Genomic DNA, 109,756 nt, shown 5'->3' with positions numbered 1-109,756 from the left:
CGTCTTCGGTAACCTTCTCGGCCTCGACGCCCAGGTGCTCGACGACGATCTTCTTAACCCGATCGGCGGTATCGCTCATTTGTATAGACCCCTTCGAAAATAGGCGGGTTTGAATTTCGATAGTCGCCCTAAAGACTGGTACGCGCGCTGGCAAGGGGCTTGGCGCGGAGCCTGACGTGCAGCCGCACCGCGTTATCCACGGTTGGCTGGCGTTTCAGCCTCCGCCCGATGCGAAAGCATCCCTCTCGCCAGATGGGCAGACAGCATCGCGGCGCCTCGATCCCGGCGGAACGAGCCAGCCGCGCCCCCTGCCCCAGCCATCGCCTAGCCGGCGGCGTCGGGTGCCACCACCGCACCTTGCGCCGGAGCGTTCGGCTTCACCGGCTCCACCACGCGCATGTGCAGTTCGCGAAGCTGCTTGTGCTCGGCAGGGCTCGGCGCACCCATGAGCAGGTCCTCGGCGCGCTGGTTCATTGGGAACAGCGAGATCTCGCGCAGGTTTTGCGCCCCGCAGAGCAGCATGACGATGCGATCGACGCCGGCGGCCATGCCGCCGTGCGGCGGGGCACCGTACTGGAAGGCGCGGTAGAGACCGCCGAAGCGCTCCTCCACGTCCGCCTTGGACAGGCCGACCATCTCGAACGCCTTGACCATCAGTTCCGGCGACTGGTTACGGATCGAGCCCGAAGCGATCTCGAAGCCGTTGCACACGAGGTCGTACTGGAACGCCTTGATGGTGAGCGGATCCTGGCCCTCCAGCGCTTCCATCCCGCCCTGAGGCATCGAGAAGGGGTTATGCGCGAAGTCGACCTTCTTGTTATCCTCGTCCCATTCGAAGAACGGGAAGTCGACGATCCAGCACAGCTCGAAGCGGTTCTTGTCGATCACGTCGAGCTGCTCGGCGACGCGGGTGCGCGCAAGTCCGGCGAGCTTGGCGGCCTGCTCTTCCTTGCCCGCAGCGAAGAACACCCCGTCGTTGGGACCAAGGCCCAAAGCTTCGATGAGTGCGGCGGTCTTTTCCTCGCCGTGGTTCTTGGCGATCGGGCCGCCGGGAACACCGTCCTTGATGTTGATGTAGCCAAGGCCCGAGTAGCCCTCGCCCCGTGCCCAGTTGTTCATCTCATCGAAGAACTTGCGGCTGCCCGCGCCAGCGCCTGGAGCCGGGATCGCGCGGATGACGCCGCCGTTCCCGACGATGCCGGCGAAGATGCCGAAGCCCGATTCGACGAAATGGTCGCCCACGTCCTTGATGATGAGCGGGTTGCGCAGGTCCGGCTTGTCCGAGCCATAGTCCAGCATCGCCTGCGCGTGCGGGATGCGGCGGAACTCACCGGCAGGGGTTACCGGCTTGCCATCGGCGAAATCGGCGAACACGCTCTGGAGCACGGGCTCCATGGTCTCCCAGACCTCTTCCTGCGTGACGAAGCTCATCTCGAGGTCAAGCTGGTAGAACTCGCCCGGCAGGCGATCCGCACGCGGGTCCTCGTCGCGGAAGCACGGCGCGATCTGGAAGTAGCGGTCGAACCCGGCCACCATCAGCAGCTGCTTGTACTGCTGCGGCGCCTGCGGCAGCGCGTAGAACTTGCCCGGATGAATGCGGCTCGGCACCAGGAAGTCGCGCGCGCCTTCGGGGCTGGAGGCGGTGAGGATCGGCGTCGAGTACTCGGTGAAGCCGATCCCTTCCATCTTGCGACGCATGTCCGAGATGATCTTCGTGCGCTTGACGATGTTCGCGTGCAGCGTCTCGCGGCGCAGGTCGAGGAAGCGGTACTTGAGGCGGATGTCCTCAGGATACTCCTGCTCGCCGGCCACCGGCATCGGCAGTTCCTCGGCCTTCGAGATGATCGTCGCCGAGCGCGCGTAGACTTCGATCGCGCCGGTGGCGAGATTGGCGTTCACGGTCGCCTCGCTGCGCGCCTTCACGGTGCCCTCGATGGTCACGACCGATTCCAGCCGCAGCGAATCGAGGAGCGCCAGCGCCGGGCTGTCGCTGTCGGTCACCACTTGGGTGATGCCATAATGGTCTCGCAGATCGACGAAGAGAACGCCGCCGTGGTCGCGCTTGCGATGGACCCAGCCCGAAAGCCGGACGGCCTGGCCGACCTCGGCCGCACCAAGGGCGCCGCAGGTGTGAGAGCGATAGGGATGGGTCATGACGGGTTCGTGCTCTTCGATCAGATGAATGCGGAATGCCCCGCGCCCTAGTCGACTGGCCCTGCAATTTCCAGACGTGCTTTGACGGTTTCGGCTCGAACTTCTTTTCGGCAACGCCGACTAGCGCCCACCTGACACGCCGGTTTCCTGATAACCTCGCGTAAACCATTGCTGCGTAATTTCGGCCAAAAGAGGTCGTCGTGAAGTTCATGCAGGAAACATCGATGCTGGAACATGATAGCGCGGTCGAAATTATGGGCCAGCCCAGCCATCGACGTGCCGCTGCGGTGACAGCTTTTGCCCAGTGGGCCGACGCACCCGTGGCCGCACCCACCGAGCCCGTCTCACCTCTTGAAGATCGGCAGTTCGGCGCGATGGCGGATCTTCTGCAGCTTTCCAAGCCGGAGGCGGACCCGGTCGACGAGCCGAAGGCGTGGCCTCTTCCGCCACCAAGTGGCCATATCACCGGCTCCGAGCTGCGCCGTCGCCTCATCACTCCGGAAAGCATCGCAGAACTGGCTTCGCAGCAGAAGCCGTCGTTGTTGCAGCGACTGATGCGCTGGAAACATTGATACGAGAAACCGCAACACGGGGCGTTGATCCTCCGCCACGTTAGGCGTAACGCCTCGGCTCAATGAAAATTCATCCGCTGATAACAAAGACCGAAGATCTCGCCGATCTGTGCGCGCGTCTGGCAAAGTCCGATTTCGTGGCCGTGGACACTGAGTTCATGCGCGAGAACACCTACTGGCCAGAGCTATGCCTGGTGCAGATCGCCAACACCGAAGAAGCGGCTGCGATCGACCCGCTCGCTCCGGGGCTGGACCTTGCGCCGCTCTGGAACCTGCTGACCGACAATGAAGACGTCCTCAAGGTCTTCCACGCCGGTGGGCAGGATGTGGAGATCGTCTTCAACTTCACCGGCCGAACACCGCATCCCATCTTCGACACCCAGATCGCCATGATGGCAATCAGCCAGTCCGAGCAGATCGGGTACTCCAACCTCGTCGAATCGTGGCAGGGCCTGACCATCGACAAGGGCGCGCGCTTCACGGACTGGTCCCGCCGTCCGCTCACCGACCGCCAGATCGAATATGCCATCGGCGACGTCACGCACCTCTCCAAGATCTTCCCCAAGATGCTGAAGCGCCTGATCAAGACCGGCCGCGGCGAATGGCTGGATCAGGAGATGGAAAAGCTGGCCGATCCCGAGAACTACCGCAACGATCCCGCGCAGGCATGGAAGCGAATCAAGGCGCCTGGCCGCAACCCGCAGGTCCTCGGCCGTCTGAAAGCGATCTCCGAATGGCGCGAAGCGGAAGCCCAGGGCAAGAACATCCCGCGCGGCCGCATTGCCCGGGACGAGACGCTGGCAGATATCGCCAGCCACCCGCCCAAGCAGCAGGCCGACCTCGCCAAGGTGCGCGGCCTCTCGCAAGGCTGGAAGGACAACGATATCGGCCGTCGCCTCATGGCCGTGCTCGCCAAGGCGGAGCCTCTGCCCGACGAGGAGATGCCGCCGCGCGCTCCGCGCGGTGCTCCGCTCGGCAAGGAAGGTGCGCTCGTTGCCGACCTGCTCAAGCTGCTGCTGAAGATCCGTGCCCGCGAGATAGACGCCGCCGCCCGCCTGCTGGCCCGCAGCGAGGAACTTGAACTTCTGGCCGCAGGCGTTCGAAAGAATCTGACCCTACTGCAAGGCTGGCGGTTCGATGTCTTCGGCCGTGATGCCCTTGATCTCGTGGAGGGCAAGCTGGCCTTCGCAGTGGAGAACGGCAAGCTCAAGATGACGCGGGTGGACGAAACCAGCGACGCCGAAACTATCGCCGTCCAAGCGACTCCGGAGGGCTGATCCAGTGCCGGCCGAGCTGAGGCTTGGCTTGTGCGTGGAAGTCGTGCGATAGGCCGGGCGTGACCGTTTATCAGCCCACGCTCAAGCAGCTTCAGTATCTCGTTGCCCTTCACGAGCATGGCCACTTCGGCCGGGCGGCGGATGCGTGCTTCGTCTCGCAGTCTACCCTTTCGGCGGGGCTGCGCGACCTCGAGACCTTGCTGGGCGTCACGCTGGTCGAGCGGACGAAGCGGGCCGTGCGTTTCACTCCTCTCGGCAATGCGGTGGTCGCCAAGGCGCACCGCATCCTGCGCGAAACCGAGGAACTTTCCGACCTGATCCAGTCGAGTGGGAAGCCACTCTCGGGCGAGCTGCGGATGAGCGTGATCCCCACGATCGCACCGTTCCTGCTTCCCCGGATGTTGCCGCGGCTACGTCGCGAGCGGCCGAACCTGCGGCTTTTCCTGCGCGAAGAGCCGAGCCAGGCTGCTATCGAATCGCTGCACCACGGGCGTGCGGACTGCGTTCTTCTCGCGCTCCCCTATGCCACCGGCGAAGTGGAGAAGGAGACGATCGAACTCGACGCCTTCTTCGTCGCCTTCCCCAGCGATTATCCGCACAGTCCTCCTGCCGAGGTCGGTCCGGACCTGATAGACCAGAACCGCCTGCTCCTGCTGGAAGACGGGCACTGCCTCAAGGATCACGCGCTCGCCGCGTGCAACCGTCCCGAACTGCGCGCCAGCGCGACGATGATCGGCACATCGCTCCACACGCTGGTGCAGATGGTGGACAATGGCCTTGGCTTGACGATGCTGCCCGAAATGGCGCTGGATGCAGGGATTCTCAACGGCACCAACGTGGTGGCGCGGCCTCTGCTGTCTCCGAACGCGAACCGGGAGATCGCCCTCGTGTGGCGACGTAATTCTCCTCGCGCGGATGAGTTCCGGATGCTGGCTGAAGAACTGCGGGCAGGCTGATTCGCCGCACGGCGCACCGCCCTTCTGCCGGGCCGCTCAGCGGAGGCGGAGCGCCTGCAGTGCAACGCCCAGCGCCGAAACGCCGATTCCCAGCAGGGAGACTCCGCTCCAGCCCCAGGCGTGCCATATCGCCGTGGCGGCGCCGGAGCAGGCTCCGCCTGCAAGAAACATCATGCCCATGTAGACGGTGTTGATTCGCGATCGCGCCTCCGGCCGCAGGGCATAGATGATGCTCTGGTTCGAGATCTGGCTGAGCTGGACGGCGACGTCCAACGCCAGCACGCCCACGACGAGCCCCGCGATCGATTGCCAGAAACCGAAGACCAGCCATGACGCCAGCGTGAGCACGCTGGCAAAGACGACTACCTTGCCCGGACCGCCACGGTCCGACAGCCTGCCCGCGATCGGCGCGGCCAGAACGCCCACGGCGCCAAGGACACCGAAAAGGCCTGCCGCCTCTGGTCCCAGCCCGAACCGGGGTTCCTGCAGGCGCAAGGCAAGGATGGTCCAGAACACGCTGAAGACGCCGAATTGGCAGCACTGGGTGTAGGCCGCGAGGCGCAAGGCCGGAAACTCGCGCCACAGCTCCCAGAGGGAGGCGAGCAATCCGCCATATCGCAAGCCTGTACGTTCGGGCCGGCTGCGCGGCAGCTTTGCCGCCATGAGCGCAGCGGTGAGAAGCGCCATGGGTACGGCCAGCCAGAACATCGCGCGCCATCCGAAGGCTCCGCCCACGAAACCGGCCACCGTCCGGCTGAGGAGGATGCCGCAAAGCAGCCCCGCCATCACTGTGCCCACAACCGATCCACGCCGGTCCTCTGGCGCAAGGGTGGCTGCAAGAGGCACGATCTGCTGCACCACGCTTGCCATGACCCCGACCAGAAGCGAAGCAGCCAGGATCGCCGGGCCGGTCGGCGCCAGCGCCACGAGCGCCAGGGCGACCGGCAAGGCGAGGCATTGCACCACGATGAGACGTTTGCGCTCGAGAAGGTCGCCCAGTGGCACGAGCAGGACGAGACCTGCTGCGTAGCCAAGCTGCGTGGCTGTCGGCACGAAGGTCACAGCCGCGCCGGCTACCTCGCGCTCCATGAGGCCGAGCATCGGCTGGCTGTAGTAGATGTTCGCGATCGTCAGGCCCACCGCGGTCGCCATGGCGAAGAACACGGAGCTGCCGATCGTTGCGGCTGAGTTTCTGGAGGTCATATCGGGTACAGTAACGACGAGCGTGCCGCCATCAGTCCATATGCTTGAGGCCGACGCGCAGGTAGTCCCACCCCGTCACCACGGTCAGGGCGGCGGCAGCCCAGAGCGTCGTCAGGCCCACGGTATGAGGAAGGTTTATCTCCAGGCTGCCCACCCAGATATTCCACCAGGGCATTGCCTTGCCCAGGATCAGCGCACCCAGTGAAACCATCTGGAACGTGGTCTTCCACTTGGCAAGCTTGCTGACCGGAACGGAAACCTGCAGCGGCCCCAGGAACTCTCGCAGCCCCGATACCGCAATCTCGCGGATCAGGATCACGAGGCCGGCGATCACATGGGCATCGCCCACGAATGGTCCGCGCAGGATACCCTGCGCCGTCAAAACGAGGATCACCGCCGCGACCATGATCTTGTCGGCGATCGGGTCGAGGAAGACGCCCAGCTTCGAGACAGTCCCGCTGGATCGCGCGAGATAGCCGTCGAAATAATCGGTGATGCCCATCAGGCAGTAGAGGGTGAATGCAAGACCGTAGCCGAACTCCCACGTCGGCCACCATAGGAGGAAGGCCAGCAGGGGCACCGTGAAGATGCGCGAGAGGGTGAGGACGTTCGGCAAGGTCAGCATGATGAGATCGCCATAGCGCGCATTGATGAAAGGAATAAAGTGCTCAACGGGGGTTGTGCCTCCGGCACGTGCCTTTAAGTGTCCCCGCGACCAGAGAGCGAGGCCGACGGCACCTTACCGATCATGACCACGACGACCAAACTCATCCGGGCGCGGCGGTTCCTGCCGCTGTTCATCACCCAGCTTCTCGGCGCGTTCAACGACAACCTGTTCAAGAATGCCATGATCCTCTTCGTGGTCTACGAGGTTTACAACTCGGAGGCGCAGGAGGCGCGGTTCAGCGCGCTGGCCTCGGCAATCTTCATCATTCCCTTTTTCGTGCTCTCCGCACTCGCCGGGCAGCTGGCCGACATGCGGGACAAGGCAAAGCTGATCCGCATCATCAAGGCATGCGAGATAGCCATCATGCTGGTTGGCGGGGCAGGCCTTGCCCTCGCGTGGAAAGGCATCGAGCTGGAAGGGATGGCGATCCCCCTCATGCTCGCCGCGCTGTTTGCGATGGGCGTGCACTCCACCTTCTTTGGCCCCATCAAGTACGCGATCCTGCCCCAGCATCTGCGCGAGGGCGAAGTTCTCTCCGGCACCGGACTTGTGGAGGCCGGCACCTACATCGCGGTGCTTGCAGGCACTATCGTGGCCGGCTGGATCGAGGTGGAGCACGCCGCCATCGCGGTGATCGCCGTCGCCTGCATTGGGTTCATCGCTGGCCGGGAAGTCCCGCCTGCGCCCCCGCTTTGCGAACCTGAACCGCTGGACTACCACTTCATTCGCGCCTCGGTGAACCTGGTTCGCACAACGATGAGGGATAGGCGAGTCTTCCTCGCCATCTGCGCGATCAGCTTCTTCTGGGCTATCGGGACGGTCCTTTTCATCCAGTTCCCGCCGCTTGCGAAGAACATGCTGCGTGCCAGCAAGGAAGTGGCCAGCCTGTTCCTCGTCATCTTCTCGGTAGGGGTAGCGATCGGATCCGTTGCGATCAACGCGCTGCTCAAGGGCACCGTCTCGGCGCGCTGGTCCCCGATCTCCGTCATCGGGATGGGCGCGTTTCTGGTGGCATTCCAACAGGTGTGCCGCGTCTGGCCGCCGCACCAGGGCCCTGACGAGATGATGGACGTTGCCACGTTCGTCGTCCAGCCGCTTGCCGTGCCTCTCATGGCGACGCTGCTGGGGATTGCCGTGTGCGGAGGCATGTTCGTGGTTCCGCTTTATGCGTTTCTCACCACGTTCGTGGAAAAGTCTCAGACCGCTCGAACGATCGCCGCCAACAATATCGTGAACTCGGGCGCGATGGTGGCCGGCTCGCTCGCCACCGGGGGCATGACTTTCCTAGGCATCGCCGTGGCGCAGCAACTGCTGGTAGTCTCGCTCAGCTGCCTTGCATCGGCTTGGCTGGGCCACCTCCTGTTTCGGGCGGAAAAGGCGGCCGCGTGACCGTCAGGCGATGAACGTCACGATCGCCAGGAAGCTCGTGCAGTAAGCGGACAGGAAGCCCTGCCAGTCCCCGCCATTCAGATGCCAGCGTCGCCGCGCTTCGCGATCCTCGGCTTCGTCTGACAAAGGCGTGGTGAACACGTGCGGCGGCAGCGAGCGCCGGAACCAGTGCCCGGCGGATTCGTGTGTCAGGACAAGCGCGCGACGTGTCATGCTTCGCATAGACCCGTCTTAAGGATTTATTTACCCTACCGTAAAGCGAGCTCTTCGGTTTTTCCCGAAACGAGACGACCTGCCGAAAGTCGCGGACGCAAAGAAAAAGGGCTGCCCCAGGGCAGCCCTTTTCCATGTTCGCGGAACGCGAGAGTGATCAGATGCGGTCGCCGAGAGCGCCCTTCACCTTGCCGGCTGCCTGCTGCAGCTCACCCTTGCGCTCCTGCGCGGCGCCTTCGGCCTTCTGAGCCGGATCGTTGCGCGCATCGCCCGCGGCCTGCTTGGCGTTGCCGGCGATTTCGTTGCCGAGGCCCTTTGCGGTATCGGTCAGCTTACCCATGGCGAAATCTCCTGTATTTACGGGTGGGATGTTCCACCGCTTACAGGACATTAAACGTCCACTCCGGTCCAAGGTTGCGGATGCGCCCTGTTTTGGCCGCCCGTGAAGAGCGTCGCGGCGAAAAGGTCAGCCTTCCGCAAGGGAGAGGATATAGTCCCACTCCTCGGGCGTCACCGAAGCGACGGACAGCCGGGACAGCCTGACCAGTTCCATCTCCGCAAGCTCGGGGTCGGCCTTGATCTCCTTGAGAGTGACCGGCCGGACCAGCTTGCGGACGGGCTTCACCTTCACCGCTGCCCACTTCGCTTCGGGGTCGGTAGGATCCGTGATCCCGGACTTGCTGATCGTCACTATACCGACGATCTCCTTGCCGATGTTGGAGTGATAAAAGAACGCCTGGTCGCCGATCTGCATCGCCCGCAGGTTGTTGGCCGCGCGATGATTGCGCACGCCGTCCCAGGTCCCTTCGCCTTCGGCTACGAGATCATCCCAGCTGTACGCGTCCGGTTCAGACTTCATCAGCCAGTAAGTCTTGCCCATCGATTGCCTTTCCAGTTCGCCAGCGGCCCGGCATGCCTTGAGTGTGGCCTGCAAGGCAGTAAATGGGCGGCATACCGAGTCATCACGGATTGCACTACCATGGACCTTGCCGAAATCCCCGTCCTCAGCCTCGACGCAGACAAAGCGGACCTGCCCGCCCGCATCGGCGAGAGCTTCCGCAGCTTTGGTTTCGCGCTGATCCGCGACCACGGCATCGATCAGACGCTGATCGACCGTGCGTGGGAACTGACCGAAGCCTTCTTCGCCCTTCCGGTGGAGGTGAAGCGCAAGTACTTCATTGCCGGACAGGGCGGCGCGCGCGGCTACACCCCGTTCCGCACCGAAGTCGCCAAGGGTGCCAGCGAAAAGGACCTGAAGGAGTTCTGGCACGTGGGCCGCGATGTGCCCGCCTCCTCCCCCCTCGCCGCGTCCATGCCGCCGAACATCTGGCCCGAGGAGATCGCCGGTTTTCGCGAGACGTTCACCGAACTCTTCGCCCAGTTCGACGAGGCAGGAGCAAAGGTGCTTTCGGCTATCGCAACGGACCTCGGCCTCGATGCCCGCTGGTTCGACCCTGCCATAGAAGACGGTAACTCGGTGCTCCGCCTGCTGCACTACCCGCCTGTGAGCGACGCGGCGGGCGGCGCCATCCGCGCCGGCGCGCACGAGGACATCAACCTCATCACCCTGTTGCTTGGCGCACAGGAGGCGGGCCTCGAGCTGCTCGGCAAGGATGGCCGCTGGCTTTCCGTCGCACCGCCAGAAGGTGCGCTGGTGGTCAACATCGGCGACATGCTGCAGCGCCTCACCAACCACGTCCTGCCCTCGACCACGCACCGCGTGCGCAATCCCTCGGGCGATCGCGCGAGCCACAGCCGCTACTCGATGCCCTTCTTCCTGCACCTGCGCAGCGATTTCCGTTTCAAGACTCTGCGCCAGTGCATCACCGACACGCGCCCCGATCGCTATCCCGAGACAATCACTGCCGACGATTACCTGCAGGAGCGCCTGCGCGAGATCGGCCTCAAGCGCTAAGCGGCCGTGAGCCGTCCCGAACCCGGTTCGGGACGGCAATTGGCGCACCGCAACATTAACTAATAATTGAGACGGTATACTTATCGCCTGCAGCCAGGGTGAGAACCCTTGTGGGGGACATGGCTGTGCAGGCAGCGAATATTGAAAGTAACGGCAACTGGGACGAACCGGACTCTGTCCGTGAGTTCGATATCGTCGCACTGGGCATCGTCACCGCCGCGATTATCCTCTTCGTCGCGACCGGCAGCGAGATCGGGCCAAGCGTGGTGCGCTCGCTGGTTGGCTACGGACCCGGACCCGATCCGTTTGCTCTCAACGCGTTCCTGCTTAACATCGCCATCATCATCTTCGGCTGGAGCCGGTATCGCGAGCTCTGCGAGGAGATCGTGCAGCGCAAGGCGGCAGAACGCACCGCGCGCCGGCTTGCCGAAACCGATCCGCTGACAGGCTTCCTGAATCGGCGCAGCTTCAACGAGGGCGTCGATGCTCTCCTCTCGCAGATTCCCGCCTGCAGGGATGACCAGGGTGTTCCGGCAAGGCCCGGCCTGATCGCCCTGCTGATGATCGACCTCGACAACTTCAAGAAGGTCAATGACCAGAACGGCCACTCCGCCGGGGACATGCTCCTTTGCGAATGTGCGCGCCGCATCGCCGGTTCCGTGCCCCCAGGCACGTTCATCGGGCGGATCGGCGGGGACGAGTTCGCGCTTGCCCTTCCCTTCGATCGCTCTCGAGTGGATCTGGTCGACGCCATCGCGGCGGACCTCGTTCACGCCATCGGTGAAAGCGCCAGGGCTCAGGCACTCAGCGTGGATGTGACCGCCTCGATCGGTCTGGCCCGCTCGGATCGGCTCTCCGCCGATTCGCTCCTCTCGGGTGCGCAGGCCCTGCTGGAGATGGCGGATATCGCCATGTATCATTCGAAGCGGCAGGGCCGGAATGCCTATTCCTGGTTCGAGCCGCGAATGGCGGATGAAAAGCGCTTTCGCTCGCAACTGGAGGTGGGCATCCGGGAGGGCATCCCACGCGGCGAGTTCGTACCCTTCTACGAGCAACAGATCGACCTCCAGACAGGCGAGCTGACCGGATTCGAGATGCTGGCCCGCTGGGACTCTCCGGAATTCGGCATCGTCGCGCCCGACATCTTCATCCCCGTCGCTGAGGATATCGGGGTGATCGCGGAACTTTCGCAAAGCGTAATCGCGCAGGCGCTGGAAGACGCTCGCTCGTGGGATCCCTGTTTGACCCTGGCGGTAAACATCTCCCCTATTCAACTGCGCGACCCGTGGTTCGCGCAGAAGCTGCTGCGCATGTTGGTGGAAGCCAATTTCCCGCCCCAGCGGCTCGAGATCGAGATTACCGAAAGCTGCCTGCACAACAATCTCACGCAAGTGCGATCGCTGATAACCAGCCTGAAGAACCAGGGCATTCGTGTCAGCCTCGACGATTTCGGAACCGGCTACAGCTCCATCGCACAGTTGAGGCAGCTGCCGTTTGACCGCATCAAGATCGATCGAAGCTTCGTCTCGAGCCTGATCGACAACAAGGACAGTGCCGCGATCGTCCGCGCTGTCGCGATGCTTGGCGAAGGTCTTGCCCTGCCGGTCACTGCCGAGGGGATCGAAACGCAGGACGTGCTCGATCACCTGCGTCAGTATGGCGGGATCACGGGACAGGGTTACCTCTATGGGCGCCCTCGTCCCGCGCAGGAACTGGCGGAATGGCTCGACGACGTCCAGCTACGCAGGAGCGAGCCCGCCGGCCGAACGCCGAGGGACGAGCCTCTTCCACGGCGCGCTTGAATCCAGGTCCCTTTCCCCGGCACTGGACCTGAAGCCCGTCAACTCCTAGATCGCTGACCATGCGGATCGATTTCACCAAGATGCATGGGCTGGGCAACGACTTCGTCGTGCTGGACGGGCGCGAGCGCCTTCTTCCGCCGCTGGATTCCGGCGCTGCCGCTGCCCTGGCGAATCGGCACACGGGCATCGGGTGCGACCAGCTTGTCGTGCTGGAGCCCTCCCAGATCGCGGACATGCGAATGCGCATCTTCAACGCCGATGGCAGCGAGGTCGAGGCCTGCGGAAACGCCACGCGGGCGGTGGGGTTGCTGCACGGCCGTTCCGCCCGCATCGAGACATTGGCCGGCGTAGTCTCGGCATGTCCGGTAGAGGCAGGGATCAGCGTCGAGATGGGTACCCCGCGATTCGACTGGGACGCTATTCCCCTGTCCTACCCGATGGACACCCATGCGATGCCCGTCGCCTGGGAGGAACTGACCAATCCCGTCGCCGTGAACGTCGGCAATCCGCACGTCATCTTCTTCGTCGCCGATCCCCACGCGATCGACATGTCGCGCCTGGGACCGATGATCGAGACCGATCCGCTTTTTCCCGAGCGCATCAACGTCAACGTCGCAGCCATCGTCGCCCGCGACGCGATCGTGCTTCGGGTTTGGGAGCGCGGCGCGGGGCTCACCCGCGCCTGCGGCACCGGCGCGTGCGCCACTGCGATCGGCGCAATGAAGCGCGGCCTTGTCGACCGGCGCGTCACTGTCGCTCTGCCCGGCGGCGCTCTCGTCATCGAGTGGCGGGAAGATGGCGGGATCGTCATGACCGGCCCTGCAACAGAGGCGTTCCGCGGGAGCTTTGACCCTGCCGATTTCGGGATCGTCGTTTGACGGTAGAGGTCCATTCGCTCGGCTGCCGACTCAACCTGGCGGAAAGTGAAACATTGCGGGGGCTACTGGCGGATGAGCCCGAGCTCGTCGTCATCAACTCCTGCGCCGTCACGGCCGAAGCCGTGCGACAGACCCGCCAGGCCATTCGCCGGGCACGTCGCGCCCGCCCCGATGCACGGCTTCTGGTGACGGGCTGCGCCGCCGAGATCGAACGGGACGCGCTCGCCGCAATGCCGGAAGTCGATGGCTTGGTGCCCAACGTCGCCAAGCTCGACCCGCGGGCTTGGAATGTCGCTGCCATCACACCCGCGCCGCAGCGCCGTCACACACGCGCTTTCATCCAGGTGCAGAATGGCTGCGATCATGCCTGCACCTTCTGCGTCATCCCTCAGGGGCGCGGGACCAGCCGCTCCCGCTCGGTGGATGAGGTGCTCGAAGACGTTGCCCTGCATCTCGACACCGGTGCAGTCGAAGTCGTGCTCACAGGAGTGGACCTTACGTCATGGGGGAACGATCTGCCGGGTGCGCCGCGTCTTGGCACGCTGTGCGAGGCCATTCTCACCCGTTTCGGTGATCTCGCACGCCTGCGCCTTTCCTCGATCGACGGTGCGGAGGTGGATGAACGCCTGTTCGAGCTCCTGGCCGGTGAGGCGCGCATCATGCCGCATGTCCACCTCTCCCTGCAGCACGGGCACGATCTCATCCTCAAGCGCATGAAGCGTCGCCACAGCCGCGCCGACGCGATAGCGCTCGTCAGGCGTCTTCGCGCACGGCGCGACGATCTCGCCGTCGGAGCGGACCTCATCGCCGGTTTCCCGACGGAAGACGATGCCGCTCACGCGGCCAATCTTTCCATCATCGGCGAGCTTGGCATCGTACATGGCCATGTCTTCCCCTATTCGCAGCGGCGGGGCACCCCCGCTGCAAGGATGCCGCAGGTGGATCGAAGCCTGACCCGGCTACGCGCGGCGGAACTGCGCGAGAAGGTGGCGCAGGTCCGGGGATCCTGGCTTGCCGCTCATCTGGGCAAGCCGCTATGGGTGCTCGCCGAGAAAGGCGGGACCGGACACGCGGCCGATTTCGCCCCCGTCCGCGTGCCTGCCTCCGCGCAGCCTGGCACGCTGGTCAGCGTTGTGCCCTCAAGGGTAGTCGAAGGAATACTGGAAGCATGAGTAGCGACGGCCCCCAAGGCGCGATGAGGACTTCCGAACAGGCGGGAAGTGACTGGTCCGATCGCCTTTTCGGAGGCTTTCGCAAGACCTCCGAGCGACTGGCCGGCAACCTGTCCGGCATCGTCGGCTCGTCTCGTCTGACCGACGCGCAGCTGGACGATCTCGAGGACGCGCTGATCATGTCGGACCTTGGTCCTCGCGCGGCCGCCCGCATCCGCAACCGTCTTGCAAATGAACGCTTCGAGCGCGACGCGAGCGAACGCGCGATCATGGAAGTCGTGGCGCGGGAGATTGCGGAAATCCTGCGGCCCGTGGCAAAGCCGCTCGACGTGGTGGCATTTCCCCGCCCGCAGGTAATTCTCGTGATCGGCGTGAACGGTTCGGGCAAGACGACCACCATCGCCAAGCTCGCGCACCTGTTTCAGGAGCAGGACTATTCAGTTATGCTGGCCGCGGGCGACACTTTCCGCGCCGCCGCCATCGGCCAGCTCGGCGTCTGGGCGGATCGCCTCTCGATCCCCATCGTCAAGGGCCCGGAAGGCGGTGATCCTGCTTCGGTGGTATTCGACGCAGTGAAGGCAGCGACCGAAAGCGGGATCGACGCTCTCATCGTCGACACTGCAGGCCGCCTGCAGAACAAGCGCGAACTGATGGACGAGCTGGCCAAGATTCGTCGTGTCCTCGGCCGCCTGAACCCCGAGGCGCCACACGACGTCGTTCTGGTGCTCGATGCCACCAATGGGCAGAACGCGCTGTCGCAGATCGAGATCTTCAAGGAAGTTGCCGGTGTTTCGGGCCTGATCATGACCAAGCTCGATGGCACCGCACGGGGCGGCGTACTCGTCGCCGCAGCGGAACAGTACGGCCTTCCCATCCACGCCATCGGTGTCGGCGAGAAGATCGACGACCTGCGCCCCTTCAATCCGGACCTGCTTGCGCGGGTGATCGCAGGAATCGCGTGATGAACCCTCAGACCAAACCCGCACCCAAGAGTTCGTGGGTCAACCTCCTGGTGGACTTCGGGCCTCTGCTGGTCTTCTTCCTTGCCTACCGCCACTTCGCTCCTGCCAACGAAACCGATATGGTCGGCACTGTCGCTGCGGTAATCAAGGGAACCGTCGCCTTCATGGTGGCGACGGTGATCGCGCTCGCCGTCTCGAAATGGCGGCTTGGTCATGTCTCGCCGATGCTGTGGCTGACCACGATCCTGATCCTCGGCTTCGGTTCCGTCACGGTGATCCTGCGGGATCCCTTCTACGTGCAGATCAAGCCCACTGCTGTCTACCTTCTGTTCTCCGCAGTGCTGTTCGTCGGGTTGCTGCGCGGCAAGCCCATGCTGAAGTACCTTCTCCAGTCCGCGTTCGAGGGACTGAACGAGACGGGATGGCTGAAGCTCTCGCGCAACTGGGCGTGGTTCTTCCTCGTGCTTGCCGTGCTGAACACGACCCTGGTCTACACCGTGAGCTTCGACATCTGGATGCAGGCGAAGCTATGGGGCTTCACCGTGATCTCCTTCCTCTTCACCTTTTCACAACTGCCGATGGTCTTGCGGCACGGGATGGGCGAAGCGGGCAAGGAAGAGCTGATCGAAAACCCGCCGCACGACTGAGGCGCGGCGGGCGCGGCCGCCCTCAGGTTGGCCAAGCGTCAGCGTCGCGGCGTTGCGCCCCTCATCAGAACAACGCGGGCGTCGGGACTGTCTTGCCCGGCCGGACACGAGCCGCTCCTGCAGCGCACCTCTTGGCGCAGCCACGGATCGCCATTTTTCTCCCGCAGGACGGGAGAAGCCCGGCATCAGATTTCCAGCTGGCTGCCCAGTTCGACCACGCGGTTGGTCGGCAGGCGGAAGAACTCCATCGCGCTGGCGGCATTGCGCATCATCCAGGCAAACAGCTTTTCGCGCCAGATCATCATGCCCGGCTTTTCGGACGGCACCAGCGTCTGGCGCGAGAGGAAGAAGCTGGTCTTCATCATCTCGAACGGCCCGCCGCACATGGGCGCATGGGCAAGCGCGGCCGGAATGTCGGTCTCCTCCATGAAGCCGTATCGCAGCGTCATGCGGTAGAAGCCCTGCCCCAGCTCATGAACGGTGAAGCGCTCCGCCGGCTCGACATAGGGCGAATCCTGCACCTCTACCGTGAGGACGACCACACGCTCATGAAGCACCTTGTTGTGCTTGATGTTGTGCAGCAGCGCGGACGGCACGCCGATGTTGGTAGACGCCATGAAGATCGCGGTGCCCGGCACCCTTGCGGCGCTTCCGTGCGCGCTCTTGGCGAAGACGTTCAGCGGGAGGGCAGCCTCGGTCATGCGATCCCGCATGAGGCGGCGGCCCTTGTTCCATGTCGTCAGAAGAGTGAAGGCGATGCCGCCGATCAGCAGCGGAAACCAGCCGCCATCCGGCACCTTGGTGGCGTTTGCCGCGAAGTAGGCCCCGTCGACGACGAAGAACACCACCATCACCGGCACGGCCAGCCACAGCTTCCACTTCCACAGCACGATCAGCAGCACGCCCATCAGGCAGGTGTCGATCAGCATTGCCCCGGTCACCGCAATTCCATAGGCGGACGCAAGGTTTGACGAGTTCTGGAACACCAGCACCAGCACGATCACGCCGGCCATGAGGGCCCAGTTCACGAAGGGGATATAGATCTGTCCCACCTCGTGCTCGCTGGTGTGGCGGGTGGAAAGGCGGGGAATGAACCCCAACTGCATTGCCTGATGCGTGATCGAGAACGCGCCGGATATGACCGCCTGGCTGGCGATGAATGCGGCGGCGCTCGCCAGGATCACGAGCGGCAGGCGCAGCGTCTCGGGAGCGAGATTGAAGAACGGGTTTTCCATCGCCACCGCTGCCTGGGCATCGTCGAGGCTCAGGATCATGGCTGCCTGGCCGAAGTAGTTGATGAGCAGGCAGGGCATCACGAAGCCAAACCACGACAGGCGCATAGGCCCACGGCCGAAGTGTCCCATATCGGAATAGAGCGCCTCGGCCCCCGTTACCGCCAGCACGACCGAGCCCAGCGCAAGGAAGCCGAGCATCTTGTCGGTCAGGAAGAACTGGATTGCGAACCAGGGGTTCAGCGCCTTCAGAACTTCCGGCATCTGGACGAGGTGATAAGTGCCAAGCACCGCGAGGACGAGGAAGTACGTGACCATGACGGGGGCGAACAAGGCGCCGACCTTTGCGGTGCCGCTCTTCTGGATCACGAAGAGTCCGGTGAGAAGAACCATCGCAATGGGGAGGACGAACGGCGCGAGATCTGTTCGTACCACGGTGAGCCCCTCTACGGCCGATAGCACCGACACAGCCGGGGTGATCATCGAATCGCCGTAGAACAGCGAGGTCGCGAACACTCCCAGAAGAACGACGAGGTAGCTGTGACGGGACTTGCGAAGCGCGCCCGAGATGAGCGCAACCAGGGCAAGGCTTCCGCCCTGCCCCTTGTTGTCGGCCCGCATCAGAACGCCGACGTACTGCACCGAGACGACCAGGGTCATCGACCAGAAGATCAGGCTGACCACGCCCAGGATGTGCAGTTCGTCGATCGCAAGCGGATGCGGACCCACGAAAGTTTCGCGAAAGGCGTAGAGTGGGCTGGTTCCGATATCGCCGAAAACCACGCCTACGGCGCCGAGCGCCAGCTTGGTGATGTTTCCCGATCCGCCGCCGTGGCTTGATGCCGGAGACGCAGACGCCGCCGGGTTCATGACCGCCGGCACGTCAGGCGTATCCGCAGTTCCATCACTCATTCCAGCGTCCCGTAGTGGACTCGCAGAAGCGCATTCGCCTCTGCGGCAAGGCTTGCGCCGTTAGCAGCATGGATGAGGGCAGGCAACGATGCTTGCGATGCGTTCTCCGCAGGGCAATGTGTCGTTCAGGGAACCACCGCAGGCCGAACGGGCGCTTTTCCCTGCAAGGCTTGACGCTTCTGCGTAGCGATGACGGCATCGAGCCGCTGGAGCTGCTCGAACAGGGGGCCGCGCCACTGAGCACTGTCGGGCGCATTCAGAAGCAGGTCGGCCCACAGCTTGCGGGCTTCGACAAAGCGGCCTTCCTGCGCATAAGCAAGACCCAGGAAGAACGGCGGGCCGGGTGCATCCGGGTCGGTTTCGATCGCCCGGCGATAGGCATAGAGCGCGCCCGGCGTCAGCAAACCGTCTGCATGGCCAACCAGCGCATTGGCCATTGCAAGCCACGCTTCGGAACTCGCAGGGTCCTCGTTTACCGCTATGCGCAGGACTTCGGCCGCATCTGCATAGTTGCCGTTGCGTGCGAAGGCATCGGACGTGACCACCCAGCGATTGAGCGTTGGGATCCCGCTGTTCGTCACTTTTCCGCGTGCTTCCACCATGGCTGCGGCATCGGCGGGGGCCTGCTCGCGCCCTTGCGTGGGTGCTCCTGCAAGGCTGGGCGAGCCTTGAGTCACGTATCCCGCGATACCCAGCAGCAACGCCGAGGCAACAGCCTCGCGGGCACCGCGGGGGATCTTCAGAACGAACAGCAGCATCGCCATCACGAACAGCGCGAGGCCGACGACAAGGAGCCAGGTCATCGAGCTTCCCCCGAGCCGCTCCCGAAGCGGCGACGCAGCAACAGGAAGGCGATGAGGAGCAGAACCGCCGGAGCTGCAAAAAGCGGCCAGGTGAGCGCCGTCAGCTGGGGGGCGTAGCTGACGTAGTCACCGTAACGCTCGATCAGCCAGGCCCGGATCGCCTCCGGCTCCTCTCCCGCAGCGATGCGCTCGCGCACCAGGCTGCGCATGGATCCGGCAATCGGAGCGTCCGAGTCGGCGATCGACTGCCCCTGGCACTGCAGGCAGCGCAGCGATTCCATCAGGCTCTGCGCCTCAGCTTCCTTGGCCGGGTCGTCGATCTGCCGATAGGCATAGGGCGCACTCGACTGCTCTTCCTGCGCCAGGATAGGCCCGGCGAACAGCAAGCCCGCGAGGATTGCGATGCGCTTCACTGTTCGGCGTCCTTAAGCTTCTCAAGCAGGAAGCCGACATGTTCGGGCCGGATTTCGCCGATGTGCTGGTAGACGATCGTGCCCTTTCCATCGACGACGTAGGTTTCTGGCACGCCGGACGAACCCAGGGCAAGCTGCACCTTGCCATCATCATCCGCCCCGATCCGCTGGAACGGGTCCCCGTGCTCCGCAAGGAAGGCCTGCAGGTTCTCGGTGGTGTCCCGTACCGAAATGCCTTGGATCGGAACACCTGCCCTTGCGAGCTCCCCCAACTGCGGTGCCTCCACCCGGCAGGGTACGCACCAGCTGGCGAAGATGTTGACGAGATGGGGCTTGCCGGTGGCGAGGGCCCTGCTGTCGAGCCCAGGCCGGCCAGGCAAAGCCGCGGGAAGATCGAACCTGGGCATAGCCTTGCCTACGAGTGCGCTTGAAACGTTGCGGTCCGCCGGTCGGAACAGGCCCGCCATGACGAGCGCCAGAAACCCGGCGAACAGTGCCAGCGGGAGCCAGATGGCCCAGCGCGGAGCCTTGCCGCGATCCTCGCTCATCGGCCCTGCCTTTCACGACGGTAGGCGATCTTCCCGCGCGCGACGATCCTGCGCAGGTCCGACGCGACATGCCCCACCAGAGCGAGCAGGCCTCCCAGCGCCACGAGAAGTCCGCCCAGCCAGATCAGGGGTGCGAAGGGCTTCCACCAAAGTCGCAGCTGCCAGCGGCCATCCGCATCCGTGCCGTTTGCGCGGGGTGCCTCACCACCTAGCACGGCATAGAGCTGGCCATTCCACCGGGTCAGCAGCGCCGATTCGCTTGTCTGTTGCGGAGGCGCCCAGAAGCTTCGGGACTGCGGCAGCATGCGCGTCACCTTGCCGTTCGTTCCATAACGAACCAGCAACCGCGCCTCCAGTGCCGTCCAGTTCGGACCGGCGACCGGCTCCACCGTATCGAGCTTCACGCCCCAGGGGCCGACCTCGACGATGTCACCGATGCGAACGGCGACAAGCTTCTCGACCGAGAACGCGCTTTCGCTGCTCATTCCGAACAACGATACGGCAATGCCGAAATGCGCGACCACCATGCCCCAGATCGGCAGCGGGGTACGGCGCAGGTTCCGGCCCTTCAAAGGCAGCACGCTTGCCCAGGCAAGACCCAGCGCAAGAGCGAGGCCGAGGAATGGCAGCAGCGAAACGCCGCCTATCACTACGAGCGCAATCGCTCCTGTGACGACCAGCATGGCCGGGATCACCAGCCCCTTGCCCACCCGCGCGAAGGTATCGCGTCGCCAGCGCAGCAAGGGTCCGACTGCAAGCACCACCAGCATGGGTACGGCGAAGATCGCGCTCATCGGGTTAAAATACGGCGGTCCGACCGAGACCTTCGCACCCATCGATTCGGCCACGAGCGGGTACAGCGTACCGAACAGCACGATCCCCAAAATCGCGGAGAGCATGACGTTGTTGAACACCAGAGCACTCTCGCGGCTGATCGGGGCGAAGCGCTCCCCCTCGCTCACGGTGGAGGCGCGCAGGCCGAAAAGCGTCAAGGCGCCGCCAATGTAGATGGCCAGCAGCGCGAGGATGAACGTGCCGCGCTCCGGATCGACTGCGAAGGCATGGACGCTTGTCAGGATACCCGAGCGGACGAGGAAAGTGCCGATCATCGACATCGAAAAGGCGACCACACCCAGCATCACCGTCCAGGCACGAAGGGCATTGCGCGCGGCAAGGACACTGCACGAATGCAGCAACGCGGTTGCCGCCAGCCAGGGCATGAGGGAGGCGTTCTCGACCGGATCCCAGAACCACCAGCCGCCCCAGCCAAGCTCGTAGTAGGCCCAGTACGACCCGGCAGCGATCCCTACCGTCAGGAATATCCAGGCTGCCAGCACCCACGGGCGCATGGCACGTGCGAAGGGCGGGCCCACCTCGCGTGTGACGAGAGCGCCTATCGCGAAGCTGAAGGCGATCGATAGCCCGACGTAGCCGAGGTAGAGCGTAGGCGGATGGAAGGCGAGGCCAAGGTCCTGCAGGAGCGGGTTCAAGCCGTTGCCCTCCACCGGAGCGGGAGACAGGCGCTCGAACGGGTTGGAGGCAAGCAGCAGGAACGCGTAGAAGCCGAGGCTGACGAACGCCTGCCCCGCCAGTGTGGCCAGCATCGTGCGTTCAGGCAGGCGCCTTTCGACAAGCGCCACGAAGCCCCCTGCCATCCCCATCACCGTCACCCACAAAAGCATCGAGCCCTCATGATTGCCCCATGACCCGGCAATCTTGAAGACCAGCGGCTTCATCGAATGCGAGTTCAGCGCCACAAGCCTGACCGACAGATCGGTTACTGCGAAGACGTAGACCAGGCACAGGAAGGCAAGGAGCGCCAGAAGCCCCTGCACGATCGCGACGGGGCGCACAGCCTGACCAAGCACCTGTCCGCGCGCGGTCAAGCCGAGGCTTCCGAAAAGGAGTTGCAGGGCCGCAAGGGCCGCTGCCATCCAGAGCGCCGCCAGTCCCAGTTCAGCGATCATCGAGGTAGGCCATCATTTCGTCTCGCGCATGACCTTTTCGGCCTGTTCCCTGGTCATGTCCTGCATCTCGCGCGGCACGTAGTTCTCGTCGTGCTTGGCAAGCAGATTATCCGCCACGAACATGCCGCCTGCTTGCATGCTTCCCTCGGCAACGACGCCCGAGCCTTCCACGAAGAGCGAGGGCACGATGCCGCGGAAAGTCACCGGCACTCGCGCCTGGCCGTCCTGTACGACGAAGTGGATCGTCACGCCGTCGGCTGCGGTCTTCAGCGAGCCCTGCTCGACCATGCCGCCCAGCCGCACGGCACGGCCTGCTTCCGGCGGATGCGCGACAATCTCGCTCGGTACGTAGAAGTAGCTCGCCTGATTGCGCAGCGCCCATGCCGCGAGAAGCGCGGCTGCGACCAGTACGACCAGCGCGCTCACCAGCAGCACCAGCCGCTGGTGCTTCGCTTTCATCAATGTCATGGCTTCCTCGCCCGGTCGCGGCGACTTTCCGCCCGGCGCATCGAGATGAGCGACCACACCACCATGCCAAGGGTCGCGCCCACTCCGATAGCGTAGGATGCGACGACGAAGGTCCAGGGGTCCATTGCCTCGCGCATCAGAATTCCACCTGGCTGAAAGCCTTGCGACGCAGCCTTGCCTCGGCCTGCTGATCCGCGAGGATAGCTCTCATCCTCGCCAGCACGACACCTGCGAAAATCAGGGTGAACCCCAACATCGCAGCGAGCAGGGGCACGAGGAAATCGCCGGACATCGCAGACTTGCCCAAAGTGATGCTTGGCGGCTGATGCTGGCTGTTCCACCAGATCACGGAATAATGGATGATTGGAACGTTCACCGCGCCCACCAGGCCGAAGATCGCAGGGGCGCGGTTCTCGCCTGCGCCGGCAGAGGAATCGCTCGCCTGCGAAAGCGCGATCCAGCCGAAGTAGAGGAACAGCAGTACCAGCATGCTGGTCAGCCGACCGTCCCAGACCCACCACGTTCCCCAGGCCGGACGCCCCCAAAGGGAACCGGTAAGAAGGCAAACTGCCGTGAACACGGTTCCCGGCAGTGCACAAGCCCTTGCGGCGATCGCAGCCAGGGGATGGCGCCAGACCAGTTCAGCCAGGCTCGCGCCTGCAATGCCCATCCACCCTGCCATGCCCAGCCATGCAGCGGGAACATGGAGGTACATGATGCGCACGGTCTCGCCCTGCAACCGCTCGGCCGGCGCCAGCATGACGCCCCAGATCAGCGCCAGTCCGGCCACTCCAAGGCCGACGCCCAGACACAAAGGCATGAGCCAGCGCGCATTACGCAGAAAACGGGCAGGATTTGCGAAGCCGTGCATGACAGTCGCGCTTCTATCGAGAGTGGTGCGAGGAACAAGTGACTCAAATCAATTGAGCTACGCTTTTCGCCTGAAACGGGCATTTGCCCCGCCCGCGACGGACCGATCCCTGGCCCTGAATACCGTGGTGATGAAATGGGGCGATCGATGGGGTTCGAACCCACGACCTCCGGTACCACAAACCGGCGCTCTAACCAACTGAGCTACGATCGCCACACGAGCCATCCGAACCAAGGCCGAATGCCGCATCCACAGTCGGGTCAGCTTGGCTGGAACCGCTGCGGGAGCGCGCCTTTTGCACACCCTCGAGATTCTTGCAAAACAAAAATTGGTACTCGATCAAAATTCATCCGCTGACCTTCGCCCCCGATTTTCCTCCTGCCGGACCGCCGCTAGGGTCTGGGCCATGAACGGACTCGGCGAATCATCGGCTGAACAGATGCTGTCCCATGCGAACGTGCAGCGTTTTCCCTCATCCCGGCTCGACCTGTTCATCCGGCGCGACTTTCTCGATGTGCGACAGTGCGCCCAACTCATCGAGCTGATCGAGAGCAATCATCGCCCATCCACCATCGCGGACTACAACGGCGACGATGCGTTCCGCACCAGTTCCACCTGCGACCTGTCGACCGACCAGCCTGTGGTCGCGGAACTTGCCGGGGCACTTTCACGGCTCTCCGGGATCGATCCTGTCTATGCAGAGCCGCTGCAGGGCCAGCGCTATGAAGTGGGGCAGGAGTTCAAGGCGCACACCGACTACTTCGAGCCGGGCAGCACGGATTTCGACAAGTATTGCTCGGTTGCCGGCCAGCGGACCTGGACCTTCATGATCTATCTCAACGCGGTGGAAGCAGGCGGCGCGACCCGCTTTCGCGTCATCGACAAGGTCATCCAGCCTGAGACGGGGAAGCTGATCGCCTGGAACAATCGGCGGCCCGATGGAACTCCAAACGCCGCCACGCTCCATCACGCCATGAAGGTTCGCAAGGGGTTCAAGTACGTCATCACTCAGTGGTACCGGGAAAGGCCATGGGCCTGACGCCCTGCCCCGCCATATGATGACGGGGCCGGCGTGCGACGGGCGGCTCGTTACTTCGGCTTGCTGATCACGGCGCAGGCCAGGCGACCGCCAGCATTCCCGGAAGGCTGGCTGCTGTAATCGTCCGCGTTGGCATGGATGACAAGCGCAGTGCCGTCAGCGTCGAACAGCGACTTGCTTCCCGCTCCAAGCGTTACTCCGGTGTTGAGGACTTGCGTCTTGAGGACACCGTCGGCACCGACGTGCTGGTTCGGCATGTCGCCACCGTGCGGCCCCTTGGCCACGAGATAACCGTGCTGATGGTCCCCGCCCGCGAAATGGCCGCCTGCCGTCTCGAACTTTGCGGCAGGATCGCAGATGCCCTTCTGGTGGAAGTGGAAGCCATGATCACCCGCAGGAATGCCTTTCACATCGGCACTCACGAGAACGCCGGCGGGCGTTTCCTGCAGCATCACCATGCCAAGTTTCTTGCCGTCTGCACCGATTACGTCGGCGTGAACCATCGACGAGGAAGCGGTGCCGGTGGCTGCGGGAGCATGCCCATGGGCGTGCTCGGCCTGGGCATGGACGCAGGCCGATGTCGCCACGAAGGCAAGAGCGGCAATGGGCGCGGCGAGAAGACGAGGGGTGCGGCTGATCATCGGAAGCTCTCCGGGTTCCGGGCCTCAAGCAGCCCGCTGCAAATTGACGGTGCCAGCCTAAGGCGCTGGACGCGAAAGGCAATCGCCGCAGGCCACGGAAAGTTCCTCTATGGTGGTTCGACAATGAAAAAGGCGGCCCCGATGGGACCGCCTCGTTCGTTCTGGTGCAATCCGGTTCGGCCGATTGGGCCGACCCGCTCACTTCTTGGTGAGCGAAAGACCGCCAAAGCGCTTGTTGAACTGAGCCACGCGGCCGCCATCCTGAAGCTGGGCCTTGCCGCCGGTCCAGGCCGGGTGCGAGGTCGGGTCGATGTCGAGCACCAGCGTGTCACCTTCCGAGCCCCAGGTCGAGCGGGTCTGGAAAGTGGTGCCATCGGTCATCTGAACCGTGATCATGTGGTAGTCGGGATGGGTATCGGCCTTCATGGGTCTATCTCTTTCGCATGTGGCCGGTTCCGACCGGCCTGGCTTGGAAAGCGGCGCCCTTACAGGCAAGGGTGCCGAAATGCAAGAGCTCAGCTGTCCGCGATCATCGCGGTGAAGTTGACTTCGCAGGTTACCTTGTCATCGATCGAGGCCTTGCCCCAGAACTTGCAGACGCGCGAACGCTTTTGCACGAAACCGGCCCGCAAGGTTAGCAGATGGCCGGGTGTCACAGGATTGCGGAACTTCGCATCCTCGATCGCCATGAAGTAGACCAGCTTGCCCGCCAGCCCCAGGCTTTCGATGGCAAGGATGCCGGCGGCCTGCGCAAGCGCTTCGATCTGCAGGACCCCGGGCATGATCGGACGCCCCGGGAAGTGCCCCTGAAAGAAATCCTCATTGAAGCTCACGGCCTTGACCGCGTGGATCCCCTCCTCTTCCGAGATGGAGACCACGCGATCGACAAGCAGCATCGGGTAGCGGTGCGGAAGCGCCTCGAGGATCTTTGCGGTGTCGTAGACCGTTACCGTCTCTTCGCTCATGCCCTGTCCGCTCCCTGGATCAGCGACCGGCCGGGGCAGTTGCTGCAGGCGCCGGCTGCTGCGCGCCCTGAGCGGCACGCTGCTCGCGGATCTGGCGCGGCTCCCATCCGGCAGGCGGAACCAGCTGCGCGGAAGGAAGCGCAGTGTTGAGCTCGTTCAGGATGTCCTGGTTGAGGTTGTAGGCACCGCCGTTGACGGCCAGGATCGCATCGGGCGAGATCAGGATCGAGACGTTCTTCTTGGTCATCGCCGCCTTCACCGCGTCGTTGAGCTTTTCCTCGATCTGCTCGTTCACGTAGGCCTGCGAGAGGCCGACCGGCTGCAGGATGCGCTGGAGTTCGGCCTTGCCGTTCTCCTGGATCTGCTGGATCGACGCGGCCTGCTGCTGGAGAGCGGCCTCGCCTACCTTGCCGCCCTGACGGTCAGCGTTGAACTTGTCGACCAATGGCTTGATCTGTGCGTTGAGCGCCGTGTTGCGCGCCTGCGCCTGATCGTACTGCGCCTTGTAGGTGGTCTGGCGCTGGGTCTCGGCGGCCTTGTAGGCGTTCGAGTTGGCGATCACCGCGTCGAAGCTGGCGATGCCCAGGCCCTGGACGATGGTACCCGAAGCAGCCGAGGCAGTTGCGCCCTTCTTCTGCGCGAAGGCGGGCTGCGCGGCAACGGTGGCGAGCGCGAGGCCAGCGGCCAGCGCAACGGTCTTGGTCATGGTGCTCATCAGAATTGTGTTCCCACGTTGAAAGTGAATGCCTTGGGATCGTCGCCATCCTGCTTCAGCAGGACACGCGAGAAATCGATGCGGAACGGGCCGAAAGGCGAGTTCCAGTTAACGCCGATGCCGACGGCCACGCGCGGCTTCCAGCTGTCTCCGGCGAATTCCTCGACGAAGGAGAACTGATAAGTCGGATTGCCGCTGGAATCGAGCGTCGGAGTGTTCGCCGCGCCCGTCGTCGGATCGGTCGCGCTTGTGGTCGAATTGCCGTTCGCGTCGGTATAGATCTGGTTGCAGCCCGGGTTGCATTGCGTGAGTTCGGGCTGCTTGACGCTCCACACCGCACCAACGTCAGCAAAGATCGACGGTCGCAGACCCATTTCGCGCGCGCCGGAGCCCAGAGGAATCTCCATCTCCGCACGGCCCATGTAGTAGTAGTTGCCGCCAAGGGCGTCGTCGGTCCACTGGCTACGCTTCGTCGTGGGGTTGCCGTCCGCATCCAGCTGCTTGCGCAGCACGCGAGGACCGACACCACGAATGGCGAAGCCGCGGATCTGCGGCTCGCCAAGATAGAATCGGTCGGTCAGGCGCACATCGTCGCCTCCCAGACCCTTGATAGCGCCACCCTCCGCCGACAGCGAGAAGATGAAGCCCTTGCCCAGCGGGAAGTACTTAGCCGCGTTGGCCCGGATGCGGGCATATTTCACGTCGCCGCCAAGCCCGGCAAAGTCGAAGTTCAGCGAAGCGGTGTTGCCGCGCGAAGGACGCACCCGGTTGTCCAGCGTGTCGTAGATCAGCGACAGACCCAGGATCGAGCTCAGCCGCTTGCCGATCGCGTCGCAAAGGTAACGCCCGGCATAGAGCGGGTCGCACTGGTAGACATCGGGGTTGACGCGATTGGTGTAGTACGTCCCCTCGTCCAGACCGACATCGTCGTAGTTGAGGGTATACCGGCCCACAGCCGTGAAATACTCCGTCAGCGGCACGCCCGCGCGGACCTGGAAACCTGTCGTCGACTGCTCGTAAGTCGTGTTCCGGTTCGAGTTTGCGTAGTTGAAGCTGTTGAAATCGCGGCGATAGACATCGACGCCCATCGAAATGTTCTTGTCGAACAGATACGGCTCGACAAAACTCGCCTCGACGCTCTTCGAGTAACGCGAGATGCTGCCGGAAAGGCCAACCGTCTGCCCGCGACCGCGGAAGTTGCGCTGCCGGATCGAGGCCTGGAAGATAAAGCTTTCAAGGCTCGAGAAACCTGCCGAGAGCTGCAGTTCGCCCGTGGGCTTTTCTTCCACGTTGGCTTCAAGCAGGATGCGGTCGTCCGCGCTGCCCGGCTTCTGCTCGACCTCGAACTTCTCCTGGAAGTAACCAAGCGACTTGATGCGGTTGGTCGAACGCTTGACCTGAAGCGAGTTAAAAGCGTCACCTTCTGCGATACGGAACTCGCGGCGAATGACCTTGTCCTGCGTCAGCGTGTTGCCGTTGATGTCGATCCGCTCGACATAGACGCGCGGCGCCTCCTGAATAACGAAGGTCAACCCCATGGTGAGGTTTTCCTTGTCACGGTCGTACTGCGGCCGCACGTCGGCGAAGGCGTAGCCGAATGCGCCTGCCGTGTCGTTCAGGCCATCGATCGTGTCCTCGACCTGCTTGGCGTTGTACCAGTCGCCCTTCTTCATGGCGAGGTTGCTGGCCATCTTCTCGCCGTCGAAGTCACGCAGCTGGCTCTCGACCTTGACGTCGCCGAACTTGTAGCGCTGGCCTTCTTCCACCACGTAGGTGATGATGAAGTCCTTCTTGTCCGGCGTCAGCTCTGCAACCGCCGAAACCACACGGAAATCCGCATAGCCTTGCGTCAGGTAGAACTGGCGCAGCTTTTGCTGGTCGAAGGCCATGCGGTCCGGGTCGTAGCTGGTGCCCGAGCTGAACAGGCGCGTGAACCGCGCCTGCTTGGTCACCATTTCACCGCGCAGTTCACCGTCGGAGAACTTCTCGTTCCCGATGATGTTGATCTGCCGCACCTTGGACTTGTCGCCCTCGGTGATCTCGAAGACGATATCCACGCGGTTCTGGTCAAGCGCCACCATCTTCGGCTCGACCGTGGCCGCGTACCGGCCCTGACGCTTGTACAGCTCGATGATGCGCGCCACGTCCGCACGGATCTTGGAGCGCGTGAATATCTGGCGCGGGGCGACCTTGATCTCGGGAAGGATCTTGTCGTCCTTGATGCGCTTGTTGCCTTCAAGGATGATGCGATTGACGACGGGGTTCTCCTGAACCGTGATCGTCACCACACCGCCGTCGTTGCCGACCTGCACATCCTTGAACAGCTCGGTTGCGTATAGGTCCTTCAGCGCCGCGTCCGCCGCAGCCTTGGTGTAGGTCTGGCCCACGCGCAGCTTGATGTAGGACAGCACCGTCTGAGCCTCGAGGCGCTCGGAACCCTTGACCTGGATCGTCTGGATCGTCGGCCCTGCTTCGGCATCGGTGGCCGGAGCCGCTGCTGCCGTCGCCGCCGGGGGGGCCGGGGTACGCGGCGCGGCCTGGGCAAATGCGCTGACTGGAACACCCGCGAGGATCGTGCTTCCCAGCAACACGGCCGCAAGTTGCACAACGCGGCGTTCGTCAGTGCAGCGAACCATTTCCCATCCGATCATTTTACGCAAATTCCCGTATTCGCTTTCGCGACAAAAACAGATCACCTCAGCCTGGCCGAGCAGCAGACGGATCGGCAGACCAAACTGCAAGGCGCGCACCGAACCTCACAGGCAACCGCAGCCGTCTGCCCGATGGAGCGTATCGGATCAAGCAGACAAAACCGGGCAACATTATGATCGCTGGATAAAACCTCCCGGCTATCCCCCGAAAATCGGAAGCTGGGCCAGATCGTTGACAGTGACGAAAACCATAAGCGCAAGAACCAGGGCCACGCCGGTACGGATGGCCCATTCCTGACTGCGTACTCCCAGCGGCCGCCGGCGGACCATTTCGGCTGCATAAAAGGCCAGGTGGCCGCCGTCGAGGCCAGGAATTGGCAGGAGGTTGATGAATGCCAAGTTAATCGAGATAAGGGCCGCGAAGGATACGAAAGCCTCCCATCCAAGGCTGAACTGCTGGCCCGAATACTGGGCGATCTTCACCGGCCCGCCAAGCTCCCGGACCGAGCGATCGCCTGTGAATATCTGGGCGATGCCGGTGACCATCGTACCCATTACGTGGAAGCTCTGCTCGAAGCCCAGCCCAACTGCGCGCAAAGGCCCGACGCGTTCCAGGCGCCCTGCTCCGACGCCGATCTGGCCGACGGTCCTCACCGCGCGGTCGTCAGTGACAGTGCCTGTGCCGATCACCACCGGGATGGCAAGGCTCCTTCCATCCCGGCGCACGGTAACCTCGATGCTCCGTCCCGGATGTGGCTGCACAAGCCGAGGTATGTCGGTGAAGCTGGCGACAGGCGTGCCGTCCACGGCGATAATCCGGTCGCCAAGCATCACGCCCGCCTTCTCGGCCGGCGAATCGCCATGGAAGCGGCCAACCAGCGGCGGCACCATCTCGACGCCGAGTTCACCGACCTTTGCCTTGTTGCCGAACTTGTCGCTGAGTTCGCGTGCCGCCAGGGTGACAGGCACCACTGTCGTGCTTCCCTCACGCGCCACAGCTACCGAAAGCGTCTTGCCCGGGAAGTAGACGGTATGATCCGCCACATCCTCGATGCCGCCGACGGGATCGCCATCGATGGCGACAATGCGGTCACCGATCCGCAGGCCTGCTGCACGTGCCGGCGAGTTCGCGGAGAAACCGCTGATCTCCGGATCAGCCACTACTCGGCCGTAAGTCCCGTAGAACGCGGCGAAGATGGCGACGCACAGGAGCAGATTTGTCATCGGCCCGGCAAGAACGATCAGGGCGCGCTGCCACACGGGTTTGACATGGAACGTCTGCGCCCGCTCCTCGGCCGAAAGACGATCATCCAGAGGACCCGGGGCGCTGGAGGGGTTCATGTCCCCCGCGAACTGGACATATCCGCCGAGTGGAAGCGCAGAGAGCTTCCAGCGCGTCCCGCGGCGGTCCGTCCAGCCTGCAATTTCCTTGCCGAAGCCGATCGAGAACGCGTCGGCCTTCACGCCGAACATCCGGCCGACGAGATAGTGTCCCAGTTCGTGGATCAGGACCAGCGGTCCCAAAACCAGGAGGAAGGCGAAGATCGTCGTCAGAAGGCCTGGTGATCCGGTCAAGCGAGCAATCTCCGTCAGGTACTGGTCACGAGCAGACGCGCCCGTGCCCTCGCCTCGCCATCGACCTCGAGAACGTCGGAAAGGCAATCGGGCGGGGGCGGTGCGTAGGAACTCAGTACGTCTTCCACTTGTGCGGCAATGCGGGTGAACCCAATCTGACCGCCAAGGAAGGCTGCCACGGCAATTTCGTTGGCCGCATTGAGCACCGCGGGAACAGCTCCGCCAGACTGCGCGGCCTCGCGGGCCAGACGCGTGGCGGGGAAACGCACCTCGTCGGGACTGCGGAACGTCAGTTCACCGATCGCGGCGAGGTCGAGCGGAGCGCATGGAGTGTCCATTCGACCCGGCCACGCCAGCGCAGAGGCGATGGGCACCCGCATGTCGGAAGGGCCAAGCTGCGCCAAGGTCGAGCCGTCCCGGTACTCAACCATGGAATGAACCACCGACTGCGGATGGACGATGATGCGCAGATGGTCCAGTCCGACCGGAAAGAGATGATAGGCCTCGATCAGTTCGAGGCCCTTGTTGAACATCGTCGCCGAATCGACGCTGATCTTGGCACCCATGTCCCAGTTGGGATGGCGAACCGCTTCCGCCGGAGTGGCGGCCACCAGGCGCTCCCACGACCAGTCACGGAACGGCCCGCCGCTTGCCGTCAGCGTGATCCAGCGGACGTGCTCCGGGTCGTTGCCGCACAGGCACTGGAAGATCGCGTTGTGCTCGGAATCGACGGGAAGCAAGGTCGCGCCGTGCCGCTCGACTGCAGCCATCATGACGTCGCCGGCGGATACGAGCGCTTCCTTGTTGGCCAGTGCGATCACACCGCCCTGCTCGATCGCCGCCATGGTCGGCGCCAGTCCGGCGCAACCGACAATCGCCGCGACGGTCACCTGTGCGCCTCTTGCAGCGGCCTCGACCAAAGCCGCGGGCCCACCCGCAGCTTCAATGCCCGAGCCGGCAAGCGCGTCACGAAGCGCCGGGAGACAAGCCTCGTCCGCGACAACGGCGATCTCCGCCCCGAATTCGCGCGCCAACCGGGCAAGTTCGATCGCGCTCGAATGGGCTGTAAGCGCAACGACACGCCAGCCTTCCGGGTTGCGACGAACGAGGTCGAGGGTCGAGGTGCCGATCGAGCCGGTGGCGCCAAGGACGGTCAAGGTACGCATCGAACTCATCGCGGCTGGAGGAGGATCATAAGGCCTAGCACGAACAGCACCGCCAGCAAGCCGTCGACGCGGTCGAAGAAGCCGCCATGCCCGGGTATGATGTTGCCCGAATCCTTGAGGCCCGCGCGCCGTTTCATCCAGCTCTCGAAGAAATCGCCGGCCTGTGCGCAAACCGCCGTCACTATTCCTGACATCAGACAGGCGCCGAACAGCGGAACCGCCGCCGCGCCTGCATACCAGCATGGCTGTGACCCGAAGCACGAGACCGCGTCGGCCGCGGCGCCCTGCGGCGTCAGCCAGATCAGCCCCTCCTGCCACAGACGCGCCGCAGTGAAGAGCGCCAGCGTGGCTCCTAGAATACCTCCTGCCAGCCCGGACCAGGTCTTCGACGGGCTGATCGATGGCGCGATCTTTGGTCCTCGCAGCGTCCGCCCGGTGAAATAGGCGCCGACGTCCACAGCGATAACGGTCGCCAGCAGAGTCAGGACAGGTGCGAGAGTGAACGCGTCGTTATGCAGGAACAGCAGCATCGCCGCGCCCACGCCGACGTAAAGCATTCCTGCGAAGTTCCAGGCGGCCCGCCCTGCGGGTCCCGGCGTCGCACGGCGGGCAAGGCGGATCCACTCGTAGAGGACCCCCACGGAGATCGCACAAACGAAAGCGATCCACACCGCGCCGCCGAGCCACAACGCAGCGCCCGAGACGGCGACCATGACCACGCCGGATGCAGCCCTGACGCCCAGATCGGACAACCCGCGCCTGGGTCTCTTAGCGTCCGCCATAACGCCTCTCCCGAGTGGTGAAGGTTTCCAGCGCATCGCGCAGATGGTCGGCCGTGAAATCGGGCCAGAGCACATCGGTGAACAGCATCTCGGCGTATGCGGCCTGCCAGAGTAGGAAGTTCGACAGCCGCACTTCACCCGAGGTCCGGATCAGCAGGTCGAGCGGGGGCAGGTCGGCGGTATCGAGTTCGGCCGAAAGTGTCTCGGGCGTGATCGCCCCCTTGGCCGCAGCCTTGGTCGCAGCCCGGGCGATCTCATCCTGCGAGCCGTAGTTCAGGGCGACCGCAAGCGTCGTTCCCGTGTTCCCCGCCGTACGCGACATCGCGCCTTCGACAAGCTCGACCACGTCAGGCTTGAAGGCCTTGTAGTCACCGATGATCTTGAGCCTGACACCGGCTTCTGCAAACTCGTCCAGGTCCGAGAGGATGAAGCGTTTCATGAGGCTCATCAGGTCGGAGACTTCCTCCTCGGGCCTGCGCCAGTTCTCGGTCGAGAAGGCGTAGAGCGTAAGCGCCTCCAGCTCCATCTCACGCGCGCCGCGCACGACGCGGCGCACCGCCTCGACCCCGCGTTGGTGGCCGATCGCGCGCGGCAGATGGCGCTTCTTCGCCCAGCGCCCGTTGCCATCCATGATGATGGCGACATGACGCGCGCGCGTGGATACATCCTTTCCCATCAGCCATCCCTCGAGGAAGGGGCGACGCCCCTCACTTGCCGAGGATTTCCTTTTCCTTGCGGCCGAATTCCTCATCCAGCTGCTTGATGATGTCGTCGGTCAGCTTCTGAACGTCGGTTTCGGCGCGCTTCTTCTCGTCTTCCGAGATCTCGCCCTTCTTCTCATCCGTTTTCAGGTCGTCCATGCCGTCGCGGCGCACGTTGCGCACGGCGACACGAGCCTTTTCGGCATAGGAGCTGGCGAGCTTGGCGAGTTCCTTGCGCCGCTCCTCCGTCAGATCGGGGATCGGGAGGCGCAAGGTGTTGCCATCGTTAATCGGGTTGAGTCCGAGGCCCGCGGAGCGAATCGCCTTCTCGACGGGACCGATGTTGGACTTGTCCCACACCTGCACCGACAGCATCCGCGGCTCGGGGGCCGAGATCGTCGCCACGGAAGTGATCGGCATGTTGCTGCCGTAGACCGTCACCGTGATCGGCTCGAGCAGTGCCGTGTTCGCGCGTCCGGTGCGCAGACCGGAAAGGTCGTGCTTAAGCGCATCGATCGCGCCCTTCATGCGGCGCTCGAGATCCGCCTTGTCGTACTTGGCCATGTATCAGGCTCCCTTCTGGACGACCGTCTTGGTACCGCCTCCTGCGAGGACGGCGGCAAGGTTGCCCTTCTCGCGGATCGAGAACACGACGATCGGAATTGCATTGTCGCGGCACAGTGCCACGGCGGAAGCGTCCATCACCTTCAGGTTGTCGGCAAGGACGGTATCATAATCGACGCTGCTGTAACGCATGGCATCGGGATTGGTCTTGGGATCACTGTCGTAGACGCCATCCACGCTCGTGCCCTTGAGCAACGCGTCGCACCGCATTTCGGCCGCACGCAGCGCAGCGCCGGAATCGGTGGTGAAATAGGGTGCGCCCACGCCCGCGGCGAAGATGACCACGCGGCCTTTTTCAAGGTGGCGCTCCGCCCGGCGCCGGATCACAGGCTCGCACACCTGGTCCATCTGGACTGCCGACTGCACACGGGTCTCCACGCCGAGCTGCTCCAGCGCGTTCTGCATCGCAAGCGCGTTCATCACGGTGGCCAGCATGCCCATGTAGTCTGCCTGCGCACGATCCATGCCGCGCGCGGCGCCTGCCATGCCGCGGAAGATATTCCCGCCGCCGATCACCAGGCAAATCTGGAGCCCCGTCTCCTTCGCGGCCTTAACTTCCTTCGCAAGCTCCGCAACGAACTCAGGATCGATACCGAACTGCTGGCTCCCCATCAGCACCTCGCCCGAAAGTTTGAGCAGGACGCGATTGTAGGGGAAGGCTGACATGCCGCTGGATCTCCGGGGACTGGGGTGGCCCGGCTTTAGGAGGGAGCGGCGCGGTTGCCAAGGGGCTTAGGATCGGGATCGCACCCAAGCATGTTGCCGTTCGGCAGATCAATCGCGATCCGCCGTGGGCGCCACTTCATCCCTGCAAGCCCTGCTGTCGATAAGGCTGCGAGACACGCTGCTGCCTCTGGAGAGGCCGTCGAGCCGAAAGCCTCAGCGCTCCACCAGCGCGCTTACCCGGCGCCTGAACGACATGCCCGGCGTATTGCCACGCACGACATCATGAAACACACCCCCTGCAATGGAGGGCAGGACGGCCTCTACCTGACTGGCCTCTTCGAAGGTGTGGACATCAACGGCAATCCGCAGCCTTCCGTCGAAGGTGAAGCTCACGGTGGCCGAGGGCGGACAGGCGTCTTCCACGGCCTTACGCAAGTAAGCCAGTTCGTCGGAGATCGGATTTTCCGCCAATCCATGCCTGAACTCGGCAACGGTGGTGATCGCGTTCATCGTGCGCCTCCCTGAACAATGCTACACCACTTCAACGCTGAAAATGCACCTTCGATCCCTGCGGGGCAGCCGACCGCAAAAGAAAGCGGGCCGGAAGCAATGCTTCCAGCCCGCATGTTCCATTCCGAAGAATGACGCTAAGATCAGCCCGCTACAGCGGCGGCCACCTCGGCGGCGAAGTCGGAAACTTCCTTTTCGATGCCTTCGCCCAGCTGGAAGCGCACATAGTCCTTGAGGACGATCTTGGCGCCCGCTTCCTTGCCGGCCTGATCGACGACCTGCTGAATCGGCGTCTTGTTGTCGAGAACGAAGACCTGCGAGAGCAGCGCGTTTTCCTTGGCGTACTTGGCGATAGCGCCTTCGACCATCTTGGCCTGCACGGCCTCGGGCTTGCCCGATTCGGCGGCCTTCTCCTGCGCGATCTTACGCTCACGCTCGATCAACTCCGCGTCGAGGTCTTCGGCGTTGAGCGCGAGCGGGAAAGCTGCAGCGATGTGCATAGCGATCTGCTTGCCCAGGCCTTCCAGAACGTCGGCCGAAGCCTCCGATTCGAGCGCGACAAGCACGCCGATCTTGCCGAGGTTCGGCGCAGCGGCATTGTGCATGTAAGGGATGACGAGGCCCTGAGCCACTTCAACGGTCTTCAGGCGGCGAACCTGCTGGTTCTCGCCAATGGTCGCAACGTTGTTGGTCAGCGCGTCGGCAACGGTGCCGCCGCCGGGGTACGCTGCAGCCTTGAGCGCTTCCACGTCGTCAGCGCCGAGGCCGAGAGCGACTTCGGTGGTCTTGCGCACGAAGTCTTGGAACTGGTCGTTCTTGGCGACGAAGTCCGTCTCAGAGTTGACCTCGACCGCGACGCCCTTTGTGCCGGTGACGGCAACGCCGACCAGACCTTCAGCTGCAGTGCGGCTCGACTTCTTGGCAGCAGCGGCAAGACCGCGGGCGCGCAGCGCATCGACGGCGGCTTCGAGGTCGCCGTTCGTCTCGTCGAGAGCCTTCTTGCAGTCCATCATGCCGGCGCCGGTGCGCTCGCGCAGGTTCTTCACGTCAGCGGCGGTGTAAGCCATCGCTCAAATCCTTTTGTTGCTAAGAGGCGTCAGCCCCTGAAATGGATGCGCGCCAGGCCCATGGGACCCGGCGCGCGACAATTCCATGACGAAAGTGTCGTTGGCCGGGGCCTATCAGGCCTCGACGGTCTCTTCGACGGGAGCGTCCATCGCACCGATGTCGATGCCGCTGTCGATCACGCCTTCACGATGACCCTTGGTCGCAGCCTGAGCGATCGCATCGCAGTACAGGCGAACCGCGCGGCTGGCGTCGTCGTTGCCCGGGATCGGGAAGGCGATGCCCTGCGGGTTCACGTTGGTGTCGAGAACGGCGACGACCGGGATGCCAAGAACGTTGGCTTCCTTGATCGCCAGCTCTTCCTTGTTGGCGTCGATCACGAACATCACGTCCGGAATGCCGCCCATGTCGCGGATACCGCCGAGCGAGAGCTCGAGCTTGTCACGCTCGCGGGTAAGCTGGAGAACTTCCTTCTTGGTCAGACCGGTGGTGTCGCCGGCGAGCTGCTCTTCGAGCGCCTTGAAGCGCTTGATCGAGCCCGAGATGGTCTTCCAGTTGGTGAGCATGCCGCCCAGCCAGCGGTGGTTGACGAAGTGCTGGCCGCAAGCGCGGGCTGCCTGCGCGATCGGCTCCTGAGCCTGACGCTTGGTGCCGACGAAGAGCACCTTGCCGCCCGCCTGGACGGTCGACTGCACGAAGTCGAGCGCGCGCGCGAAGAGCGGCACGGTCTGCGACAGGTCGATGATGTGGATGCCGTTGCGCGCACCGAAGATGTACGGCTTCATGCGCGGATTCCAGCGGTGAGTCTGATGGCCGAAGTGAGCGCCGGCTTCGATGAGCTGCTGCATGGTGACGACAGGTGCCGCCATAATTCAATTCCTTTCCGGTTGAACCTCTGGAAGGCTGGAACCGTGCGACGGCACCCTTTCGGGAGCCTTGTCCGCGGCGGCACCGGTATGTGCGCCTTCCATGTGGATTGCCTGCAAGCCGAACCGGACAACCCGGTATCGAATCCCACAGGTGAAGCGCCCTTACTCGCGTTCGGATCTTAAATCCAGCCCTCTCGAGGGCACTCCGGCAGCGCCGCTCGCCGCAAGCCGCTGTCGCTTCAGCGTCAAAAAAGCTCAATCCCAACGTATTCAGGCACTTGGCAGAGGAACCGGATCCTCAAAAATGTCTTAACGTGGCATACTGGTGAAGATGATAGCGCTGCACAAGGGGGCAAGTCGACCGGATCCACAGGACCGGAACGATGCAGAAGCAGCGGCTGAAACAAAGGCAAACGGCCATGAATATTGTTGCCCTTCTGCTGTTCACAATCGCTGGCGCCGCAGCATCTTTCACGCTCTGGGAGAGCATGCGGACTGCCTTATCAAGATTGAAGGTTCTTCACCGGCAGCTTGCCGCGACACCACGTGAGCTTCCGATCCACGTCGCAACATTGAACGATCGCGACACTGACGATGTCGGCGAACTCGCGCGCTCTCGACTTGCACACCGCTACCTTCGGGCGCGGCTTGGTTCGCAGCCGGTACGATTGCCCTCGAGCTCGTCCCAGGCCGCCTGAAGGCTGCGCGCGCGGCAAGGAGACGGCTGCGGCGTGCCTTTTGCTTATGTCCTTGGAACCGGGGCGATTAGCCCCGCTCGCTGCCGCCGAAAGCGTACGGCCAAATTTCCCCTTGACTCGATTAGAACAAAGAGGGAACTAACCACCTGCGGAACATTGGTAGAACGGCAACACCTTTTCCACAAGCTGTCCACAGCCTGCTCCGTAGATGATAGTTTGAAAGGAATGGCTATGACCGCATTTGCCGCCTGCCTCTTCGCTTTCGCAGCAGTCGCCGCGACGTGGACGGTTATTTCCACGCTCGCTCGGTTTGGTCCGACCGTTCGTCAGCTCCGAGATGAGCTTGCGGCATGCCCCAGTACACTGGCTGTAGAGTGGAAGACCGCTCAGCGCATGAATCTCGTCGCGGTGCCTGGACTTGGAACTCATCGGGAGCGCCGCGTGGCGCCTTCAGGTTCCGAGTGGCTTCACATCAGTGCTGCACTGGACCTTGCCGCCTGACCCGCGCGTAGACAGCCAGCCCGATCGGGATCAGCGCAAGATAGATGAGTGTGATCGCCACCAGAGTGTACCAGGTCTCCGTCAGGAGAGCTGCCACAGTCAGACCCACGACCGCGATAACGCCAAGGCGCAGCGAATTTGGTGGACGCAGGCGAGACCACCCAAGCGTCGGGATCGACGATATCATCAGGAAGGCGATCAGAACCATCCAGATGCTTACCAGAACGGGATTTGCAAACTCGGGCCGGGTCGTCGCGATCCACAGGTACATCGGCAGAAAGGCCATGCCCGCTCCAAGCGGTGCGGGAACTCCGGTCAGGAAACCCGCTGACTTGTGCGGCTGGTCCAGCATGTCGAGCCGCGCGTTGAACCGCGCGAGGCGCAGGACGCAGCAGATCGCAAAAGCAAGGGCGGCTATCCACCCCAGACTGGGCAGTTGGTGCAACGTCCAGAGATAAACAATCAGGGCCGGCGCGACGCCGAAGGAAATCGAATCAGCCAGGCTGTCCAGTTCGGCCCCAAAGCGCGTCTGTGCCTTGAGCAGGCGGGCAGCACGACCATCGATCCCATCGAGCATACCTGCCAGGATGATGGCAAGAACGGATTTCTCGAAATCGCCTGCGATCGCGAATCGTATTCCGGTCAAGCCGGAGCATAGCGCTGCCGCTGTGATCGCGTTTGGAACAACCGCCCGCATTGACAGGCCCGCCGCCAATCCGCGCCGGGGACCGCTTGCCGGGTCAGCGTGATCTTCCACGTCGACCCCCGGACCATCCATCACTGCGCCACGCCTTCGATTACCGACGCTGCACCAAGTTCCGCCAGCACGGTCTCACCCGCTATGGTCTTCTGGCCCATCAGCACCTTGGGCTCCGTGCCTGCAGGTAGGTAAACGTCGACGCGGCTCCCAAACCGGATAAGTCCGATACGTTGCCCGCTGGCGATGATGTCGCCGGGCTTTACGAAAGGAACAATCCGGCGAGCGACCAGACCGGCAATCTGCGTGAAGCACACCCGCAGGCCATCTCCGCGCTCGATAAGAACATGCTGCCGCTCATTCTCTTCGCTCGCCTTGTCGAGATCCGCGTTCACGAACTTGCCGGGGATGTAGATCACCCGCTTCACCGTGCCGGCGATCGGAGTGCGATTGATGTGCACGTCGAAGACCGACATGAAGATGGAAATGCGCGTGACCGGTTCCGACGACATCGGCACCAATCCGGTGCCGTCGTCCATGGTGAGTTCGCGAGGCGGAGGAACCTTGCCAATCAGGGTGATCAGGCCGTCGGCAGGCGCGACGATCGCACGATCATTCTGCGGGGTGACCCGCAGCGGATCACGGAAGAACGCAAGCACGCACAGCGTCAGGACCGCCAGCGGCCACCCGACCCATGGGCCGAAGATGATCCAGCCGATGAGCGCCACGACGCCGGCGATGGCGCCGAACTTGCGGCCCTCGGGGTGAATGGAGGGCCACTGCCACGACGCTTCGCCGCGACCCTGATTATCGAGAATGTCTCCGGGCATCGCTCTCATCTAGACAGTGCGCACTGGTATCGCAATGCCGCTGGCGGTCACGTGTTCCCGCAAGAGCCGGCCGGCAGCAAATTGTAGCCAGGTGCGAATTTTCGGGATGCTACCTTACGCGGGAGCTGCGGATGGCGCTTGATGCGAAAACTGGTGGTGGACAGGGCTGGATTCGAACCAGCGTACGCTTGCACGGGCAGATTTACAGTCTGCTGCCTTTAACCACTCGGCCACCTGTCCACACCAGTTGCTGGCGCTAAAAATCCCCACAAAAATGAGGAAATCCAGAGTTGGTCGGGGCCCCGAAAGGCGCCCCGTCGCCGAGGAGCCGCGCCTTTGCCGAAGCGAGCCTTGCCTGTCAATGGGCTCCCTGCCAGAGGGGGCAAGAATTTTGCAATATTTCGATTTCGAAAGGACGATCGATGAACAAGCGTACCGGCGCCGATGGTGGCGAGGAGCGCGGCGGCCGCCCGGCGAAGCCCATGCGCGGGCGTGCCGGCCGGATGAAGAACGGACGCGGAAGCGGTCGCGCCGGCTCCGGCGCAGTCCGCCTCTGGGGCAGACATGCCGTCGAAGCGGCGCTGAAGAACCCGGATCGCAGCCATCGCAAGCTCTGGGCGACGCGAGAGGGCGTCGAATCGCTCGACGGCGAACTCCCTGCCGACTTCCCGGTCGAATGGGCCCAACCTGCAGACCTCGCGCGTCTGGTCGCACGGGATGCCCCCCACCAGGGCCTGGTGCTCGAGTGCGAGCCGCTCGACGACATGTTCCTGGCCGACGTTCTGGACAACGATCCGCTGCGTCCCGTGATCGTTCTCGACCAGGTGACCGATCCCCATAATGTGGGGGCCATCATGCGCTCGGCAGCCGCCTTCGATGCATGCGCCATCGTTACGCAGGACCGGCACGCGCCACCGGAATCGGGCACTCTGGCCAAATCGGCTTCCGGTGCGCTGGAGATCCTGCCCTGGGTGCGCGTCGTAAACCTTGCCCGGGCGCTCGAGGAGATAGCCGAGGCTGGCTACTGGCGCATTGGCCTTGATGGCGAGGCGGATGCGACGCTCGGCGAATCCCTTCCCACCGGACCCGTTGCGCTCGTTCTTGGCGCCGAGGGTGATGGCATGCGCCACAACATTACGCAGCACTGCGATGCCATAGCGAAGCTGCCGATCAGCCATGCGATGGAGAGCCTCAACGTCAGCAACGCGGCTGCCATCGCGCTCTATGCTGCAGCCACACGCGCAACGGACTGATATAAGATTGAGGGCGGCGCTTCTACCAGGCAGTTACCCCCTCGGGGGAAACCGCAAGCGCCGCACCTGTCCCGCCGAGGCTAGTGAGCGAGAAGCGCAGATCGCGAGACCGGGGAAATGAACCCTCGTGTTCGGGCCCATGGGTGCGGGAGCAACCGGAACAACTGCTTGCAGGGTATGCATGCTCCCCGCCTGACACAGAAACGCCGCGCCTGCTCCTTGGCTGGCGCGGCGCGACATGATCAGGGCCTGCAGTGCTGCAGGCCGATAGTATTAGTTGACCGCGTCCTTCAGGCCCTTGCCGGCCTTGAACTTCGGCTGCGCCGAAGCCTTGATCTCCATCGGCTCGCCGGTGCGCGGATTGCGGCCTGTCGAAGCCTTGCGCTTTGCGACGGAGAAAGTGCCGAATCCGACCAGGCGAACTTCATCGCCCTTCTTCAGCGAGCCGGAAATGGCCTCGAAAACACCTTCGACAGCTTTTGTGGCGTCGTTGCGCGTGAGGCCGCTCGACTCGGCTACAGCGCTGATGAGATCGTTCTTGTTCATTATGGGAGCCCCCTTACCTTTCAGTGGTGCGGATGGAGATGGAAATTTTCAGATTCGCCACGCAACGGTGACGGAATTGAGCGGGTTTTGAACTTGCTGACAAGGGTGAAACCCGCCTGAAACCTATGGTTAAGCGCGTTTTTCCGCGCCAACGGGGTTGATCATTCGGTCGGCTGGAACGGCGGAAGGGTGATCGGTTCTCAGCCGGAACAATGCCTGACAATCCAGCGGCCGCCCCGGCCATGCAGACCTCAAGGCTTCATCCCCCAGGCGCTGCGAAACAGGATCGACAATGCACAAAAAAGGCGGCCCATAGCGAGCCGCCTCTTCGTGCGGATCGGCCTTGCAGCCGAACCGCGTTACCCGATCAAGCCGAAGCTTATGCCTGGGCGTCGTTGACGCGACGCTCGGCGATGCGGGCGCGCTTGCCGGTACGACCACGCAGGTAGTACAGCTTCGCACGGCGCACGACGCCGCGGCGGACCACGGTGATCGAATCGATGTTGGGCGAGTAGAGCGGGAACACGCGCTCCACGCCTTCGCCGAAGCTCATCTTGCGAACGGTGAAGTTCGAGCCCATGCCACGGTTCGAACGCGCGATGCACACGCCTTCGTAGTTCTGGACACGGGTGCGGGTGCCTTCGACAACCTTCACGCCGACGCGGACGGTGTCGCCCGGACGGAATTCAGGGATATCCTTGCCGGCCTTGGCAATTTCCTCGGCCTCGATCTGCTGAATCAGGTTCATGAACCCAAGTCCTCTTTTCATGCCGCGCGCCAGAGGCAGACTAGACCCGAGCGTCCCTGTGACGCTCCCATAGGTCCGGCCTGCGTAACCGTGTATCTTCCTCCGCCTGACGTTTCCGCCAGGCGGCAATCTTCGCATGATCCCCCGATCGCAGCACTTCAGGGATCGTGCGTCCTTCCCACTCGGTGGGTCGGGTATAGTGCGGATACTCGAGAAGACCGTCCTCGAACGATTCCTCGGTCCCGCTGGAAGGCGCGCCCATTACTCCGGGAAGAAGGCGAATGCAAGCATCCAGAACCATCAGTGCGGCGCATTCGCCGCCCGAGAGGACGACATCTCCCACCGCGACTTCCTCGACGTTCCGACCGGCGAAGATACGCTCGTCGAACCCTTCGAAACGACCACACAGAATAGTGACGCCCGGCCCCGCGGCAAGCTCGCGAATGCGAGGCTGCGTGATCGGCTTGCCGCGCGGTGTCATCGCCAGCACCGGAGCCTCGGGAGAAAGCGTGCGGGCATGATCGATTGCTGCGGCCAGAACATCCGGCTTGAGCACCATCCCAGCGCCTCCGCCAGCTGGCGTGTCGTCGACCGTACGGTGCTTGTCTGCCGCGAAGTCGCGGATCTGGACGGGAGCCAGGCTCCACTTGCCCTCAGCCATGGCCCTTCCCGCGAGACTGACGCCTAGCGGCCCGGGAAACATGTCCGGGTAAAGCGTGAGGACGGTTGCCGCGAAAGTCATTGCTCTGCGAACGCGGCGTTGACGACGATGCACGCCTCGTTCCACTCGGGTACGGCAACAGGCGTCATCGGAACCATGAAGCGGCGACGCTTGCCGTCCTCGCTCGCAGGGCATTCGATCTCCAGCACGTCACCTGCTCCGAAGTTCTCCACCGCCACGCACGTCCCAAGAGGCTCGCCCTCCTCCGAGATGGCCGGGAGACCAAGGAGGTCGGCATGGTAGTACTCGCCGTCCTGCAGCGCGGGCATCGCCGAACGCGGAACGGTGAGCGCCGTACCGCGCAGCTTTTCGGCTGCGTTGCGATCGGTAACCTCGGCAAAGCGGGCGATCGCGCCGCCCTTGCCGTCGTCCCGAAGCTTGGACACCGTCAGAGTCGAATCGTTGAAGGCGCGGTAGCGCTTGAGCGCCGCCACGCCTTCCCCGAACAGCTTGAGGCGGACCTCGCCCGTCACGCCGTGCGCGCCGGTTACGGCAGCGAGCGTGACAGCGCGATCCTTCTGGCCGTCGACCAAGGCTTAGGCCTCGGTCGTTTCCTCGGCAGCAGCTTCCTCGGCGGGAGCGGCTGCTGCAGCTGCTGCGGCTTCTTCAGCCTCGCGCAGCTTCTCGGCCTTCTCCTCGGCGCGCTCCTTGGCCTTCTTGCCGGGCTCTGCCTTGTTGGGGTTGTTGGTTGCGGCGCGTTCCTTGATGCCGGCCTTGTCGAGCATGCGGGCGACGCGATCGGTCGGCTGCGCGCCGACGCCCAGCCAGTAACGCACGCGGTCTTCGACCAGACGCACGCGGTTCTCGTCGTCCTTGGCGAGGACCGGGTTGTAGGTCCCGACCTGCTCGAGATAGGCGCCGTCACGCGGAGCGCGCGAGTTGGCGACGACGATCTTGTAGTACGGACGCTTCTTCGCACCACCGCGCGAGAGACGAATGGAAACTGCCATGTGACTTACCTTTCTGTGATCTTTGAAATACTTGAAATTATCGCTTCAGAAACTTGCTAAGGTCCGGCCCGCCGGGACCGCCGAGACCGGGCATGCCGCCCGAACCGCCGCCAAGCCCACCTTTGCCGCCAAGAGCACCGCCGAGGCCCGGCATGGCGGCATCAAGGCCGCCCTTGCCGAACATCGAGGCGAGCCCCTTGAGGCCGCCCATCTTCTTGATCTGCTTCATCGCCTTGGACATCTCGAGGTGCATCTTGAGCAGCTTGTTGACGTCCTGGACCTGCGTTCCGGAGCCGTTCGCAACGCGGATCTTGCGCTTCGCATTGAGGAGCGCGGGGTTCGCCCGCTCCTTCGCGGTCATCGAGCCGATGATCGCCTCCATGCGCAGCAGCACACGGTCATCCATGCCGGACGCCTGCATCGCTGCCTTGGCCTTCTTCATGCCAGGCATCATTCCCGCAAGCATGCCAAGGCCGCCCATGTTCTGCATCTGACGCAGCTGCATGCGCAGGTCGTTCATGTCGAACTTTCCCTGCTCCATGCGCTTGGCAAGCGCCTCGGCGTCCTCGACCTTGACTGCCTCGGCGGCCTTTTCGACCATCGAGACGATGTCGCCCATGCCCAGGATGCGGTTCGCGACGCGGCTGGGGTGGAAGACCTCAAGAGCCTCCATCTTTTCGCCGGTACCCGCAAACTTGATTGGCTTGCCCGTGACCGCGCGCATCGACAGCGCCGCACCGCCGCGCGCATCGCCGTCCATACGGGTGAGCACGACGCCGGTCAGATCGACCTGCCCGGCAAAGGACTGCGCGACGTTAACCGCGTCCTGGCCTGTCAGCGAATCGACGACAAGCAGCGTCTCGCGAGGGGTCGAGATGGCCGCAACGGCCTTCATCTCGTCCATGAGCTGCTGGTCGACGTGGAGACGACCCGCAGTGTCCAGCATCAGCACGTCGACCGCCTGGAGGCGCGCTGCCTGCATGGCGCGCGTGGCGATTTCAGTGGGCTGCTGGCCGGCAATGATCGGCAGCGTGGCAACCGAGACCTGCTCGCCCAGGACGCGAAGCTGCTCCTGGGCGGCCGGACGGTTGACGTCCAGCGAGGCCATCATGACCTTCTTGCCCTGCTTCTCCTTGAGAAGCTTGGCGATCTTGGCAGTGCTGGTGGTCTTGCCCGAACCCTGCAGGCCGACCATCATGATGACGATCGGCGGCGCCGCATTAAGGTCGAGACCAGGCGTATCCTCACCGCCCAGTGTCTCGATCAGCGCATCGTTGACGATCTTGACGACCTGCTGGCCCGGCGTGACCGACCGCAGCACCGTCTCGCCGACGGCGCGCTCGGTAACCTGATCGATGAAGCGGCGCACCACGGGCAGCGCGACGTCCGCCTCGAGCAGGGCAATGCGCACCTCGCGCATCGCATCGAGGACGTCCTGCTCCTTTAGCGCGCCGCGACCGCGCAGCTTGTCGAACACACCACCGAGACGATCGGACAGGCTGTCGAACATCGCCAAACTCCCTTTCGACGGCAATCCGCCGGAACGCCAAAAACGCCGGCGGGCGAAACCTCGCTGACCGACGTGAGCATGACCATATAGCGAAAAACGCCGGTGGACGAAACCTCGTCAACCAGCGTGTCGCAATCATGCGAAACTGCAATGTTCTGAAATGGTGGAGCCGAGGGGGATCGAACCCCTGACCTCTACAATGCCATTGTAGCGCTCTCCCAGCTGAGCTACGGCCCCAGTCATTTCAGCAGGCTGGCTCTGGGAGAACCAACCGTTTCCCTTGCTTTCCGGCGTTTCGCAGAAGCGCCTCCGCTTGGGAGGCCGCCCTCTAGTCGGGCCGGAAAATGTTGGCAAGAGGAAAATTAAAGGCGCCCGATTTTTCCCGGGCGCCCCTGAAACGATCAGTTGTCGTGATCGTCGTCGTCGTCGCCTGCGCCGATGCCGAGATCGTCGTCACCGCCCAGGTCCACATCGTTGTCCGGCGAATCGCCATCCTCGTCGATGTCCAGATCCTCTTCGGCAAGGTCGGTGTCTTCGCGCTCGACGACTTCCTTCTTCTGGATTTCCTCATAGGGAATCGGCTGCTTGGACTTGAGCACCGGCTCCGGCGTCCACTCGTTGCCGCATTCGATGCAGGTAACCGGGTCGTCCTTGCCCAGGTCGTAGAAGCGGGTGCCGCATTTCGGGCAGCCGTGCTTGGCGCCCCATTCAGGCTTGGCCATGGAAAGTCCTCGTCTTGCCCGTCCCTCGTGGCGCGGGCGTAAATTTCCGTGTCTTGATGGTAGGGCAGGCGCGCAAAATCAAGCGTTGCCGCCCATCAGGGCGCGCGCCTTGCCATAGGCGGCCGGCGCTGTCAAAAGCCGGGCCGATTTTCAGCCACTGCCGTCTCGGAAAGACCTGTCTCGTGAGCCATGCCGATCCCGCCCAGATGCGTCCCCGCCGTTTTCTCCCGGGGGGACCTTTGAAGGGGCGCATCCGGGTGCCCGGCGACAAGTCGATCAGCCACCGCTCGATCATGCTGGGCGCACTTGCCGTCGGGGAGACGCGGGTGACGGGCCTGCTCGAAGGCGAGGACGTGCTCGCCACGGCGGCTGCCATGCGGGCCATGGGTGCCAGCGTGGAGCGAATGGACAGCGGCGAGTGGATCGTCAACGGCGTGGGCGTGGGCGCCCTGCTTCAGCCGGAAGGAGCGCTCGACATGGGCAATTCCGGCACCTCCACACGCCTTCTCATGGGGCTTGTCTCCAGCCACCCCATCAACGCGACCTTCGTTGGCGACGCCTCGCTCTCGAAGCGGCCGATGGGCCGCGTGATCGACCCACTCTCCAGCATGGGCGCGTCGTTCGACGTCAGCGACGGTGGGCGCCTGCCGCTGATCGTCCGGGGCGCGAGCCCGGCTGTGCCTATCGCTTATCGTCTTCCCGTAGCCTCGGCCCAGGTGAAGAGTGCCATCCTTCTGGCCGGCCTCAACACCCCTGGGATCACCCGCGTGATCGAGCCGGTGCCGACGCGCGATCACTCCGAACGCATGCTGCGTGGATTCGGTGCAGAGCTGACTGTCGAGACGGACGAAGATGGTGCCCGTGTCATTTCGATCCGAGGCGAGGCGGAATTGCGCCCCCAGACCATCGAGGTTCCGGGTGACCCCTCCTCTGCCGCTTTCTTCATCGTCGCGGCGCTGCTGGTGCCCGGCAGCGAGGTCCTCATCGAGAATGTCGGCCTCAACCCCACCCGCGCGGGCATCGTTCAGGTGCTGCGCCAGATGGGCGGCTCGATCGAGGAGATTTCCCCGCGCGAAGTCGGCGGCGAACCGGTGGCGGATCTTCTCGTGCGCCATTCCATGCTCCAGGCAATCGATATCGACCCCGCGGTCGTTCCCAGCATGGTCGACGAGTTCCCCGCACTCTTCGTCGCCGCCGCTCTGGCAGAGGGCGTCACCACCACGACCGGCCTCGAGGAGCTGCGCGTAAAGGAATCGGACCGCATCTCCGTCATGGCCACCGCCCTTTCCGCTGCCGGAGCCAAAGTGCGCGAAACCGAGGACGGCCTTGTGGTCACGGGAACCGGCGGCGAACCGCTGCCGGGCACGAGTGGCCCGGTCGCCACCCATCTCGACCACCGTATCGCCATGTCGATGGCGATTGCGGGTCTTGCAAGTCGCTCGGGCGTGGAGGTCGACGACACGCGTCCCATCGCGACCAGCTTTCCTCCATTCGAGGCGATGCTCGAAGGTCTCTCCGCATGATCGTCGCCGTCGATGGCCCCACCGCCTCGGGGAAAGGCACCATCGCGCGAGCCCTTTCGGCGCATTTCGGCCTTCCGCATCTCGACACCGGCCTTCTCTACCGCGCAGTCGGACGCCAATGCCTGCTCGACGGTGGCGATCCGGACGATCCGGTCGCCGCGCTCGCGGCATGTGCCTTTTCTGAGGGCCTTCTGCTCGATCCCGAACTTCGCTCCGAAGCAACCGGCGGACTTGCAAGCCGCGTCTCGGTCCACCCTGCAGTCCGGCAGGCTCTTTTCGAACGTCAGCGCAGCTTCGCGACGCAGCAGCGCGGTGCCGTCCTCGACGGGCGGGACATCGGCACGATCATCGCGCCCGATGCAGACGTGAAGCTCTTCGTCACAGCCTCGGTCGAAGCGCGCGCGCAGCGTCGCTTCGACGAGATGCGCGCACAGGGCCGCCCTGTCCTTCTGGAGGCCATCGCCGCCGACCTTGCTGCGCGAGACGAGCGCGATGCCACGCGCCGCGACGCGCCGCTGGCAGTGGCGGACGGCGCGGTGGTGCTCGACACGTCGCAACTCGGCCGGGACGAAGCGGTGGCCGAAGCAATCCGCATCGTCGAGGCCGCACGCCATACGGCGGACTGACCCGCGCACGCGGACGGGTGAGGCGCGCCTCGCCCCCATTTTCCTTGCATTTCGTGCCTCATGCGCCTAAGCGGCGCCGGCTCGGGAGGTGCGTCAGCGCTGCTCGGGCGCCGCGACCGGCATCCGGCCGCCGCGGCAGTTCGGCCCCTTTTGGCCCGCGCGACGCATGGTGCATCGCGAGGAGAAAAGACCGGCGGATTCAACCGCCAGGCCGGAAAATCGAACGAAGGAAATGTCTTAATGGCATCTACTGCCAATCCGACTCGCGACGATTTCGCGAAAATGCTCGACGACCAGCTCGGCGGCGTCGCCGACGACGGCTTTGAAGGCCGCGTGGTCAAGGGCACCGTCACCGCCATCGAGAACGACAAGGCCGTCATCGACGTAGGCCTCAAGAGCGAAGGCCGCGTGCCGCTGCGCGAGTTTGCGCGCGGTGAGGACGACCACGGCATCAAGGTCGGCGACGAAGTCGAGGTCTACGTGGACCGCGTCGAGAACGCTGACGGCGAAGCGATGCTGTCGCGCGACCGCGCCCGCCGCGAAGCCGCGTGGGACAAGCTCGAGAACGAGTTCGGCGAAGGCAAGCGTGTTGAGGGCGTGATCTTCGGCCGCGTCAAGGGTGGCTTCACCGTCGACCTCGACGGCGCCGTCGCGTTCCTCCCCGGCTCGCAGGTCGACATTCGTCCCGTGCGCGACGTCACCCCGCTCATGGACGTGCCGCAGCCCTTCCAGATCCTCAAGATGGACCGTCGCCGCGGCAACATCGTCGTGTCGCGCCGCGCCGTCCTCGAAGAGACCCGCGCCGAGCAGCGCAGCGAGCTCATCGACAAGCTGAGCGAAGGTCAGGTCATCGACGGCGTGGTCAAGAACATCACCGACTACGGTGCGTTCGTTGACCTCGGCGGCATCGACGGCCTGCTCCATGTCACCGACATGAGCTACAAGCGCGTCAACCACCCGAGCGAAGTGATCGCCATCGGCGACACCGTGAAGGTCCAGATCATTCGCATCAACAGCGAAACCCAGCGCATCTCGCTGGGCATGAAGCAGCTCGAGAGCGATCCGTGGGAAGGCGCCGCGGTCAAGTATCCGGTCGGCGCGAAGCTGTCGGGCACTGTCACCAACATCACCGAATACGGCGCCTTCGTGGAGCTGGAAGCCGGGATCGAGGGCCTCGTCCACGTTTCGGAAATGTCCTGGACCAAGAAGAACGTCCACCCGGGCAAGATCGTCTCGACCTCGCAGGAAGTCGAAGTGGTCGTTCTCGAGGTCGATTCGGACAAGCGCCGCATCAGCCTTGGCCTCAAGCAGGCTCAGCAGAACCCGTGGGAAGCCTTCGCCGAGAAGCACCCGGTCGGCTCGACCGTGGAAGGCGAAGTCAAGAACGCGACCGAGTTCGGTCTGTTCATCGGCCTCGACGGCGACGTCGACGGCATGGTCCACATGTCGGACATCGCCTGGGGCATCTCGGGGGAGGACGCGCTGGCTCTTCACCGCAAGGGCGAGGAAGTCCAGGCCGTGGTTCTCGACGTCGACGTCGAGAAGGAGCGCATCAGCCTCGGCATGAAGCAGCTCGAGCGTGGCGCTCCGGCGGCTGGCGGCGTTGCCGCAGCCGGCGATTCGCTGCGTCGTGGCCAGACTGTCACCGTCACTATTCTTGAAGTGCGTGACGGCGGCCTCGAGGTTCAGGCTGGCGACGATGGCGCCACCGGCTTCATCAAGCGTTCGGACCTGGGTCGCGATCGTGACGAGCAGCGCCCCGACCGCTTCCAGGTCGGCCAGAAGCTCGACGCCATGGTCACCGGCTTCGATCGTTCGAAGAAGCCGAACTTCTCGGTCAAGGCCCGTCAGCTGGCTGAAGAGAAGGAAGCAGTGGAGCAGTACGGCTCGTCCGACTCGGGCGCGTCGCTCGGCGACATCCTCGGCGAAGCGCTGAAGAACCGCTGATTGGCTCGACCTTCGGCCACCGCCGCAGGTTGAAACTCAAGCAAGGGCCCGTCCGGAGCGATCCGGGCGGGCTTTTGCTTTGCCCCTCCCTGCCCATAGAGCCTCAGGGAACATCCCGTTTCGCCCCGCTTTGTCATGCCAAGACCGGTAAGGATCCGCCATGCATGCGACGCCATTCCTGATGTTCCAGGGCGATGCGCAGGACGCTCTTCTGCTGTGGAAGCACGCCTTTCCGGAGCACCTCACGGTTACCGAACTTGACCATCATGGCGCCGGCGAGTTCGAGGGTAGGGTGGCCCGCGCCCACTTCATGCTGGGCAGCACGCAGTGGCACGTATTGGACAGCGATATCCCGCACAGCTTTACCTTCACGCCGTCCATCTCGATCTTCGTCGATTGCGACGATGAGGCGCAGCTGCGCCACGCAGCGAAGGTGCTGGGCGATGGGGGCAAGGTAATGATGCCGCTCGATGCATACGACTTCAGCGCGCTCTTCACGTGGTTGAACGATGCCCACGGCGTCAGCTGGCAGCTGAACCTGCCCTTCCCCGACGATCCCTGAACACCTACATTACTCTCCGCAAGGAGAGGTCGCATGCTCGAAGTTCACCAGTTTCCGTGTCTGTACGATAACTACGGCTATCTTCTTCACGATACGGAGAGCGGCGAGACAGTCTGCATCGACACTCCAGACGCCGACGAATACCTGCGTCAGGCCGCGCGCAAGGGCTGGCAGATCACGCAGATCTGGAACACCCACTGGCACCCGGACCATGCTGGAGGAAATTCCGCCATCAAAGCCTCGACAGGCTGCCGGATCACAGCTCCCGCCGATGACGCGGCAAAGATCGAGGGGAGCGACCGGGTTGTCCGCCACGGCGACATCGCCACCATCGGCGAACGGGAGGCATTCGTGATCGATGTGGGCGGGCATACGAATGGCCATGTCGCCTATCACTTGCCCGGGGCTTCCATTGCCTTCGTAGGCGATTCGCTTTTCGCGCTCGGCTGCGGCCGGATGTTTGAAGGAACACCGGCTCAGTTCTGGACCTCTCTTACCCGCTTGAAGGCACTCCCTTCGGATACGATGATCTACTGCGCGCACGAGTACACGGCATCGAACGCGCGCTTCGCGCTCTATGCCGATCCTGACAATGCCGAGCTCCAGGCTTACGCCGAGGATATCGCCAGGCTGCGCGAACGGGGCCTGCCGACGGTGCCGACCAAACTGGAGCGGGAGTTGGCGACAAATCCCTTCCTACGCGCGGATGATCCGGCGATGCAGTCGCGTTGGGCACCCGCAAACACCCCCGGTGACACGGTCGCGACCTTTGCCGCGCTCCGAGCTGCAAAGGACAGCTTCTAGGGCGCCGCGTTGCACCTCGCCGTTTCCCCTTCCGGAAGCAGGGACATGGCTTGGCCCTGCCCTCCTGCCCCCGAGGCGGCATCGCAGCCCGGCGTCACAGCATCAGCTGTCGGCGAAGCGGCAGTCCGGAAGCGTAACGGCCGACAACGCCGTCCTTCAGATATCGGGGAACGATCCCGTCCTGTTGAGCCGTTCGATGACTTCCTCGAGCGGCTCGACCACAGTTACAGCGCGCCCTTCGCCGAAGCGGATCCGGGTACCTTCGCTGACCAGCGACACGAAAGTGACCTGCGCTGCGTTGACCGCGGTGGCCGTGCGATCTGCACCGGTGAACTTGACGAACATGAATCACCTCTCCGTTTTACTCGAAGAGCGAGCCTACGCCCTGTACTCCTCCCAAGGAAGTAGCCGCCCTGAATGCACGAAAGCCCCCGTCGCGAAACGGAGGCTTTCGGTTTACAGCGACACGGCTGCTACGCGGATCAGATGCCGGCGATGGCCCGATCGACAAGCACCCTGTCGGCATCAGCCGAGTGGTTGGCAGCGATCAGTGTCCTGGCAGCCGCAGCGGCCGCGGCAGCGGCCTGGTTCCGAAGGTCGGTGACGGCGGCAAGCTCGGCAGCGCCGATCTTGTCCTTCGCCATCTTTTCACGGCGAGCGACGCTTTCCGCCGCATCTGCCTCAGCCTTGGCGACGATCGCGCCGGCTTCATGGCGTGCATGCTCGAGCATGGCCACCGCGTCCTTCTCGGCACCGGCAATCTTGTCGGCGTATTCCTTGCGCAGGGCTTCCGCCTCGGCGCGCAGGGTCTTCGCCTCTGCAAGCTGCGCCTTGATCTCGGCGATCCGGGCGTCGAGACCGCCGGCCAGAAGCCGGGGTACGCCCTTCCATACGAGGATGGCGATGAGCACGAGCATCGAGGCGCTGACGATCGCGACCGGGGGCGCGAAGCCGAGCAGCATCGGCTCGGCGTGATGCTCGACCGTCGCGTGCGTGGCGGCGCCGGTCACTTCCGCGCCCTCATGGGCGAGGCCTTGTTCTATGGCGGCGTTGGATTCAGCCATGGACCAGGTTCTCCTTCACCGCACCGCGCACGGCCGTATCGTCAAGCGAGAGGCCGGCGATGCGGCTCACGATTTCGCGGGTCGCGTCGGCGGCAACGGTTTCGATCTCGGCGGCGGCCGAACGGCGCGCATCGGCGATGCGGGCTTCCGCAGCGGCGATCTCCGCATCGATGCGAGCCTGGGCTGCGGCAAGACGCTCGGTCGTCGCGGCAGCGCCCTGGGCGCGTGCGTCGGCGATGAGGCCCTGCGCCTGTGCCCGGTTGGCGTTCTCGCGGGTCCGCCATGCGGCTTCCTCGGAGTCAGCCTGGGCGCGAGCCGCTTCGGCAGCCTTGAGGTCGTCGGCGATCTGCTTGTCGCGGCTCGCGACGGTGTCCATCACCTTGGGCACCATCCCGCGTCCGACGACGAAGAAGGTGATGCCGAAGAAGATCAGCAGCCAGAAAATCTGGCTGGAGTAGAACTCGCCTAGCTGTGCGATCTGAGGCATGGGTCAGCCCTGTCTCGAGGTTGCCGTGAAAAAATCTTGGGCCGGAAGGTCCGGCCGTCCCACCAAAGCATTTGGCCAAAGGGTCAGGACGGCCGGAACGATCCGGTCAGGCGCTTGCGATCAGGCGAAGATCAGCAGCGCGGCAATGACGAACGACAGCAGGCCCAGAAGCTCGGCACCGGCGAAGCCGATGAACAGGCGGCCCTGCTGGGCGTCAGCGGCGCCGGGGTTGCGCAGCGCACCTTCGAGGAACTTGGCGAAAACGTTGCCCACGCCGATCGAGGCAAGGCCAGCGCCGATCGCGGCGAAACCAGCACCGAGCAGCTTTGCAGCTTCTGCGTCCATTTCAAAAACTCCCTTTGGTAAACCCGTGTTGACGGAAAAAGATCAGTGAAGGTTCTCGGCGTCGTTCAGATAGACGCAGGTGAGAAGTGCGAAGACATAGGCCTGGATGCCGGCCACCAGCAGTTCGAGCGCACAGATGCCGACCATCAGGACGAAGCTGGGCAGGCCTGCGATCACGAACAGTGCCGGGCCGGCGTTGCCGCCGCTGATGACGAAGCTGGAGAGCACTTCGAGCAGAACGTGGCCCGCCATCATCGCAACGAAGAGTCGCAGGCCGAGGCTGAATGGGCGCACGAGGAAGGAGATCAGCTCGACCACGAAAATTATCGGGATCATCGCAACCGGCGTACCGTGCGGCACGAACAGCGAGAAGAAGTGCAGGCCGTGCTTGGCGAAGCCGACGATCAGGACGATCGAGAACGACAGGACCGCGAGAACACCGGTGGCCGAGAAGTGGCTGGTGAAAGTGAACGGGTGAACGCCCAGGACGCCGAGCGGCATCAGGCCAAGGAAGTTCGCGAAGAGGATGAACATGAACAGCGAGAAGATGTACGGGACGTACTTCTTGCCGGCCTTGCCTACGTTCGCCGCGAGCATGCCATCGATGAAGCCGGTGAAGGTTTCCACCGCCATCTGCCAGCGGCCGGGAACGACCGCCCGCTTCATGCCACCGGCGACGAAGACGATCAGCGCCAGCGTCGCCAGACCCATCCACAGAGCGCTGTTGGTGAAAGCGACGTTGTAACCGGCAATGTTCCAGTCCGCGCCCGCCAGCTTCTCGAGCTGGAACTGGTGCATCGGGTCGAGCTTCGCTTCGGCTGCCACGCGATTATCCCTGTCGCCAATGAACGACAGCGCCCCTACCATCCCCTGCCCCAAGGTCTTGGGGGGTCAGTCCGGGCGCCGGTTCGTAATCCGGATTATGTTCCTGAAGGCGACGCCGATTCCGACGAAGAGCATCACCATCAGACCCCAGGGCGACGTTCCGGCGAAGTGGTCGATCAACCACCCGAGGAACAAGCCGCCCGCAAGACCCCCAAGCAGTTCCGAAAGGACGCGGTTGCCGAGGCGATAGCTCGCATCGGTTTCCGCACCGGCCTTCGGTCGGTTGCGTTGCTCTTCCCGCTCGCGAAGGGCCTTCAGCCTTTCGTCGAGCGAATCGATGCGCGCATCCTCGCCTACGGGGCCCTGGACAGTCGGCTCGTCGGTCATTTCAGGCTCCTTATCGTTACAACAGGAACGCACAGACTTGAACGACGGCTGCCCGCCAAGAGCGCCGCCCCCTTAGGGTGGGGCTTTTCCCGAGTCAACCGTGGCACGGCCGGACCCTTGCTGCTTGTGGATGCTTTATTGACTTAGCCCGCTCCTCAGGGCTGGCATTCCCGCGCGCGGCGGTACGCCCGCGCATCGATACCGCAATGGCGATGCTCGCAGACTTTCTCAGGGAAGTTGCTCGAATTTCCAGCACTTTCCGCCGGTGAACCGGCGGTTGGGATCAGGGGCAGCGCGGGTCGAGTTCCGGAGCACCCGCTCCGCGCGTCTTCCACGAGCCATCGAGACCCTGATACTTCTCACCCGCCCGTGTGTCCCGGATCAGCTTGCAGCCGGTGGTGAAAGCGTACTCCTGGATCGTGCTCTTGCCTGCCGAGGCCTTGGTATAGACCTGCCGGCGCTGGTTGTTGATGTCGCGCACCATCGCCGCGATCTCACCGCTCTGGCTGCCGACAACGCCCAGATAGCCGTCGCGCTGCTCGCCCACCTGCCCTGCGGCACGCGCGGCAGTATAGGCCGGGCTGCGCGCGCTCTGTGCCTGTGCCGCTGGCATGCCGGCAAGAGCTGCAATCGTCGCGGCTGCAAGAGCGATACCGCCTGCGTTCGTGAACCGGGTCCTCTTCATCAGAATATCGCCTCGTTCTGCTCTACCGTCTTGGCCGCATCCGCAGCTAGACGATAGACCACTTCCTGCCGGATGTTGATGTTCAATTCGATCACGATCGGCTTGTCAGGTGCTGCCACCTGAATGCAGCCTCCCACTCCGAACATGCCCGAGGCTGCCATCATACTCCCGGCAATCCTTGCGGCGCGAGCGGCGCGCCTTCCGGACCATATGCCTTTACGCTGCATCGTCATCGAGTACCCGTCGTTCATGACCGGGTCTTTTGCAGCCGGAAGGGTTCCGGTCAATTCACGGAAGGTCATGGCGTTTTCTCGCTGACTGGAGGCTGAATGTCGGTGAGTGGAGGCGGCGCAAGCGGCAGCGTCGCATCGGGGCCGTTCGCGCGCCGGTTGCCGGCGGCATCGACAAGGCCCAGCACCCGCGGGTCGGTGACGTAGGCTGGATCGTAGAGCGAACGCATCGAACCGAAGAGGCTGAAGAACGGGGCTCTCACGTTGACCACGAAGCGGATCGGCAGCTTGGCGATTTGCTTCGTCAGGAAGTTCTTGCTGGCTCCCGTGCCCTGGCTCAACCCGTCGAAGCTGATGCGCGTCAGGATTTCGCCCGATAACGATCCCCCAAGCCCGATCTCCATTCTGCGGTAGTCGATCGACCGCAGCGCATCGAAGGCGAAGTTGCCCATCGCCGAGAGGTCCTTGTAGGTGAGCGCCCCGTTGTACGAGACATTGCCTCCCGGGGCGCGGCTGACGAGGAAGCCGCCGTCGATACGCCCGCCGTTCTCGTCGAACACCATCGGCATCTCTCCATCGAAGATGCCGGTGGCACTGATGTTCTCAAGCTCAAGGTGCTGCACGAAAGTCGCGGCATTGAGGCCGGTGACGCGCAGGGTATAGCGCCGGGTCTCGGCCACGCCGATTTGCATACGCGCGGGATCGAGGTTGAGCGTGCCATCCATGAACGGCCACTGGGCACCATTGATCTGCAGATTGTAGCCCGGCCGCATCTCGAACGAGAGCACACCGTTGCTCGCCTCGATGCCGGGATTGACGGAGGCGATGTGCACCGTTTGGTCGGGCGCGGTCACGAGACCGAGAAGATCGGTGAATACCACCTCCCCGGATAGACCCTGAACCGGCCCGAAGGCAGCAGCGAAATCAACGCCTTCCGTCGCAAACCTGCCGCGACTGGTGACGCCGCGGCTGTTCCAGTCGATACGGCCGGTGCCACGGACCTGTCCCCGTAGGTTCGAGACGACGCCCAGCATCGTGCGCGAAAGCGTATCCGCCTGCAGCCGGTCATCGAACTGAATGCCCTCGACCGCAAGATCCGCGTGACCTGCGGCGGAGTTCAGATCGTGTACGATATCGGCGCGGACGATGGCGCGGTCGGTGGCCGGCTCGCGCAGCAAGGCATCGGCGACGATCCTGTTGTCGGCCAGCCGCAGAGCCGCATCGCGCGCCACCAGTGGTTGGAATCGCGCCACCGGCTGGCGATCCACCAGCGTGAAGCGCGCGCCGTCGATGCCCAGCACTCCACCTGCATAGCGCCACCGCCCCGCCGCCTGACGCATGTCGAGCGGAACTGCGGCAAGGCTGATGTCGGCTTCGTCGAATGTCCCCGCTATGTCTCTGCCGAGCCGTGCGTCGAGGCGGCTGATGGAGAAACGCGATGCCGTTTCCGGTGGACCAAGCGCGACCTTCACCGTGCTCGCCTTGATGACACCGGGGTGCGACCCTCCGACCGCGAAGCCCAGCGGCCCCGAACTGATGCGGATTGGGGTCGCGCCGAGTCTGCCGGATAGATCCAGCGACGTGATGCCGGCGGCGAACTGCAGCGCACCAGGCGTTCCCTCAAGGATCGATCCTCCGCGCGCAGGGCAAAGCGTCAACCGCCGCCGGTCGAGCGCGAGATTGGAGACCTGCAGCGCGTCGAACGCCACGTCGGTACACCCGCGCCAGACCGAGAGCCGGCCCCTGGCACCCCAGCGTCCGTCCACCGGGAGCAGCAGATTGCGGGTCGAGCCGCCGGGAAGAGCGCCGCTCATCAGCACTTGCCCGGTAAAGGTCAGTGCGCCTTCCGCGTCCTGTACCAGCGACAGGCGGGGGACGCCGACCATCGCGGAGCCGGCGCGATAGTCCGGCATGGCCACGCGCATGGCAATGCGACCGTTCTCCTGCGTTTCCATCCGCCCCCAGACCTGCGGGAGATCCCTTCCGCCGGTCGTGAAGTTCCCGGTGACGCGCGGCGCGGCGCCTGCCTCTCCAAGCAGCGCCTGCACGCGCGAGAGCGCAAGCAGCGTGGCGCCGCTTCCGCCCCGAAGCGAGCCGCGGGTAACGACCAGGCTCAATCCGTCTTCCGAACGGCGGACGATAAGGTTCGCATCGAGGGCGCTGCCTTTCGTCTCTCGCGCCAGCGCCGCCCGCACCTTTGCCGCGATCGGTGCGCCCAGGGTTCCGGCAGCAGCCTCTTGCGCCGACAGCAGGGCTCGGTCCAGCGTGTCGCCAAGGGCGATGCCCCGGTCGGTAAGGTCGCCTTCGATGTCGAACCGCGCGAGGCCACCGGTAGACCGCACCCGACCGTCAAGTTCCAGGCTTGCAAGACGGGCCTGCGGTGTTTCGAGCGCTTTCGCAGTGACTTTGTACGCCGCGTTCAGTCCGCGCTTGCGGTAGGTAAGGCGTGCAGTGCCGGAAAGTCCCGCCATCTTCTGCGCGCCGTAGCGGATCGCGCCTGCGGCAAGCCCCACCTTCGCCTCGCCGCCGTCGAGCGCCTCGTCGAGCGTGAGATCGAGCTGGGCACCGCCCTTTGCGAATTGCAATGCCTGTTCCGGGCAGGACACTCCTTGCGTCCGCAGCGGCCCGACGAAGCGCGGCCGGGCACCCGAGACAGTAAGCCTGCCATAGAGGCTGGTTCGCCCGGCCCTGCAGCCGCCACCTTGCAGAGCAGACGACAGGGCCGCCACTTCTCCCTCGAAGCCGCCGCGCAAGGCACCCTGTCCCGACAGTTTGACGCCGATCCGGCCGTGTTCGCTTTCCATCAGCGCCCGCCCGTCCTCGATGCCAAGGTCGAGGTCGGGCAGCCGGAACGGTTCGCCAGAGCCGGTGAACAGCACCTTGTCGAGGCTGCCGAAGCTCACCCGGCCGGCTCGGTAACTGCCATATAGGCGCGGGCGTACGACGGTGATCCGCCCGACGCCCGGCAGCCCCCAGGCGAGACGTGTGGCAACCCGAACTTCCGCGATCGTCAGATCCGGCCGTCTTGGATCGCCAATGACGAGATTGCGGATCACCTGCTCGGAAGGACCGATGCTGGCGATCTCGTAAGTAGCCGGAAGGCCGAGCGAATCGAGCTCGCCTGCGATGAAGTCGTCGGCAAGTTCCTTGCGCGAAAGCCAGACCGCGCCGAGAGCGACGATCACCAGCCCGCCCACGACCAGGGAGGGTCCACGCCAGCGAACGCGCCGTCCGGGCACTCTGGGCGCCCGGGCTGCGGTTTCGTCGGTGTCGGGAAGCGGGTCCTGCTTTTGCGCCATGCGCTCCATCACTTGCGCTGACCGCGCGGGAAAGGCAATTGTTTGTGCGCACCATGCCAGATCAGCCACCACTCTTCGATGACGCTCCGGCTCTCCTGCCCGCTGCCTCGGCCGCCGCCGATCCCCGCGCCGACGTCCAGCACGGAGCCATCCACGATGCGAGCGGCCACCGTACGAGACTGCGCAAGCGGTTGCTGGACGGAGGGGCAGAAGCACTGGCGGATCACGAGGTCGTCGAACTCCTGCTGATGCAGGCGGTTCCGCGCCGCGACATGAAGCCGCTGGCGCGCAGCCTGCTCCAGCGATTCGGATCACTGGCGGACGTGCTGCAGGCCGACCCGCGCACGCTTTGCGCTCACCCCGGCATGGGAGAAGCTACCGCCGCCGCGCTGCGGGTGGTCACCATCGCGGCCACGCGCATGGCGCGCCAGAAAGTGCGCGAGGCACCGGTGATCGGCTCGTGGCAGGCACTGATAGACTATCTCACCATCGACATGGCCCATCTCACGGTCGAGCGCGTGCGAGTGCTTTATCTCAACACCCGCAACATGCTCATCCTCGACGACCTCGTGGGGGAAGGATCGATCGACGAGGCCGCGATCCACCCGCGCGAGGTGATCCGCCGCGCCCTGGACCTTGGCGCGGTGGCGCTCATCCTGGTCCACAACCATCCCTCCGGCTCGCCGCAGCCGAGCCGCGCGGACATCGAGATCACCAATCGCATCGCCGAAGCAGGCCGGCTCCTTGGCGTCAGCGTCCACGACCATATCGTCATCGGGCGGGAGGGCCACGTGTCCCTTCGTGCAAAAGGCCTGATCTAGCGCATGTGCGTGGCCGCCGTTGCCTGGAAGGCGCATCCCGACTGGCTACTCGTCGCGGCCGGCAATCGCGATGAGTACCACGCGCGGCCCACCGCGGCACTTTCGCGCTGGGACGGGCGCGCGATCATCGCCGGGACCGACCTTACGGCCGGAGGCACTTGGCTGGGCGTCACGGAAGCGGCGCAGGGTACGCCCGGCCGCTTCGCGCTCGTTACGAACTACCGCGTGCCGGAGGGGGCACAGCCGGGGCGACCTTCGCGCGGGAAACTGGTAACGGACCTCCTCGAGGAAGGGCTGCACCCCGAGGCTGCGCCTGCGATGGCCCGGATGAACCCGTTCAACCTGATCCTTGCCGAGGGCGAGCGGGCCTGGTTCCTCACCAATCATCCGGCGATCGAGACCCGCGAGCTGTCTGCCGGTATTCACGGCCTGTCCAACGGCGGCTTCGACGTTCCCTGGCCCAAGACCCTGAAAGTGGCCGGGGCGATCTCAGGCTGGCTGCATGCAGATCCCCGGAATCCGGCACCCTTGCTTGACGCGCTGCGCGACGAGACGCCGGCGCCTGCCGCGCCAGGCGGCGGGCCGGAGCCGCGTTTCTCCCCCGTGTTCATCCGCAACGAAACATACGGCACTCGCTGCAGCACCGTGATCGCGGTGGACAGGCAGGGCCAGGGCATCATCCTGGAGCGCAGTTTCGATGCCAAAGGCCAGTGCAGCGGCGAAACGAGCCTCACCTTCAGCTGGTGATCGCTCAGGGCGTCGCCCGCAGCCGGAAGGTTCTGCCCTTACCTTCCTGTGCTTGCCTTTCGCGGCTGCGCCGCCTAGCGGCACCCGCGCAGAGCCAAAGGAGTCGAACATGGTCCCCCGCTACGCCCGCCCCGCGATGACCGCGATCTGGGAACCCGAAGCACGCTACCGCATCTGGTTCGAGATCGAGGCCCACGCGGCCGTGAAGATGGGTGAGATGGGCACCGTGCCCGCCAGCGCCGGCAAGGCCCTGTGGGACTGGTGGGCGACTGCCCCGAAGATCGATGTCGCCGCAATCGACGCAATCGAGGCGGTGACCAAGCACGACGTCATCGCTTTCCTTGACTGGGTGGCGCAGCAGGTCGGCCCCGAGGCCCGCTTCATGCATCAGGGCATGACCAGTTCCGACGTGCTCGACACCACGCTCAATGTGCAGCTGGTCAAGACCGCCGATATCCTCCTCGACGACATCGACGCCCTGCTCGCCGCGATCAAGCGCCGCGCCGAGGAGCACAAGTACACTCCCACAATCGGGCGCAGCCACGGTATCCACGCGGAACCGGTGACTTTCGGCCTCAAGATGGCCGAAGCCTACGCCGAGTTCTCCCGCTGCCGCAAGCGCCTCGTCGCCGCGCGCGAGGAAGTCGCGACCTGCGCCATCTCCGGCGCGGTGGGCACTTTCGCGAACGTCGATCCGGCAGTGGAGCTGTACGTTGCCGACAAGATGGGCCTTGAGGTCGAGCCGGTCTCCACCCAGGTCATCCCGCGCGACAGGCACGCGATGTTCTTCGCTGTTCTCGGCGTCATCGCCAGTTCGATCGAGCGCCTCGCCATCGAGGTGCGCCACCTCCAGCGTACCGAAGTCCTCGAGGCGGAGGAGTATTTCTCGCCGGGCCAGAAAGGCTCTTCGGCGATGCCGCACAAGCGTAACCCGGTGCTGACCGAAAACCTCACCGGGCTGTCGCGCGTCGTACGCTCAGCCGTCGTTCCGGCGATGGAGAACGTGGCGCTCTGGCACGAGCGCGACATTTCGCATTCCTCGGTCGAGCGTTTCATCGGCCCGGATGCCACCATCACTCTCGACTTCGCGCTCGCCCGCCTTACCGGCGTGATCGACAAGCTGCTTGTCTACCCCGAGCGAATGCAGAAGAACCTCGACCGCATGGGCGGCCTCGTCCACTCGCAGCGCGTGCTTCTGGCGCTCACGCAGGCAGGCCTCTCGCGCGACGAGAGCTATCGCCTGGTTCAGCGCAACGCGATGAAGGTGTGGGAATCGGATGGCCAGCTCAGCCTGCTCGAACTGCTCAAGGCCGACCCCGAAGTCGCCGCAGCGCTTCCGGCCGAGGTGATCGAGGACAAGTTCAACCTCGACTATCATTTCAAGAACGTCGACACGATCTTCGCCCGGGTGTTCGGCGCCTGATCGTCAGCCGCCGGACGGCCGTCCCTGCCTCAGCGGGGACGACCGGAACGAAGTGCGGGTACCCTGACCGGAAAGCATCTTTGCTCCGGATCAAGGCGCTCTCGGCCCTTCCCTTGCCCCCCAATCCCGCCTAGCATCCGTGTTTTCGCGGGCGATAGCAGGAGGTAGCATGCAGGTCATTCGCACCATCGCATGGATCGTGGTAACCGCGATACTCGTCGCGTTCATCGCGATGAACTGGAACCGGGCGCCGGTGAATTTCTGGCCGCTCGAAAATGGCAACTACATTCATTTCGATTGGCCCGTCGGCTTCGTGGCACTGCTGTTCTTCGGCCTCGGCATGCTGCCCGTCTGGCTGTACCTGCGGGCCGTGCGCTGGCGGCTGAACCGACGCATCGCCAGCCTTGAAAATTCGCTGCGGGCCAATTCGACCACGGCGCTTTCCTCGTCGCCGGCGCAGCCTGTCACAACTCCCGCCATGGTCCCGGAAGCGGACCAGGCCACCATCACCGAAACCTCTCCGGAACCGCTCAAGCCATGAACCACAATCCCGTCTACCTCGCGCTCGACCTTCCCCGCCTCGACGCTGCGGAGGCATTGGCGCGCAAGGTTGCCGGGCACATCGGCGGGATCAAGCTGGGGCTGGAGTTCTTCTGCGCCCACGGCCACCACGGCGTCCACGAGCTTCACAAGATCGGCTTGCCGATCTTCCTCGACCTCAAGCTGCACGACATCCCCAACACCGTGGCAGGCGCCATGCAGGCCATCCACGTGCTGCAGCCCTCGATCGTCACGGTTCATGCCGCGGGCGGCCGCGCGATGATGGAGGATGCCAAGGCCGCTGCAGGCGAGAACTGCAAGGTCGTCGCGGTGACGGTGCTCACCAGCCTTGATGGTGACGATCTCGCCGCCATCGGTGTCAGCGCCGCAGACCCGCACGCACAGGCCCTGCGTCTGGCGGAGCTCGCCCATTCCGCCGGGCTGGATGGCATTGTCTGCTCCGGGCACGAAGTGGGCGCGGTGCACAGCCAGTGGAAGGACGGCTACTTCGTCGTCCCCGGCCTGCGCCCTGCGGAAGGGAGGGCGAACGGCAGCGCCGGTAATGGCAAGGGTGACCAGAAGCGCATCGTTTCCCCGCGTGAAGCGCGCGATGCAGGCGCCAGCGTGCTCGTCATCGGTCGGCCGATCAGCCGCGCCGAGGATCCGCTGGCCGCTGCGCGCGCGATCGAAGCCACCCTCTGAGGCATCCTCATGCCGGGGCACCTCCGAAGCCCCTCGTCTTGGGACAAACTCCGTTCACCTTAACGTGGGGTCGTTCTGCCGTTCAGCGCAGTGCAACCCGGGCACCTCCAGATCGTTGCTTCCCGCGAACACGTGAACGGAGTGCGACCTCTATGAAACGCCTGCCCCTGATTGCCGCCACTGCTCTTGGCGCCATGCTGTGCTCCGCCGTTCCGGCACTGGCCCAGCAGGCAGGTCCCGTGCCTGCGATAGAGGCGGGCCACACTCTCCTCACCGTCACGGCGCAGGGCTCTTCCACCCGCACGCCGGACCTTGCCAGCTACAGCGCAGGCGTGACCACGCAGGGCACTTCGGCCAGTGAAGCGCTTGCGGCCAATTCCTCGCGCATGACGCAGGTCATCGCCGCTCTCAAGCGCGCAGGCCTTGCCGATCGCGACATCCAGACCAGTAATCTCAACGTCAATCCGGTCTATGCGCAGCCGAAGCGACTGCCGGACGGCAATTTCGAGGACGGTCCGCAGCGCATCGTCGGCTATCAGGCGACCAACACCGTCTCCGTGCGCCAGCGCAAGCTGGCCGACATGGGCAAAGTCATCGACGCTCTCGTCGCCGCAGGCGCGAACCAGGTGAACGGACCGAACTTCATGCTCGACAAGCCGGAGGCCGCGCAGGACGAGGCACGGGTCGAGGCGATGAAGGCCGCCCGGGCGCGCGCCGATCTCTACGCGCGGTCGGCAGGTCTTCGAGTGGTGCGCATCGTCTCGATCGGGGAGAGCGGCGGGTACGTGCCGCAGCCGGTCATGTACGTGCGCAAGGAAGCGATGGACGTCGCAGCCGCTCCGCCGGTCGTTGCCGGGGAACTCGAGATGAACGTCAACGTCACGGTGCAGTTCGAACTCGCCCCCTGAGCCAGACGGCCGGAACAAGGCATTGCAGCGCGGTTGCGGGACGCTAGATAGCACCTGCAACCACCCTGCGAGGCGACAAGACACATGCCGACGGCGGCGATAAAGATCTGCGGCATCAGCACTCCCGAGGCGCTCGAAGCAGCCATCCGTGCCCGTGCCGACCACATCGGACTTGTGTTCTTCCCCAAGAGCCCGCGCGCCGTCACGTCCGCCGATGCGGCCCTGCTTTCCGCCCGCGCGGAAGGCCGGATCAATCGTGTCGGTCTCTTCGTCGATCCCGACGATGCCTTGCTGGCCGAAGCGGTTGCCGCAGCCCGTCTCGACGCCATCCAACTGCACGGAGCCGAAACACCCGAGCGCGCGGCGCAGCTTCGCTCCCGTTTCGGCATCCCCGTATGGAAAGCGCTGAGCGTCGCCTCCGCTGCAGACGTCGAACGAGCCTCCGCCTATGCGCAGGCGGTCGATCTCGTCCTGTTCGATGCCCGGACCCCGAAGGGCGCCCTGCCCGGCGGCATGGGCCTCGCCTTCGACTGGAACCTCGTCGCGAACTGGAAAGGCCCGGTTGCATGGGGTCTGGCGGGCGGGCTCGAGCCCGGAAACGTCGCCGAGGCGATCCGGCGCACAAAGACGCCTCTGGTGGACACGTCATCCGGCGTCGAAATCGCGCCCGGGGTCAAGGATGCGGATCGCATCGCCGCGTTCTGCGCGGCGGTCGCCGGCGCCTGAACGAGAAAGGGCGGCCCAGCGGACCGCCCTTCCCAAACCTTCGCCGCCCACTCGGGGCGTGCGGCGGCCAAAGGTTGCTGTCAGAGCGTGATCAGAACTTCACGCCCACGCCCACGAGGCCACGGTCGGCGTCGGGGGTGTTGTCGCCGATCAGCAGGTGCTGGTACTCGGCCTTCAGGTAGTAGCGCGAACCCACGTCCTGCTGGATGCCGCCGCCCACGCCGACAGCGCTGTTGCCGTAGCGGCTGTTCTTCGACTGCCAGTCGGCCAGGGCATATGCCTTGGTGCCCGGCTGAACGTTCACGCCGATGCGGCCGCCAACGCCCCAGGAAACGCGAGTGTTGTCGGTGAGGATCTTGTCGGCCGAACCCTGAACGCCGACGAAGAGCTTCTCGCCGAGATCGTAGTCATAGCCTGCTGCCACGCCCACGGTTGCTTCGCTGTCGCTGCCGTTCCAGATGACGCCGGTGCGCGCTTCGACGCGGGCTTCATTGGCCGTGGCGGGGGCGGCTGCGGCCAGCGAGGCGACGGCGGCGAGCGAAACAAGTGCAATACGCATATTCTTAACTCCAGTACTCAAATCCCGGCCCTCACCGGGAGCGCTGCGGCTGGAACCCGCTGCCTTGCGCGAAGATGAACGAGAATTTAGCTTTTTCCCCGAAACGTCACGAAACCGTAGCTTTTGCCCACTATGATACTTTTCCCTCTGAGCAGTTGCGTTGTTTGCATTTGCAAACGAGGGGGTTGCTCCCCAGTGCCCGCGCCCCCGGCAGCGCCGTTGCAATGGCATCTGGACAAGGGCTCGGCCCTCTGCCAATCGCCGGTGTCATGACAGCACAACCGCCCGCGAACCTGGCCAAGAACTCCTGGCGCACGCTCCCCGACGAGACCGGTCACTTCGGCCAGTTCGGCGGACGCTATGTGGCTGAAACGTTGATGCCGCTCATTCTCGACCTCGAGAAGCAGTACCGCGCCGCACGACACGACCCGGAGTTCAAGGCGCAGCTCGACGACCTGCTGAAGACCTTCGTCGGCAGGCCGAGCCCGCTATATCCGGCCCCGCGCCTGACAGAGCATTTCCGCGGCCTCGCCCCCGCGGGCAAGGGTCCCAAGATCTACTTCAAGCGCGAAGACCTGAACCACACCGGCGCGCACAAGATCAACAACTGCGTCGGCCAGATCCTCCTGGCCATTCGCATGGGCAAGACCCGCATTATCGCAGAGACCGGCGCGGGCCAGCATGGCGTCGCCACGGCTACCGTCGCGGCCAGGTTCGGTCTGCCCTGCACCATCTTCATGGGCGCCAAGGACGTTGAGCGGCAGAAGCCCAACGTGTTCCGCATGAAGCTGCTCGGTGCCGAGGTCCGCCCGGTCACCAGCGGCGCGGAAACGCTGAAGGACGCCATGAACGAGGCGCTGCGCGACTGGGTCGCCAATGTCCACGACACCTTCTACATCATCGGGACCGCGGCGGGTCCGCATCCGTATCCTGAACTCGTCCGCGACTTTCAGAGCGTGATCGGCGACGAGACGCGAGTCCAGATGCTCGAGGCCGAGGGACGCCTTCCCGACATGCTGGTCGCTGCCGTCGGCGGCGGATCGAATGCGATCGGTATGTTCCACCCCTTCCTCGACGATCCCGAAGTGGCAATGGTGGGCATCGAAGCCGCCGGCCACGGCATCGAAAGCGGTCAGCACGCCGCATCGCTGACAGGCGGCAGGCCCGGCATCCTCCACGGCAACAAGACGTACCTGCTGCAGGACGAGGACGGGCAGATCACCGAGGCGCACTCGATCTCGGCCGGGCTCGACTATCCGGGACTTGGCCCGGAGCACTCGTGGCTGCACGAAAGCGGCCGTGTGCGTTACGTGCCCATCACCGACGATGAGGCACTCGAGGCGTTCCAGCTGTGCTGCGCGCTGGAAGGCATCATCCCGGCTCTCGAAAGCGCTCACGCACTGGCAGCGCTTCCGCAGCTGACCGCCGAGATGGACGCTGACAAGGTCCTGGTCGTCAACCTTTCTGGGCGCGGCGACAAGGACATCTTCACCGTCGCCGAGGCGCTGGGGTTCGACCTTTGAAGAAAGGCGGGTGGCAGCGGTCGCTGATCGATGCCACCGTGCTCTGGATGGCGGTCTTCCCGGCGATCAAGGTGCTGGCGGACCTCGTCCGGGCGCGCTCGCTCGATCTGTCCGGGGCCGGATACTTCTGGGCTTTCGCGTTTCGGGGAAGCTGGACCGACATCGCCTTCAACCTCGGCTACCTTGCCGTCTTCGTCGGCCTCACGGCCGCTCTCCTCCGCTTCTCCGGAAAGACGCTGTTCTCCTGATGACCCGCTTCGAAAACGCTTTCGCCAATGGCCCCGCGCTCGTCTGCTTCATCACCGGGGGCGACGGTGATACCGCAGCCAACCTCGACGCGCTGGTTGCCGGCGGTGCCGACGTGATCGAGCTGGGCATGCCGTTCACCGATCCCATGGCCGATGGTCCAGCCATCCAGGAAGCGAACCTGCGTTCGCTCGCGAAGGGCACGCGCACTTCCGACATCTTCCGGATCGCTGCGGACTTTCGCCAGCGTCATCCACAGGTTCCGCTGGTGCTGATGGGCTATGCCAACCCGATGACGGTGCGTGGGCCGGAGTGGTTCGCGCAGGAGTGCGCAAAGGCAGGGGTGGACGGCGTGATCTGCGTCGACATCCCGAGCGAGGAAGATGCCTCGTTGGGTCCGGCTCTTCGCGACAGCGGCGTCTCGCTGATCCGGTTGGCCACGCCCACAACCGACGCCGTGCGCCTGCCCAAGGTGCTGGAAGGGTCCTCAGGCTTCCTTTACTACGTCTCGGTCGCGGGCATCACCGGCATGCAGCAGGCTGCACAGGGTTCGATCGAGGATGCGGTGGCACAGCTCAAGGCCGCTTCCGACATCCCGGTCGCGGTTGGCTTCGGCGTGCGCACGCCCGAACAGGCCGCGGCAATCGCACGGGTGGCGGACGGAGTGGTGGTAGGCTCGGCTTTCGTCGATATCGTCAAGCAGCATGGCGACGCCGCGCCGGGCCCCTTGCAGGAGTATACTGCAACGCTCGCGCAGGCAGTCCACGCCGCGCGCTGAGATGCGCGACTTCGCAGTGTCGGACGCGCCCGCCGTGCAGGCGCAGCTCGACAGGCTGGCCGCCCTCTCGCTGCCTTCGGGTCGGATCGGTCTCGATGCGATCCGCGAGCTGCTCTCGCGCCTCGGCGATCCGCACCTGCGCATTCCGCCTGCATTCCATGTCGCGGGCACGAACGGCAAGGGCTCGACCTGCGCATACCTGCGCGCCATTCTGGAGGCGCAGGGCTACAAGGTCCACGCCATCACCAGTCCGCATCTGGTGCGTTACAACGAGCGGATTCGCCTTGCCGGGAATCTGATCGGCGACGATGAACTCGCCAGCCTGCTCGCCGAAGTGCTGGACGCGGCGGGCGAGCTTGCGATCAGCTTTTTCGAGGCGACGATCGCCGCCAGCTTCCTTGCCTTTGCGCGCCATCCGGCCGATGCCTGCGTGATCGAGGTCGGCCTTGGTGGGCGCTTCGATGCCACCAACGTGCTGCCGGCCCCGCTCGTGTGCGGCATCGCATCGCTCGGGATCGACCACGAACGCTTCCTCCTTGCGCCGGAAGACGGCACCCCGGTGGAGCCTCTGTCCCGGATCGCTTTCGAGAAGGCGGGAATTCGCCGCCCGAACGTGCCGTTGGTGACCCAGGATTATCCATCCGATGTGATCGCGGTGCTGCAATCCCTTGCCGCTTCGGACCATGTACCGCTCTTCTGGCGGGGGCAATGCTGGAACGCACGCGCGACAAGCGATGCGCTCTGGTTCGAGGACGGCGACGGCTCCCTCACGTTGCCGGTGCCGCAGATTCCCGGCGCGCATCAGGCGGACAACGCCGCCCTTGCCGTCGCCATGCTGCGGCGGCAGGACGTGCTGCGCCTTGATCCCGAAGCGATCGCCGCCGGTATTCGCGGCGCGCGTTGGCCTGCGCGCATGCAGCGCCTTGGCGAGGGTCCTCTTACCCAGCTCGTGCCGGGTACGCCGGTCTGGCTCGATGGCGGGCACAACCGCGATGCAGGCAGCGCCCTTGCCCGCTTCCTTGGCGAGCGCGAGATCGCCCCTCACCTGATCCTCGGCATGATCGCCGGCAAGGATCCGGCAGCGCTTCTGGAGCCTCTTCAACGCCATGTGGAAAGCGTGACGCTGGTTCCGGTGCCGGGCCACGAATGCCATCCTCCCGAAGCGTTTGCAGGCTGGGTGACCGACACATCGAGCGCACCGGACATCGCCACGGCGCTGCGACAGCTTGAGGCGCGCAATCCTCGTGCAGTGCTGATCGCCGGCTCCCTATACCTTGCCGGCGCCGTGCTGCGGGAAAACGGCGAACTGCCCGACTGACGCCGGTCGATCAGCTCGACCGTTCGTCCGGCTCATCCGCGTCGACTTCGCCGGCGGAGCCCATCGCCTGATCGACGAGACCTGTGCGGCTCATCCACCAGAACAGCACGATGCCGGGCACTGCGGCAAGGGTCGTCAGCAGGTAGAAGTTAACGTAGCCCAGGGCTTCGATCAGCGCACCTGCGGTGGTGCCTGTCAGAAACCGGCCGATCACGCTCGCGCCGGCGGAGATCAGAGCATATTGCGAGGCGGTGTAGCGAAGATCGCAAAGCGCCGAGAAGTAGGCGATCACCACGACCCCGCCGTACCCGCTGGCGATGTTCTCGAACCCGATGGCGCCTGCCATACCCCAGTTGCTGTGACCCGATGCGGCGAGCAGCGCGAAGCTGAGGTTGGACACACCCATCAGCACCAGCGAGATCATGACCGATCGCTTCAGGCCCAGCCGCGCAAACGCAACGCCGCCGATGAACACGCCTATGAGGTAGGCCCAGAAGCCAAGGCCGACGTCATAGATGGCGATCTCGTCGTTGCTGAAGCCAAGGTCGTCGAACAGCAACCGGAACGTGAGGTTCGCCAAGGTGTCGCCGATCTTGTGGACCAGGATGAAGAGCAGGACCAGCAGCGCGCCGTTGCGGCGAAAGAACTCACCGAATGGCCCCACGATGGAGGACCATACTTCCGCGACGCCCTTTTTCTCTACCACGACCTTGCGGCGCTCGGGCTCTCCCAGCACGACCGCAGTCAGCATGGCGGGCAACGCGAACATGGCGCAGGCCATGTAGCCCACGCTCCATCCGTATCGCGCCGCCAGCACCAGCGCCAGCGCGCCCGCCCCTGCCGAGCCGATGCGCCAGCCGTATTGGCTCATGCCCGAGCCTGTGCCGAGCTGGTACGGTTTCAGCGTTTCGATGCGATAGGCGTCAATCACGATGTCGAAGCTTGCCCCGGCGATCCCCACCAGCACCGCGGCGACCACCGTCGCCTGCAGGTGGGTGCCCGGATCGACGAGGGCGAGGTTGATGACGGCCGCGATCACCGCCGCGCCGCAGACCAGCATCCACGAAACCCGCTGCCCAAACCGGTGCAGCAGCGGCAACCGTACTCCGTCTATGATCCAGGCCCAGAACACCTTGAGGTTGTAGACCAGGAAGGCCAGCGTGAAGGCGGTCACCACCTTCTTGTCGATCCCGTCCTGCGCGAGGCGGGTGGTCAGCGTCGCGCCGATCATCGCGTAGGGGAAGCCCGAGGACAGCCCCAGCATGAACGCTGCAAGCGATTCTCTTTCAAAATAGGGCCTGACAGATCCCCATACGCTGCGCCGCTCAACACTGTCCTGGGCGCTCACGCCTGTCTCCTCGCTGCAGGCCCGCATCGGCCAGTCCCGCAACTTAGCGGCCACGGGCTCGAAGGGAAGGCTGGATGAAAACGCGATCAACAGGTATGGGCGCTCGGATGTCCAAACCTCCCAGCAAGTCCGGCGGCTCCGGCCGTGGCCGCCCGCCCCGCGATCGTTCCTGGCTCGGCGACGCGCCGCGTGGTCGAGGCTCGCGTGATGGCGAACGTTCCGGCGGCGGCAGAGGCCGCGACACGGCCGACGCGCCCCGCGGCACAGAACGCTCCCGGTCGGGCCCCGCCGGCACACGCGGCACAGCCCCGCGCGACGACGCACGCCGGACCGACAACCCGCGCGGTGCGCCGCGTTCAGCCGCGCCCCGTCCGCCCCGCCGCGAAGACGCGCAGAGGGGCGAGAGGGGCGATGCCACCTCTCGTGAAAGCCGGCCACGCGGCTCCTCGCGCGAAGACGCCCCTCGCAGCTATTCGCGAGGCGATACGCCGCGCCGCGATGCGCGTGACGGCGCGCCTAGAGCCACTTATTCACGAGGGCCGGCGAGGAACGATCGCGACACCCGCGAGGAGCGCCGTGGCGCCGGACCGCGCCGAAGCGATACGGCGCTTCCGCGGCGTCCCATCGCGCGGCCCGGCCCTGCGCCCCGCGCTGCGGCGCCGACGCCGAAGGATCCCACTCTCCCTGCGCGCGAAGGAGAGCGCATCGCCAAGCTGCTTGCCCGCGCCGGTATCGCGAGCCGCCGCGAGGTGGAGCGTCTGATCATCGAGGGACGGGTCCGGCTCAACGACGCCGTGGTAGAGACGCCCTCTACCGTGCTCACCAGCCTGCAAGGCATCACCGTGGACGGCAACCCGGTGGCGGAAGCGCAAGGCACGCGCCTCTTCGTCTTCCACAAGCCCTCGGGCCTCATCACGGCCGAGCGCGATCCGGCCGGGCGTCCCACGATCTACACGGCGCTGCGCAATTCCCTGCCGCAGGGTTCCGGCCGCGTCATGCCGATCGGAAGGCTCGACCTCAACACCGAAGGCCTGTTGCTTCTGACCAACGACGGCGAGTTCAAGCGCCAGTTGGAGCTGCCCGCGACCGGCGTTCCGCGCACCTACCGGGCCCGTACCTTCGGCGACATCACGCAGGCGCGTCTTGAGGAGCTGATGGAGGGCATCGAGGTGGATGGCGTGATCTACGGCCGGATCGACGCCAACATGGAACGGCGCACCGGCCGTAACCAGTGGATTGAGATGACGCTGACCGAGGGCAAGAACCGCGAAGTGCGCCGTGTTCTCGAAGCGCTGGAGCTGCAGGTAAGCCGCCTGATCCGCGTCGCCTACGGCCCCTTCGTACTGGGCGACTTGCCCAAGGGGGCGGCCTACGAAGTGCTGCCGCGCGACCTTGAAGGGTTCCGCCGCACTTTGCCGGCGACGGCCGCGAAGGAGAGCAAGGCTTGACCGGCACTCTGCGCATCGTCGCCGGAGAGTGGCGCGGTCGCAAGCTCGCGGCCCCGCCGGGCGATGCGACGCGGCCCACGGCAGACCGCACGCGTGAGACGCTTTTCTCGATGCTGGTGAGCCGCCTGGGGGACTTCGAGGGGCTGAAGGTCGCGGATCTGTTCGCAGGATCGGGAGCGCTGGGCCTCGAGGCCTTGTCACGAGGAGCCGAAAGCTGCCTCTTCGTCGACCAGGATGCCGCAGCGATCCGGGCCATCCGGACCAATATCGCCAACTTGCGCGCGCAGACCCGTTCGGACGTGCGGGCCTGCTCGGTCATGTCGCTCGGCCCGGCCAAGGAACCGCTGGACCTGGTGCTGCTCGATCCGCCTTACGAAACCGGCGCAGGAGCCGTGGCCGTCGACAAGCTGGCGCGCCTGGGATGGATCGCCGAATCGACTTGGGTCTGCCTCGAAACAGCCAAGGGCGAGAACATCTCGATCAAGGGCTTCGAGGCCGAGACCCAGCGCGATGTTGGCAAGGCGCGGCTGCACCTGCTGCGGCGTACGGCCTGAGCAGAGAGAGGGCGCTCGTCCAGCGCCCTCTCCCTTTCAGACGCGGGAGTCGCCTCGGGTCAGATGCCGCCGCGGTTGACGCAGCCATCAGTTACCGTCTTGCTGCACTTGGGATACGTCTTGTCCATTGCCGTGGCGGGCGGCGGGGTGAGTGCGCCCTTGTAGGGGCCGCCCTGATAGTTCTCGTCCGCCGGCATCGCAGGACGCGCAGCTTGCGATGCGGTCTGCGGGTCCGGAACCCCGGCCGTCGGCACGCCCTGCCCCGGAGGATTCGCCTGCCCTGCGGGCGTGGCAGGCGTTTGCCCGTTCATCTGCTGAACGACCGAATTCCAGGCCATCTGGCGCTGCTCGGGCGTCATCTTGTAGATCTGCCCCCGCTGGTCGGCAGTGAGCGCCCAGTAGCCTTCCTGCTGCTCGGCATTGAGCGTCCAGTAATAGACCTTGTAGTCGTTCGGCCAGGCCGCATAGTCAGCCTTCTGCTGCGCCGTCCAGGCGTCGTGGATCGCCTTCTGTTCGGACGTCAGGACAGGCGCCGAACTCGAAGGCGCAGGTGAGCCGGTGTTCGTCGTCTGGGCAGGAAGTTCGCGGGTGTTCTGGGCGTAGGCACCGGGCGTCGCCATCAGCGCGACGGCGGCAGAGCCGGCAAGGAGAAGCTTGTGCATTTCTCACTCTCCATTCGTTCTGTTTGATGGCTTAGCGACGATCGGCCCTCGGAATAGTTCCGTGGCTGCGACGAAGCGGGCTTGCGCAGCGCTGCCTCGTTCCCTAGTTGTTCACGGTGAACAATCTGCAATCCTCTCCTTCTTCCGAAGCGCTGATCCAGGGTCTCAATGCTCCCCAGCGCGAAGCTGTGCTGACCACCGACGGGCCGGTCCTGATGCTGGCGGGGGCGGGAACAGGGAAGACGGCGGCGCTCACCGCGCGGCTCGCGTTCCTGGTCCAGAACAGGCTTGCATGGCCCAGCGAAATCCTCTGCGTGACCTTCACCAACCGCGCCGCCCGCGAGATGCGCGAGCGCGTCGGGCAACTGATCGGCCCGGCGGTGGAAGGCATGCCATGGCTCGGCACTTTCCACTCGATCGCCGCGAAGATGCTGCGTCGCCACGCCGAACTGGTAGGGCTGCAATCGAATTACACGATCATCGACACGGACGACCAGCTGCGGCTCCTGAAACAGCTAATCGTGGCCGAGGGGGTGGACGAAAAGCGCTGGCCTGCCCGGCAGCTCGCCGGCTGCATCGATCGCTGGAAGAACCGCGGTCTCAATCCGCAGGATCTCGACGCGGGTGAGAGCGAGGCTTATGCCAATGGCAAGGGCCAGAAGTTCTACCAGCTTTATCAAGACCGGCTGAAGGCGGTGAACGCCTGCGATTTCGGCGACCTCTTGCTTCACATGCTCAACATCCTGCGTACCAACCGAGAGGTGCTGGAGCAGTACCAGAGCCGGTTCAAGTACGTCATGGTGGACGAGTACCAGGACACCAACCAGGTCCAGTACCTGTGGCTGCGCCTCCTCGCGCAGGGCCGCCAGAACATCTGCGTCGTGGGCGACGATGACCAGTCGATCTATTCCTGGCGCGGCGCCGAAGTCGCCAATATTCTGCGTTTCGAAAAGGATTTTCCCGGGGCGAAAGTGATCCGGCTCGAGCAGAACTACCGCTCCACCCCGCAGATCCTCGCAGCAGCCTCCGGCCTCATCGACGAAAACACGCAGCGCCTCGGCAAGACGCTGTGGACCGAGCGCCATGCGGGCGACAAGGTCCGCATCATCGGTGTATGGGACGGGCCGGAGGAAGCCCGTAGGGTCGGCGACGAGATCGAGCGGCTCGAGCGAGAGGGCGCTCCGCTCGACCAGATCGCCATCCTTGTCCGCGCGCAGTACCAGACCCGTGAGTTCGAGGACCGTTTCATCTCCATCGGCATGAAGTACCGCATCGTCGGCGGCTTCCGCTTCTACGAGCGCGCCGAGATCCGCGATGCGCTGGCCTATCTGCGAGTCATCTCGCAGCCTGCCGACGACCTCGCGTTCGAGCGGATTTACAACACCCCGAAGCGTGGCCTTGGCGCCAAGGCGCTGGAAGGCATCCACAGGCTCGCCCGGCAGCAGGGCATTCCGCTTTCACGCGCGGCGATCGAGATCGCCGACACGGACGAATTGCCTGCCCGCGCGCGCAACACCTTCCTGTCCCTGATGCGCGACTTCGCCCGGTGGCGGGACCTTTCCGGCACGGAAACGCCGGCAAATCTGCTGCGCGTGGTCATGGACGAATGCGGCTACACCGATGCGCTCCAGGCTGAGAAGACGGCGGAAGCGGCCGGGCGTTTGGAAAACCTCGCGGAACTCGCGCGCGCCATGGAGGAGTACGAGACACTCGGCGATTTCCTTGAGCATGTCAGCCTCGTCATGGACAACGAGAATGCCGCGGATGAGGACAAGGTCACGATCATGACCATGCACGCGGCGAAAGGCCTGGAATTCGACAACGTCTTCCTGCCGGGCTGGGAAGAAGGTGTCTTTCCCTCGCAACGCGCGCTCGACGAAGGCGGGCTTGCCAGCCTGGAAGAGGAACGCCGGCTCGCCTATGTCGCGATCACGCGGGCGCGCAGGAAATGCACGATCCTGCACGCCGCCAACCGGCGCATCTATGGCCAGTGGACGAGTTCGATCCCGTCGCGATTCATCGCGGAGCTGCCGGAAGATCATGTCGAAAGCGAGACCACGCTGACCGGAGGCGCTTCGTTGTGGCGGGCGCAGTGGTCGGAGCATGCCGATCCATTCGCCGACGTCGCCCGTAATCAGCCTTCGCGCATCACCACTCGCGGGCCCGGCTGGCAGAGAGCCGCAGCGCAGGAATACGATCCCAAGCCCAAGCGTGTGGCGGAAAGTTCACGCAGCGCCGCAAGCTTCGCGGCCAAGCCGCGTACCGACATCTCTCTGGGGGCACGCGTCTTTCACGAGAAGTTCGGCTATGGCACCGTCGCTGCGCAGGAAGGCAACAAGCTCGAGATCGATTTCGAGCATTCCGGCCGCAAGCGAGTGATCGACAGCTTCGTCAAGCCCGCCTGATCTGCGGCTCGCTCGTCCTGCAGCCATTGCCCACGCGCCCGCCTTCACAGCGGGCGCCACGGCATGGACTAAGCGAGGGCGGAGACCGCGAGGAACTGGGGAACCGGACCGTTCCAGCCTGCATCGTCGCCTGTTGCGACAGGATCGGCAGTACGCCTGGGCACCCTGGGCGCTTTGCGCGCCGGCGCTGCGGCTTCCACGCGCTCTTCCTCGACCGGCGCAGCGGGGTTGCGTCCACTCCGGGTAGGCTTGGGCGTAGGCTTAGGCTCGCCGTCAGATTTCGCGCCCTGCGGCGACTTCTCTTCTTGCGCGGCTTTCGCTCCACGACGCGGCTTTTCCGGACGGGCCGGCTTTTCGGCGGGCGCTGTCGTTTCGCCCAGAGCAAGGTCGTAGACCGGGATCGGACCGCCCGTCAGCTTCTCGACGTTGGCGATCGCCTCCGCATCTTCCGGGGCGACGAAAGTGAAGGCGCGGCCCGTGGCGCCGCCACGGCCGGTGCGCCCGATCCGATGGACATAGTCATCCGGGTGCCAGGGCGTGTCGAAGTTGAAGACGTGGCTCACGCCTTTCACGTCAAGACCACGCGCGGCGACATCCGAAGCGCACAGGATGCTGATCTCGCCGGCCTTGAAGCGCTCCAACTCGGCATTGCGTGCGGACTGGTCCATATCGCCGTGGATTTCACCCGCCGAGAAGCCATGGCTCTTCAGGCTCTTGGCAAGCTCGCGCACGGTCGTTTTGCGGTTTGCAAAGACGATCGCGGTGGTGACGTTGTCGGTTCGCAGAAGCTCGCGCAGCGCCTCGCGCTTCTTGCGCGATGGCACCGCCACCTTGTGCTGGGCGATGTTGGTGTTCGTCGATGCCGGGCGGGCTACCTCGACGTACTTGGGGTTGGTCAGGAAACGGTCGGCCAGCTTCTTGATGACCGGAGGCATCGTGGCCGAGAACAGCAAGGTCTGGCGATTGGCCGGCAGCTTGGAGCAGATCGTCTCGATGTCGGGGATGAAGCCCATGTCGAGCATGCGATCCGCCTCGTCGATGACCAGCAGCTCGCAGCCGGTGAGCATGATCTTGCCGCGCTCGAACAGATCCATCAGGCGTCCGGGAGTGGCGATCAGAACGTCGACGCCGCCCGAAAGGGCCTTGAGCTGGTCGCCCATCTGCACGCCGCCGATCAGCAGCGCCATCTTGAGATCGTGGTTCTTGCCGTACTTCTCGAAGTTCTCGGCGACTTGCGCTGCGAGTTCGCGCGTGGGCTCAAGGATGAGCGAACGCGGCATCAGCGCGCGCCGGCGGCCATGACCAAGGATGTCGATCATCGGCAGGACGAAGGCGGCCGTCTTGCCGGTTCCGGTCTGCGCGATGCCGATGAGGTCCTTCATCATCAGCACGGGCGGGATCGTCTGCGCCTGGATCGGAGTCGGCTCGGTATAACCCGCAGCCTCGACCGCTTGGAGCAATTCATCAGACAGGCCGAGATCGGCGAAGCTCATAGGCGTTGGATTTATCCGGAAAAAAGATCGTCAATGGGGCCACAGCCCGCTCGGCGGATGAAAAACCACCGGGCCACCTGTTGCGCGACTGTGCGCCCTTCGCGGGAAATGCCCCGAAAGTCAAGGAAATCCGCGCTGCCGGGCGACGATGCTCCTAGCGATCCTGCTCGACCAGTTCGCGAAGGCGAGTGAGCTTGCAGTTCATGCCGCTGCGGGACAGGAGCGTATCGCGATCGACGCAGATCCGGCCATCCTCGCTGCGCTCCAGAAGAAAGCCCGAATAGAAGTCGCGCGCACGGCAGGAGCGATCAAGCTCCGCACTGACGATACGCCGGTCCCGCATGAACAGGAGCAGTCGGTTGGCTCTGTCAGGGCGGACGCTGGCGATGCTCGAAGCGGCAAGGCACTTGCCTATCTTGCGCTCTACGAACTGCGGAACGCCATCTCCTCCCGGCATTCCCACGAACATGTCCGGCGGCATCGGCGCCGCCGAGCGCGGCGTGATGCGGATGGTCATGCGCTGCTCGATCCGCACCTGCCAGGCGTCCTGCGGAAAGGCCTTATCGACGAGACGTCCGGAATACCGCGGGTCGGCTTTCGGCAAAGGAAGCTCGAGGTCTGGCCAGGCGCGCGCCGGGACCGGCTCCCCTCCCGCGGGTTCTCCCGATGCGCCTTCCGGGCCAAGCGGGCCATCGCTTGCGCCGGCCGCCGGAAGCAGCAGCAGGAAAGGATACATCAGGGCGGAGGCAAAAGTCATGTCGCGATACGTCCCGGACATCGGCATGCCGACACGCGCCCTATACGGCAAGAGCTTGAACCGCCGCTTAACCCCTTGTGCACGAAGGCATCAGGTGTCCGATGTATTCCTGCAACAGTTCTTTCCAGTGTGGCGGCGGCCATCACCTCAAGAGGCAGGTGAAACTACTGTCGCCATGTGTCATATCGAGCGCCATGACCGCGTCCCGATCCTTTCTCGACGAAGCCGCCGCCCTGCTTGGTCCTCGCGGGCTGACGCAGGATCCCGATCTCCTGTCGCCATGGCTGACCGACTGGCGTGGGCGCTTTACCGGACGTGCCCTGGCCCTTGCCTCGCCAGCCGATACGCAGGAGCTCTCGGCCTTGGTGCGGCTCTGCGCGGCCCATCGTATTCCCATCGTGCCGCAGGGCGGCAATTCCGGAATGTCGGGGGGGGCCACGCCGGACGCGAGCGGAACGGCGTTGCTGCTCTCGCTGCGCCGGATGAACGCCATCAGCGAGATCGACACGCAGGCCCGTCAGGTGACATGCGGAGCAGGCGTCGTCCTCCAAACCCTGCACGAAGCCGCCGAGGCGCAGGGTCTTCGCTTTCCGCTTACGCTCGGCGGCAAGGGATCGGCCACTGTGGGAGGTCTCATCTCGACCAATGCGGGCGGCTCGCAGGTCCTGCGTCACGGCTCGATGCGCGCGCTCGTGCTCGGCGTCGAGGCGGTGCTCGCGGACGGGCAGGTCTTCTCGGCCCTTACCCCGCTCAAGAAGGACAACCGCGGCTTCGATCTCAAGCAGTTGCTCGTCGGATCGGAAGGCACGCTGGGTATCGTGACCGCCGCGACGCTGAGGCTCGTGCCGGCAGTCGCCGAGCGGGTGGTGATCTGGGCTGGCGTGTCCTCGCTGCCCGCCGCGCGCGCACTCCTGCTTCATTGCGAGGACGCCGCGGGCGAGGCGCTCGAAGGCTTCGAGGTCATGCCCCAGGCCAGCATCGATGCCGTGCGCGACTACATGCCTCAGGCCCGCGCACCCCTCGAAGGACGCCATGCCTGGCACGTGCTGATCGAGGTCGTTGCCGATGGCGCCTCCGCCGCCACGCTTCGCGATCGCTGCGAGGCAATGATGGAGCAGGCCTTCGAGCGCGAACTGCTGGAGGATGCCGCCATGTCGACGAGCGAGGCACAGGCCGAGGCGTTCTGGCGAATCAGGGAAACCGTTCCCGCTGCAGAGCGTGCGCGCGGCCCGGCCGTACAGCACGACATCTCCGTTCCCGTGGAGAGGATGCCCGAGTTCGTCGAGACCACCGTGCCCATGCTCGAAGCGGAATGGCCCGGAACCGAAGCGATCGCCTTCGGCCATCTGGGCGACGGAAACGTCCATTATCATGTCATCGCCCCGTCCGTAACCAACGGCCCGGCATGGCACGCTGCGGACGGCAAGGCGATCAGCCGGCGCGTTCACGACCTTGTGACGCAATGGAACGGCTCGATCTCGGCCGAACACGGGATAGGGCAACTGAAGCGCGACGAACTTGGCCGCCTGGGAGACCCGGTCGCCCTTTCGATGATGCGCGCGGTGAAACAGGCCCTTGATCCTCACGGGCTGCTCAATCCGGGCAAGCTTCTGTGATACTTCGCGGCTACTGAGGCTCCGGCCCCTACAAAGGGGTCGTGCTTGCACGCGGCAGGCCGAATCACTAAAGCGGGCGCCTTCACAGACTGCCTACCTCGCGGAGAGTACCCCAATGGCCAGCGCGCCTCAGAATCCTGCCCTGCCCCTGTTCTACAAGGATCTCATCCCGCTCAACTCGCAGCAGCACTCGAGCTGGAAGACGCGTTCGACGGACAAGGCGACCTGGCTGGCCGGCATCAACTCGGTTCCGCTCACCGTGGAGGAGTTCCCCCAGGCGCAGCGCAACTTCCCGATCATCTTCACGGCCGGGCCCGATCCGATCCCCCTCGTCCTGATGGGCATGAACGAGGGCGTGAACGTCTTCGTCGATGAAGACGGCACCTTGAAGGATCCGGTCTACATCCCGGCCTACGTGCGCCGTTATCCCTTCATGCTCGCCCGCCTGCGCCAGGACGCCGAGGAACTGTCGCTGTGCATCGACCCGACCAGCGACCTCGTCGGCGAGATGGAAGACGGCCAGCCGCTTTTCACCGAAGACGGCCAGGCAAGCGACGCCACCACCAACATGCTCAAGTTCTGTGAGAACTTCGAGATCGCGGGCACCAAGACCGCCCAGTTCATGGCCGAGCTGACCAAGCACAAGCTGCTCATGGATGGCGAGCTCAACATCGATCTGGGCAACGGGCAGCCGCCGTTCAACTATCGCGGCTTCCAGATGATCGACGAAAACAAGCTGCGCGAAGTGCGCGGCGATGTGCTTCGCCAGTGGAACCAGAACGGCATGCTGCCGCTGATCTACGCACACCTGTTCTCGCTGGAGCTCGTGCGCGACATCTTCGGCCGCCAGGCATCGCAGGGCAAGGTTCCCAACCTGCCGCTGCAGACTTCCGAAAACGCCTGATTAACCATTCAGAGGGCGGGGTTATGACACTTTTGTCACAGTCCCGCCCAATTCTGAACAAGCTCGTAACAGAGGTCTGGACTTTTCTACCCGGCACTGCATCACGAATCACTTGAATGTCCGGCACCGGGTGCGTATGTAACTCGTGCCCGGCCGGCGCTACCCTCATGGCCCGTTCGGGTTGGTGCATTTCGATGCACCTCCTCCCTGAACCTTGGCCACCTCGCGCATCGCGCGAGGTGGTTTTTTAATGCCTCAGGCCCGCTTGTCCGCCGGAACAGCCGTCATTCCGCTGCCAGCGACCACCCCCCTGCATTCTGCCCAAGCTCGGCGACAACCGGCGCCAGCTTGCTCACCAGCGCGTTGATGTCCGCGATCATGCTCGCCATCCCCTCGCCCGGCTCCACGAGCTTTTCATCGAGGTAGCGGCTACGATCGATTTCGATCTGGATGGCATGGATGCCCTTGCGCGGATCACCATGGCGGTCCAGCACGTATCCGCCGGCATAGGGACGATTGTGCGCCGCCTCGCGCCCGCATTGTGCGAAATGCGCGAAGGCTGTCGCCACGATGCTGCCGTGGCAACTGCTCCCGAACCGGTCGCCTACAACGATCTGCGCCGCCGCCTGCCCAGGCCTAACCGGAAGCGGCGGCATGGAGTGCAGGTCCACAAGCAAGGCTGCGCCCCAGCGTTCCCGCAACCGCATCAACTGTGCCTCCAATGCCAGATGATAAGGTTCGTGTATGCCGCCAAGGCGCGCCGACACGTCTCCGGCATCCAGCCGCCGGCGCCACAGTTCACCCAGCCCGGGAAGTCTCCGGGGGAAGAGCCCGAGCCCGCTACGCGCGCGGCGACTCGGCAAGGGGGTTCCACCGATCGGCCGGGCCGCGCGCTCGACCATGTCCCAGTCGATGTCCTCGGGTGCACGGTTGAGATCGATCATCGCACGCGGCGCGCGCGCTACGAGCAGGCCGGCTCCGGTTGCCTGCGCCACGCCCTGCGCCACGGCATCGATGTGTCGGTCCTCGAGCCGCAAGGCATCTGCCGCGCGATGACGGAAGTCCTGCATCAGCGAAGGAGGATAGAGCCGTCCTGCGTGCGGAGCCGCGACGAGCACCGGAATGGCCGAAGCCGCACCCCCGGCGAGAACGAAAGCCGCGTCGCCCGGCATTCCGGGGATGTATCCTCCGGAAATCTGCGAATCACTCTCATCCGACCGCTCGACCATGGACGGACGCTGTGCGTTTCCGGTGGTCGTGTCAAAGCGTCCCGATCCCGGTCAGCGTCAAATGGGGCAAGAAATTTAACGGTGGTTGCGGTATGGCGTTCGTGCATAAGGCCCTGCGTCGCATACGATAAGATATTTCGAGACTGGAAACCCAGCGATGATCCGCATTCTCCTCGCCGAAGATGATGACGCCATGCGCACTTATCTGGCGCGCGCCCTGCAGAACGCAGGCTACAGCGTGGTCGCGGTCGATCGGGGCACTGCCGCGATTCCCCATCTCGAGAGCGACGATTTCGACCTGCTCCTTTCCGACATCGTGATGCCCGAGATGGACGGCATCGAGCTTGCGCAGAAATGCGCCGAGATTTCTCCATCCACGAAAGTGATGTTCATCACCGGGTTCGCCGCCGTGACGCTGCGCGCCAGCCGCGAGGCTCCACAGGCAAAGGTCCTCTCCAAGCCCTTCCACCTGCGCGATATCGTGCTGGAGGTGCAGCGGATCTTCGGCCTTACCGAGCACGCAACACTCTGATTGAAATTTTTCTTCGCAAGGCGCTTGCCATGCCGAAAAGGCACCGCTAAAGGGCCAGTCCTCCGACGGGGACACCCGGTCGGAGCGCTCGAATGGAATGGGCGTATAGCTCAGTGGTAGAGCACTATGTTGACATCGTAGGGGTCGCAAGTTCAATCCTTGCTACGCCCACCATTCCAGAAAACCCCGCAGGCCCCTCGGTCTGGCGGGGTTTTTCCTTTTGGGACTCCCGACCGCCAGCCTAGCTATCCCCCGCTGCATCCGTTCGCATTTCGAAAGGCTCGAAAACGGATCAAGGCGCGATCCCGCAGGTTCGATTGTCTGTTAACCTCGTCGCGCAACGGTGCCGGGGGCTTGAGTTGAAGGAACGTCTCGTAGCGCTGGATATCTGGCGCAGCGCATTGCTTCTGTTTGGGCTTCTCGTGCACGCGGCGGTCCTGATCAGGACGCTGCCCGGCGACACGAGCGGGTATTCCTGGATCGAGGAAGCCTCGCGTTCGGCCCGGATGCAGGGCTTCTTCGTCATCGCCGGATACCTCGCCGCCAGGTCGATCGGCAAGCGCGGTCCTGTCGATTGGCTGCGGACGCGCACGGTGCAGTTGCTCGTGCCGGCCACCGTCACGTGGCTGACCTTCGCTCGCCTGACCGACTGGTTGGCGACCGGGGATCCTTTTGCCAACATCATCCTGATCGGACATGTCTGGTTCCTATACACGCTGGCAGCCTTCAGCCTGCTGACCGCCCTTTTCGAAGGAAGCGGAATGCGGCGCATCGTGCCGGTGCTCGCCCGCCGCGTGGACCACGCGCCGCTATGGCTTACAGTCTTCGCGCTCTTCGTGACGGCTCTGGCGGCCAAGGTGGCGGTGGCGGCCATTTTCATGACCTCTCCCGCAGTAGCGCAAGCGCAAGGTGCCTGGGCGAACCTGCACCGGTTGGCTGCCACTCCGGTGATGGGCGTCTTCTATGCTTTCGGCTACCTCCTGGCCCATTGCGAGCTGGCGCAGCGGCTGCCGCTACGCCCGATGCTGGCGCTGTTCGTGGCCTCGGCCGCTGCCTATATCTGGATGCAACAGCCCGATGGCTACGATGTCGTCGCGATCCCCGGACTCGACCACAGGCTGGCCATGCTGGTGATGTACGCCATGTTCACCGGTTCGGGCGTTTTCCTGGCGCTGACGATATTCGCCCACGCCCGGACGGCGCGGTCCGCCCCGCCGCTGCTCCTGTTCCTCTCGCGGTGTTCCTACACGATCTACCTGGTGCATCTGTTCTACCTGACGGCGCTCTTCGCCCTCCTCTCGCCTATGATAAACGGAAGGTTGGCGCTGTTCTGCGTCCTGGTGCTCGGATCCCTGTCGCTCTCGATCCTTACTCACTTCGCCATTATGAGAAGCCGCGTGCTGAGCCTGCTTTTCAACGGGAAGTCGCCCCGCCCGCCGCAAAGCCAGCCGGCTACCGCAATCGTCGCTTCCTGACCCTCGCGATTTTCGTTGCCGGTGCACGCTTCTGAACAAATGTGCGCGCGCCGGGCACGTGCCCCAGTTGAAGGCCGCCGCCAGGTAGCGCCCCTAGGGCGTGTTGAGAACGGCAAGCGGTCCCAGCCATCACGCGTTCCTCTCCTGCGATAAGTTGCAGGACGAGGATACGAGCACGCCCGGTAAAGCCGATCGCGGCCCACGGCCTTGCCATGCGCGGCCACGCTGCCTAGAGACGGGCGCAATTCTCACCCCAGGGGAGTTTATTGAATGGCGAAAATCAAGGTTGCTAACCCCATCGTCGAGATGGACGGCGATGAGATGACCCGGATCATCTGGCAATGGATCCGCGAACGTCTGATCCTCCCCTACCTCGACATTGACCTCAAGTATTACGACCTCTCGGTCGAGAAGCGCGACGAGACCGAAGACCAGATCACGGTCGACGCCGCGAACGCTACCAAGCAGTACGGCGTCGCCGTGAAGTGCGCGACGATCACTCCCGACGAAGCCCGTGTCGAGGAGTTCAGCCTCAAGAAGATGTGGAAGTCGCCCAACGGCACCATCCGCAACATCCTGGGCGGCGTGGTTTTCCGCGAACCCATCGTGATCTCGAACGTGCCGCGCCTGGTGCCCGGCTGGACGGACCCGATCGTCGTCGGCCGCCATGCTTTCGGCGACCAGTACAAGGCGACTGACACCCTGATCCCGGGCGCCGGCAAGCTGCGCCTCGTGTGGGACGGCGAAAATGGCGAGAAGATCGACCTCGACGTGTTCGACTTCCCGGCCCCGGGCGTCGCCATGGCGATGTACAACCTCGACGAATCGATCCGCGACTTCGCCCGCGCCTCGTTCAACTATGGCCTCAACCTCGGCTGGCCGGTGTACCTGTCGACCAAGAACACGATCCTGAAGGCCTATGACGGTCGCTTCAAGGACCTGTTCCAGGAAGTGTTCGATAACGAGGGCTTCTCGCAGAAGTTCAAGGACCTGGGCATCGTCTACGAGCACCGCCTGATCGACGACATGGTGGCATCCGCGCTCAAGTGGTCGGGCAAGTTCGTCTGGGCCTGCAAGAACTACGACGGCGACGTCCAGTCGGATACCGTTGCGCAGGGCTTCGGCTCGCTCGGCCTGATGACTTCGGTCCTCCTCTCCCCCGACGGCAAGACCGTCGAGGCCGAGGCCGCTCACGGAACCGTGACGCGCCACTATCGCCAGCACCAGCAGGGCAAGTCGACCTCGACCAACCCGATCGCCTCGATCTTCGCCTGGACGCGCGGCCTTGCCTATCGCGGCAAGTTCGACAACACGCCCGACGTGGTGAAGTTCGCGGAGACGGTCGAGCGCATCTGCATCGAGACCGTCGAGAGCGGCAAGATGACCAAGGACCTGGCGCTGCTCATCGGCCCGGACCAGAGCTGGATGACCACCGAACAGTTCTTCGAGGCCATCGTCCAGAACCTCGAAGCGGAAATGGCAACTTGGGCCTGATCGCTTCCGGCTGAATGAAAAAGCCCGCCCCTCGCAGCGCGAGGAGCGGGCTTTTTCTTGCCGATCATGCCGGGCCGCGCCGAGGCATCCCCCTTTCAGTCGAACGCCCAGGGCTCCTCGCCCTCCAGCTTGGTACGGTGCATCATGCGCCCGCAGGTGGGGTCATAGGCCTCGGCGCGGTGCATGGTGCCGGTGTTGTCCCAGATCACCAGGTCGCCCACTTCCCATGCGTGGCTGTAGGTGAAGTCTTCCGAGGTCGCCCATTCGCGCAAGCCGTGGATGATGCGCGCGCTCTCCAGATGATCGACGCCCTGCACATGGTGGCAGGTGCAGCCGAGCACCAGCGATTTGCGGCCCGACTTGTGCTTCCAAACGAGCGGCAGCACCTTCTCGCCGATAGCCTGCATGCCTTTCAACTTCGCGAGACTCGGTTCGGGCTCGTAGTAGAAGAGCGAGGCCCAGGGCCCGTGCACGACCCGAAGCTCCTCGTAGTAGCCCTTGTCCTCATCCGACAGTGCTTCGTAGGCGGCATAGGTGTTGGAAAAGCCCGTGTTGCCGGTCCCCTTTGGGCTTGGAACCTTGCACGATAACAGCGAGGCGAGGATCGGCACTTCGTTGCGCGTGCCGTCGATGTGCCAGTAGAGCGATCCCTTGAGATACTCGGCGCTACTCGGATTTTCCTTCACGTCGAGCGTGATCTTGCTCGGCCCGCCATCAGGCCCTTCGGGCGCGTATTCGCCGAGGGTCCTGGTGAAGGCGATCTGCTCGGCATCGTCGAAATGGATTTGCGGAAAGACGAGGATGCCCCGCGCTTCCAGTTCATCGCGCAGCTGCTCGCGCAGTCCGCCGGAAAGCAGCTCTTCCTTGGTGTTGAGGATGCGGCTGCCGATCTTCGGCTTGACGTGTTCGACCTTGAGCTTGGTCTCGGTTTTGACCGACATGCTGGACTCTCCATCGTAGGCCATGGTTCGGGTGTGAGAACGATGTTACCACATTTCCCAAAGCCGTAGGAGCGTCAAGCAAGGCAGCTCTTCGGAAGCGCCTCACAGCCAAGTCAGCGCCGCTGCGGTATGTCGCTGCGTTTGGCGCTTATCCGTCGGAAAGGGGGGCGAGCCGGTCGAGCCAACCCTCCACGATGCGCATCGCCTCGGCGTGTCCGGCGGTGACGCCCAGCCCCTGTTCCATCACGATGGCACGACCGATCCCAGCAAGCACCAAGCTCAGCCCTGCGGGATCGAAGCCCTCTACCTTGGCGATCCGATCACCCAGGATGTTCCGCAGGATCTCCACCTGCCGCGAGCGCATTTCCTCGCTGTGCCGCGCCATGTGCGCGCGCACGGCCGGGCGGTGATTGGCGAGCGCCATGAACTCCAGCGCCATCGCCGTGCGGCTGGTGTCCACAAAGAAATGCCAAAGCGCGCGCACCGGGTCGGAAGAGGTCAGCGCCGCCTCGATCATCCGGTCGCTTTCCGCCGCTCCCTGTCGTGACACCTCAACGAACAGGTCGTCAGTGGTCGGGAAATAGTAGTGCACCAGCGAGGGCTTCAGCCCTGCCCGCGCCGCGACGCGGCGGGTGCTGACGGCGGCATATCCCTCGTCGCGGATGAGCTGGTTGGTCGTCTCGACGATCAATGCCCGCGTCGCGGACGTCTCTGCACCGACCCTGCGCGCTGCGCCTGCCATGATATGTCCCTTTCGCAATCCGCCTAGGGGCGGCTGGCTGGAAGATCAACCGTGCAGCGCCGGATTGACATTTGTTCTTTGTTTGTTCACACAAAGTCCATGAGCGCGATCAAGGGCAGAGGTGCGGCAAGCGGGGCGGTTAGCGCACGGTTCAACCTGCCCGCACGCGAAGCCGATGGCGATTGGCTCGACAGCGCGCAACTGGTGGACGGCCCCGGCCGCCACCCGCTAACCACCGTCACGGAAGAGCATCCACGCTCGATCCTCTCGTTCAACAAGTCACCCGACGTTCCGTTCGACCGATCGGTCAACGCGTATCGCGGGTGTGAGCATGGCTGCATCTACTGCTTCGCCCGCCCAAGCCACGCCTATCACGACCTTTCTCCCGGACTGGACTTCGAGACCAGGCTGTTCGCCAAGCCAGCCGCCGCCAAGCTGCTGCGCGAGACTCTGGCCAAGCCCGGGTACCGCCCCGCCCCCATCGCCATGGGAACCAACACGGATCCCTACCAACCGATCGAGGCGCGCTACCGCATCACCCGCGCGGTGCTGGAACTCTGTCTGGAGACCGGCCACCCGGTGACGATCACCACCAAGTCCGACCGCGTTCTGCGCGATATCGATCTCCTGCAGGCACTGGCCGCGCGCAATCTCGTCCACGTTGGTATCTCGGTGACCAGCCTCGATCCCGTGCTCTCCGGCAAGCTGGAGCCGCGCGCGGCATCTCCGGCCAAGCGCATGGCGGCGCTGGGACGGCTATCTGCGGCGGGTGTGCCCGCACATGTTTCCGTGGCTCCGGTGATCCCCGCTGTCACCGACCACTATCTGGAAGCGATTCTCGAAGAGGCTGCCGAGCGGGGGATCCGTGCGGCGACGTGGATCATCGTGCGCCTGCCCCACGAGGTCGCTCCTCTTTTCCGGGAATGGCTCGACGCCCACTTCCCGGACCGGGCAGGCAAGGTCATGGCGACGATCCGCTCCATTCGCGGCGGGCGCGACAATGACCCCGACTTCTTCACGCGCATGCGGCCGCAAGGCGTGTGGGCAGACCTGTTCCGCCGCCGGTTCCGCGTGGCGGCCACAAGGCTTGGCATCACGGGCCCGAAAGTGGACCTGGACTGCACACAGTTCCGCCGCCCGTCGCTGGACGGTCAACTTTCGCTGCTATAGCCTGCCGCGGATCGTTCACAGGAAAGGCGGACAACGGTGACGGCAGCCCTCGCGATACTGGCCCTTGCCACAGCGCCCCCTGCGTTGCCCTCGCCAGTGCGCACGGTGTCCATCTCCTCGCAGGAGAGCCGGAGCAACCGCGCGGTTCCTTCGTGCGAAAGGGGGTGTCTTTCGCCTGTAGAGGCGGTGACCTACGCGTCCTACCTTGGCGACAAGGCAGGCGTCGCAGGCGTCTTCGACATGCCGGTCGTCGAAATCGGGCAACAGGCGGGCCTGTTCTACCTGAACTCGGAAAAGGATTATCGCGACCGCAATTGCCTGACTGTGGCGCTTACGCCCACGGCGATGCAGGCTCTGGCCGGGACCACGAACCTTGAACAGGCCCGGGAGCGGCTGCGCAACCACCGCGTTATCGTGCGGGGCGTGGCCCGGCAGGTGCGGATCGTCTTCTCACACGATGGCCGGCCGACCGAAAAGTACTACTACCAGGTCCATGTGCGCGTAACAGAGCCGGGCCAGGTGCGGCTCGTCGCCTGAACGCTCGCGGAGGATAAGTGAGGCGCGCAACCGCGCGCCATCATGCGCGTTGCATGAGCACCGAAAAAATACGGACAGGAGCTCTGCATGGCCAGCGAACCCCCGGTGAACACCTCTCCCTCGGACGCGCCCGCAACCCACACGACGATCATCCACGAGACGCCGCGCTCCAGCAGCGGCATCGGCATCATCATGGCTCTCATCCTGCTGGTGGTCGTGGTCGGAGGAATCTACCTCTTCACCCAGCATTCCAGCGAAAGCGTGAAGGACAACGCAATCGCTGAAGCGGCCAACGATGTTGGCAATGCCGCCACCAAGGTTGGCGACGCGGCGGAGAACGCGGTGCAGTCCGGAAACTGAGCCCGGCCCGGTTCAGCGGCTCGACAGGAGCCTGGCCGCTGCTCACCGCGCCAACCTGGTGGGCCGACCGTGCAGGAATGCAACCACGCGCCGATGGCTCGCACCCTGCCCGCCGCTTGCCAGCGTGGGCCGGTACAGTGAAGACACCGAGGAGTTCATCTGCGGACGCCGCCGCAGGCTCCTCCCTGTCCGCTGCCGCGCCATTGAGCGAGTCGCAGGAGCCCGCAAGGCGCTGTGACCTGACCTGAACTCCGGGGAACGTCCGACGCTCGACCTCAGGCAGCCAGGCGCACCCCTTCGGGTCCTCGCCGTGCAGTGAGCGAGACGTTGGTAATCCCCGCGACACTTTGCAACTGCTCGGCGAACTCGCCATCCAGCGCGAAGTCGCGGCCGAGGCGAACCTTCTGCTCGCGGCCTTGGCCAAGGTGCAGTGTGGCGATCACTTCGCCGCTGCCCCGTGCCCCCGGGCGCATGAGCAGCGCGAGTTCCTGAACGGCTTCGATGCGGTCGATGTCGAGCTTCAGCAGCATGCGCGCATCGGCCTTCACCTCCGCGAGCGGGCGGCCGCCGCGCACGGTGACGCGGGGCGGCTCGTCGGCGCTCGGCGAGTCGAGCTCCACATTGAGAAGCACGCAGGCGCCCTCTTTCGCCCACCGCACGAAATTGTCGACAAGGCTCTCCTCGAAGCACGAGGCGGAGAAGTTGCCCGACTGGTCGGAGAAGTCGGCCATGACGAAGTCCTTGCCGCGCTTCGTCTTGCGCTTCTGCACGCTCTCCACCATCGCGGCCATGACGGCACCGGTGCGCCCCGCTCCGCCGCCGCCCGCCATGAGGCTGCCGTACGTGCGGGCGCCGTTAGCCGACGCGACGGCGCGGTACTGCTCCACCGGATGCGCGGCGAAGTAGAAGCCGAAGTTTTCCCGCTCCTTCGCCATCTGGTCGGCGCGGCTCCACGCCTCTGCATCGACGAGGCGCAGGCCCTGCTCGGCGTGCTCGTCTCCTCCGAAGAGGCCATGCTGGCTGGATGCCCGCTCCCGCGAGGAACGGTCGGCCTCGGCGAGAAGAGTGTCGGCATTCGCCAGCACCTTCGCCCGGTTGGGCTCGAGCGAATCGAAAGCGCCCGAAGCGGCCAGACTTTCGAGCTGTCGGCGGTTCATCGATCCCGCCGGAGCCCGGCGGAACACGTCGTCGAGGCTGGCGAAGCGGCCGTTCGCCTGCCGCTCGGCGACGATCGCGTCCATCGCCTTCTCGCCCACGTTGCGAATGCCAGCGAGTGCGTAGCGTACCGCATGGCTTTCCGCCGTCTCCTCGACGATGAACTCCGCCTCTGACCGGTTGATGTCGGGCGCGGCCAGTTCGATGCCGTTGCGGCGCATGTCGTCAACGAAGATCGCCAGCTTTTCGGACTGGTGCATGTCGAAGCACATGGCCGCGGCGTAGAACTCGTGCGGGTAGTGCGCCTTGAACCACGCGGTATGGTAAGCCAGCAGCGCGTAGGCAGCGGCGTGCGACTTGTTGAAGCCGTATCCGGCGAACTTGTCAATCAAGTCGAACAGCTCGTTGGCTTTTGCCGGCTCGATGTCGGAAACCTGCTTGCAGCCGTCGACGAAGCGCTGACGCTGCTTGTCCATTTCCGCCTGCACCTTCTTGCCCATGGCGCGGCGCAGGAGGTCGGCGTCGCCGAGCGAATATCCCGCCAGTATTTGCGCGGCCTGCATGACCTGCTCCTGGTACACGAAAATGCCGTAGGTCTCGCCAAGGATCCCGGCCAGTTTCTCGTGTGGGTACTCGATCGGGGCGAGCCCGTTCTTGCGCTGGCCGAACAGGGGAATGTTGTCCATCGGGCCCGGACGATAGAGCGACACGAGCGCGATGATGTCACCGAAGTTGGTCGGCTTCACGGCCGCCAGCGTGCGGCGCATGCCTTCGGATTCCAGCTGGAACACGCCGACGGTATCGCCCCGCTTCAGCAATTCGTAGACTGCCGGATCGTCCCAGCCCAGCGCCGAGAGGTTGATGGCGATCCCGCGCCGCTCCAGCAGGTCGCAGGCCTTGCGCAGCACCGACAGGGTCTTGAGGCCCAGGAAGTCGAACTTAACGAGGCCGGTGTCCTCGACATACTTCATGTCGAACTGCGTCACCGGCATATCGGAACGCGGATCACGGTAGAGCGGCACAAGCTGCGCGAGCGGGCGGTCGCCAATGACGACACCAGCCGCGTGCGTGGACGAGTTGCGCGGCAGGCCCTCGAGCTGGACCGCAAGATCCAGCAGACGGCGCACTTCCGCGTCGGTGTCGTATTCGCGGCGGAACTCGGCAACCGGCGGATCGGCAAGCACGCCGTGCTTTTTGCGCCCGTGCAGAGCGTCCGTCAGCGTCCAGGGATCGGTCGGATGGTTGGGCACCATCTTGCACAGGCTGTCCACCCGGCCGTAGCTCATCTGCAGGATGCGTCCGCAGTCGCGCAGCACGGCGCGCGCCTTCATCTTGCCGAAGGTGATGATCTGCGCGACGTGGTCCGCCCCGTACTTTGCCTGGACGTAGCGGATCACCTCGCCGCGCCGGGTTTCGCAGAAGTCGATGTCGAAGTCCGGCATCGAAACGCGTTCCGGGTTGAGGAAGCGTTCGAACAGCAGGCCCAGCTTCAGCGGATCGAGGTCGGTGATCGTGAGCGCCCAGGCGACGAGCGAGCCCGCGCCCGAACCACGGCCGGGCCCCACCGGAATCCCGTTGTCCTTGGCCCACTTGATGAAGTCCGCAACGATCAGGAAGTAGCCGGGGAAACCCATGCCGACGATGATCTTCGTCTCGAAATCGAGACGTTCGGCGTATTCGAGGAAATCCTCGGTGACGCCTTTCTCGCGCAGGATCTCGTAGGCGGCCCGGCGCTCGTCGCCGGTGAAGGCCATGGCGTGGTCCAGTTCCTCCACCGTGACCTCGGGCCAATACGGTGCGAGGCGCATGGCGAGGCCTACCCGCGCATCGTCCGCCAGCATCCTCGCCTCGCCCTCGCGGTCACCGGCCAGGCTGGGCAGCAGCGGCTTGCGCTTGGGCGGCGCATAGGCACAGCGCTGCGCGACGACGAGCGTGTTGGCGAGCGCCTCGGGAAGGTCGGAGAACAGCTCCTGCATCGTCTCGGCGGGCTTGACCCAGCGTTCGCACGAGGAGCGCGGACGCTCTGCCGCATCGACATGCGTTGAGTTGGCGATGCACAGCAGCGCGTCATGCGCGGCATGGAACTGCTTCTCGGCGAACTGCGCGGGGTTCGAGGCGACGAGCGGGATTTCGCGCTCATAGGCGAGAGCGATAAGGTCCTCCTCGCTCTCGTCCTCCTCGGGCTCGCCGGTTCGCGTGATCTCGATGTAGAGCCGGTCGCCGAAGAGCGACTGCAGCGTGTCGCAGTAGCTTTCCGCCGCCTCGTAGCGTCCTGCGGCGTAAAGCCGGGCGAGCGCGCCTTCGTTGCCGCCCGTCAGGCAGATCAGCCCATCGGTATGGCCGCGCAGCGATTCGAGAGCGACATGCGGCTCCAGTTCGAGCGGGCGTTCCAGGTGGGCGCGGCTGACGTGATGGCACAGGTTGAGCCAACCCGCCTCGCTCTGTGCGAAAAGCGCCAGCCAGTCGATCGGCAGGTTCTGCCCCTGCGCCACCTGGCCCGGGCGCGCGATGGCGAGAAACGTGCCCACCACCGGCTGCACTCCCGCGCCGCGCGCCGCGCCTGCGAAGATTGGGGCGCCGTATAGGCCGTTGCGGTCGCATATGCCGGCAGCGGGGAACTTGCGTTCCTTGGCCAGCTTGGCGATCGCCTTCGGGTCGATCGCGCCGTCGAGCATCGTGAAACTGGAGAAGATGCGCAGCGGTACGAAAGGAGCGTGAGGCATCGGCGGAATCTAGGCATTGCGCCCATGCCTGATCAAGGGCGGGCTGGGGATAACGTGGGGGAAAGAACCGCCGACGCGGTCAAGCCATGGGTGGGCGCCGGCCATTCGTTCACCGGGCGGTCAGAGGGTCCCTTCCCACGTGAGCGTCGCCATCTGCGGCGAAGTCCAGGATCATGTCCTTAGCCGGATCGTAGCGCGGCCACGCAGGCAGCCTGCCCCCGTTCGGATCGCCCGTCGTCGCGAAGGCGATTACGGCATCGCTGGCCAGCTTGCCGAGGTGATTGTCGCGGGCGGTGGTGGAATCACCGTATTTCACGGCCTGGGTATCGAAGAAGAAGGGAATGTCGGTCGCGTGGGCGGCTCCTTGTCCGTTCTTCGCGCCGGAAGCGACATAGGAGAAGCGATAGGCATAGACCGGCACGCCCGCCGCCGTTAGCGCGCGGGAGACATCGCGCGCGCCCTTGATCATGGGGCCTTCAGGCCCGCCGATGTCCGCGCTGGTCGCACCGGCCATGACGGGCACCTTGACGAACTTGCCTGCTGCATAGGCGCGCAGCGGATCGACGACGATGCGCCCATCCGGAAACGGAGAGGAGTACGGTGCCTTGCGGCCGCTGAAGAGAGTTTCAAGGTTCAGACCGTCCACCACCTGTTCGGGCGACAGGGCGCGCAGGCGGGCCAGCGCATCGGGTGCATCGGGCGCGATACCTTTCGTGGCGGCAAAGGCCGTGCCGGTCTTCTCCGCCTCGGCAAGCGAGCCGCCGCCGCCCATGCCGCCGCCATTCCCGCCCGACATGATGATCGCGCGGTGAATGAGGCCCTTCCCTTGCGTCAGCGGCGAAGTCAGCAGCATGTGCACCGACATGCCGCCCGCACTTTCCCCCATGACGGTGACATTGCCGGGATCGCCGCCAAAGGCCGCAATGTTGTCGTGCACCCAGTTGAGGGCGGCCACCTGGTCGAGCGTTCCGTAGTTCCCGAGCAGCCCGCCGTCCGCATTGCTTCTGGAGAGCTGGGGATGCGCGAAAGTGCCGAAGCGGCCGACACGGTAGTTGAAGCTCACCACCATCACGCCCTTGCGGGCCAGTTCCGCGCCCGAGTAGGTGGCCGGCGAAGCTCCGCCATTGAGGAAGCCGCCGCCATAGATCCACACGATCACCGGCAGCTTCCTGCGCTCGCCCTCCGGCTTCCAGACATTGAGGTAGAGGCAGTCCTCTGACGGGGGCATGCCAAGCGGAGCCGCATCGCCGCCGAAGGGCTTCTGCATGCAATCGCTGCCATAGCGCTCGGCCGTGCGCGTGCCTTCCCAGGCCGGGAGCGGCTGCGGCGCCCGCCAGCGCAGATCGCCCACCGGGGGTGCGGCGAATGGAATACCTTTCCAGCTAACGACGCCATGGTCCGCCACGCCGGACACCATGCCGTTGCCCGTACGCGCAACCGGCGGCGCGCCGAGGCCCGAAGTGCAGCCCGAGATGGCAAGGCAGGTGGCGGCCATCGCGAGAAAGGCTGAGAAGCGCTGCATCGAAACTCCGGAAGGTGGGACGACGAAGAAGTTGTGATCGTTCGAAAAATCAGCCGGCCGCTGGCAGAAGGGCCTCTATGTCTCTGGCAATCGCTTCCGGCTTGTCAGTGGGGGCGTAGCGCCGCACGACCTTGCCGTCGGCGCCGATCAGGAACTTGGTGAAGTTCCACTTGATCGATTTCGATCCCAGCACGCCGGGCGCCTGCGCTTTCAGCCACTGGAAAAGCGGCGCGGCGCCATCGCCGTTGACGTCCACTTTCCCCATCAACGGAAACGACAGGCCGAAGTTCACCTCGCAGAACGAGGCGATCTCGTCCGCGCTTCCGGGCTCCTGGCCGCCGAACTGGTTGCAGGGAAAGGCGATCACTTCGAAGCCCCGGTCGCGGTACTGCTGCCAGAGGGCCTCCAGCCCTTTGTACTGCGGCGTGAACCCGCACTTGCTGGCGGTATTCACCACCAGGATCACCTTGCCCAACCGGTCGGCCAGGCTGATGGTCTCGCCATTGGGCAGGGTCGCCTCGAAGTCGGCGATGGTGCGCGGATCAGGCACCCTGGGGGAAGTCCGCGCGGCGCGAGAGGCCGCGGATCTCGCCGATGCGCAGCGTGTGGTCGCCGTCCTTCTGGATGGCGTAGTCGTCCTGCCTGTCTTCGGGCATGGCCATGACGAAGGCGATGAGTTCGGCCACCGTGCCGCGCCGGATTGTCTTGAACCGATGGAACAGGCCGCCGCCGTCCTCGCACTTGTGAAGTTCGGCGGAATCGCCCCAGCCGAAGCCCTCCACGGGCGTGGTGCTCGTCTCGATGGTGGACGGGAAGTCGCTCATCGGCGCGATCCTTTCTGTTCTCTTTGGCACATTCGATGTGGGAACAGAAAACCGCGACGTCAACGTGGGTTCCGCCTCGCCCTAGGCAAGGACGCCATCGTGCAGGCGCACCACCCGGTCCATCGCCGCCGCCAGCCGCTCGTTATGGGTGGCGACGAGCGCCGCGCTGCCTTCGCCGCGCACCAGCTGGAGAAACTGCGCGAAGACCTTGTCGGCCGTCGCCTCGTCGAGGTTGCCCGTAGGCTCGTCGGCGAGCACGAGATGCGGCCGGTTCGCAAGCGCGCGGGCAACGGCGACGCGCTGCTGCTCGCCCCCGGAGAGCTTGCTCGGCCGGTGCTCCAGCCGCTGTCCCAGACCCAGCGCGGTCAGCAGTTCGCGTGCCCGCTCCTCGCACTCTGCCCGAGGGCGGCCGGTGATGAGCTGCGGCAGGACCACGTTCTCGATCGCGTTGAAGTCCGGCAGCAGGTGGTGGAACTGGTACACGAAACCGATATGGTCGCGCCGCACGGCCGCGCGCTGATCCTTGCCCAGTTTGCTGGCGTCGATGCCTGCGATCTCGATCCTGCCGCCAAAGCCACCTTCAAGGAGGCCGATCGCCTGCAGCATCGTCGACTTGCCCGAGCCCGAGGGGCCCAGCAGCGCCACGATCTCGCCGGGCTGCACGGTCAAGTCGACGCCGCGCAGCACGTCGATGGTGACACCGCCCTGCTCGAAGCTGCGCGTCACTTTCGTGAGCCGCACGACGGGCGCGGCGGGAGAAGCGGGAATGGTTTCACTCATAGCGCAGCACCTGCACGGGATCGGTGCTCGCCGCCCTGTAGGCCGGGTAGAGCGTGGCTAGGAAGCTGAACACCAGCGCCATGATGCAGATTGTGACGATCTCCACCGGGTCGGAGCGGGCGGGCAGCTCGGTCAGGAAGCGGATGGACGGGTCCCACAGGTTCTGGCCGGTCAGGATCTCCACGGCGCGCACGATGGGCTGCCGGAAATAGAGGAAGATGAAGCCCAGGATCACGCCCGCCACCGTCCCCATGGCGCCGATGCAGAAGCCCGCCGTCACGAAGACCTTAAGCAGCGATCGCCGGGTGGCTCCCATCGTGCGCAGGATGGCGATGTCGCGCGTCTTCGCGCGAACCAGCATGATTAGCGAGGAAAGGATGTTGAACACCGCCACCAGCACGATGATCGACAGAACCACGAACATCGCCACGCGCTCCACCGCCAGCGCCTCGAACAACGAGGCGTTGATGGTGCGCCAGTCGGTGACGATCGCCCTGCCCTGCAGCTGCCGCGCGAGCGGCGCGAGGATCTCGCCCACCTTGTCGGGATTGCTGGTGGTCACCTCGATCATGCCGATCGAATCGCCCGTGAGCAGCAGGGTCTGCGCATCCTGCATGGGCATGATGACGAAGGCGTTGTCGTAGTCGTAGAGCCCGATCTCGAAGACCGCCGAGACATGGTAGGCGATCTGGCGAGGCACGGTTCCGAACGGGGTGGAACGCCCTTGCGGGTTGATGATGGTGATGACATCGCCCACTTGCGCGCCCAGGTTCTGCGCCAGTTGCTTGCCGATGGCCACATTGTCCGCGCCGGGCCTGAGCTCGGCAAGATTGCCCGCCTTCACCTTGTCCTGGATGCGGCCGATGTCCTGCGGGGTGTTGCCGCGCACGAGGATCGCCTCGACCCTGCCGTTGAAACTGGCGAGCAGCGGCTGCTCGATCAGCGGCGAAGCGTTCGTCACGCCCTTCGTGCGGCGCACGTCTTCCAGCACGCCCTGCCAGTTATCCAGCCGCCCGCCGTAAGCCTGGATGATGGCATGGCCGTTGAGATTCACGATCTTGTCGAAAAGCTCGGCCCGGAAGCCGTTCATGACGCTCATGACGATGACAAGGGCGGCGACGCCCAGCATGACCGCGACCAGGCTGATGCCCGCGACGAGCGCGATGAACCGCTCGCCCTTGCCGGGCAGCATGTAGCGCTTGGCGATGGTCCATTCGAAGGGGGATAGGATCAAGCGTGGGGTCCGTCTCGATGAAGTAGGCAGGCATTAGGATGATGCCTCCGCGCTGGCAAGCGGCAGGGCGCCCGAGTTCCGGCATGCCGGCGCCGATGCCTCGTACCTGAGCAAGGAGACAGCGCAGTCGGGCCGGTCCGCAATGCGGCCGGCCCGGCAAGGGTCCATGTTGCAACGATGCCGGCGGCCGAGCGGTCGGCCTCCCGGCGGAAGGTTCAGCGCTTGACCGAAGGATCCAGCTTTTCCACCTTGGGGCGGAAGCCCATCTGCGAAAGCACGTCGATCAGGCGCTGCCCGTCGGACTGCACCCGATCCAGCCAGGCATGGTGGTCGAGATGCCCGAGCGCCGAGCGCTGGAACATGCCGGCGGTGCGCGTCGCCTCGAGCAGCAGGCTGACGGGAATGGCCGCCCGCTCGCGTTTGGCCCGATCCCGCTCACCCCGCGCGCCTTCCGGCGCCACGACATTGTCGAGGATGTCCGACGGCGCTGCCTCTTGCACGGGCAGCTTTGCAGGACGCGGGCGGCTAGTTTCGGCGATACCCAATTTTCGGCTCCCAATGACGGCCCGTGTCGCGGCGACAGCGGGCTCACTGAGGCAACGCGGCTCCCATGAAGAAGTTTCCCGCCGCTCCCCCGGTTCAATCCATGTTGGCGCGATCGATCTGCCCGGCTTTGCGTCATTGCGCTGTCATGCTGCGCGCGCAGGACGGTTGTTCGTCGCGCGTCCCGTCGCAATGCGCGCCCTTCCCCCTTGCTTTTCCGATCGATCGCAGCCAAATGCGCGAGCGTTTTTGACGCGCCAGCGGGCTGGACATACATCCATGAACATGACTCACCCCTTTCGTGATGCCGACGGGGACAAGCTGCGCGAAGAGTGCGGCATTTTCGGCGTTATCGGCGCCAGGGAAGCTGCGGCGATCACCGCGGCAGGCCTTCATTCTCTGCAGCATCGCGGGCAGGAGGCGGTGGGAATCACCTCGTTCTCCGGCAGCGAGTTCCATGCCCATCGCGGCATCGGCCATGTCGCGCAGGTGTTCAGCCAGAAGGAAGTGGACACCCTGCCCGGCACGATGGCGTCCGGCCACGTGCGCTATGCCACCACCGGCGGCTCGGGGCTGCGCAACGTCCAGCCGCTGTTCGCCGATCTTGCGGCGGGCGGCTTCTCGATCGCGCACAACGGCAACATCTCGAACGCGATGACGCTCAAGCGCGACCTTGTGTCGAAAGGCTCGATCTTCCAGTCGACGTCCGACACCGAGGTCATCATCCACCTCGTCGCGACAAGCCGCTATCCCACGCTGCTCGACCGTTTCGTCGATGCCCTGCGAATGGTGGAAGGCGCCTACTCGCTCATCTGCATGACCGCCGAGGGCATGATCGCCTGCCGCGATCCGCTCGGCATCCGCCCGCTCGTCATGGGGCGCATCGGCGATGCGACGGTGTTCGCATCCGAAACGGTGGCGTTCGACGTCATCGGAGCCGAGTTCATCCGCTCGATCGAGCCGGGCGAACTGGTGCAGGTCGATCACAAGGGCACCATCTCGAGCCATCGTCCCTTCGGCGATCCGGCGCCCCGCCCCTGCATCTTCGAGCACGTGTACTTCTCGCGCCCCGATTCGATCATGGATGGCCGCTCGGTCTACAACGTGCGCAAGCAGATCGGCGTCGAACTGGCCAAGGAAGCGTTCGCCGAAGCGGACGTCGTGATCCCCGTCCCCGACAGCGGCGTGCCCGCGGCTATCGGCTATGCGCAGGAATCGGGCATCCCCTTCGAACTGGGCATCATCCGCTCGCACTATGTCGGCCGGACCTTCATCCAGCCCGGCGATGCGGCGCGCCACGCCGACGTGAAGCGCAAGCACAACGCCAATCGCCCGGTGGTGGAAGGCAAGCGCATCATCCTCATCGACGATTCGATCGTGCGCGGCACGACATCCAAGAAGATCGTCGAGATGATGCGCGATGCCGGCGCTGCCGAAGTGCACATGCGCATCGCCAGCCCGCCGACGGAGCATTCGTGCTTCTACGGCGTCGATACGCCCGAGCGTTCCAAGCTGCTTGCCGCGACAATGGACACCGAGGCGATGGCCGACTTCATCAAGGCCGACAGCCTGGCCTTCGTCTCGATCGACGGCCTCTACCGCGCGGTGGGCGAAGCGAAGCGCGCCAGCTCCTGCCCGCAGTTCTGCGACGCCTGCTTCACCGGCGAGTATCCCACCAAGCTGACGGACTTCACCGACCGCTTCCCCGCCAAGCTGAACGCGGCTTGAGGGTAGCGACATGACCGGGCCGTTCGAGGGACAGGTCGCGCTCGTCACCGGCTCCAGCCGGGGCATCGGTGCGGCCACGGCCATGGCGCTGGCGGCCAGGGGCGCGCATGTGGTCCTGACGGGGCGCGACACCCGCGCGCTCGAGGGTGTGGAGGACGCGATCTTCCAAGCCGGCGGATCGGCCACCATCGCGCCTGTCGATCTTGTCGAACCGGACGGCATCGCCCGCCTTGCCACCGCCATCGCGCAGCGCTGGGGCAAGCTCGACATGCTCGTCATCAACGCGGCGGTTCTGCCCGAGCTGACCAGTGTCGCCGACATCGACCAGCGCGCCTTCAACAAGGCGCTCACCACCAATGTCCTTGCGACGCAGGCGCTGATCGCCAATTTCGATGCACTGCTGAGGAAAAGCGCAAACGCCCGCGTCATCGGCATGACCACCACGGTGGCACAGGCTCCGCGCGCCTATTGGGGTGCCTACGGGGCCACCAAGGCCGCGTTCGAGGTGCTGCTCGACGCCTACGCGCAGGAGACCGCGAAGGTGTCGAAGGTTCGCGTGGCCATCGTCAATCCCGGTGCCACCCGCACAGCCATGCGCGCGCGCGCCTATCCCGGCGAGGCGCCTGCATCGGTCAAGCCGCCCGAAGCGGTGGCGGAAAGACTGGCGGCTCTGCTGCAGGAAGATTTCGCTACCGGGCACCGCGAGACCGTTAACCAGCCGGCGTAACCCGAAGGTAATCCCAAGCTGGAACAAATGGGGCCGAATCGGCGCTCTTTTGCGCGCGCGATTCCAAGGCAGCCGCGTTATGTGAGCGGTTCGAACGAGTGAGGTCGCCATGGTCCAGACGCAGCAGGAACGATACGCCGCCGCCGCCCAGGAAGACCGCAGCGCACCGCGCCTGCGCATCTCGATCCCTGCTTCCTTGCGACCGTCGGGCTCGAAGAGCTTCCAGACCGCAGTACGCAACCTTTCGCTGTCCGGCTTCTCGGCCACGGCCATGACGCAGATCGCGCCCCGCACGATGTGCTGGCTGACGCTGCCCGACATGGACACCGTCACGGCCAAGGTGGTCTGGTGGGACAACGGGATCGTCGGCTGCGCCTTCGACCAGTTGCTCGACCCCGTGCAGCTCGAGAGCATCCTCGACCGCTGGAACCTCGACAAGCCGCAACGCCGGGACTGAAGTTAGGCAGCCCCGCTCGTCCGACCGCCCCGGCGATCAGGGCAAAATCAGCTTTTCAACAGCGTAACTTGCGCAACGTCGATGCCGCCTCCGGCAAAACCGCCCTCGCAATACATCAGGTAATAGCGCCATAGTCGCACGAAGCGCTCGTCGAACCCCTGCGGCAGACGCCCTTCCTCGACGGCCAGATCGAAGTTGCGGCGCCATTCGCGAAGAGTGCGCGCATAGTCCTGGCCGAAGCCGTGGCGGTCTTCCCATCTGAACCCGTGTTCGGCCGCAAGCCGCCGGAACTCCGCCTCGCTCACCAGCATGCCGCCGGGGAAGATGTAGGTCTGGATGAAGTCGGCACTGGCGGCGTAGCGCTCAAAAATGGCGTCGTGGATGGAGATGTACTGCAGCACCGCGCGCCCGCCGGGCCGCAGGTTGCGCGAGAGGCACTGGAAGAAGTCGGGCCAGTAGGCGCGCCCGACCGCCTCCACCATCTCCACCGAGACGATCGCGTCGTAGCGCCCGCCGTCATCCCCGGTGCCGACATCGCGGTAGTCCTGCTTGCGGAACTCGACCGACCCGCTCCCGCCTTCCTTGCCCTCACCGGTCCAGCGTTCGCGCGCATAGGCCAGCTGCTCGTCGGAAAGGCTGATCGCGTCGACCTGGATGCCGTCGTAGCTGGCGAGGAAGGCGGCCAGCGTTCCCCAGCCGCAGCCGATCTCCAGCACCCGCTGGCCCGGTTGCAGACGCAGCCGCTCAATCATTGCGCCTGCCTTGGCGGACTGGGCGCAGTCCAGCTCGGTCACGAACTGGCTGAACGCGTTGGGCCCCTCGGCCATGCCGGAATAGAGTGCGCTGGAATAGAACATCGTCTCGCCCAGCCACTGCGCATAGAAATCGTTGCCGAGGTCGTAGTGCACGTGGATGTTGCGCAGCGAGCCCGAGCGGGTGTTGCGGTGGAGCGCATGGATCAGCCGCGTCAGCAGCCGCCACGGCCCGTGTGCACGCGCCACGCCGCCCAGCGCCACGGCATTGTCCATGAACAGCGCGAAGAGCGGCACCGGGTCCGGGCTGTCCCATTCCTGCGCTTCCCACGCCTGGTACCAGCCGACCGATCCCGAAGTCGCCAGCCGCAGCAGCGCGCGCCAGCTCCTGAGTTCGACGATCGCATCGAAGCCGGGTTCGCGCCCGCCCAGCAGCCGCGTCTCGCCGCCCGGCAGGGTCGCGGTGATCGAGCCGCGCTGCAGGCCCGCGTCGATCCTGTCGAGAATTTGGTGCACCCCGCCCGACCACAGCCGTGCGAGCCATTGCGGGCCAACGCCGATGGCGCTTCCGCCCCCTACCAGTTCTCCGCCTCTTCCCGGCACCTGCGCGTTCATTCCCCTGATATGGACGCGAATGGCGCCCCGGGCAATTGCCTAGGATAGCGGATCGCGCACGCTTGCCGCCGCTTTCGCCTGCTGCCAGGCCGCAAGCGCTCTTTCCCGTGCCTCGCGGTGATCGATGCGCTTTTCGGGGTAGCCGCGCGGTCGCACGCCGGGCGGCGGATCGTGGATCTGCGCGTCGGAGAGCCCGGCGAGTTCGGGCACCCACTGGCGGATGTAGTCCGCTGCATCGAACTTGGCCGACTGGGTGAGCGGGGCCATGATCCGCACGAACATGTTGGCATCGACGCCCGAGCCCGAGGTCCACTGCCAGTTCACCGCGTTGTTGCCGTAATCCGCGTCGACCAGCGTGTCCCAGAACCAGCGCTCGCCCTCGCGCCAGTCGATGAGCAGGTGCTTGATTAGAAAGCTGGCCGCGATCATGCGCACGCGGTTGTGCATCCAGCCTGTGTGCCATAGCTGGCGCATCCCGGCATCGACGATGGGATAGCCCGTGCGGCCCTGCTGCCATGCCTGCAGGTCCGCCGGGCTCTGCCGCCACGGAAAGTCTCCGAAGGGCTCGCGGGCATTCTTCGCCCCATAGTCCGGGTACTGCAGGATCACGTTCTGCGCGTAGTCGCGCCAGCCCAGTTCCCCCAGGAACGTGTCCACCGAGCCGCCCGCCTGCGCCGCGCCGTGCCAGGCCTGCGCAGGCGAGATTTCACCGAAGTGCAGGTGCGGCGAGAGCATCGAGGTGCCATCCCGCGCCGGCAGGTTGCGCTGCCCGGCATAGTCGCCCGCTTCCTCGGCAAAGGCGGCAAGGCGCTCCATCGCGCTCTCCTCGCCCGGACGCCAGGTATCGCGCAGGCCCCCTGCCCAGTCCGGCCGGGTGGGAAGCAAGGCCCAGTCGTCCAGGGCGTCTGACGCGGGCCACTGCGGCGGCGCGGGGATCGCGTCCGGGCATGGCAGAGGTTCGGGCGGCGGCATGCGTTCGCGCAGCGCCCGCCAGAACGGGGTAAATATCTTGTAGAGCCCGCCCGATCCCGTCGTCACCGAGCCCGGCGGGGCAAGGTAGTTGCCGTGGTGGAGGCACAGCGTCACCGCCTTTGCCACCGCCTTTTCGGCATTGCGCCACCAGGGTTCGTAGTGGTGGAGCGCGTGCACTTCGCCCGCGCCCGTTTCGTGCGCCAACTTGGCCAGCACTTCGTCGCTGCGACCACGGCGCAGGATCAGCCGCGAGCCCCGGGCGCGCAGCGATGCATCAAGGCTCTGAAGCGAATGGTGCAACCACCAGCGCGAGGCGCCGCCCATCGCGCGATGCCGAGGGGTGTCGTCGTCGCAGATGTAGACGGGGATCACCGACCCCTTGCGCGCGGCCTCTGCCAGGGCAGGCTGATCGGCGAGGCGCAGGTCGCGCCGAAGCCACACGATGACGGGAGAACTCATGGACGGTAACTCATCGCGCTCGCAACGCCTTGCCGGCTGACGCGTTCCCTCACCCCATGGCGGCGCACCGCGAATCTCCAGAAGGGCCGGATCGCGGCCTGCGCATCGATCCGCGCAAGGCGCTGGCCTGCGGCGTGCTGTGCTGGCTCGGCGCGGCGCTTGTCGCATGGGCGGTCCACGCCGGCCGCGCCGAAGGGTTCGACGCTGCCGGCCTGCTTTTCTGGCGCGACGACACGCTGCAGCCTGCCGGATCGCGCAAGCTGCTGGAAGGCGTGCGCGACGTGACGGCGCTGGGCGGCGTGCTCTTGCGCAACCTCTTCGCGCTGGCGGCGGTGGTGGCGCTGCTATTCCTGCGCCTGCGCCGTGAAGCAGTGCTTCTGGCGCTGACCGTCGCTTCGGGCTGGGTCGTCAACAGCGCCCTCAAAGGACTTGCCGGACGGGAGCGGCCGCAGATCGTGCCGCATTTGATGGAGGTGGGAGGCAACAGCTTTCCCAGCGGCCACAGCTTCAATTCGGCCGTGGTCTATATCGCAATCGCCCTTGCCTTCGCAGCCATGAGCACGCGTGCTTCCGTTCGCTGGACGGTGATCGCGGCGGCCATGGCCACCAGCCTTGCGATCGCGTGGAGCCGGGTCTGGCTCGGCGTTCACTGGCCCAGCGACGTCATCGCCGGGTGGCTTGGCGGCGCCGGGTGGGCATTCCTTGCAAGCGCGCTGCTCTACCGCCCCGCCAGGACAATCGATAGGGAGATCGCGCAGGAGGTGACCGGCGAGTTCAGCACGCCGGAACCTCGACCCGGCGAGTAAAGCTGCCGACCATGCGCGGCCCGGCAAAGCGCGCGTCGCCAACAGTCACTACGGCGCTGCAGCCCTGTCGCTCGAGCCGGGCAAAGGGCATCTGCGACCATGCCAGGAAATCGCGCAAGTCGGCAGAGGACGCGATCGCCCGGCGCACGAGCGGGTCGGTGATGTTCGCGGACACATGCGGGGAAGCTGGCCGGGGACCCCGGGCAAGGGGATCGTAGGCGATGTGCTGGTACGTGATCGTGCCCCCTGCGTCCCACCGCACGATCACGTCGCGCTTCCAGAAGGCCAGCGGTTCGGGCGCGGCGAAGATGCGCGTCGCCTCAGGGATCGGGCGGCCTTCCATCGGCTCGAACGCGATGCCGCGCACATAGCTTCCCGCCGCTTGCGAGATGCCGACGTTCAGGAGGATATAGGCCACCGTCCCCCCGAAAGCCGCCTGTGCAGGCCGGCCGCTGCTCCTGCGCCCGGCGCGTCCCCGCTTGCGCGCGAGCCAGATGCCGAGCCCCAGCATCAGCCAGACCACCGCGTCGATGATGAACAGGCCATCGGTGTGGAACCATCGCGCGCTGGCGGGCGACATCAGCTGCACGGCGTAGGTGTTCTGCAGGTCGAGCAGCGGATGCGTCAGCGCGCCCAGATAACAGAGCGCGACCAGCCAGCCTGCGTGCATCGGCAGCCCGCTCCTGAAGATGGCGCCTCTTCTCGCCTGCCAGCGGTCCAACAGCCAGAGCAGCCCGGCCAGCAGCGGCGGCATCAGCAGCACGCCGCCGACAAGGCCATGCGTGAAGCCCCTGTGCATCGCCAGCGGCGCCCAGGGCGCCCAGCCGAAGAACACGTCTATGTCAGGCATGTTCGCGCCGAGCACGCAGGCGGCCAGCCCCTTTCGCGTGCGGTTCTTGAGCCCGGTCTCGGCCAGCGCCCAGCCGACGAGGCTGTGGGTGAGATTATCCATGGGAAGCGGGAAGTTGCATGGAAACGGTTATCGGGGCGGCATCCACCCATGGCAAGGCCTCACCGCGACCTGGCCGCTGCTCCTGAACCGGCTTTCAAAGGAGGCTTTTCGCTGGCCAGTCCGCGCCGCCTCACCCTTCGGTCAGGGTCAGGTGGCCGGTTGGTTCTGGCGTCCCGGCGCGTGGCTCGGTACACCTGCCAGCGAATCCCTGCGTCTCTCGCGCCTACCTACTGGAATACCCCAAGCCATGACCGATCCCGCGTCCCTGCCCTATCGCCCCTGCGTCGGGGTCATGCTCGTCAATTCCGACGGCAAGGTCTTCGTAGGCAAGCGTATCGACAACCGCGAAGGGGACTGGTGGCAGATGCCCCAGGGCGGCGTGGACGAGGGCGAGGACCTGCGCGCCGCGGCCTACCGCGAACTGTGGGAGGAGACCGGCGTCACCGAGGATCGCGTGAAGCTGCTCAGCCAGACCCGCGAGGAACTGCTTTACGACTTGCCCGAGGAACTCGTCGGCAAGCTGTGGAAGGGCAAGTACCGGGGCCAGCGTCAGCACTGGTTCCTCGCCCGCTTCGACGGCAGCGACGACGCGATCGACCTCAACGCGCACCAGCCCCCGGAATTTTGCGAGTGGCGGTGGATCGAGGCGGAATTGCTCCCCGAACTGATCGTCCCTTTCAAGAAGCGCGTATACCGCGCCGTGCTGGAAGAGTTCCGCGCCCTCATCTAGGCGGCCCGATCTTGCCCGGCCTCTGAAGCCCCGCCGCAGCTGGCTCGGCCTGCGGCCGGGGGCGTCTCCTCAGTTCTCGGTCACCGCACTCTTGGGCGTGGTGGCGTCGGCGGTCGCCATACGGGGGGCCGGACCCTTGGCGATCGCGGCGGCAAGTGTCTGGGTTTCGTTGCAGGACTTGCCGCAAAGGGTCTGCAGCCGCGCAAGGTTGCGGTTGGCCTTCTCGGTCGCGCCCTTTTCCGCCAGCGCCATGCCCTCTCCGGCGATGGCGGTGATGTTGCGCGGATCGCTGGTGAGCGCGATGCGATAGTAGTGCAGCGCCTTGCCCTGCAGACCCTGGCGGCGCGTGGCCTCGGCCAGAGACAGCAGCACGCGGACGCTGCCCGGCTCCACGGTCAGCGCCGATTCGTAGGCATCCACCGCGCCTTCGACGTTCCCGGCCGCGAGCGCCGCCCTGCCCTCGTCGAGCAGCGCGGCAGCGCGCGGATCTAGCGGGGCAGGCGATTGCGAGTGGGTTACGCTGGACGAAATGGCGACAAGAAGGGAAAGAGCAGCAGCAACGGGCGTGTAGCGCATCAGCAGGTCCTTGGCCGAGGTCTTCGTCCTCATCATGGGACGGGACGCTATCACAGGCGGATGAACCGCGCGACGAAAAAGCCGTCGGTTCCGTCATGATACGGAGACAATCTGAGCCCCGGTCCGCGCGAAGTGCCCGCCGGCAGAGCCGGAACTTCGCCGCGCCAGCCGGGGTGGCGATCTAGGAAGTCCTGAGCCTGCTCGCGGCCTTCGACGTCAAGCAGCGAGCAAGTGACGAAGACCAGCCGGCCGCCGGGTTTCACCAGCTGCGCAGCGACGTCCAGCAGCCGCCCCTGCACCGCCATGTAGCGCTGAAGCTGCTTCTCGGTCAGCCGCCAGCGGGCCTCTGGATTGCGCCTCCAGGTCCCGGTGCCCGAACAGGGCGCGTCCACCAGCACGGCGTCGGCGGCCTCCAAGAAAGGCGCCAGCGCTTCGGTCTCCCGGCCCGGATCCAGCAGCACCGTCTCGATGCAGGTGGCCCCTGCCCGGTCGGCGCGCGGAGGCAGGCGGGAAAGGCGCGCGCGGTCGGCATCGCTGGCGATGAGGCGGCCGGAGTTCTCCATGGCCGCCGCAAGCGCCAGCGTCTTGCCGCCCGCGCCTGCGCACAGGTCGATCACCGTTTCACCCGGCCGCGCGGCCACGGCCTCGCAGGTCAGCTGCGAGCCTGTGTCCTGCACCTCAATCCGACCTTCGAGATAGGCGGGGGACTGCTCGATCCGGGTTTCGGGCGGGTAGCGCCAGCCGTGGGCCGCCACCGTCCGCTCGCCGCCTTCGGGCAGCTGGAGCGGCCCCGCCTTCAGCGTGTTCACGCGGATGTCGAGCGGGGCACGGCCAAGCAGGGCCTCGCCCTCGGCCTCCTCGATGTCGCTTTCCGTCAGCCGCTGCAGCAGCCAGGCGGGCGCTATGCCGGGCGACGCTACAGGCTCTCCCTCGCGGATCGGCGTCGGGGCATGGCTCGAGCCATCGAACAGCGCGGCGAGCTCGGCATCGTGGCGGGCGACGCGCAGCATCGCGGCTCGGCCGCTCTCGGGCACTTCGCCGCACGCCCTGATCGCGCGATAGGCAAGCTCGCGCACCGCGCGCCGGTCTCCGCTTCCGGCAAAGCGGCGGGCGCGGAACCAGTCCGCGATGAGCCGGTCGGCAGGCGCACCGTTGGAGCGCGCCGCCTCGATCACAAGGTCGAGGATTTCGATCGCGGCCTGCACGCGGGCGGCGGGGGTCATCGCCCGTCCCTCGCCTCAGCCTCGCGTCGGATAGTTCGGCGCCTCGCGCGTGATCGTCACGTCGTGGACATGGCTCTCGCGAAGGCCCGCGTTGGTGATGCGGATGAACTTCGAATTGCGGCGCAGGTCCTCGATCGTGGCGGAACCGGTGTACCCCATGGCCGCCTTGATGCCGCCGACCAGCTGGTGGATCACGTCCTTGGCCGGGCCCTTGTAGGCCACCTGGCCTTCGATCCCTTCGGGAACGAGCTTCATCTGGTCCTTGATGTCGCCCTGGAAGTAGCGGTCCGCCGAGCCGCGCCCCATCGCGCCGACGGAGCCCATGCCGCGATACGACTTGTAGGCGCGGCCCTGGTAGAGGAACGTCTCGCCCGGCGCTTCCTCGGTCCCGGCCAGCATCGAGCCGACCATGATCGTCGAGGCACCGGCGGCGAGCGCCTTGGCCGCATCGCCCGAGGTGCGAAGGCCGCCGTCGGCGATGACCGGAACGCCCGCCTTGTCAGCCTCCTCGGCCGCTTCCATCACCGCCGTGAGCTGCGGCACGCCAACGCCCGCGACGATGCGCGTGGTGCAGATCGAGCCCGGTCCGATGCCGACCTTCACGCAGTCGGCTCCAGCGTCGATCAGGGCCTTGGCAGCTTCGGCGGTGGCGATGTTGCCGGCGATGACCTGCGCCGAGTTGGAGAGCGTTTTCACCCGCTCCACCGCCAGCGCGACATCGCGGTTGTGGCCGTGGGCGGTGTCGATGACGACCACGTCGCACTCGGCCGCGAGCAGCGCCTCGGTGCGGGCGAAGCCCTTGTCGCCCACGGTGGTGGCGGCGGCGACGCGCAGGCGGCCGGCGCTGTCCTTAGTGGCGTCGGGATAAGTGACCGCCTTCTCGATGTCCTTGACGGTAATCAGGCCCACGCAGCGGAAGCTGCCGTCCACCACCAGCAGCTTCTCGATCCGGCGCTGGTGGAGGAGGCGGCGAGCCTCTTCCTTGCCGACGCCCACGTCCACGGTGGCGAGGTTCTCATGCGTCATCAGTTCGCGCACGGGCTGCATCGGGTTGTCAGCAAAACGCACGTCGCGGTTCGTCAGGATGCCCACGAGCCGGCCGGACGCCTCGACCACCGGGATGCCGCTGATCCGGTTCGCCACCATCAGCGCCTGCGCTTCGCCCAAGGTGGCGTCAGGCGCGATGGTGATGGGATTGACGACCATGCCGCTCTCGAACCGCTTGACCTGGCGCACGGCGGCGACCTGCTCCTCGATGGTGAGGTTACGGTGCAGCACGCCGATGCCGCCCATCTGGGCCATGGCGATCGCCATGTCGGCCTCGGTCACGGTATCCATGGCGGAAGAGATGACGGGGATGTTGAGCCCGATCGAGCGGGTCAGCATGGTGCGGGTATCGGCCTGGGTCGGCACGATGTCGGACTTGGCGGGACGCAGCAATACGTCGTCGAAAGTGAGTCCGAGCTGGATATCCATGTGCGCCACCAATGCCTTTGCGGGGGAGAATCGTGGCGGCCCATGTAATCAAAGGGGACTGCGAGGGCTAGAGCCTCTTCGCCATCAATTTCATCGCGGCGATGGGAACGCGCAGATCGAAGCTCCAGGGCACCCGTGCGCCGTCACCACGGCAACGCGAAACGCGCGCGCCGGACATGCCGAATGCCCGCTGGCGAGCGCGGGCGTAACGCCGGGGGAAATGCGCGGGAACGGGATACCCGCAAATGGGTATCGGGCCGGCTTCGTGAGCGCCCCTATTGGGCACTCGGTAACTGCGGCTCCTTGCGAACGGCCCGGTAGCGGCATGGCAGCCCGGCTCGACCCTCAGCGAAAGCGGTTCGGAACTGGCGCGCGGGCTCGCGAAAAGGCGCCGGTTCCAAAGCTTGGCGGGAAGCGTCCTCTTACTAGGAGTCACGCCGTTTGCGCCGCGCCTTGCCTGTCTTCCTCTAACAGCGCGTTGACGAAGTCGGTGTGATCTGATTCAGCCTGGATACGGAAAGAAGGCGGTCAGCGACGATGGCGATGCGACGTGATGGTGATGTGCAGGCGGATCTGATCGTGTCGTGGTCAGAT

At 64.9% G+C, this 109,756-nt stretch carries 114 protein-coding genes and 4 tRNA genes (1 of these 118 cut by a window edge); 47 read left to right on the top strand and 71 right to left on the bottom strand.

Annotation, left to right across the window (positions count from 1 at the left end; translation table 11 throughout):
- Nucleotides 1–79: the beginning of an acyl carrier protein gene (locus GR702_RS11250; RefSeq protein ID WP_007679564.1), read on the bottom strand. Its footprint begins 158 nt before the window's first position; 79 of the gene's 237 nt are visible here — the first part of the coding sequence; its start codon is at nt 77–79; its stop codon lies beyond the left edge, outside the window.
- Nucleotides 80–324: 245 nt separating this feature from the next.
- Nucleotides 325–2,154, bottom strand: coding sequence for an aspartate--tRNA ligase (aspS, locus tag GR702_RS11245; RefSeq protein ID WP_160985986.1), 1,830 nt, complete (start codon nt 2,152–2,154; stop codon nt 325–327).
- Nucleotides 2,155–2,363: 209 nt separating this feature from the next.
- On the opposite strand from aspS, the gene GR702_RS11240 reads away from it, so the two are divergent.
- The 3 genes from GR702_RS11240 (at nt 2,364) to GR702_RS11230 (ending at nt 4,959) form a co-directional block, all read left to right on the top strand.
- Nucleotides 2,364–2,726 carry a hypothetical protein gene (locus GR702_RS11240; RefSeq protein ID WP_237449679.1) on the top strand — a complete coding sequence of 121 codons (363 nt, stop codon included), beginning with the start codon at nt 2,364–2,366 and terminating at the stop codon, nt 2,724–2,726.
- Between the two features lie 62 nt (nt 2,727–2,788).
- Entirely contained in the window at nt 2,789–4,003 is a 1,215-nt protein-coding gene (rnd, locus tag GR702_RS11235) for a ribonuclease D (RefSeq protein WP_160985985.1), read from the top strand.
- Nucleotides 4,004–4,062: 59 nt separating this feature from the next.
- Nucleotides 4,063–4,959: a LysR substrate-binding domain-containing protein gene (locus GR702_RS11230; protein WP_160985984.1), complete on the top strand. Its 897-nt coding sequence runs from the start codon at nt 4,063–4,065 to the stop codon at nt 4,957–4,959.
- Nucleotides 4,960–4,995: 36 nt separating this feature from the next.
- On the opposite strand, the gene GR702_RS11225 is transcribed toward GR702_RS11230, so the two are convergent.
- Entirely contained in the window at nt 4,996–6,162 is a 1,167-nt protein-coding gene (locus tag GR702_RS11225) for an MFS transporter (RefSeq protein WP_160985983.1), read from the bottom strand.
- A 31-nt stretch (nt 6,163–6,193) separates the two neighbouring features.
- Nucleotides 6,194–6,787 carry a CDP-diacylglycerol--glycerol-3-phosphate 3-phosphatidyltransferase gene (gene pgsA, locus GR702_RS11220; RefSeq protein WP_160985982.1) on the bottom strand — a complete coding sequence of 198 codons (594 nt, stop codon included), beginning with the start codon at nt 6,785–6,787 and terminating at the stop codon, nt 6,194–6,196.
- Nucleotides 6,788–6,910: 123 nt separating this feature from the next.
- Between pgsA and GR702_RS11215 the strand changes: the two genes are divergently transcribed.
- Nucleotides 6,911–8,218, top strand: coding sequence for an MFS transporter (locus tag GR702_RS11215; protein WP_160985981.1), 1,308 nt, complete (start codon nt 6,911–6,913; stop codon nt 8,216–8,218).
- A gap of 3 nt (nt 8,219–8,221) precedes the next feature.
- Here the strand turns inward: GR702_RS11215 and GR702_RS11210 are convergent, their stop codons facing one another.
- The 3 genes from GR702_RS11210 to GR702_RS11200 form a co-directional block, all read right to left on the bottom strand.
- On the bottom strand, nt 8,222–8,431 hold the full coding sequence (locus tag GR702_RS11210) for a hypothetical protein (protein WP_237449672.1): 210 nt from the start codon (nt 8,429–8,431) through the stop codon (nt 8,222–8,224).
- A gap of 157 nt (nt 8,432–8,588) precedes the next feature.
- Nucleotides 8,589–8,771 carry a CsbD family protein gene (locus GR702_RS11205; RefSeq protein WP_160985979.1) on the bottom strand — a complete coding sequence of 61 codons (183 nt, stop codon included), beginning with the start codon at nt 8,769–8,771 and terminating at the stop codon, nt 8,589–8,591.
- Nucleotides 8,772–8,897: 126 nt separating this feature from the next.
- Nucleotides 8,898–9,311 carry an EVE domain-containing protein gene (locus GR702_RS11200; RefSeq protein WP_160985978.1) on the bottom strand — a complete coding sequence of 138 codons (414 nt, stop codon included), beginning with the start codon at nt 9,309–9,311 and terminating at the stop codon, nt 8,898–8,900.
- Between the two features lie 99 nt (nt 9,312–9,410).
- Between GR702_RS11200 and GR702_RS11195 the strand changes: the two genes are divergently transcribed.
- From GR702_RS11195 to GR702_RS11170, 6 genes are all read left to right on the top strand, one after another.
- Entirely contained in the window at nt 9,411–10,346 is a 936-nt protein-coding gene (locus GR702_RS11195) for an isopenicillin N synthase family dioxygenase (protein WP_160985977.1), read from the top strand.
- Nucleotides 10,347–10,465: 119 nt separating this feature from the next.
- Nucleotides 10,466–12,148: a putative bifunctional diguanylate cyclase/phosphodiesterase gene (locus tag GR702_RS11190; protein WP_160985976.1), complete on the top strand. Its 1,683-nt coding sequence runs from the start codon at nt 10,466–10,468 to the stop codon at nt 12,146–12,148.
- Between the two features lie 59 nt (nt 12,149–12,207).
- Complete coding sequence (gene dapF, locus GR702_RS11185; RefSeq protein WP_160985975.1) at nt 12,208–13,026, top strand: diaminopimelate epimerase; 819 nt, start codon at nt 12,208–12,210, stop codon at nt 13,024–13,026.
- On the top strand, nt 13,023–14,198 hold the full coding sequence (locus GR702_RS11180) for a MiaB/RimO family radical SAM methylthiotransferase (protein WP_160985974.1): 1,176 nt from the start codon (nt 13,023–13,025) through the stop codon (nt 14,196–14,198). Before dapF ends, GR702_RS11180 begins: the two co-directional genes overlap by 4 nt.
- Entirely contained in the window at nt 14,195–15,160 is a 966-nt protein-coding gene (gene ftsY, locus GR702_RS11175) for a signal recognition particle-docking protein FtsY (protein ID WP_202408209.1), read from the top strand. The genes GR702_RS11180 and ftsY overlap by 4 nt, the downstream gene beginning before the upstream one ends.
- Nucleotides 15,160–15,807, top strand: coding sequence for an inner membrane-spanning protein YciB (locus GR702_RS11170; RefSeq protein ID WP_160985973.1), 648 nt, complete (start codon nt 15,160–15,162; stop codon nt 15,805–15,807). The genes ftsY and GR702_RS11170 overlap by 1 nt, the downstream gene beginning before the upstream one ends.
- Before the next feature lie 185 nt (nt 15,808–15,992).
- Here the strand turns inward: GR702_RS11170 and GR702_RS11165 are convergent, their stop codons facing one another.
- The 9 genes from GR702_RS11165 to GR702_RS11130 form a co-directional block, all read right to left on the bottom strand.
- Nucleotides 15,993–17,951, bottom strand: a complete 1,959-nt coding sequence (locus GR702_RS11165; RefSeq protein WP_160985972.1) for a potassium transporter Kup — start codon at nt 17,949–17,951, stop codon at nt 15,993–15,995.
- 125 nt (nt 17,952–18,076) lie between these two features.
- Nucleotides 18,077–18,754 carry a tetratricopeptide repeat protein gene (locus GR702_RS11160; RefSeq protein WP_160985971.1) on the bottom strand — a complete coding sequence of 226 codons (678 nt, stop codon included), beginning with the start codon at nt 18,752–18,754 and terminating at the stop codon, nt 18,077–18,079.
- Nucleotides 18,751–19,167 (bottom strand): cytochrome c-type biogenesis protein CcmH, encoded by a 417-nt coding sequence (locus GR702_RS11155; RefSeq protein WP_160985970.1) that lies wholly within the window; start codon nt 19,165–19,167, stop codon nt 18,751–18,753. Before GR702_RS11155 ends, GR702_RS11160 begins: the two co-directional genes overlap by 4 nt.
- A complete protein-coding gene (locus GR702_RS11150; protein ID WP_160985969.1) occupies nt 19,164–19,715 on the bottom strand; it encodes a DsbE family thiol:disulfide interchange protein in 552 nt (183 codons plus the stop codon). Before GR702_RS11150 ends, GR702_RS11155 begins: the two co-directional genes overlap by 4 nt.
- Nucleotides 19,712–21,682, bottom strand: a complete 1,971-nt coding sequence (locus GR702_RS11145) for a heme lyase CcmF/NrfE family subunit (RefSeq protein ID WP_160985968.1) — start codon at nt 21,680–21,682, stop codon at nt 19,712–19,714. The genes GR702_RS11150 and GR702_RS11145 overlap by 4 nt, the downstream gene beginning before the upstream one ends.
- A 12-nt stretch (nt 21,683–21,694) precedes the next feature.
- Nucleotides 21,695–22,141 carry a cytochrome c maturation protein CcmE gene (ccmE, locus tag GR702_RS11140; protein ID WP_160986075.1) on the bottom strand — a complete coding sequence of 149 codons (447 nt, stop codon included), beginning with the start codon at nt 22,139–22,141 and terminating at the stop codon, nt 21,695–21,697.
- A 5-nt stretch (nt 22,142–22,146) separates the two neighbouring features.
- Nucleotides 22,147–22,287: a hypothetical protein gene (locus tag GR702_RS22065; protein ID WP_202408208.1), complete on the bottom strand. Its 141-nt coding sequence runs from the start codon at nt 22,285–22,287 to the stop codon at nt 22,147–22,149.
- Nucleotides 22,287–23,021, bottom strand: coding sequence for a heme ABC transporter permease CcmC (gene ccmC, locus GR702_RS11135; RefSeq protein ID WP_160985967.1), 735 nt, complete (start codon nt 23,019–23,021; stop codon nt 22,287–22,289). The genes GR702_RS22065 and ccmC overlap by 1 nt, the downstream gene beginning before the upstream one ends.
- Nucleotides 23,022–23,157: 136 nt before the next feature.
- A tRNA-His gene (locus GR702_RS11130) sits at nt 23,158–23,234 on the bottom strand.
- A gap of 193 nt (nt 23,235–23,427) precedes the next feature.
- Here GR702_RS11130 and GR702_RS11125 point away from each other — a divergent pair.
- Nucleotides 23,428–24,060: a prolyl hydroxylase family protein gene (locus GR702_RS11125; RefSeq protein WP_160985966.1), complete on the top strand. Its 633-nt coding sequence runs from the start codon at nt 23,428–23,430 to the stop codon at nt 24,058–24,060.
- Nucleotides 24,061–24,110: 50 nt separating this feature from the next.
- On the opposite strand, the gene GR702_RS11120 is transcribed toward GR702_RS11125, so the two are convergent.
- From GR702_RS11120 to rpsB, 14 genes are all read right to left on the bottom strand, one after another.
- Nucleotides 24,111–24,701 (bottom strand): superoxide dismutase family protein, encoded by a 591-nt coding sequence (locus GR702_RS11120; protein ID WP_160985965.1) that lies wholly within the window; start codon nt 24,699–24,701, stop codon nt 24,111–24,113.
- A gap of 198 nt (nt 24,702–24,899) precedes the next feature.
- A complete protein-coding gene (gene rpmE / locus GR702_RS11115; RefSeq protein ID WP_160985964.1) occupies nt 24,900–25,127 on the bottom strand; it encodes a 50S ribosomal protein L31 in 228 nt (75 codons plus the stop codon).
- 89 nt (nt 25,128–25,216) lie between these two features.
- Nucleotides 25,217–25,666, bottom strand: coding sequence for a 3-hydroxyacyl-ACP dehydratase FabZ (gene fabZ / locus GR702_RS11110; RefSeq protein ID WP_160985963.1), 450 nt, complete (start codon nt 25,664–25,666; stop codon nt 25,217–25,219).
- A 19-nt stretch (nt 25,667–25,685) separates the two neighbouring features.
- Nucleotides 25,686–26,381: an OmpH family outer membrane protein gene (locus GR702_RS11105; RefSeq protein ID WP_160985962.1), complete on the bottom strand. Its 696-nt coding sequence runs from the start codon at nt 26,379–26,381 to the stop codon at nt 25,686–25,688.
- On the bottom strand, nt 26,381–29,017 hold the full coding sequence (gene bamA, locus GR702_RS11100; RefSeq protein WP_160985961.1) for an outer membrane protein assembly factor BamA: 2,637 nt from the start codon (nt 29,015–29,017) through the stop codon (nt 26,381–26,383). Before bamA ends, GR702_RS11105 begins: the two co-directional genes overlap by 1 nt.
- A 213-nt stretch (nt 29,018–29,230) precedes the next feature.
- Nucleotides 29,231–30,607, bottom strand: coding sequence for an RIP metalloprotease RseP (gene rseP / locus GR702_RS11095; protein ID WP_160985960.1), 1,377 nt, complete (start codon nt 30,605–30,607; stop codon nt 29,231–29,233).
- Between the two features lie 14 nt (nt 30,608–30,621).
- Nucleotides 30,622–31,773, bottom strand: coding sequence for a 1-deoxy-D-xylulose-5-phosphate reductoisomerase (gene dxr, locus GR702_RS11090; protein ID WP_160985959.1), 1,152 nt, complete (start codon nt 31,771–31,773; stop codon nt 30,622–30,624).
- A 5-nt stretch (nt 31,774–31,778) separates the two neighbouring features.
- Entirely contained in the window at nt 31,779–32,555 is a 777-nt protein-coding gene (locus GR702_RS11085; protein WP_160985958.1) for a phosphatidate cytidylyltransferase, read from the bottom strand.
- The gene (gene uppS, locus GR702_RS11080; RefSeq protein ID WP_160985957.1) at nt 32,542–33,231 is read right to left on the bottom strand and encodes a polyprenyl diphosphate synthase; all 690 of its coding nucleotides are present in this window, start codon (nt 33,229–33,231) and stop codon (nt 32,542–32,544) included. The genes GR702_RS11085 and uppS overlap by 14 nt, the downstream gene beginning before the upstream one ends.
- Before the next feature lie 31 nt (nt 33,232–33,262).
- Nucleotides 33,263–33,820: a ribosome recycling factor gene (gene frr / locus GR702_RS11075; RefSeq protein WP_160985956.1), complete on the bottom strand. Its 558-nt coding sequence runs from the start codon at nt 33,818–33,820 to the stop codon at nt 33,263–33,265.
- A gap of 3 nt (nt 33,821–33,823) precedes the next feature.
- Nucleotides 33,824–34,546: a UMP kinase gene (gene pyrH, locus GR702_RS11070; RefSeq protein WP_160985955.1), complete on the bottom strand. Its 723-nt coding sequence runs from the start codon at nt 34,544–34,546 to the stop codon at nt 33,824–33,826.
- 213 nt (nt 34,547–34,759) lie between these two features.
- A complete protein-coding gene (locus GR702_RS11065) occupies nt 34,760–35,056 on the bottom strand; it encodes a hypothetical protein (RefSeq protein ID WP_160985954.1) in 297 nt (98 codons plus the stop codon).
- Between the two features lie 143 nt (nt 35,057–35,199).
- Complete coding sequence (tsf, locus tag GR702_RS11060; protein WP_160985953.1) at nt 35,200–36,123, bottom strand: translation elongation factor Ts; 924 nt, start codon at nt 36,121–36,123, stop codon at nt 35,200–35,202.
- A 114-nt stretch (nt 36,124–36,237) separates the two neighbouring features.
- On the bottom strand, nt 36,238–36,990 hold the full coding sequence (gene rpsB, locus GR702_RS11055) for a 30S ribosomal protein S2 (RefSeq protein ID WP_160985952.1): 753 nt from the start codon (nt 36,988–36,990) through the stop codon (nt 36,238–36,240).
- A 383-nt stretch (nt 36,991–37,373) separates the two neighbouring features.
- Between rpsB and GR702_RS11050 the strand changes: the two genes are divergently transcribed.
- The gene (locus GR702_RS11050; protein WP_160985951.1) at nt 37,374–37,688 is read left to right on the top strand and encodes a hypothetical protein; all 315 of its coding nucleotides are present in this window, start codon (nt 37,374–37,376) and stop codon (nt 37,686–37,688) included.
- Nucleotides 37,689–38,160: 472 nt separating this feature from the next.
- Here GR702_RS11050 and pssA read toward each other — a convergent pair whose 3' ends face one another.
- From pssA to GR702_RS11035, 3 genes are all read right to left on the bottom strand, one after another.
- Complete coding sequence (pssA, locus tag GR702_RS11045) at nt 38,161–38,967, bottom strand: CDP-diacylglycerol--serine O-phosphatidyltransferase (protein WP_160986074.1); 807 nt, start codon at nt 38,965–38,967, stop codon at nt 38,161–38,163.
- On the bottom strand, nt 38,967–39,716 hold the full coding sequence (locus tag GR702_RS11040) for a phosphatidylserine decarboxylase (protein WP_160985950.1): 750 nt from the start codon (nt 39,714–39,716) through the stop codon (nt 38,967–38,969). Before GR702_RS11040 ends, pssA begins: the two co-directional genes overlap by 1 nt.
- 154 nt (nt 39,717–39,870) lie before the next feature.
- Nucleotides 39,871–39,956: transfer RNA gene (locus GR702_RS11035), tRNA-Tyr, on the bottom strand.
- A 182-nt stretch (nt 39,957–40,138) separates the two neighbouring features.
- On the opposite strand from GR702_RS11035, the gene GR702_RS11030 reads away from it, so the two are divergent.
- A complete protein-coding gene (locus GR702_RS11030) occupies nt 40,139–40,969 on the top strand; it encodes a TrmH family RNA methyltransferase (protein WP_160985949.1) in 831 nt (276 codons plus the stop codon).
- A gap of 273 nt (nt 40,970–41,242) precedes the next feature.
- Here the strand turns inward: GR702_RS11030 and GR702_RS11025 are convergent, their stop codons facing one another.
- The 8 genes from GR702_RS11025 to GR702_RS10990 form a co-directional block, all read right to left on the bottom strand.
- Nucleotides 41,243–41,515, bottom strand: coding sequence for an HU family DNA-binding protein (locus GR702_RS11025; RefSeq protein WP_160985948.1), 273 nt, complete (start codon nt 41,513–41,515; stop codon nt 41,243–41,245).
- 379 nt (nt 41,516–41,894) lie between these two features.
- Nucleotides 41,895–42,263, bottom strand: a complete 369-nt coding sequence (gene rplS, locus GR702_RS11020) for a 50S ribosomal protein L19 (RefSeq protein WP_160985947.1) — start codon at nt 42,261–42,263, stop codon at nt 41,895–41,897.
- A gap of 40 nt (nt 42,264–42,303) precedes the next feature.
- Entirely contained in the window at nt 42,304–43,005 is a 702-nt protein-coding gene (gene trmD, locus GR702_RS11015; protein ID WP_160985946.1) for a tRNA (guanosine(37)-N1)-methyltransferase TrmD, read from the bottom strand.
- Entirely contained in the window at nt 43,002–43,517 is a 516-nt protein-coding gene (gene rimM / locus GR702_RS11010; protein WP_160985945.1) for a ribosome maturation factor RimM, read from the bottom strand. The genes trmD and rimM overlap by 4 nt, the downstream gene beginning before the upstream one ends.
- Nucleotides 43,518–43,520: 3 nt before the next feature.
- A complete protein-coding gene (gene rpsP / locus GR702_RS11005) occupies nt 43,521–43,934 on the bottom strand; it encodes a 30S ribosomal protein S16 (protein WP_160985944.1) in 414 nt (137 codons plus the stop codon).
- 37 nt (nt 43,935–43,971) lie between these two features.
- Nucleotides 43,972–45,444: a signal recognition particle protein gene (gene ffh, locus GR702_RS11000; protein ID WP_160985943.1), complete on the bottom strand. Its 1,473-nt coding sequence runs from the start codon at nt 45,442–45,444 to the stop codon at nt 43,972–43,974.
- A 161-nt stretch (nt 45,445–45,605) separates the two neighbouring features.
- Nucleotides 45,606–45,681, bottom strand: a tRNA-Ala gene (locus GR702_RS10995).
- Nucleotides 45,682–45,845: 164 nt separating this feature from the next.
- Nucleotides 45,846–46,166, bottom strand: a complete 321-nt coding sequence (locus GR702_RS10990; RefSeq protein WP_160985942.1) for a TIGR02300 family protein — start codon at nt 46,164–46,166, stop codon at nt 45,846–45,848.
- A gap of 206 nt (nt 46,167–46,372) precedes the next feature.
- Between GR702_RS10990 and aroA the strand changes: the two genes are divergently transcribed.
- The 5 genes from aroA to gloB all read left to right on the top strand — a co-directional run bounded on the left by aroA (nt 46,373) and on the right by gloB (nt 51,628).
- Nucleotides 46,373–47,689, top strand: a complete 1,317-nt coding sequence (gene aroA, locus GR702_RS10985; protein WP_160986073.1) for a 3-phosphoshikimate 1-carboxyvinyltransferase — start codon at nt 46,373–46,375, stop codon at nt 47,687–47,689.
- Entirely contained in the window at nt 47,686–48,315 is a 630-nt protein-coding gene (cmk, locus tag GR702_RS10980) for a (d)CMP kinase (RefSeq protein WP_160985941.1), read from the top strand. The genes aroA and cmk overlap by 4 nt, the downstream gene beginning before the upstream one ends.
- 240 nt (nt 48,316–48,555) lie before the next feature.
- Nucleotides 48,556–50,262, top strand: coding sequence for a 30S ribosomal protein S1 (gene rpsA / locus GR702_RS10975; RefSeq protein ID WP_160985940.1), 1,707 nt, complete (start codon nt 48,556–48,558; stop codon nt 50,260–50,262).
- A 160-nt stretch (nt 50,263–50,422) separates the two neighbouring features.
- Nucleotides 50,423–50,824, top strand: a complete 402-nt coding sequence (locus GR702_RS10970; protein WP_160985939.1) for a VOC family protein — start codon at nt 50,423–50,425, stop codon at nt 50,822–50,824.
- A gap of 33 nt (nt 50,825–50,857) precedes the next feature.
- Entirely contained in the window at nt 50,858–51,628 is a 771-nt protein-coding gene (gene gloB, locus GR702_RS10965; RefSeq protein WP_160985938.1) for a hydroxyacylglutathione hydrolase, read from the top strand.
- Nucleotides 51,629–51,784: 156 nt separating this feature from the next.
- Here the strand turns inward: gloB and GR702_RS10960 are convergent, their stop codons facing one another.
- From GR702_RS10960 to GR702_RS10920, 9 genes are all read right to left on the bottom strand, one after another.
- Nucleotides 51,785–51,973, bottom strand: coding sequence for a hypothetical protein (locus GR702_RS10960; RefSeq protein ID WP_160985937.1), 189 nt, complete (start codon nt 51,971–51,973; stop codon nt 51,785–51,787).
- A gap of 137 nt (nt 51,974–52,110) precedes the next feature.
- Complete coding sequence (locus tag GR702_RS10955) at nt 52,111–52,692, bottom strand: F0F1 ATP synthase subunit B family protein (protein WP_160985936.1); 582 nt, start codon at nt 52,690–52,692, stop codon at nt 52,111–52,113.
- A complete protein-coding gene (locus GR702_RS10950) occupies nt 52,685–53,179 on the bottom strand; it encodes a F0F1 ATP synthase subunit B family protein (protein ID WP_160985935.1) in 495 nt (164 codons plus the stop codon). The genes GR702_RS10955 and GR702_RS10950 overlap by 8 nt, the downstream gene beginning before the upstream one ends.
- A gap of 120 nt (nt 53,180–53,299) precedes the next feature.
- Nucleotides 53,300–53,524 (bottom strand): F0F1 ATP synthase subunit C, encoded by a 225-nt coding sequence (locus GR702_RS10945; protein ID WP_008833283.1) that lies wholly within the window; start codon nt 53,522–53,524, stop codon nt 53,300–53,302.
- Nucleotides 53,525–53,566: 42 nt separating this feature from the next.
- Nucleotides 53,567–54,349, bottom strand: coding sequence for a F0F1 ATP synthase subunit A (locus tag GR702_RS10940; protein WP_160985934.1), 783 nt, complete (start codon nt 54,347–54,349; stop codon nt 53,567–53,569).
- A 66-nt stretch (nt 54,350–54,415) separates the two neighbouring features.
- The gene (locus tag GR702_RS10935; RefSeq protein ID WP_160985933.1) at nt 54,416–54,736 is read right to left on the bottom strand and encodes an AtpZ/AtpI family protein; all 321 of its coding nucleotides are present in this window, start codon (nt 54,734–54,736) and stop codon (nt 54,416–54,418) included.
- A gap of 283 nt (nt 54,737–55,019) precedes the next feature.
- Nucleotides 55,020–55,421 (bottom strand): YdbL family probable chaperone protein, encoded by a 402-nt coding sequence (locus GR702_RS10930; protein ID WP_160985932.1) that lies wholly within the window; start codon nt 55,419–55,421, stop codon nt 55,020–55,022.
- Nucleotides 55,421–55,723, bottom strand: coding sequence for a YnbE family lipoprotein (locus GR702_RS10925; RefSeq protein WP_160985931.1), 303 nt, complete (start codon nt 55,721–55,723; stop codon nt 55,421–55,423). Before GR702_RS10925 ends, GR702_RS10930 begins: the two co-directional genes overlap by 1 nt.
- Nucleotides 55,720–58,950: an intermembrane phospholipid transport YdbH family protein gene (locus tag GR702_RS10920; protein ID WP_160985930.1), complete on the bottom strand. Its 3,231-nt coding sequence runs from the start codon at nt 58,948–58,950 to the stop codon at nt 55,720–55,722. Before GR702_RS10920 ends, GR702_RS10925 begins: the two co-directional genes overlap by 4 nt.
- Before the next feature lie 53 nt (nt 58,951–59,003).
- Between GR702_RS10920 and radC the strand changes: the two genes are divergently transcribed.
- The 7 genes from radC to GR702_RS10885 all read left to right on the top strand — a co-directional run bounded on the left by radC (nt 59,004) and on the right by GR702_RS10885 (nt 64,817).
- Nucleotides 59,004–59,771: a RadC family protein gene (gene radC / locus GR702_RS10915; protein ID WP_160986072.1), complete on the top strand. Its 768-nt coding sequence runs from the start codon at nt 59,004–59,006 to the stop codon at nt 59,769–59,771.
- Nucleotides 59,772–59,774: 3 nt separating this feature from the next.
- Nucleotides 59,775–60,518, top strand: a complete 744-nt coding sequence (locus tag GR702_RS10910) for an NRDE family protein (RefSeq protein WP_160985929.1) — start codon at nt 59,775–59,777, stop codon at nt 60,516–60,518.
- Between the two features lie 109 nt (nt 60,519–60,627).
- Nucleotides 60,628–61,941, top strand: coding sequence for an adenylosuccinate lyase (gene purB / locus GR702_RS10905; protein WP_160985928.1), 1,314 nt, complete (start codon nt 60,628–60,630; stop codon nt 61,939–61,941).
- Between the two features lie 169 nt (nt 61,942–62,110).
- Nucleotides 62,111–62,482 carry a LapA family protein gene (locus GR702_RS10900; protein WP_160985927.1) on the top strand — a complete coding sequence of 124 codons (372 nt, stop codon included), beginning with the start codon at nt 62,111–62,113 and terminating at the stop codon, nt 62,480–62,482.
- Nucleotides 62,479–63,183 carry an orotidine-5'-phosphate decarboxylase gene (gene pyrF, locus GR702_RS10895; RefSeq protein WP_160985926.1) on the top strand — a complete coding sequence of 235 codons (705 nt, stop codon included), beginning with the start codon at nt 62,479–62,481 and terminating at the stop codon, nt 63,181–63,183. The genes GR702_RS10900 and pyrF overlap by 4 nt, the downstream gene beginning before the upstream one ends.
- Before the next feature lie 152 nt (nt 63,184–63,335).
- A complete protein-coding gene (locus GR702_RS10890; protein WP_160985925.1) occupies nt 63,336–64,091 on the top strand; it encodes an SIMPL domain-containing protein in 756 nt (251 codons plus the stop codon).
- Between the two features lie 84 nt (nt 64,092–64,175).
- Nucleotides 64,176–64,817: a phosphoribosylanthranilate isomerase gene (locus GR702_RS10885; RefSeq protein WP_160985924.1), complete on the top strand. Its 642-nt coding sequence runs from the start codon at nt 64,176–64,178 to the stop codon at nt 64,815–64,817.
- A 91-nt stretch (nt 64,818–64,908) separates the two neighbouring features.
- Here the strand turns inward: GR702_RS10885 and GR702_RS10880 are convergent, their stop codons facing one another.
- Nucleotides 64,909–65,376 (bottom strand): outer membrane protein, encoded by a 468-nt coding sequence (locus GR702_RS10880; protein WP_160985923.1) that lies wholly within the window; start codon nt 65,374–65,376, stop codon nt 64,909–64,911.
- A 269-nt stretch (nt 65,377–65,645) separates the two neighbouring features.
- Here GR702_RS10880 and trpB point away from each other — a divergent pair, with 269 nt between their 5' ends.
- Genes trpB through GR702_RS10860 form a run of 4 tightly spaced genes read left to right on the top strand, consistent with a single transcriptional unit; the run spans nt 65,646 to nt 69,241 of the window.
- A complete protein-coding gene (gene trpB / locus GR702_RS10875; RefSeq protein WP_160985922.1) occupies nt 65,646–66,899 on the top strand; it encodes a tryptophan synthase subunit beta in 1,254 nt (417 codons plus the stop codon).
- On the top strand, nt 66,896–67,147 hold the full coding sequence (locus tag GR702_RS10870; RefSeq protein ID WP_160985921.1) for a hypothetical protein: 252 nt from the start codon (nt 66,896–66,898) through the stop codon (nt 67,145–67,147). Before trpB ends, GR702_RS10870 begins: the two co-directional genes overlap by 4 nt.
- On the top strand, nt 67,147–67,923 hold the full coding sequence (trpA, locus tag GR702_RS10865; RefSeq protein WP_160985920.1) for a tryptophan synthase subunit alpha: 777 nt from the start codon (nt 67,147–67,149) through the stop codon (nt 67,921–67,923). The genes GR702_RS10870 and trpA overlap by 1 nt, the downstream gene beginning before the upstream one ends.
- A gap of 1 nt (nt 67,924) precedes the next feature.
- A complete protein-coding gene (locus tag GR702_RS10860) occupies nt 67,925–69,241 on the top strand; it encodes a bifunctional folylpolyglutamate synthase/dihydrofolate synthase (protein ID WP_160985919.1) in 1,317 nt (438 codons plus the stop codon).
- Nucleotides 69,242–69,251: 10 nt separating this feature from the next.
- Here the strand turns inward: GR702_RS10860 and GR702_RS10855 are convergent, their stop codons facing one another.
- Nucleotides 69,252–70,589: an AmpG family muropeptide MFS transporter gene (locus tag GR702_RS10855; RefSeq protein WP_160985918.1), complete on the bottom strand. Its 1,338-nt coding sequence runs from the start codon at nt 70,587–70,589 to the stop codon at nt 69,252–69,254.
- 107 nt (nt 70,590–70,696) lie between these two features.
- Between GR702_RS10855 and GR702_RS10850 the strand changes: the two genes are divergently transcribed.
- Entirely contained in the window at nt 70,697–72,037 is a 1,341-nt protein-coding gene (locus tag GR702_RS10850) for a pseudouridine synthase (protein ID WP_160985917.1), read from the top strand.
- Nucleotides 72,034–72,591 carry a 16S rRNA (guanine(966)-N(2))-methyltransferase RsmD gene (gene rsmD / locus GR702_RS10845; RefSeq protein ID WP_237449671.1) on the top strand — a complete coding sequence of 186 codons (558 nt, stop codon included), beginning with the start codon at nt 72,034–72,036 and terminating at the stop codon, nt 72,589–72,591. Before GR702_RS10850 ends, rsmD begins: the two co-directional genes overlap by 4 nt.
- 59 nt (nt 72,592–72,650) lie before the next feature.
- On the opposite strand, the gene GR702_RS10840 is transcribed toward rsmD, so the two are convergent.
- Nucleotides 72,651–73,253, bottom strand: coding sequence for a hypothetical protein (locus tag GR702_RS10840; RefSeq protein WP_160985916.1), 603 nt, complete (start codon nt 73,251–73,253; stop codon nt 72,651–72,653).
- A 116-nt stretch (nt 73,254–73,369) separates the two neighbouring features.
- On the opposite strand from GR702_RS10840, the gene GR702_RS10835 reads away from it, so the two are divergent.
- Nucleotides 73,370–75,658 (top strand): UvrD-helicase domain-containing protein, encoded by a 2,289-nt coding sequence (locus tag GR702_RS10835; protein ID WP_160985915.1) that lies wholly within the window; start codon nt 73,370–73,372, stop codon nt 75,656–75,658.
- Nucleotides 75,659–75,726: 68 nt separating this feature from the next.
- On the opposite strand, the gene GR702_RS10830 is transcribed toward GR702_RS10835, so the two are convergent.
- Nucleotides 75,727–77,151 carry a DEAD/DEAH box helicase gene (locus tag GR702_RS10830; RefSeq protein WP_160985914.1) on the bottom strand — a complete coding sequence of 475 codons (1,425 nt, stop codon included), beginning with the start codon at nt 77,149–77,151 and terminating at the stop codon, nt 75,727–75,729.
- A 154-nt stretch (nt 77,152–77,305) separates the two neighbouring features.
- Entirely contained in the window at nt 77,306–77,908 is a 603-nt protein-coding gene (locus GR702_RS10825) for a hypothetical protein (RefSeq protein WP_160985913.1), read from the bottom strand.
- A gap of 194 nt (nt 77,909–78,102) precedes the next feature.
- Between GR702_RS10825 and GR702_RS10820 the strand changes: the two genes are divergently transcribed.
- Nucleotides 78,103–79,524, top strand: coding sequence for an FAD-binding oxidoreductase (locus GR702_RS10820; protein ID WP_160985912.1), 1,422 nt, complete (start codon nt 78,103–78,105; stop codon nt 79,522–79,524).
- A gap of 115 nt (nt 79,525–79,639) precedes the next feature.
- A complete protein-coding gene (locus GR702_RS10815) occupies nt 79,640–80,428 on the top strand; it encodes a SapC family protein (protein ID WP_160985911.1) in 789 nt (262 codons plus the stop codon).
- A gap of 284 nt (nt 80,429–80,712) precedes the next feature.
- Here the strand turns inward: GR702_RS10815 and GR702_RS10810 are convergent, their stop codons facing one another.
- Nucleotides 80,713–81,657: an N-formylglutamate amidohydrolase gene (locus tag GR702_RS10810; RefSeq protein WP_160985910.1), complete on the bottom strand. Its 945-nt coding sequence runs from the start codon at nt 81,655–81,657 to the stop codon at nt 80,713–80,715.
- 157 nt (nt 81,658–81,814) lie between these two features.
- Here GR702_RS10810 and cpdR point away from each other — a divergent pair, with 157 nt between their 5' ends.
- From cpdR to GR702_RS10790, 4 genes are all read left to right on the top strand, one after another.
- Entirely contained in the window at nt 81,815–82,189 is a 375-nt protein-coding gene (cpdR, locus tag GR702_RS10805; RefSeq protein ID WP_160985909.1) for a cell cycle two-component system response regulator CpdR, read from the top strand.
- Nucleotides 82,190–82,288: 99 nt separating this feature from the next.
- A tRNA-Val gene (locus tag GR702_RS10800) sits at nt 82,289–82,363 on the top strand.
- Between the two features lie 185 nt (nt 82,364–82,548).
- Nucleotides 82,549–83,664 carry an acyltransferase family protein gene (locus tag GR702_RS10795; RefSeq protein ID WP_160985908.1) on the top strand — a complete coding sequence of 372 codons (1,116 nt, stop codon included), beginning with the start codon at nt 82,549–82,551 and terminating at the stop codon, nt 83,662–83,664.
- Between the two features lie 270 nt (nt 83,665–83,934).
- Complete coding sequence (locus tag GR702_RS10790; RefSeq protein WP_160985907.1) at nt 83,935–85,158, top strand: NADP-dependent isocitrate dehydrogenase; 1,224 nt, start codon at nt 83,935–83,937, stop codon at nt 85,156–85,158.
- A 95-nt stretch (nt 85,159–85,253) separates the two neighbouring features.
- On the opposite strand, the gene GR702_RS10785 is transcribed toward GR702_RS10790, so the two are convergent.
- Nucleotides 85,254–86,099, bottom strand: a complete 846-nt coding sequence (locus GR702_RS10785; protein WP_160985906.1) for a TauD/TfdA dioxygenase family protein — start codon at nt 86,097–86,099, stop codon at nt 85,254–85,256.
- 148 nt (nt 86,100–86,247) lie between these two features.
- Nucleotides 86,248–86,841 (bottom strand): TetR/AcrR family transcriptional regulator, encoded by a 594-nt coding sequence (locus tag GR702_RS10780; RefSeq protein ID WP_160985905.1) that lies wholly within the window; start codon nt 86,839–86,841, stop codon nt 86,248–86,250.
- Between the two features lie 99 nt (nt 86,842–86,940).
- On the opposite strand from GR702_RS10780, the gene GR702_RS10775 reads away from it, so the two are divergent.
- From GR702_RS10775 to GR702_RS10765, 3 genes are all read left to right on the top strand, one after another.
- A complete protein-coding gene (locus GR702_RS10775) occupies nt 86,941–88,011 on the top strand; it encodes a PA0069 family radical SAM protein (RefSeq protein WP_160985904.1) in 1,071 nt (356 codons plus the stop codon).
- Between the two features lie 36 nt (nt 88,012–88,047).
- Nucleotides 88,048–88,548: a hypothetical protein gene (locus GR702_RS10770; protein ID WP_160985903.1), complete on the top strand. Its 501-nt coding sequence runs from the start codon at nt 88,048–88,050 to the stop codon at nt 88,546–88,548.
- An 87-nt stretch (nt 88,549–88,635) separates the two neighbouring features.
- A complete protein-coding gene (locus tag GR702_RS10765) occupies nt 88,636–88,908 on the top strand; it encodes a hypothetical protein (RefSeq protein WP_160985902.1) in 273 nt (90 codons plus the stop codon).
- A 275-nt stretch (nt 88,909–89,183) separates the two neighbouring features.
- On the opposite strand, the gene dnaE is transcribed toward GR702_RS10765, so the two are convergent.
- From dnaE to GR702_RS10730, 7 genes are all read right to left on the bottom strand, one after another.
- Entirely contained in the window at nt 89,184–92,786 is a 3,603-nt protein-coding gene (dnaE, locus tag GR702_RS10760) for a DNA polymerase III subunit alpha (protein WP_160985901.1), read from the bottom strand.
- A gap of 109 nt (nt 92,787–92,895) precedes the next feature.
- Nucleotides 92,896–94,308, bottom strand: a complete 1,413-nt coding sequence (locus tag GR702_RS10755; protein WP_160985900.1) for a carboxylesterase/lipase family protein — start codon at nt 94,306–94,308, stop codon at nt 92,896–92,898.
- 49 nt (nt 94,309–94,357) lie between these two features.
- On the bottom strand, nt 94,358–94,858 hold the full coding sequence (locus tag GR702_RS10750; RefSeq protein WP_160985899.1) for a glutathione peroxidase: 501 nt from the start codon (nt 94,856–94,858) through the stop codon (nt 94,358–94,360).
- Nucleotides 94,851–95,132 (bottom strand): hypothetical protein, encoded by a 282-nt coding sequence (locus GR702_RS10745; protein ID WP_160985898.1) that lies wholly within the window; start codon nt 95,130–95,132, stop codon nt 94,851–94,853. The genes GR702_RS10750 and GR702_RS10745 overlap by 8 nt, the downstream gene beginning before the upstream one ends.
- Before the next feature lie 81 nt (nt 95,133–95,213).
- Nucleotides 95,214–95,912 carry an ABC transporter ATP-binding protein gene (locus GR702_RS10740; protein WP_160985897.1) on the bottom strand — a complete coding sequence of 233 codons (699 nt, stop codon included), beginning with the start codon at nt 95,910–95,912 and terminating at the stop codon, nt 95,214–95,216.
- Complete coding sequence (locus GR702_RS10735) at nt 95,905–97,146, bottom strand: lipoprotein-releasing ABC transporter permease subunit (protein ID WP_160985896.1); 1,242 nt, start codon at nt 97,144–97,146, stop codon at nt 95,905–95,907. The genes GR702_RS10740 and GR702_RS10735 overlap by 8 nt, the downstream gene beginning before the upstream one ends.
- A gap of 215 nt (nt 97,147–97,361) precedes the next feature.
- Complete coding sequence (locus GR702_RS10730; RefSeq protein ID WP_160985895.1) at nt 97,362–97,691, bottom strand: hypothetical protein; 330 nt, start codon at nt 97,689–97,691, stop codon at nt 97,362–97,364.
- A 65-nt stretch (nt 97,692–97,756) separates the two neighbouring features.
- On the opposite strand from GR702_RS10730, the gene GR702_RS10725 reads away from it, so the two are divergent.
- The 4 genes from GR702_RS10725 to GR702_RS10710 all read left to right on the top strand — a co-directional run bounded on the left by GR702_RS10725 (nt 97,757) and on the right by GR702_RS10710 (nt 100,601).
- Nucleotides 97,757–97,942 (top strand): hypothetical protein, encoded by a 186-nt coding sequence (locus GR702_RS10725; RefSeq protein WP_160985894.1) that lies wholly within the window; start codon nt 97,757–97,759, stop codon nt 97,940–97,942.
- Between the two features lie 26 nt (nt 97,943–97,968).
- Nucleotides 97,969–99,417 (top strand): amidophosphoribosyltransferase, encoded by a 1,449-nt coding sequence (purF, locus tag GR702_RS10720; protein ID WP_160985893.1) that lies wholly within the window; start codon nt 97,969–97,971, stop codon nt 99,415–99,417.
- A gap of 10 nt (nt 99,418–99,427) precedes the next feature.
- Nucleotides 99,428–100,144: an SDR family NAD(P)-dependent oxidoreductase gene (locus GR702_RS10715; protein WP_160985892.1), complete on the top strand. Its 717-nt coding sequence runs from the start codon at nt 99,428–99,430 to the stop codon at nt 100,142–100,144.
- Between the two features lie 109 nt (nt 100,145–100,253).
- Nucleotides 100,254–100,601, top strand: coding sequence for a PilZ domain-containing protein (locus GR702_RS10710; protein WP_160985891.1), 348 nt, complete (start codon nt 100,254–100,256; stop codon nt 100,599–100,601).
- A gap of 47 nt (nt 100,602–100,648) precedes the next feature.
- Here the strand turns inward: GR702_RS10710 and GR702_RS10705 are convergent, their stop codons facing one another.
- Both GR702_RS10705 and GR702_RS10700 read right to left on the bottom strand, forming a co-directional pair.
- On the bottom strand, nt 100,649–101,968 hold the full coding sequence (locus GR702_RS10705) for an SAM-dependent methyltransferase (RefSeq protein WP_160985890.1): 1,320 nt from the start codon (nt 101,966–101,968) through the stop codon (nt 100,649–100,651).
- 39 nt (nt 101,969–102,007) lie between these two features.
- Nucleotides 102,008–103,399, bottom strand: coding sequence for a cryptochrome/photolyase family protein (locus tag GR702_RS10700; RefSeq protein WP_160985889.1), 1,392 nt, complete (start codon nt 103,397–103,399; stop codon nt 102,008–102,010).
- 56 nt (nt 103,400–103,455) lie between these two features.
- Here GR702_RS10700 and GR702_RS10695 point away from each other — a divergent pair, with 56 nt between their 5' ends.
- Entirely contained in the window at nt 103,456–104,205 is a 750-nt protein-coding gene (locus GR702_RS10695; protein WP_160985888.1) for a phosphatase PAP2 family protein, read from the top strand.
- On the opposite strand, the gene GR702_RS10690 is transcribed toward GR702_RS10695, so the two are convergent.
- Entirely contained in the window at nt 104,174–105,157 is a 984-nt protein-coding gene (locus tag GR702_RS10690) for a metal-dependent hydrolase (protein WP_160985887.1), read from the bottom strand. The genes GR702_RS10695 and GR702_RS10690 overlap by 32 nt on opposite strands.
- Nucleotides 105,158–105,404: 247 nt before the next feature.
- Here GR702_RS10690 and GR702_RS10685 point away from each other — a divergent pair, with 247 nt between their 5' ends.
- Nucleotides 105,405–105,887 (top strand): RNA pyrophosphohydrolase, encoded by a 483-nt coding sequence (locus GR702_RS10685; RefSeq protein WP_160985886.1) that lies wholly within the window; start codon nt 105,405–105,407, stop codon nt 105,885–105,887.
- Between the two features lie 69 nt (nt 105,888–105,956).
- On the opposite strand, the gene GR702_RS10680 is transcribed toward GR702_RS10685, so the two are convergent.
- From GR702_RS10680 to guaB, 3 genes are read right to left on the bottom strand one after another with little or no spacing between them, the layout of a single operon-like run.
- Nucleotides 105,957–106,499: a tetratricopeptide repeat protein gene (locus GR702_RS10680; RefSeq protein ID WP_160985885.1), complete on the bottom strand. Its 543-nt coding sequence runs from the start codon at nt 106,497–106,499 to the stop codon at nt 105,957–105,959.
- A 14-nt stretch (nt 106,500–106,513) separates the two neighbouring features.
- Nucleotides 106,514–107,686: an RsmB/NOP family class I SAM-dependent RNA methyltransferase gene (locus tag GR702_RS10675; RefSeq protein WP_160985884.1), complete on the bottom strand. Its 1,173-nt coding sequence runs from the start codon at nt 107,684–107,686 to the stop codon at nt 106,514–106,516.
- Nucleotides 107,687–107,701: 15 nt separating this feature from the next.
- Complete coding sequence (gene guaB, locus GR702_RS10670) at nt 107,702–109,162, bottom strand: IMP dehydrogenase (RefSeq protein ID WP_160985883.1); 1,461 nt, start codon at nt 109,160–109,162, stop codon at nt 107,702–107,704.
- Nucleotides 109,163–109,756: the final 594 nt, after the last annotated feature.

The organism is Novosphingobium silvae, from assembly GCF_009856825.1.
In the GTDB taxonomy this organism is placed as follows: domain Bacteria; phylum Pseudomonadota; class Alphaproteobacteria; order Sphingomonadales; family Sphingomonadaceae; genus Novosphingobium; species Novosphingobium silvae.
The sequence above is the reverse complement of the archived record's forward strand: the minus strand, read 5'-3'. Positions and strand labels throughout refer to the sequence as shown.

What these genes read in the sequence shown, in the direction of transcription:
- GR702_RS11050 (WP_160985951.1), top strand. Translation starts at nt 37,374, where the DNA reads ATGCAGAAGCAGCGGCTGAAACAAAGGCAAACGGCCATGAATATTGTT.
- GR702_RS10725 (WP_160985894.1), top strand. Translation starts at nt 97,757, where the DNA reads ATGAAGAAGTTTCCCGCCGCTCCCCCGGTTCAATCCATGTTGGCGCGA.
- GR702_RS10780 (WP_160985905.1), bottom strand. Translation starts at nt 86,841, where the DNA reads ATGGCAGGCGCAGCGCGCAGGGTCGGTGCAGAGACGTCCGCGACGCGG.
- GR702_RS11030 (WP_160985949.1), top strand. Translation starts at nt 40,139, where the DNA reads ATGAACAAGCGTACCGGCGCCGATGGTGGCGAGGAGCGCGGCGGCCGC.
- GR702_RS11225 (WP_160985983.1), bottom strand. Translation starts at nt 6,162, where the DNA reads ATGACCTCCAGAAACTCAGCCGCAACGATCGGCAGCTCCGTGTTCTTC.
- frr (WP_160985956.1), bottom strand. Translation starts at nt 33,820, where the DNA reads ATGGCCAAGTACGACAAGGCGGATCTCGAGCGCCGCATGAAGGGCGCG.
- GR702_RS11165 (WP_160985972.1), bottom strand. Translation starts at nt 17,951, where the DNA reads ATGAGTGATGGAACTGCGGATACGCCTGACGTGCCGGCGGTCATGAAC.
- bamA (WP_160985961.1), bottom strand. Translation starts at nt 29,017, where the DNA reads ATGGTTCGCTGCACTGACGAACGCCGCGTTGTGCAACTTGCGGCCGTG.
- GR702_RS10690 (WP_160985887.1), bottom strand. Translation starts at nt 105,157, where the DNA reads ATGGATAATCTCACCCACAGCCTCGTCGGCTGGGCGCTGGCCGAGACC.
- pyrH (WP_160985955.1), bottom strand. Translation starts at nt 34,546, where the DNA reads ATGTCAGCCTTCCCCTACAATCGCGTCCTGCTCAAACTTTCGGGCGAG.
- dxr (WP_160985959.1), bottom strand. Translation starts at nt 31,773, where the DNA reads ATGCGTACCTTGACCGTCCTTGGCGCCACCGGCTCGATCGGCACCTCG.
- GR702_RS10715 (WP_160985892.1), top strand. Translation starts at nt 99,428, where the DNA reads ATGACCGGGCCGTTCGAGGGACAGGTCGCGCTCGTCACCGGCTCCAGC.
- GR702_RS10765 (WP_160985902.1), top strand. Translation starts at nt 88,636, where the DNA reads ATGGCCAGCGAACCCCCGGTGAACACCTCTCCCTCGGACGCGCCCGCA.
- pgsA (WP_160985982.1), bottom strand. Translation starts at nt 6,787, where the DNA reads ATGCTGACCTTGCCGAACGTCCTCACCCTCTCGCGCATCTTCACGGTG.
- GR702_RS10785 (WP_160985906.1), bottom strand. Translation starts at nt 86,099, where the DNA reads ATGTCGGTCAAAACCGAGACCAAGCTCAAGGTCGAACACGTCAAGCCG.
- GR702_RS10850 (WP_160985917.1), top strand. Translation starts at nt 70,697, where the DNA reads ATGTCCAAACCTCCCAGCAAGTCCGGCGGCTCCGGCCGTGGCCGCCCG.
- trpA (WP_160985920.1), top strand. Translation starts at nt 67,147, where the DNA reads ATGACCCGCTTCGAAAACGCTTTCGCCAATGGCCCCGCGCTCGTCTGC.
- GR702_RS11190 (WP_160985976.1), top strand. Translation starts at nt 10,466, where the DNA reads ATGGCTGTGCAGGCAGCGAATATTGAAAGTAACGGCAACTGGGACGAA.
- aroA (WP_160986073.1), top strand. Translation starts at nt 46,373, where the DNA reads ATGCGTCCCCGCCGTTTTCTCCCGGGGGGACCTTTGAAGGGGCGCATC.
- GR702_RS10820 (WP_160985912.1), top strand. Translation starts at nt 78,103, where the DNA reads ATGACCGCGTCCCGATCCTTTCTCGACGAAGCCGCCGCCCTGCTTGGT.
- ccmE (WP_160986075.1), bottom strand. Translation starts at nt 22,141, where the DNA reads ATGAAAGCGAAGCACCAGCGGCTGGTGCTGCTGGTGAGCGCGCTGGTC.
- GR702_RS10950 (WP_160985935.1), bottom strand. Translation starts at nt 53,179, where the DNA reads ATGCCTCAGATCGCACAGCTAGGCGAGTTCTACTCCAGCCAGATTTTC.
- rpmE (WP_160985964.1), bottom strand. Translation starts at nt 25,127, where the DNA reads ATGAAGGCCGATACCCATCCCGACTACCACATGATCACGGTTCAGATG.
- ftsY (WP_202408209.1), top strand. Translation starts at nt 14,195, where the DNA reads ATGAGTAGCGACGGCCCCCAAGGCGCGATGAGGACTTCCGAACAGGCG.
- GR702_RS11025 (WP_160985948.1), bottom strand. Translation starts at nt 41,515, where the DNA reads ATGAACAAGAACGATCTCATCAGCGCTGTAGCCGAGTCGAGCGGCCTC.
- tsf (WP_160985953.1), bottom strand. Translation starts at nt 36,123, where the DNA reads ATGGCTTACACCGCCGCTGACGTGAAGAACCTGCGCGAGCGCACCGGC.
- GR702_RS10680 (WP_160985885.1), bottom strand. Translation starts at nt 106,499, where the DNA reads ATGATGAGGACGAAGACCTCGGCCAAGGACCTGCTGATGCGCTACACG.
- GR702_RS11195 (WP_160985977.1), top strand. Translation starts at nt 9,411, where the DNA reads ATGGACCTTGCCGAAATCCCCGTCCTCAGCCTCGACGCAGACAAAGCG.
- GR702_RS10790 (WP_160985907.1), top strand. Translation starts at nt 83,935, where the DNA reads ATGGCGAAAATCAAGGTTGCTAACCCCATCGTCGAGATGGACGGCGAT.
- GR702_RS11120 (WP_160985965.1), bottom strand. Translation starts at nt 24,701, where the DNA reads ATGATCAGCCGCACCCCTCGTCTTCTCGCCGCGCCCATTGCCGCTCTT.
- GR702_RS10925 (WP_160985931.1), bottom strand. Translation starts at nt 55,723, where the DNA reads ATGACCTTCCGTGAATTGACCGGAACCCTTCCGGCTGCAAAAGACCCG.
- GR702_RS10705 (WP_160985890.1), bottom strand. Translation starts at nt 101,968, where the DNA reads ATGAACGCGCAGGTGCCGGGAAGAGGCGGAGAACTGGTAGGGGGCGGA.
- GR702_RS22065 (WP_202408208.1), bottom strand. Translation starts at nt 22,287, where the DNA reads ATGCGCGAGGCAATGGACCCCTGGACCTTCGTCGTCGCATCCTACGCT.
- GR702_RS10945 (WP_008833283.1), bottom strand. Translation starts at nt 53,524, where the DNA reads ATGGACGCAGAAGCTGCAAAGCTGCTCGGTGCTGGTTTCGCCGCGATC.
- GR702_RS11040 (WP_160985950.1), bottom strand. Translation starts at nt 39,716, where the DNA reads ATGCCCGGAGACATTCTCGATAATCAGGGTCGCGGCGAAGCGTCGTGG.
- GR702_RS10935 (WP_160985933.1), bottom strand. Translation starts at nt 54,736, where the DNA reads ATGACCGACGAGCCGACTGTCCAGGGCCCCGTAGGCGAGGATGCGCGC.
- GR702_RS10960 (WP_160985937.1), bottom strand. Translation starts at nt 51,973, where the DNA reads ATGTTCGTCAAGTTCACCGGTGCAGATCGCACGGCCACCGCGGTCAAC.
- GR702_RS11150 (WP_160985969.1), bottom strand. Translation starts at nt 19,715, where the DNA reads ATGAGCGAGGATCGCGGCAAGGCTCCGCGCTGGGCCATCTGGCTCCCG.
- ccmC (WP_160985967.1), bottom strand. Translation starts at nt 23,021, where the DNA reads ATGCACGGCTTCGCAAATCCTGCCCGTTTTCTGCGTAATGCGCGCTGG.
- trpB (WP_160985922.1), top strand. Translation starts at nt 65,646, where the DNA reads ATGACAGCACAACCGCCCGCGAACCTGGCCAAGAACTCCTGGCGCACG.
- rnd (WP_160985985.1), top strand. Translation starts at nt 2,789, where the DNA reads ATGAAAATTCATCCGCTGATAACAAAGACCGAAGATCTCGCCGATCTG.
- GR702_RS10885 (WP_160985924.1), top strand. Translation starts at nt 64,176, where the DNA reads ATGCCGACGGCGGCGATAAAGATCTGCGGCATCAGCACTCCCGAGGCG.
- GR702_RS10710 (WP_160985891.1), top strand. Translation starts at nt 100,254, where the DNA reads ATGGTCCAGACGCAGCAGGAACGATACGCCGCCGCCGCCCAGGAAGAC.
- GR702_RS11105 (WP_160985962.1), bottom strand. Translation starts at nt 26,381, where the DNA reads ATGAGCACCATGACCAAGACCGTTGCGCTGGCCGCTGGCCTCGCGCTC.
- GR702_RS10825 (WP_160985913.1), bottom strand. Translation starts at nt 77,908, where the DNA reads ATGACTTTTGCCTCCGCCCTGATGTATCCTTTCCTGCTGCTGCTTCCG.
- GR702_RS10815 (WP_160985911.1), top strand. Translation starts at nt 79,640, where the DNA reads ATGGCCAGCGCGCCTCAGAATCCTGCCCTGCCCCTGTTCTACAAGGAT.
- dnaE (WP_160985901.1), bottom strand. Translation starts at nt 92,786, where the DNA reads ATGCCTCACGCTCCTTTCGTACCGCTGCGCATCTTCTCCAGTTTCACG.
- GR702_RS10775 (WP_160985904.1), top strand. Translation starts at nt 86,941, where the DNA reads ATGAGCGCGATCAAGGGCAGAGGTGCGGCAAGCGGGGCGGTTAGCGCA.
- rplS (WP_160985947.1), bottom strand. Translation starts at nt 42,263, where the DNA reads ATGAACCTGATTCAGCAGATCGAGGCCGAGGAAATTGCCAAGGCCGGC.
- GR702_RS11160 (WP_160985971.1), bottom strand. Translation starts at nt 18,754, where the DNA reads ATGACCTGGCTCCTTGTCGTCGGCCTCGCGCTGTTCGTGATGGCGATG.
- uppS (WP_160985957.1), bottom strand. Translation starts at nt 33,231, where the DNA reads ATGGGAAAGGATGTATCCACGCGCGCGCGTCATGTCGCCATCATCATG.
- pssA (WP_160986074.1), bottom strand. Translation starts at nt 38,967, where the DNA reads ATGGATGGTCCGGGGGTCGACGTGGAAGATCACGCTGACCCGGCAAGC.
- rpsA (WP_160985940.1), top strand. Translation starts at nt 48,556, where the DNA reads ATGGCATCTACTGCCAATCCGACTCGCGACGATTTCGCGAAAATGCTC.
- GR702_RS10890 (WP_160985925.1), top strand. Translation starts at nt 63,336, where the DNA reads ATGAAACGCCTGCCCCTGATTGCCGCCACTGCTCTTGGCGCCATGCTG.
- GR702_RS10695 (WP_160985888.1), top strand. Translation starts at nt 103,456, where the DNA reads ATGGCGGCGCACCGCGAATCTCCAGAAGGGCCGGATCGCGGCCTGCGC.
- GR702_RS10990 (WP_160985942.1), bottom strand. Translation starts at nt 46,166, where the DNA reads ATGGCCAAGCCTGAATGGGGCGCCAAGCACGGCTGCCCGAAATGCGGC.
- pyrF (WP_160985926.1), top strand. Translation starts at nt 62,479, where the DNA reads ATGAACCACAATCCCGTCTACCTCGCGCTCGACCTTCCCCGCCTCGAC.
- GR702_RS11210 (WP_237449672.1), bottom strand. Translation starts at nt 8,431, where the DNA reads ATGACACGTCGCGCGCTTGTCCTGACACACGAATCCGCCGGGCACTGG.
- GR702_RS10840 (WP_160985916.1), bottom strand. Translation starts at nt 73,253, where the DNA reads ATGCACAAGCTTCTCCTTGCCGGCTCTGCCGCCGTCGCGCTGATGGCG.
- GR702_RS10745 (WP_160985898.1), bottom strand. Translation starts at nt 95,132, where the DNA reads ATGAGCGACTTCCCGTCCACCATCGAGACGAGCACCACGCCCGTGGAG.
- ffh (WP_160985943.1), bottom strand. Translation starts at nt 45,444, where the DNA reads ATGTTCGACAGCCTGTCCGATCGTCTCGGTGGTGTGTTCGACAAGCTG.
- trmD (WP_160985946.1), bottom strand. Translation starts at nt 43,005, where the DNA reads ATGACTTTCGCGGCAACCGTCCTCACGCTTTACCCGGACATGTTTCCC.
- rpsB (WP_160985952.1), bottom strand. Translation starts at nt 36,990, where the DNA reads ATGGCGGCACCTGTCGTCACCATGCAGCAGCTCATCGAAGCCGGCGCT.
- purF (WP_160985893.1), top strand. Translation starts at nt 97,969, where the DNA reads ATGAACATGACTCACCCCTTTCGTGATGCCGACGGGGACAAGCTGCGC.
- GR702_RS10955 (WP_160985936.1), bottom strand. Translation starts at nt 52,692, where the DNA reads ATGGCTGAATCCAACGCCGCCATAGAACAAGGCCTCGCCCATGAGGGC.
- gloB (WP_160985938.1), top strand. Translation starts at nt 50,858, where the DNA reads ATGCTCGAAGTTCACCAGTTTCCGTGTCTGTACGATAACTACGGCTAT.
- GR702_RS10900 (WP_160985927.1), top strand. Translation starts at nt 62,111, where the DNA reads ATGCAGGTCATTCGCACCATCGCATGGATCGTGGTAACCGCGATACTC.
- rpsP (WP_160985944.1), bottom strand. Translation starts at nt 43,934, where the DNA reads ATGGCAGTTTCCATTCGTCTCTCGCGCGGTGGTGCGAAGAAGCGTCCG.
- GR702_RS11125 (WP_160985966.1), top strand. Translation starts at nt 23,428, where the DNA reads ATGAACGGACTCGGCGAATCATCGGCTGAACAGATGCTGTCCCATGCG.
- GR702_RS11205 (WP_160985979.1), bottom strand. Translation starts at nt 8,771, where the DNA reads ATGGGTAAGCTGACCGATACCGCAAAGGGCCTCGGCAACGAAATCGCC.
- aspS (WP_160985986.1), bottom strand. Translation starts at nt 2,154, where the DNA reads ATGACCCATCCCTATCGCTCTCACACCTGCGGCGCCCTTGGTGCGGCC.
- dapF (WP_160985975.1), top strand. Translation starts at nt 12,208, where the DNA reads ATGCGGATCGATTTCACCAAGATGCATGGGCTGGGCAACGACTTCGTC.
- GR702_RS10880 (WP_160985923.1), bottom strand. Translation starts at nt 65,376, where the DNA reads ATGCGTATTGCACTTGTTTCGCTCGCCGCCGTCGCCTCGCTGGCCGCA.
- GR702_RS10685 (WP_160985886.1), top strand. Translation starts at nt 105,405, where the DNA reads ATGACCGATCCCGCGTCCCTGCCCTATCGCCCCTGCGTCGGGGTCATG.
- GR702_RS11170 (WP_160985973.1), top strand. Translation starts at nt 15,160, where the DNA reads ATGAACCCTCAGACCAAACCCGCACCCAAGAGTTCGTGGGTCAACCTC.
- GR702_RS11065 (WP_160985954.1), bottom strand. Translation starts at nt 35,056, where the DNA reads ATGAACGCGATCACCACCGTTGCCGAGTTCAGGCATGGATTGGCGGAA.
- GR702_RS10920 (WP_160985930.1), bottom strand. Translation starts at nt 58,950, where the DNA reads ATGGCGCAAAAGCAGGACCCGCTTCCCGACACCGACGAAACCGCAGCC.
- purB (WP_160985928.1), top strand. Translation starts at nt 60,628, where the DNA reads ATGGTCCCCCGCTACGCCCGCCCCGCGATGACCGCGATCTGGGAACCC.
- GR702_RS10830 (WP_160985914.1), bottom strand. Translation starts at nt 77,151, where the DNA reads ATGAGCTTCGCCGATCTCGGCCTGTCTGATGAATTGCTCCAAGCGGTC.
- GR702_RS10755 (WP_160985900.1), bottom strand. Translation starts at nt 94,308, where the DNA reads ATGCAGCGCTTCTCAGCCTTTCTCGCGATGGCCGCCACCTGCCTTGCC.
- GR702_RS10860 (WP_160985919.1), top strand. Translation starts at nt 67,925, where the DNA reads ATGCGCGACTTCGCAGTGTCGGACGCGCCCGCCGTGCAGGCGCAGCTC.
- radC (WP_160986072.1), top strand. Translation starts at nt 59,004, where the DNA reads ATGCCAGATCAGCCACCACTCTTCGATGACGCTCCGGCTCTCCTGCCC.
- cpdR (WP_160985909.1), top strand. Translation starts at nt 81,815, where the DNA reads ATGATCCGCATTCTCCTCGCCGAAGATGATGACGCCATGCGCACTTAT.
- GR702_RS10675 (WP_160985884.1), bottom strand. Translation starts at nt 107,686, where the DNA reads ATGACCCCCGCCGCCCGCGTGCAGGCCGCGATCGAAATCCTCGACCTT.
- fabZ (WP_160985963.1), bottom strand. Translation starts at nt 25,666, where the DNA reads ATGAGCGAAGAGACGGTAACGGTCTACGACACCGCAAAGATCCTCGAG.
- GR702_RS10910 (WP_160985929.1), top strand. Translation starts at nt 59,775, where the DNA reads ATGTGCGTGGCCGCCGTTGCCTGGAAGGCGCATCCCGACTGGCTACTC.
- GR702_RS10740 (WP_160985897.1), bottom strand. Translation starts at nt 95,912, where the DNA reads ATGAGTGAAACCATTCCCGCTTCTCCCGCCGCGCCCGTCGTGCGGCTC.
- GR702_RS11085 (WP_160985958.1), bottom strand. Translation starts at nt 32,555, where the DNA reads ATGGCGGACGCTAAGAGACCCAGGCGCGGGTTGTCCGATCTGGGCGTC.
- guaB (WP_160985883.1), bottom strand. Translation starts at nt 109,162, where the DNA reads ATGGATATCCAGCTCGGACTCACTTTCGACGACGTATTGCTGCGTCCC.
- cmk (WP_160985941.1), top strand. Translation starts at nt 47,686, where the DNA reads ATGATCGTCGCCGTCGATGGCCCCACCGCCTCGGGGAAAGGCACCATC.
- GR702_RS10700 (WP_160985889.1), bottom strand. Translation starts at nt 103,399, where the DNA reads ATGAGTTCTCCCGTCATCGTGTGGCTTCGGCGCGACCTGCGCCTCGCC.
- GR702_RS11200 (WP_160985978.1), bottom strand. Translation starts at nt 9,311, where the DNA reads ATGGGCAAGACTTACTGGCTGATGAAGTCTGAACCGGACGCGTACAGC.
- GR702_RS11215 (WP_160985981.1), top strand. Translation starts at nt 6,911, where the DNA reads ATGACCACGACGACCAAACTCATCCGGGCGCGGCGGTTCCTGCCGCTG.
- GR702_RS10930 (WP_160985932.1), bottom strand. Translation starts at nt 55,421, where the DNA reads ATGAAGAGGACCCGGTTCACGAACGCAGGCGGTATCGCTCTTGCAGCC.
- GR702_RS10810 (WP_160985910.1), bottom strand. Translation starts at nt 81,657, where the DNA reads ATGGTCGAGCGGTCGGATGAGAGTGATTCGCAGATTTCCGGAGGATAC.
- GR702_RS11240 (WP_237449679.1), top strand. Translation starts at nt 2,364, where the DNA reads ATGCAGGAAACATCGATGCTGGAACATGATAGCGCGGTCGAAATTATG.
- GR702_RS10970 (WP_160985939.1), top strand. Translation starts at nt 50,423, where the DNA reads ATGCATGCGACGCCATTCCTGATGTTCCAGGGCGATGCGCAGGACGCT.
- GR702_RS11145 (WP_160985968.1), bottom strand. Translation starts at nt 21,682, where the DNA reads ATGATCGCTGAACTGGGACTGGCGGCGCTCTGGATGGCAGCGGCCCTT.